The sequence below is a fragment of the Pseudomonas poae RE*1-1-14 genome, from assembly GCF_000336465.1.
Classification (GTDB): Bacteria; Pseudomonadota; Gammaproteobacteria; order Pseudomonadales; family Pseudomonadaceae; genus Aquipseudomonas; species Aquipseudomonas poae.
Genome location: NC_020209.1, coordinates 1,545,907 through 1,660,225 on the forward strand (window position 1 = coordinate 1,545,907; position 114,319 = coordinate 1,660,225).

The following is a 114,319-nucleotide window of genomic DNA, read 5'->3' on the forward strand; positions in this document are numbered from 1 at the left end:
GTGATGCAATCGCAATTCGCCTTCGACAGCCTCGAGCGTTTCGAAGCGTTTGCCCAGGCGCTGCAAAGCGTCATGGACCGCCACGATATTCTGCGCACCGGCGTGGTGTGGGACGGTCTGCAACAGCCCTCGCAAGTGGTGTGGCGCCAGGCGCGTCTGCCGGTGCAGGCCCTTGAGCTGGACCCGGCCGACGGTGATATCGCCGCTCAACTGCACGCGCGCTTCGACGCCCGTCATTACCGGCTGGATGTGACCCAGGCCCCGCTGCTGCGCCTGATATACGCCGAGGACCTGGCCAACCGGCGCCTTGTCGCGACCTTGCTGTTCCATCACATGGCCCTGGATCACAGCGCCCTCGAGGTGGTGTGCCACGAAATGCAGGCATGCCTGTTGGGGCAGGGCGCTTTGCTGGGGCAGGCCGTGCCGTTTCGCAACTATGTGGCGCAGGCCCGTCTGGGCATCAGCGAGCAGGAGCACGAAAGCTTCTTCCGGCAGATGCTTGGCGATATCAGCGAGCCGACGCTGCCATTTGGCCTGCAGGATGTGCAGGGCGATGCGCGCGGCATTGCCGAGATCAGCCTGCCGCTGGCGGCCGAGCTGTGCCAGCGGCTGCGTACGCAGGCGCGGTTGTTGGGCGTGAGCGCCGCAAGCCTGTTTCACATGGGCTGGGCCCAGGTGCTGGGCGTGCTGGCCGGCAAGCAACAGGTGGTGTTCGGCACCGTGCTGATGGGGCGTATGCAGGGCAGTCACGCCACGGATCGCGCCCTGGGTATTTTCATCAATACCCTGCCGTTTCGCGTCGATGTGGACGGCCAGGAGGTACGCGCCGGGGTCAAGGCCACCCACGCGCGGCTGACCACCTTGCTGCGCCACGAGCATGCAGCGCTGGCCCTGGCTCAGCGTTGCAGCGGCGTGACCGCGCCCACGCCGTTGTTCAGCGCGCTGCTCAACTATCGCCACAGTGCCCCGGCAGCGAGCGCCGAAACGGTCACTGCCTGGCAGGGCATCGCTGCGCTGCGCGCCGAGGAACGCACCAACTACCCACTGACGCTGAGCGTCGATGACCTGGGCGTCGGCTTCGGCCTGAGCCTGCTGGCCAGCACGCAGGTCGACCCGCAACGCGTGTGCGCCTACCTGCAAACCGCTCTGGAAAACCTGGTGACGGCGCTTGAGCAAGCGCCGCACACCGCGCTCGATCAACTGCCAGTGGTGCCCGCTGCCGAGCAATACCTGTTGCTGGAAACACTCAACGCGACCGCCGCCGATTTCCCCCAGGGCACCACCCTGCATGGCCGCATCGAGGCCCAGGCCGCGCTGACGCCGGATGCGATCGCCGCCGTGCATCAAGGTCGCCAGCTGACCTATGCCGAACTGAACCAGCAGGCCAACCTGCTGGCCCATCACCTGCTGGCGCTGGGGGTGAAACCGGATGACCGCGTGGCCATCGTCGCCCGCCGTGGCCTGGACACCCTGGCCGGCTTGCTGGCGATCCTCAAGTCCGGCGCCTGCTACGTGCCCGTCGACCCCTCGCACCCGGCCGAACGCCTGGCCTACCTGCTCAGCGACAGCGCACCGGTGGCGGTGCTCACCCAGCATGCGTTGCTCGAGCGCCTGCCCGCGCTGGACATGCCGGTGATCAACCTGGACCGCTACACCTGGCAGCACCACTCGGCAAGCAATCCGCAGGTCGCGGTCACGCCGTCGAACCTTGCGTATGTGATCTACACCTCCGGTTCCACCGGCCTGCCCAAGGGCGTGATGGTCGAGCACCACACCGTCGCCAACCTGGTGGACTGGCATTGCCGCGCCTTCGACCTGTGCGCCGGACGCCACACCGCCAGCGTCGCCGGCTTCGGCTTTGACGCGATGGCCTGGGAAGTCTGGCCGGCGCTGTGCGTGGGCGCGACCCTGCACCTGCCGCCAGCCAACGACGGCGCCGAAGACATCGACGCGCTGCTGGCCTGGTGGTGCGCGCAACCTCTGGACGTGTGCTTCCTGCCCACGCCGGTGGCCGAATACGCCTTCAGCCAGCACATCGAACACCCGACCCTGCGCACCCTGTTGATCGGCGGTGACCGCTTGCGTGCGTTCAACCGTGGGCAAACCTTCGAGGTGATCAACAACTACGGTCCTACCGAAGCCACAGTGGTCGCCACCTCTGGCAAGGTCGAGGCGGGCGGCGCCTTGCACATCGGCAAACCCATCGCCAATGCGCGGGTGTACCTGCTCGACGCACAACAGCGCCCGGTGCCGTTGGGCGTGGCCGGTGAATTGTATGTGGGCGGCAGTGGCGTGGCGCGCGGATACCTCAACCGGCCCGAGATGACCGCCGAACGCTTCCTGCGGGACCCGTTCAGCCAGGGTCGCCTGTACCGCACCGGCGACTTGGCGCGTTGGCTGCCCGACGGCAATCTCGAGTACCTGGGGCGCAACGACGACCAGGTGAAGATTCGCGGCATGCGCATTGAACTCGGCGAAATCGAAACCCGGCTCAACCAGTTGCCGAGCATCCAGGAAGCGGTGGTGCTGGTGCGCGAAGAGCGGCTGGTGGCGTACTTCACCGAGAACCCACAACTCGAGCCCCTGGATGTCGGCGCAATCCGAGCGCACCTGGTGGCGCATTTGCCGGACTACATGGTGCCGGTCGCCTACATGAAACTCGACGTGCTGCCGCTGACCGCCAACGGCAAGCTCGACCGCAAGGCCCTGCCGGCGCCGGACAGCGCCGCCGTGTTCAGCCGTGACTACGAGGCGCCCGAGGGCGAGATCGAGACGCTGCTGGCGCAGATCTGGGCCGACGTGTTGCAGGTGGAACGCGTGGGCCGTCGCGACCATTTCTTTGAATTGGGCGGTCATTCGCTGCTGGCGATGCGCATGGTCTCGCAGATTCGCCAGCGCCTGGGCGTCGAGCTGCTGCTGGCCGATCTGTTTGCCAATGCCGAACTGGCGGCGGTCGCTCAGGTGCTGGCCCAGGCCGGGCGCAGCACCTTGCCGGCTATTCTGCCGAGCAGCGGCAACAGCGACGTGCCGCTCTCGTTCGCCCAGCAGCGCCTGTGGTTTCTGGCGCGCATGGACGGCGGCAACAGCGCCTACAACATCCCCATTGCCCTGGGCATGCGTGGGCCCTTGCAGGCCGATGCCCTGGAACAGGCGCTGGCGCGCATCGTGGTGCGCCATCACACCCTGCGCAGCCGGTTTGTGCAGTACGGCGACGACACCCAGGTGCTGACCGTGCCGGTCGAGGAGGGCGCGCTGCTGACGGTGCAGGACCTGCGCCATCACGCCGAACCGCAACAAGCCCTGCAGGCATTGATTCACCACGAGGCCTCGGCGCCGTTCGACCTGGAGCGTGGTCCGCTGCTGCGTGGGCGCCTGGTGGTGCTGGCTGACGATCATCACGTGCTGCTGCTGACCCTGCATCACATTGTCTCCGATGGCTGGTCGATGGGCGTGCTCACCCGCGAGTTGATGACGCTGTATCAGGCGTTCAGCCACGGTCAGCCCGACCCGCTGGCGCCGCTGGCGATCCAGTACGGCGACTTTGCCGTGTGGCAACGCCTGTGGTTGAGCGGTGAAGTGTTGCAGCGTCAGAGCGACTATTGGCAGCAGGCCCTGGCCGGTGCGCCGGCCTTGCTTACCTTGCCCACTGACCGCGTGCGTCCGGCGCAACAGGACTACAGCGGCGGCAGCGTCGAGGTGCGCCTGGACGAACGCTTGACCGCCGGGCTCAAGGCCTTGAGTCAGCGCCATGGCGTGACGCTGTACATGACGTTGATGGGTGCCTGGGCGGCGCTGCTGGCGCGCTTGTCCGGCCAGCACGACCTGGTGATCGGCTCGCCCGTGGCCAACCGCACACGCAGCGAGGTGGAAGGGCTGATCGGCTTGTTCGTCAACACCCTGGCGGTGCGCATCGACACCAGCGGCGAGCCGAGCACCGAGGCGCTGCTGGCGCGGGTCAGGGCGCAGACCCTGGCGGCCCAGGCCCATCAGGACCTGCCGTTCGAGCAGGTGGTGGAAATCGCCCGGCCAGTGCGCAGCCTGGCCCATACGCCGCTGTTCCAGACCCTGCTGGCGTGGCAGGACAGCAGCGCGCCGGCCCTGGCGCTGGGGGATCTGACCCTGGAAGGCGTGGCCCAGCAGAGCCTGTTTGCCAAGTTCGACCTGACCCTGGACCTGGGTGATGTTCAGGGCAGCATCAGGGGGGCGTTGCAATACGCCGCGGCGCTGTTCGATGAATCAACGGCGAGCCGTTACGTCGGTTATTTCACCCGCGTTTTGCAGGCGATGGTCGCGGACGATCAGGCGGTGCTGGCCCATGCGGTGCTGCTGGATGCGCGTGAGCGTCAGCAGGTGCTGGTGGACTTCAATGCGACGGCGATGCCTCCCCGCGACGAGCAGACTGTGCACGGCCGGTTCGCTGCCCAGGCGGCGCGCACGCCCCACGCGATTGCGGCGCAGGCGGGTGAGCGGCAGTTGACCTACGCCGAACTTGACCGCCATGCCAACGGCCTGGCTCACCACCTGCTGGGCCTGGGTGTGCAGCCCGACGACCGCGTGGCCATCGTTGCCCGGCGGGGCCTGGATACGCTGGTCGGGCTGCTGGCGATTCTCAAGGCCGGCGCCTGTTATGTGCCGGTCGACCCGTCGCACCCGGCCGAACGCCTGGCCTACCTGCTCAGCGACTGCGCGCCGGTGGCGGTGCTCACCCAGCATGCGCTGCTCGAACGCCTGCCCGCCGTGGACGTGCCGGTGATCGAACTCGAGGGCAGCGTCTGGGATCAGCCGGCACATCCGGCGGTTGCGGTCGCGCCGTCGAACCTGGCTTACGTGATCTACACCTCCGGCTCCACCGGCCTGCCCAAAGGTGTGATGGTGGAACACCACAGCGTGGTCAACCTGGTGGATTGGCATTGCCGCGCCTTCGACCTGCACGCTGGAAGCCACACCGCCAGCGTTGCCGGTTTTGGCTTTGACGCGATGGCCTGGGAAGTCTGGCCGGCGCTGTGCGTGGGCGCGACCCTGCACCTGCCGCCGGCCCATGAGGGCGCCGAAGACATCGACGCGCTGCTGGCCTGGTGGTGCGCGCAACCCTTGGACGTGTGCTTCTTGCCCACGCCGGTGGCCGAATATGCCTTCAGCCAGCACATCGAACACCCGACCCTGCGCACCCTGCTGATCGGCGGCGACCGCTTGCGCCAGTTCAGCCATGCGCAGTCCTTTGCGCTGGTCAATAACTACGGCCCCACCGAAGCCACGGTGGTCGCGACCTCCGGCCTGCTCGATGTCGGCCAGCCGCTGCATATCGGCAAGCCGGTGGCCAATGCCCAGGTGTACGTGCTGGACGAACAGCAACGTCCGGTGCCTCTGGGCGTGGCCGGCGAGTTGTACGTGGGCGGCACCGGCGTGGCGCGCGGTTACCTGAGCCGCCCGGACCTGACCGCCGAACGCTTCCTGCGCGACCCGTTCAACCAGGGGCGCATGTACCGCACCGGTGACCTGGTACGCTGGCTGCCCGACGGCACCCTTGAATACCTGGGCCGCAACGACGACCAGGTGAAAATCCGTGGCGTGCGTATCGAACTCGGCGAAATCGAGACTCGCCTCAACCAGCTGCCGGGCATCCAGGAAGCGGTGGTGCTGGTGAGTGACGATCGGCTGGTGGCGTATTTCACCGAGCAACCGTCGGCCGCCAGCCTGGCCGCAGGTGACATTCGCGCCCATCTGGTCGCGCATCTGCCGGACTACATGGTCCCGGCCGCTTACGTGCGGCTCGACGCGCTGCCGCTGACCGCCAACGGCAAGCTGGATCGCCAGGCCCTGCCGGCGCCGGACCTGGCTGCGCTGTTTATCCGCGACTATGAAGCGCCGCAGGGTGAGATCGAAAGCGTACTCGCGCAGATCTGGGCCGACGTGTTGCAGGTGGCGCAGGTGGGCCGTCGCGATCACTTCTTCGAGCTGGGCGGGCACTCGCTGCTGGCCATGCGCATGGTGTCCCAGGTGCGGCAGCGCCTGGGGGTGGAGCTGCTGCTGGCCGACCTGTTTGCCAATGCCGAACTGGCCGCAGTTGCCGGCGTGCTGGCCCTGGCGGGGCGCAGCGTGTTGCCGGACATTCTGCCGGCCAACCGTGACCAGGACGTGCCGCTCTCGTTCGCCCAGCAGCGCCTGTGGTTCCTGGCGCTGCTGGAAGGCGCCAACACCGCCTATAACATTCCGATTGGCCTGCGCTTGCGTGGCCAGTTGCATGTGCAGGCGCTGCAACGCGCCCTCGCGCGCATTGTCGCGCGGCACGAAACCCTGCGCAGCCGCTTTACCCAGCACGGTGACGATGCCCAGGTGCTGATTGACGCGCCGCAAGATGTGCTGCCGCTGCAGGTGCAGGACCTGCGTCGCCATCCGCAGCCGCAGCAGGCGCTGGACGCGTTGATCCACGGTGAAGCCTCGGCACCGTTCGACCTGGAACGCGGCCCGCTGCTGCGCGGACGGCTGGTGGTGCTGGCCGACGATCACCATGTGCTGCTGCTGACCCTGCACCACATCGTCTCCGATGGCTGGTCCATGGGCGTGTTGACCCGTGAGCTGATGGCGCTGTACCAGGCCTTCAGCCACGGTCAGCCCGACCCGCTGGCGCCGCTAGCCATTCAGTACGCCGACTTTGCCGTGTGGCAACGCCTGTGGTTGAGCGGTGAAGTGCTGCACCGCCAAAGCACCTACTGGCAGCAGGCGTTGGCCGGTGCGCCACCGTTGCTGACCCTGCCTACCGACCGCCCGCGTCCGGCGCAGCAGAACTATGCCGGCAATACCGTCGAAGTGCGTCTGGATGACCGTTTGAGCGCGGGGCTCAAGGCCTTGAGTCAACGTCACGGCGTGACGTTGTACATGACCGTGATGAGTGCCTGGGCCTCCTTGCTCGCGCGGCTGTCCGGTCAGCAGGATCTGGTGATCGGCTCGCCGGTTGCCAACCGCACGCGTAGCGAGGTGGAAGGGCTGATCGGTCTGTTCGTCAACACCCTGGCGGTGCGCATCGACACCAGCGGCGAGCCGAGCACCGAGGCGCTGCTGGCGCGGGTGAGGGCGGTGACCCTGGCCGCGCAGTCGCATCAGGATCTGCCGTTCGAAAAAGTCGTGGAAATTGTGCGGCCGCTGCGCAGCCTGTCCCACAGCCCGATCTTCCAGGCGCTGCTCACCTGGCAGGACAGCAGCGCGCCGGCCCTGCGCCTGGGCGACCTGGCGCTGGAAGCGATTGTCGAGGAGAGTCACTTTGCCAAGTTCGACCTGGCCCTGAGCCTGGGCGAAGTCGGCGGCAGCATTCTCGGCACCCTGGAATACGCGGTGGCCTTGTTCGACGAGGCGACGGCGCAGCGTTACGTCGGTTACCTCACCTGCGTGCTGCAGGCGATGGTCGATGACGACCAGGCGGTGCTCGAACACGTGCCGTTGGTGAGCGCGCGGGAGCGCCAGCAGTTGCTGTTCGAATTCAACGCAACCGCCGTCGACTACAACCTGGAGCAGACCGTACACGGCCTGTTCGAAGCGCAGGTTGAGCGCACGCCCCATGCGCTGGCGGTCAAGGCCGGCACGCAGCAATTGACCTACGCCGAACTCAATGCCCGGGCCAACCAGTTGGCCCATCACCTGCTGGCGCTGGGAGTGCAACCGGACGCGCGAGTGGCGGTGTGCGCCGAGCGCGGCCTGGACATGGTCATCGCCCTGTACGCGGTGCTCAAGGCGGGTGCCGCCTATGTGCCGCTGGACCCGGCGTATCCCCAGGAGCGCCTTGCCTACATGCTGCAGGACAGCGCGCCGCAGGTGGTGCTGGCCCAGGTCGGGACCCGTGGCCTGCTCGGCGAGGTGCCGGTGGTCGAGTTGGACCAGCCGTGCTGGCAGCACCTGCCGGTGGCTAACCCGAACGTGAGCGCGGCAAGTGCCTATGTGATCTACACCTCCGGCTCCACCGGCCAGCCCAAGGGCGTGATCAACGACCACGGCGGTGTGGTCAACCGCCTGCTGTGGATGCAGGACGAATACGCCCTGACGGCCGCCGATGCGGTGCTGCAGAAAACCCCGTTCAGCTTCGACGTGTCGGTGTGGGAGTTCTTCTGGCCGCTGTTTACCGGTGCGCGACTGGTAATGGCGCGTCCCGGCGGGCACAAGGATCCGGCCTACCTGTGCGAAATCATCGAAGCCGAAGCAATCACCACGCTGCACTTTGTGCCGTCGATGCTCGATGTGTTCCTCGCCCATGGCGATGTCAGCCAGGCGGCGGGACTGCGGCAGGTGATGTGCAGCGGTGAAGCGCTGCCGGGCAGCCTGGTGCGACGCTTCAAACAGCAACTGCCGGGGATCGACCTGTACAACCTGTATGGCCCCACCGAAGCGGCGGTGGATGTGACGGCGTGGCGCTGCATACGCGCCGAGATGCCGGATAACACACCCATCGGCAAACCGATCGCCAATACCCGCCTGTACGTGCTGGATGCGCGCATGCAGCCGGTGCCTCTTGGCGTGGTCGGCGAGCTGTACATCGGCGGCGTACAGGTGGCTCGCGGTTACCTGAACCGGCCCGAACTTTCTGCCGAGCGCTTCCTCGACGATCCGTTTACCGGTGGTCGTCTGTACCGTACCGGCGATGTCGGCCGTTACCTGGCTGACGGCACCCTCGAATACCTGGGGCGCAATGACGATCAGGTGAAAATCCATGGCCTGCGTATCGAGCTGGGTGAAATCCAGGCGCGGCTGACCGAACACCCAGCGGTCAACGAAGCCGTGGTGCTGGCCCGCGAACAGCGCCTGATCGCTTACTACACCGGCGAGCAGAGCGACATCGATGTGCTGCGCAGTCATCTGGCGCAGCACTTGCCGGCGTTCATGGTGCCGGTCGCGTTTGTGCACCTGGACGCGCTGCCGCTGAGCCCCAACGGCAAGCTTGACCGCAAGGCCCTGCCAGCGCCGGGCACCGAAGCGGTACTGGCGCGCGACTATGAGGCGCCCGAAGGCGATACCGAAATCGCCCTGGCCAGCCTGTGGGCCGAGCTGCTGGAGGTGGAGCGCGTAGGGCGTCACGACAACTTCTTCGAGTTGGGCGGGCACTCGCTGATGGCCGTGAGCCTGATGGGGCGCCTGCGGCGCCTTGGTTTGTCGGCGGATGTGAACGTGCTGTTCAGCCAGCCGACGCTGGCTGCGCTGGCGGCGACCCTGGGCGGCAGTCGCGAAGTGGCCGTGCCGGCCAACGGCATCGCCGCCGATTGCCGCGCGATCACCCCGGACATGCTGACGCTGGTGACCCTGAACCAGCCGGCCATCGACCGGGTGGTTGCGGCCATCCCCGGCGGCGCGGCGAATGTGCAGGACATTTACCCGCTGGCACCCTTGCAGGCGGGGATTCTTTATCACCACCGCGCGGTGCAGGAGGGCGATGTGTATGTGCTGCAGGCGCAATTTGCGTTCGACAACGTTGTGCGGCTGCAGGCCTTTGCCGAGGCGTTGCAGGCGGTGATCCAGCGTCATGACATCTTGCGTTCGTCGTTCCATTGGGACGGCCTGGAGGAACCGGTGCAAGTGGTGTGGCGTACCGCAGCGCTGCGCGTCGAAAGCGGGCCGTTGCCGCAGCGCCTGGACCTGGCCCAGGCGCCGGTGATGCGCCTGGTCTACACCGAACAAGCACAAGGCGTGGTGGCGACCTTGCTGTTTCACCACCTGGTGATGGACCACATCACCCTGGAGATTCTCAAGCACGACATGCAGGCGGTGCTCAGTGGCGAGGGCGCTGCGCTGGGTGCGGCGGTGCCTTATCGCAACTATGTGGCGCAGACCCGGCTGGGCGTCACCGAGCAGGAGCACGAAGCGTTCTTTTGCGACATGCTGGATCAGGTCGATGAGCCGACCGTGCTGTGCCCGCTGGGCCCCGATGAAAAGGCGCAACGCCTGCTCGACAGCGCGCTGAGCCAGCGCCTGCGCGCCCAGGCCCGCCGCGCCGGGGTGAGTGCCGCCAGCCTGATGCACCTGGGCTGGGCCCACGTGATGGGCAAGGTGGCTGGCCGCGACACTGTGGTGTTCGGCAGCGTGATGCTGGGTCGCCTGCAGGGCGGCGAAGGCGCCGAGCGCGCGATGGGGGTGTTCATCAATACCTTGCCGCTGCGCGTCGACCTCGGCGAACACTCGGTCCGCAGCGCGCTGCGCGATACCCACGCGCGCCTGTCGCGCCTGCTGCGGCATGAACACGCGCCGCTGGCTCTGGCCCAACGCTGCAGCAGCGTGCCGGCGAACACGCCATTGTTCAACGTGCTGTTCAACTATCGCCACAGTGCCGGGGCGGCAGCTGTAATGAGCGCCGAGGCCGCCACGGCCTGGCAGGGTATCCATCTGCTGGAGGCCCAGGAGCGTTCCAGCTACGGCCTGTCGATGAGCGTCGACGACCTGGGCGAGGGTTTCAGCCTGACGGCCATGGGGCAGGGCGCGCAGCGTTTGTGCGGTTACCTGCAGACGGCGCTTGAGCATCTGGTGGAGGCGCTCGAGCACAACGCCGACAGCGCCATCAGTGGTGTGTCGATCCTGCCGGCCGGCGAGCGCCGCCAATTGATCGAGGCATTCAATGCCACGGAGCGGGAGTTCCCCCGTGCGCACACGGTGCAACGTCTGTTCGAGGCCCAGGCGCAGGCGCGTCCCGGCGCGTTGGCGCTGGTGCATGGCGAGCAGCGCTTGAGCTACGGCGAGTTGAACGCCCGCGCCAACCGCCTGGCCCATCATCTGCTTGGCCTGGGGGTGTGTGCCGGCGACAGCGTGGCGATTCTGCTGCCGCGCAGCGTTGACTTGGTTGTCGGCCAGTTGGCCGTATTGAAGTGTGCCGCCGCCTATGTGCCGCTGGACATCAACGCGCCCGCCGAACGCCAGGGTTTCATGGTGCAGGACAGCGGCGCGGTGCGGCTGCTGACCCGCAGCGACATCGCCGTGGACTACCCGGCGGCGCGTCTGGACCTCGACACTCAGGTGTTTGACCCGCAACCGGCGCACAACCCGGAACTGTCGCAAGCGTCGGACAGCGTGGCCTACGTCATGTACACCTCGGGTTCCACCGGCACGCCGAAGGGCGTGCGGGTGCCCCACCGTGGCATCACCCGGCTGGTCATCAACAATGGCTACGCCGACTTCAATGCCGGTGACCGCGTGGCGTTCGCCTCCAACCCGGCGTTCGACGCAAGCACCATGGATGTGTGGGCGCCGCTGCTCAATGGCGGTCAGGTGCAGGTCATCGACCACGCCACCTTGCTCGACCCGGCCGCATTTGGCGCCGCGCTGGAGGGGGCGACGGTGCTGTTCGTCACCACAGCCTTGTTCAACCAGTACGTGCAGCTGATACCCGAGGCGCTGGCGGGGTTGCGCATTCTGTTGTGTGGCGGCGAGCGTGCCGACCCGGCGGCGTTCCGCAGCCTGTTGGCGCGGGCACCGGCCTTGCGTCTGGTGCATTGCTACGGACCGACGGAAACCACCACCTACGCCACCACGTACGAAGTGCGCGCCCTGGCCGAGGACGCCGACAGCGTGCCGATTGGCCGGCCGATTTCCAATACTCAGGTCTACGTGCTGGATGCGCAGTTGCAGCCGGTGCCGGTGGGCGTGAGCGGAGAAATCTGCATTGGCGGCGACGGCGTGGCCCTGGGCTATCTGAACCGTGCGCCATTGAGTGCGCAGCAGTTCGTGCGGGACCCGTTCCACAGCGGGGCGCTGATGTACCGCACCGGCGACCTGGGTCGCTGGACGGCGGACGGCCTGCTGGAGTGCATCGGGCGCAACGACGATCAGGTGAAAATCCGCGGTTTCCGCATCGAACTGGGCGAGATCGAAGCGCGCCTGGCGACCCATGCGGCTATTCAGGACGTGGTGGTGCTGGCCCGTGAAGACGTGCCGGGCGACAAGCGGCTGGTGGCCTACTTCACCTGGGCGGGCGAGCCCGTCGGCAGCGACAGCCTGCGCGCCCATCTGCAGGCGCAACTGCCGGACTACATGGTGCCCTCGGCCTACTTGCCGCTGGAGCGCCTGCCGCTGACCGGCAACGGCAAGATCGACCGCAAGGCCTTGCCGGTTCCTGCCGCGCAGGCCCTGGCCGGTGCCGTGTTCGAAGCGCCGCGCGATGCCCTGGAACAGACCCTGGCGCGCCTGTGGAGCGAGGTACTCATGCTGGAACAAGTGGGCCGTGATGACAGTTTTTTCGAACTGGGCGGGCATTCACTGCTCGCGATCCGTCTGGTCAGCCTGATGGAGGAGGCGGGGCTTGCGGTGAGCCTGGCCGAGCTGTTCGAGCACGCCAGCGTGGCGAACGTGGCGTCGATGCTGCGTCAGCGCAATGCGCAGACGGTGCGCGATACCACGGTGATCACCGTGCGCAGCAGCGGCACGCAGCCGCCGTTGTTCCTGGTGCACGAGTTCAGTGGCATGGACGTGTATTTCCCGGCGCTGGGCCAGCATCTGGCCGGCGACTACCCGATCTACGGCTTGCCGGGCCTGGCGCTGGGCGAGTCGCACCTGAACACCATGGAAGGCCTGGCGGCGCGCATGGTCGGCCTGATCCGCGAGATTCAGCCCCACGGTCCTTACCGGGTCGCGGGCTGGTCGTTCGGTGGGGTGCTCGCCTATGAAGTGGCGATGCAGTTGCTGGGGCTGGATGAACCGGTAGCGTTTCTCGGCTTGATCGACAGTTTCGTGCCACGCATGACCGACCAGGGCAAGGCGCGCTGGGAAGGACCGCAGGCGCTCAAGCGGCATCTGCTGCTGCAGTGCACTGCCCATTGGACTGTACAGGGAGGTGTTGATGAAGTGGCAAGACTGGCGCAACTGGAAGCAGACACTCAACAGCTGGACCTTGCTGGTCTGCTGCAATGTTGTCGCGATGAAGGTTTGTTGCACCCGCAAATGGCGGCGGCCGAAGACGCCGACTTGATCAGCTTCATCGAGCGCGAGGTCGGCCACGGGCACGCGCTGGCCCATTACAGCCTGTTCCCGCTGCCGGTGGCGGTGCATTTGTTCAGTGCGCAGGAGCGGCTCACCGATCTGTCGCGGCGCAGTGATTCCCTGGGCTGGAGCGACGCGCTGGCGCCGGGGCAATTGCGCCAGATCGAAGTGCCGGGCACGCACCAGAGCATGATGAAGGCACCGCATATCCGCGAGCTGGGGGCTGCGATGTCGGCGGCCCTGGCCGCCTCGCTACCGGTGATGCCGGCCGCCCATCAGCCGCTGCTGCGTATTCAAAGCGGGCGTCCGGGGTTTGCGCCGGTGTTCTGCGTGCCGGGGGCGGGCGACAGCGTGACCGGGTTTGTGGGCTTGGGCGAAGCGCTCGGGCGTGACTGGCCGCTGTTCGGTCTGCAACCACGCGGGCTGGACGGCGAGGCGGTGCCTCACAGCCAGGTCGAGGCGGCGGCGCAGTGTTACCTCACGGCGCTTGAACACGAATGCCCCCAGGGGCCGGTGCATTTGATCGGGCATTCGTTTGGCGGCTGGGTGGCGCTGGAGATGGCGTTGCGCTTGCAGGCAGCCGGGCGGGAGGTGGCGTCGTTGACGGTGATCGACAGTGAGGCGCCGGGCGGCAATGGCGTGGTCGGGCGACCTTATACGTCGACGGCGGCGTTGGTGCGGTTGATTGAGGCGATGCAGTTGTCGGCGGGCCGGTCGCTGGGGATTGATCCGGTGGGATTTGCCGGGACCGATGAGGTGGCGCAGCGGCACGCGTTGCATGCGGGAATGGTGTCGGTCGGGTTGCTGCCGGGGCGTGCATCTTCGGACGCGATGGTGGGTCCGGCGCGCACGTATGCGGCGGCGTTGCGCACGGTGTATCGGCCTGGGCGGCGGTATGGCGGGGTGGTGAGGTTGGTGTTGGCGCAGGATCCTGCGCTGGATGCGGTGGGCAATCTGCGGGAGCAGGAGGGGATGATTGAGGGGTGGCGTGGGCAGGGGAGTGGGCTTGAGGTTTGGTATGGCGGCGGGAACCACTTTACGTTGCTCAAGGCGCCCAATGTGCAGGGGCTGGCGGCTTGGTGGCTGGAAGGTTTGGTGGTTGGGGAGGTGGTGTCGTGACGGGTTTGCGCCGGTCTGGGTGTGGGAGCTGGCTTGCCTGCGATGGCATCGACCGGGTTTTCCTGATGCACCGAGGTGTCTGCATCGCAGGCAAGCCAGCTCCCACAGAAAAGCAGGTTCAAGTGGAAGAAACTGCTTTTGACCTGCTCGGCTTTGGCTTTGGCTTTGGCTTTGGCCTTTGATCTTGCTTTTGATCTCGGGCACACCGAGCCTGGGCGAGGTGCCGAGTGTTGGGGCAAGAGCCCTTTTGGTTACTTTTGGCTGGGCCGGCATTCCGGGCTCTTATCCAAAAGTGACCCGCTGTAAGAGCGGAACCATAGGTGGCCGTTACTGCAGCAACGGATATGCACTCAACCAAAAAAACCTCTCAATGGTCATTTATGCAAACGTCTAAATTCCGCAAAATCGGCTTATTCACCCTGTTGGCCATCGCCATCGGCCTGATCATCTACACCGTAAAGGCCCCGGCCGACGCCCCCCAATATCTGACAGCCACCGCTGAACGCGGCGATATTGAAAACGCCGTCCTGGCCACCGGCCTGCTCGAAGGCATCAAACAAGTCGACGTCGGCGCCCAGGTCTCCGGCCAGTTAAAGTCCCTCAAGGTCAAAGTCGGCGACAAGGTAAAGAAGGGCCAATGGCTCGCCGAAATCGACCCTCTGATTCTGCAAAACACCCTGCGCAAGGCCCAGGTCGACGAAGAAAACCTTCAGGCCCAACGCCGCGCCACGGCGGCCCAGGTCAAGCAGGCCAGGTCGGTGTACGAGCGCTACAAGGGCCTGCAGATCGACGAGTCGGTGTCCCGTCAGGACTTCGAAGACGCCGAGTCCACCTATCTGGTGCAGCAGGCCAACCTGTTGTCGCTGGATGCGCAGATCAAGAGCGCGCATATCCAGATCGACACCGCCAAGGTCAACCTGACCTACACCCGTATCAATGCGCCCATCGACGGCGATGTGGTGGGTATCGTCACCCAGGAAGGCCAGACCGTGATCGCCAACCAGCTGGCGCCGGTGCTGCTCAAGCTGGCGGACCTGGACACCATGACCGTCAAGGCCCAGGTGTCCGAGGCCGATGTGATTCATATCAGCCCCGGCCAGCAGGTGTATTTCACCATTCTCGGCGAGGCCGACAAGCGCTACTACGCCAAGTTGCGCGGCACGGAGCCGGCGCCGCAGAACTTCCTCGAAACCCAGAGTGCCGGCACGCCCAAGCAGAACACGGCAGTGTTCTATAACGCGCTGTTCGACGTGCCCAACCCCGACCATCGCCTGCGCATCGCGATGACCGCTCAGGTGCGCATCGTGCTCGACACCGCCCAGGGGGCGCTGATGGTGCCGGTGGCGGCGCTGGGCGCGCGCAACAACGATGGCAGCTATGCGCTGCGGGTACTGGATGCCAAGGGCAAGGTGCTGGCGCGCAATGTGAAGACCGGCATCAACAATAACGTCAAGGTGCAGATCCTCGACGGCCTGGTCGAGGGCGACAAGGTGGTGATCGGCGATACCACGCCTGCCGTGGCGGGGAACTGAGTCATGACCCAGCCACTGTTGGAACTCAAGGGCATCACCCGCAGTTTCATGGCCGGCGAGCGTGAATTCATTGCGCTCAAGGGCATCGACCTGACCATCCAGGCGGGGGAAATGGTCGCGATCATCGGCGCCTCAGGCTCGGGCAAGTCCACCTTGATGAACATCCTCGGCGGTCTGGATTACGCCACCGCCGGCAGCTACAAAATCAACGGCATCGAGACCCGCTCCCTGGGTGATGAGCAACTGGCGGAGCTGCGCCGCGATTACTTCGGGTTTATCTTCCAGCGCTATCACTTGTTGGCGCACCTGAGCGCGTTGCACAACGTGGAAATGCCGGCGATCTACGCCGGTACCCCGCAGACGCAGCGCCACAGCCGCGCCCAGGAGCTGCTGACGCGGCTGGGCCTGGCCGGGCACACCAGCCACCGGCCCAGCCAGTTGTCCGGGGGGCAGCAGCAGCGGGTGAGTATCGCCCGAGCCTTGATGAACGGCGGCGACGTGATCCTTGCCGACGAGCCCACCGGGGCGCTGGACACCCACAGCGGCAAGGAGGTGATGCGCATTCTTGCCGAGCTGCACGCGGCCGGGCATACGGTGATCATCGTCACCCATGACCCCAAGGTGGCGGCCAATGCCCAGCGCATCGTCGAGGTGTGCGATGGCGAGATCGTCAGCGACAAGGCCAACGCCAGTGTCGGCCTCGAGTTACCCGGCGAGACGCCAATCGAGTCCCGCCGCAGCGGTGCGCGGCGGCTGGTGGCGAGCCTGGGGTTGTTCAAGGAAGCGTTCAACATGGCCTGGGTCGCGCTGGTGTCCCATCGCATGCGCACCCTGCTGACCATGCTCGGCATCGTCATCGGCATCACCTCGGTGGTGTCGATCTCGGCCATCGGCGAAGGGGCCAAGCGCTATGTGCTCAAGGACATCCAGGCCATCGGCAGCAATACCATCGATATCTTTTCCGGCACCAGTTTCGGCGACAGCCGCGCCTCGGCCATCGAGACGCTGATGCCTTCGGATGTGGACGCGTTGAACCAACTGTATTACGTCGACAGTGCCACGCCGGTGGTGGGCCGCAACCTGCTGCTGCGCTTTGGCAATATCGACCTGGATGCGCAGGTCAATGGGGTGAGCGAGCGCTACTTCAAGGTCAAGGGCCTCAAGCTCGAAGCCGGTATTGCCTTCAGCGAGAACGATGCGCGGCGACAGGCCCAGGTGGTGGTGATCGACCACAACACCCGCCAGCGCCTGTTCGGCGCCCATGTCGACCCGCTCGGCCAGGTGATTCTGGTGGGCAACCTGCCGTGCACGGTGATCGGGGTGACGGCCGAGAATAAAAACATGTTCGCCGCCAGCAAGTCGCTCAATGTGTGGGTGCCTTACGAGACGGCGGCAGGGCGCGTGCTGGGCCAGCGTCATCTGGACAGCATCACCGTGCGCATCAAGGATGGCCAGCCGAGCAAGGTGGTGGAAGAGAACGTCAACAAGCTGATGCTGCAACGTCACGGCACCAAGGATTTTTTCACCAACAACCTCGACAGCATCATGCAGACGGTGCAGAACACCAGCCGTTCCCTGGCCTTGCTGCTGTCGCTGATCGCGGTGATTTCGCTGCTGGTGGGTGGAATCGGCGTGATGAATATCATGCTGGTGTCGGTCACCGAGCGGACCCGCGAGATCGGCATCCGCATGGCGGTGGGCGCGCGGCAGTCGGATATTCGTCAGCAGTTTCTGGTGGAGGCGGTGATGGTGTGTCTGATCGGCGGGATCATCGGGATCTCGCTGTCCTACGCCATCGGCTACCTGTTTTCGCTGTTTGTAAAAGAGTGGGAGATGGTGTTTTCGGTGGGCTCGGTGGTGACCGCGTTTGCGTGTTCCACCCTGATCGGTATCGTGTTCGGGTTTGTGCCGGCAAGGAATGCGGCGCGGCTGGATCCGATCGAGGCGCTGGCCAGAGATTGATGAATGTGGGAGGGCGCAAGCCCCTCCCACCCTTTGATCGAGGTTGGCTTAAAGACCGGTGTTGTTCTCGGTGGCGTACATCCACCGCAACAGCGAATGCCGCCCGCTGATGCCCAGTTTGATCGACGCGCGCTTGAGGTAGCTTTCGATGGTGTTGACCTTCAACGCCAGTTGTTCGGCCAGCTCCGGTGCGGTTTTTCCGGCCAGCAGGCCGACGCACACTTCCAGTTCGCGGTTGGACAAGGTCAGCCCCGATTGCACCAGGCGTTCCTCGATGCGCCGGCGCAGGGTCTCGATGCCCTGATGCTGCGCCGCCAGCGGTTCGCTCTCGCCACAGGGCTGGATTGCCGTGATGTGTTTTTCCACCATGGGCAGCAACAGCGTGGAAAACTCTTCCAGCATGTTGCGCTCCTGCGGCGAAAAGCTTTCGGACTGGTGTGAGCGGTACACCGAGAGGATGTAGCGCACATCGTCCTTGCGCCGCGTCAGATGCAGTTGCGCGGCAGGTTGCTCTTCGCCCAGCGTTGCCATCGAATCGGTGTAGACCGGGCTGATCTTGCGCCGCGTGTGCCCCTCGGGGCTCACCCGCAGTTGGGTGATATGGGTGGCGTCCACCGCCAGTTGGGTGAGGATCAGGTCGTGCAGCATGCGTGGGAAATGTCGGCTTCCGGTGCTGGCAATGACTTTGCCTATATGGGGAAACAGCTGAGCGTTCATCCAATCGTCCATGAGTCAGGTGCGGGTATTCGGCCTTGCAGCGACGGGGTTGAGGTGCCAATACGAATAACCCACAGTGATAGTCCGCCCCGTCAGCACGTATGCTAGTACAGCCTCGCCACAGGAAGGGGATCCAATGTGAAAAATTCGGCTCAAGGCCGCACGCTGTGGGCGTTGGCCCAGCGTCCAGCGGGCTTTTCCAGGTTTGTTGTAACATATGAATACAACTTCGCCGTTCCAGGTGAACTGCACCCACCCAGAGTGAACCCGCGATGCAACCCACCCGGTTGACCCTTGTCTGCCACGCCGCCACGCCGGCGCAGAAATACGCGCGATTTGCCGATGACGAATCGGTGGTGTTGGATTGGCAGCGTGACGCGTTATCCCTGGCCGGTCGCTTCAACAAACCCCCGCAGATGGTGTGCGGCCCCGAGTTGCGAACCCGCCAGACCGCCAGCCTCTTCGGCAACGAGGCCACGCTGGAACCCGCCTTGCGCGATCTCGACATGGGCCGCTGGAAAGGCCAGGCGATTGACCAGCTCGACCCCCACGCAGTCAGGGCCTGGCTCGCCGACAGCGCCGGCGCGCCCCACGGTGGCGAGTCGGTGGACGGGTTGTGCGAGCGGACCGCGCAGTGGCTCAAGCAACTGCAAACCCAACCCGGCCATGTGCTGGCCGTGACCCATCCGTTCGTGATCCGCGCGGTGATGCTGCAGGTGCTGCACATGCCGGTCGAAATGATTTATCGGATCGACGTCGCGCCGCTGTCCTGCATCGAGCTGCGCTTTACCGGCGTGTGGCGTCTGCGCCTGGATACTCACCCCTGGCTTCCCGAACATGGCAACATCCATGCCCCGCATTGAGAGCACCCCATGAAACGCATCCTGATCATCGGCATTGGCGCCGGCAACCCTGACTACATCACGATGCAGGCCGTGAAGGCGCTGAACCGCACCGACGTGTTCTTCCTGATGGACAAGGGCCAGAGCAAGGACAAGCTGATCGACCTGCGCCGCGAGATCTGCGACACCTACATCACCGAGCCCGGCTACCGCTTCGTCGAGGCCGATTGCCCGGAGCGCGTGCGCGGTGAAATCGACTACACCACGGCGGTGCAGGGCCTTAATCGTGACAAGCAAGCCACCTTCGAGCGCCTGATCAATGAGCACATGGCCGACGGCGAGGTCGGTGCGTTCCTGGCCTGGGGCGACCCGGCGCTGTACGACAGCACCATTCGCATCCTGCAGGCGATTCTGGCCGCAGGGCAGTGCGAATTCGAATTCGAAGTGATCCCCGGCATCACCAGCGTGCAGGCCCTGGCCGCGCAACATAAAGTGGCGTTGAACCGCATCGGCAAGTCCGTCGAGATCACCACCGGGCGCCGGTTGGCGGCAGGGCAGGCCAGCGATGCAGATACGCTGGTGGTGATGCTCGATGCCGAGGACTCCTACCGCAGCGTGGCTGACCAGGGATTTGATATCTATTGGGGGGCCTACCTGGGCACGCCGGATGAAATCCTGATCAGCGGCAAGGTCAGTGAAGTGGCTGAAGAAATCGAACGGGTGCGCAAGGCCGCGCGCCTGGAAAATGGCTGGATCATGGACACTTATCTGTTACGCAAACCCTGAGGTGATTTCCCATGCTCAAACTGTTTGCCCTGGCACTGACCCTGGTGGCCGGTGCCGCTCACGCCGACTCGAACCTGCACACCGATTTGCCGTTGTCCTACCTGGAGCAGACCCAGGGCGATGCACGCAACCAGCCGCTGGTGATCTTTCTGCACGGGTTCGGCAGCGACGAGCAAGACCTGTTCGGGATCAAGGACGCATTGCCTTCGACCTGGACCTACCTGTCGGCTCGCGCGCCGACGCCGGTGGACCCCCATGGTTATCGCTGGTTCACCAAGACCACCGGCGAGCGTGACTACAACGGCGAAACTGCCGACTTGCAGCGCAGCGCCGCGCTGATTGAAGACTTCGTGCGCAAGGCCACGGCCAAGTACCACACCCAGAGCGATCGCGTGTTCCTGGTAGGGTTCAGCCAGGGTGCGATCATGTCCTATGAGGTGGGCTTGCGTCAGCCGGAGTTGCTGCGTGGCATCGCGGCGCTGAGCGGCAGCGTGCTGCCGGTACTCAAGGCCGAGCTCAAGCCCGATGAGGCGCTGGGCAAGCTGGCGATCTTTATCGGCCATGGCACGTTGGACCAGGCGCTGCCGTATGCGTCGGCGACGCGGGCGAATGAGGCGCTGGTGGGCCTGGGGTTGAAGCCGCAGTTTCATACGTATGAAGGCATGAACCACACGATCAGCGCGGCGGAGGTACAGGACCTCAAGGCCTGGCTTGAATCGAATCTAAAGTGAACACAGTTGCGATGTGGGAGGGAGCAAGCTCCCTCTCACAAGGGCTTTTGTATTGGTTGTGGAAGTAGGTTATTTGCCGGTGATCTGTTTCACCAACTCGGCATGCCCCTTCACATCGTCGGCCCGGGAAATGGCCTGGATCACCAGCAACTGGTTACCCGAGCCGCTCAAGAACGTGGAGTTCAAGGTCTTGCCGCCGCCCTGGGTGGCGGTGCTGTCCACCTGACGCATGCCCAGGCCTTTGAAGTTGAGTTTTTTCTCGCTCTGTTTCTTGAAGTCGGGCAAGGCGGCGCTCTGGTCCTTGATGAAACCGGCGACGGCGCCGTCAAGGAACTTCGGGTCGTTGTCCTCGATCTTTACCCCGTCCTTGCGCACGGTTTCGGCGACGATCACCACACTTTTCGTGGTCTGATTGGCGTACATCGTGCCCTGGGTGTCGCCGGTGCCGTCCTCGGCCTTGCCGGCCGGCAACGTGTCGGCGACGTAGGCCTTGGGCAGGCTGAAGGTGAACTTGCCGCCCAGGGTGGAGATGGTTTGTGTGCTTGGCTTGGTGGCAGCGAGCGCGCTGCCGGCGGTCAGTGCGAGGGCAAGCAGGACGGCGGTCTTGGTAAAAGTGGCCATGAAGCACTCCGGTTAAAAAACGAAATTGCGCCTTATTCTGTCAGAAAATTCGCAAGATCGTTCCTCTCCAGCCTCACACCTTGTCGGACTCTTCCTCAAGTCGATCCATCTCAAACAGCCGCGCCAGTTCGGCGCGCGCTTCCTGGGCGGTCTGCATCACCTTGGCCGCGTCGTCGTACACCGCATGCTGGGCGGCGAGCACTTGCAGGTCGTGGTTCCTGAAGCGGTTGATGCGCGCATCGGCCTGGGCCTGGCTCAACCCCAGGCCGACCAGGGTGCGGCGGCTCATTTCCAGGCTGGAGTAAAAGGTCTCGCGAATCGGCGAGGCGTCGAGGTCCACCAGGCGGTGCACGTGCTGACGGTTACGTGCGCGGGCGATGATCTTCATGTGCGGGTAGAGGTTTCGCACCAGTTCGGCGGTCTTGATGTTGATTTCCGGGTCGTCCATGGCGATCACGAAGAATTCTGCCTGGTCGACCTTGGCCGCGTGCAGGATTTCCGGACGTTGCGGATCGCCGTAGAACACCGGCATGCCGCCAAAGCTGCGGGTCAGCTCGATGGTTTCCACCGAGGTGTCGAGGGCGATGAACGAAATGTTCTGCGCACGCAGGATCCGCGCGACGATCTGCCCCATGCGACCCATGCCGGCGATCACCACGCGCGGCGCGTCGCCTTCGATGGCGCGGTATTCCTCGGGCACTTCCACCGGCTTGCTCTTGCGCTTGAACAGCTTCGGGCAGATCAGCAGCAACAGCGGCGTGATGGCCATGGACAGGGTGATGGTCAGCACCAGAATGTCGTACAACTGCGGTTCGAACAGGCCCTGATCGCGGCCGATCTTGAACACCACAAAAGCAAATTCACCGCCGGCCGCCAGCACCACGCCCAGGCGCAGGGCGCTTTCGCGGTTGAGATCACCGGCCATTCGGCCCACGGCATACAGGATCGGCAGCTTGAGGCCGATCAGCAGCAGGGTCAGGCCGATGACCACCAGCGGCGAACTGAGCAGCAGGCTGAGGTTGGCGCCCATGCCCACGCTGATAAAGAACAGCCCGAGCAGCAGGCCCTTGAACGGTTCGATCTGGGATTCCAGTTCGTGGCGGTATTCCGAGTCCGCCAGCAGCAGGCCGGCGAGGAAGGCACCGAGGGCCATGGACACACCGACCAGCTCCATCAACCAGGCCGTGCCGATCACTACCAGCAGCGCGGTGGCGGTAGACACTTCGCGCAGGCCGGTCTTGGCCACGATGCGAAACACCGGGCGCAACAGGTAACGCCCGCCAATGATCACCACGGCGATACTGCCCAGCACCTGCAAGCCATGCTGCAGGCCTTCGGACTCGGTGGTGGGGTGGCTGCCGCCGGCCAGCAACGGCACCATGGCGATCAGCGGGATGGCAGCGATATCCTGGAACAACAGGATCGCAAAGGCCATGCGACCGTGGGGCTGGTTGAGTTCCTTGCGCTCGGCCAGGCTTTGCAGGCCGAACGCCGTGGACGACAGCGCCAGGCCCAGGCCCAGCACAATCGCGCTGTTCCAGGCCTGGCCGAACAGCCACAGCGCCACCGCGCCCATCACCAGGGCGGTGAGCAGCACCTGCGCCAGGCCGACGCCGAACACGGCCTTGCGCATCACCCATAAACGCTTGGGCGACAGCTCCAGGCCGATGATGAACAGCAGCAACACCACGCCCAGTTCGGAGAACTGCGCGACGCTTTGGGGGTTACGCACCAGGCCCAACACCGAGGGCCCAATGATCACCCCGGCGAACAAATAGCCGAGCACCGCGCCCAGTTGCAGGCGCTTGGCCAGCGGCACGGTGAGCACGGCGGCGAGCAGAAATACCACGGCTGCTTGCAACAGGTTGCCTTCATGGGGCATTGCGAACTCCAGAATCTTCAAAGCCAGTCAACAGGGCGCTATTAGAGCGCTTTTTGCCGACTGAGAATTGTATTTTTGCCGCGCCTGCGCATCGGCCAAGAGTTGTAGTACGTACAAATAATTTGCCGCTGGCGAGGCAAATCTCACGGTCTAGAGTTATGCCCTTGAGTTTATATTCCATGGGTGGCATATTTGCATGAGCTGGGACATAGAATACACGGACGAATTCGGAGACTGGTGGGCTGATCTGGATACAGGAGAGCAATCCTCGGTATCTGCCAGCGTTGATCTGCTGGGGCTGTTCGGGCCAGATTTGCGCTTTCCCCACAGCAGCGATGTCAAGGGATCTCGACACGGTAACCTGCGCGAACTGAGGGCGCAGCACGCTGGTCGCCCATATAGGGTGCTGTATGCATTCGATCCCCTCCGTTGCGCATTGCTGTTGTTTGGTGGCAATAAAGCAGCGCGGCATCGATGGTACGAAGAGCACGTCCCCGTGGCTGATAAGTTGTATGACGTTCATTTGGAAACACTGCGTAAAGAGGGCCGTAACCATGGCTAGGAAATTCGCTGAACTTCAAGCTCGCATGTCACCCGAATCGCGGGCTGAGGCCGAGCAGATATTCAGGCAGCATCTGAGAGAAATGCCGTTGCATGAGCTGCGCAAAGCCCAGCAGTTGAGCCAGGAGAGCATGGCCAAGGCATTGAAGGTCAACCAGGCTGCGGTCTCCAAAATGGAGCGTCGCACGGACATGTATATCAGCACCTTGCGTAACTACATACGCGCCATGGGAGGTGAACTAGAAATCATCGCGACGTTTCCCGACGGGCAGGTGAAGATCGACAACTTCGCTTGCTGAAGGCCGCAATATCCATGTTTTTTTCACATTGCCCCTGGCTGCCCTTTGTTACCATCGCCCTCCATCGTCGCCAGGAGTCACCGCCCCATGCAGCAGCAGTGGGATGAAATGCACCGTACCCGCAAGCCCACGTTTGTATTGTGTGGCGAGCCTCAGGGCGATGTGCTCAATCTCTATGTCCACGGTTATTCAGCCTTCTTCAACCAGCAGCAGTTGGGTCACTTCAAGCAGCAACTGGCAGGTATCGAAGGCTCCACCAACCTGATGCTGTTCTGGCCGGCCGGACATTTTCTGGAAAACCTGTTTGCGCCGTTCAAGGACGTGATCGCTTCGATGCTCGGCGGTGGTGGCCTGGGCGCGGCAACCGTTGGGCTGGGCAAGGCGATTGCGTATTTTCTCGACCACTATAAAAGCGTCGAGACGCGAGTGGATGAGGTCGCCAAAAGCTTGCTGCCGGAGCTGGCCAACTACCTCCACCGCGAATCACTGACGGTGCGCCGCATCAACCTGATCGGTCATTCCCTGGGCGCGCGCATTCTTGTCAAAAGCCTGCTCGCCAGCCCTGAAACCGCGCGCGAGCTGCCGCTGAACAATGTGCTGCTGATGGGCGGCGCAATCTGTACATCCAGCCCCTGGGAGCAAGTGGCGGCGCCATTGACCGGGCGTGTCATCAATTGCCACTCCAGCAAGGACTGGGCTCTGGCGATGAAGCCCGACACCGAGCGCTGTATTGGCCGCTATGCCATCCCCGTCACGCCTGCGCTCAAGACCAAGTTGACCAATGTGCACCTGGCCAGCTTCGACCATGCGGCGTATTGGCCGCAGTTGAAGACAGTGGTGCAGTACACCGATCTGTTGCAGGAGCGGCGCGGCATGATGCGCTTTGACCCGCGCAGCAGCCAAGTGCGGTTTGCCGAAGAGGATATCGACCTGTTCCCCGTGCTGATGCAGGCCCGTCCGGATGAGTTGAAGTTTTTGGCCGAGCTGATGTCGCAAAAGCGCAGTGCCTCGATTGACGCCTCGGTGCGCGACCCCCGCAGGCTCGCCATTGAACTGCAGCGCATGGGCGGCGACAGCCTGATGAACATTGCCCGCGGGCATGGCGTGAATTATCGCCAGATTGCCCAGGACGTGGCGGGGCGGCTCGGGATCAAAGGCGACGAGCCGATCGCCAGCGTTGCGCTTGCCGACCTTGAAGCGCAGGTCGCCGAGAAACTGATCGAGCAGTACAAGGACAAACTCAGTCAGGCTGACCGTCAGCTGTTCGACGCCGAACTGCGGGCCGCGGCGCAAAAGGAGCAGGGCCTGTTCAGTCGCTTCGCCGTCGGCCGCTCGGCCACTGCCGCCTTGAGCGGCACTGCGCTGGCGGGGCTGAGCGGGTTCATGCTGCGACGCGGCGCCGCTTCGGCGATTCCGGTGGTGGGCCAGGCGCTTGCGGCGGCGGTGTTGCTGGTCAGTGGCGTGCGGGCATTCTCAGGCCCTGCGTACTCCATCACCACCCTTGCGGTGTTGGTGGTGGGGGTGATTCGCCAGCGCATGGAGCGCGAAGCCTTGAACCAGGAGCTGGACCTGGTGGTGCAGGTGGTCGAAGCGTTCGATCTGCCCCGGGACACGGTGATGCGCACGGTTGTGTCTGACTGCTAAGCTGCGTGCCTGTCTTGTGTGTTTACCTGGAATCGCGCGTGAAATTCAGCCTGCCCAAAATCGCTACCGCCCCGTTCTGCCCGCCGGAAGTGGCCGGCTCCGTTGCCGTTGACCCCAAGGCGTCGTTCTTCAAGCGCGCGCTGATGTTCGCTGGACCTGGCCTGCTCATCTCCATCGGCTATATGGACCCGGGCAACTGGGCCACGGCCATCGAGGCCGGTTCGCGTTACGGCTACAACCTGCTGTTTGTGGTGCTGCTGGCCAGCCTCGCGGGGATGGCGGTGCAGTGCCTGTGCTCGCGGCTCGGCATTGCCACCGGCAAGGACCTGGCGCAGCTGTGCCGTGAGCGCTACAGCAAACGTTCGGCCCGCACTCAGTGGGTATTGGCCGAAATCTCCATCATTGCCACCGACCTCGCCGAAGTGCTCGGCTGCGCGCTGGCGTTTCACCTGCTGCTTGGGGTGTCGCTGACCACCGGTATTGTCATCACCGCCTTCGACACCTTGCTGATCCTGGCCCTGCAAAATCGTGGTTTTCGCCGCCTGGAAGCGATCATGCTGGCGCTGGTTGCAACCATCGGCGTGTGTTTCTTTATCGAGCTGGTGCTGATCAAACCATACTGGCCGGATGTGTTGAGCGGGTTCACCCCGTCGCTCTCGGCCATCAGCGATGCGGCGCCGTTGTACCTGGCCATCGGCATCCTTGGCGCCACGGTCATGCCCCATAACCTCTACCTGCACAGCTCGATCGTGCAGACCCGGATGATCGGCAAGGACCTGGCCAGCAAGCAGGACGCGGTCAAGCTGGCACGTATCGACACCATTGGCTCGCTGGCGCTGGCGCTGCTGGTCAATGCCGCGATCCTGGTACTGGCCGCCGCCGCTTTCCACAAGACCGGCCACACCGGTGTTGTGGAAATCCAGGACGCTTACCATCTGCTCGACCCACTGGTGGGCGGCGCGTTTGCCAGCATCCTGTTCGGCATCGCGTTGCTCGCCTCCGGGCAAAGCTCCACCTTTACCGGCACCATCGCCGGGCAGGTGATCATGGAGGGCTACCTGAACCTGCGTATTCCTTGCTGGCAACGACGCCTGATCACCCGCGGCCTGGCGTTGATCCCTGCATTCCTCGGGGTGTGGCTGATGGGCGACGATGCCATCGGCAAACTGCTGATTCTCAGCCAGGTGGTGCTCAGCCTGCAGTTGCCGTTTGCGCTGTACCCGTTGATTCGCATGACAGGTGACAAGCAACTGATGGGCCCGTTCGTCAATCGCCTGCCCACGCGGTTGCTGGCGTGGTTCCTGTTTGCGGTGATCAGCGGGGCGAATGCGTGGTTGATTGGGCAATGGTTGTTTTGATCTGAGTATCCGAGTGTCGGGGTGATCTAGACGAGGATCGCCAGCGATGTGTACTGAGCAACCTGCGGATCGGTGGTCAATAGTCTCATCGGTTCGCTGATGGCGGTTGCAACGATAAGTCGATCGAAAGGGTCTTTGTGATGATGCTTCAGATCCTTTACCGCGATGGCATGCTCGGAGGTGATGGCTAATTCGACGACACCGCTCTCCAGGCAGTACCCACGAATTTCGTCCAGATCGACATGGAGCTTTCCCAGGCTTACCTTGATTGCCATCTCCCAGAATGTCGCCGCGCTGATGTAAACGTCGGCTGCATTTTCGATGAGCTTTCGTGCTTTGCTGGACAGTTTGGGATCGCCACTGAGTGCCCAAAGCAGGATGTGAGTGTCCAACAGGACCCTCATGACGCCTTGCCGTGAAACGAATCCAGCAGATCGTCCGGTAGGGGAGCGTCAAAGTCGTCCGGGATGGCGAGTTTCCCCTTCATTGCGCCAACCCTCTTGCCTTTGGGCTTGGTCATCGGAACGAGTTGGGCCATTGCGCGCCCATGCTTGGCGATGGTGATGATGTTGCCAGCGGCGGCCTCATCAACCAGTTTTGACAGATTATTCTTTGCTTCGCCCAGCGGTACGGTAACCATAGAGTTCTCTCCATGTTTTGGCCAAATATAGCCAAAACCAGTTGAGCTATCAAAGACGGGTAGACAGCTGTCAGACCGGCCAGATCGTATTTTTTTGTAGTACAGGACACTCATGGCAACTCTCCGAAGAAGGACGTTGCTGGAGTCTGCCTCTTGAAGACGGGTGTCATAAATAGTGGCCCGTAAAATCGGACCCGGACTACTTTTCCTACTAGGAAATTTCCTCACGCATAACGCCCGCGTCGCCTGAACGCTCAACGATCCCAATACGGCACCGTCCCAAAACACGCCGCAAAGTAATCGATCACCGTACGCACCTTCAGCGACAACCGTCGGCTACCCGGCCACAGCGCGGCGATCTGTTGCGGTTCGAGGGTGGTGGCCACCTCGTAGTCGCTCAGCACCGCCTGCAAGGTTCCGGCGCGCAGGCTCTCGCCGATCAGCCATGATGGAAATACCACGAATCCCAGGCCCTGTTCTGCGGCGTGGGTGAGGGTGTCGGCGTGGTTGCCGGTGATCGGGCCTTTGACGCTGTAGGGCGTCCATTCGCCCTGGGCGCGGCGGAAGAACCAGCGTTGCTGGCCGGTGACGCCCTTGTAGGCCAGGCAGTGGTGGTTGAGCAGTTCATCGGGGTGGCTGGGCGTGCCGTGCTGCGCCAGATAAGCGGGGCTGGCAGCGAGACGAAACCGCTGGGGCGCGAAGATGCGTGCCTGCATGCCGGAGTCGTTGAGTACGCCGATGCGAAACAGCAGGTCGGTGCCATCCTGCAGCGGGTCGACAAAGGTGTCGGTTTGCTGGATGTCCAGTTGCAGCTTGGGGTAACGCCGGCACAGCTCGCCCAGCCAGGGCGACAGGTGACGCTGGCCGAACACCATCGGGGCATTGATGCGCACCAGGCCGCTGGGTTCGCTTTCCTGTTCCTGCAGGGCCTGGCCGGCGGCTTCCAGTTGTTCCAGCATCAAGCGTGCATGCCGCCCGAGCAGGCGCCCGGCCTCGGTGGGGCTCACCGCGCGGGTGTGCCGGTAGAGCAATTGCTGGCCGAGGGCCTGCTCCATCAACTGGACCTGTCGGGAAATGGAGGAGGGCGCAAGGCCTTCGCGGCGGGCCACTTCAGAAAAACTGCCATGGTCCAGCACGGCGACGAACAGGCGCAGCGCCTTGAAGCTCAGCTCATTCAAACCCTGCATCCGGTCTCCTGGTTGTGCGTATTGCGCAAAGGTGTTGTCCGCATGCTCCCATTTATCGCACAGGGCGGCCACTGGATAATGCGCGCCATCCACTTTTTGTTGAAGCGCAGGTGATGTATGCAGGCAAGTTCTGTCGAGGGCGTGGCGCAGGTCAAGCCAAAACGAAACATTTTGAAGCTGCTGCTGTTGCCGCTGGTGATTCTGGCGGGCATGGGGCTGTCGATGGAGGCGGGTTTGCTCGGCCCGCTGGGTGAGCAGGTGGGGCATCTGTGGGCGACCTTGAGCATTTTCGGGGTGGGTTCGGCGCTGCTGTTTCTGCTGCTGTTTTTCAGCGGCGCGCGCAAGGGCCCGGCGTTGAGCGAGCTGCCGCGCTGGCAGTTGATCGGTGGTTTTTTGGGGCCGATCTACGTGGTGGTGCTGACCCTGGCCACGCCGCACATCGGGATTGCCATGACCATGATCGCGATTCTCTCGGGTCAGGTGGGCAAGAGCGTGTTGATCGACCACTTTGGCTGGTTCGGCACGGCCCGCAAGCGGGTCAATGGTGAACGCTGGATTGCCCTGGCGTTGATTGTGGTGGCACTTGTTTTGATTGCGCGGGGTTGAGGCGATGAATCTGATTTTATTACTGGTGGTCGTGGTTGCCGCAGGCGCGGTTTTGAGCGTGCAGGCGGCGATCAACGGACGCCTGGGACAGACGGTCGGCGTGCTGCGCAGCAGTCTGGTGACCTTTGGCATCGGCGCACTGGTAACGGCGTTGCTGATTTTCTTCTTCGAACCGGCGCACGCCGTGAGCCTGTTGGACGTTCCGAAATGGCAACTCACCGGCGCGCTGTTCGGCGTGGTTTATATGATTGTGATGGTGGGCGCGGTGCCGGTGGTCGGCACGGCCGTCGCCACAGTGGCGGTGATCACCGGGCAATTGGCGATGGGCATGCTGATCGACAACTTCGGCTGGCTGGGGAATCCGGCCATTGAATTGTCGGGCAGCCGCATCGTGGCGATGGTCTGCCTGGCGCTGGCGCTGGTGTTCATGTATCGCAGCAATGCGCGCAGCGAGTGATGGTTTGAACCATCCGCGGCGGGCCACAGTCACTGCTTAAGGTGGCGGCGTTCGCCGCGCCATGACGACCATGAAGAAGGAGTCTGACCATGCCAGATCAAACCTGTGCCTGCCCACACTGCAAGTGCGTGTTGGGTGTCGATGCGGTAATGAAAGACGGTAAGGGCTACTGCTGTGAGGGCTGTGCCCAGCATCACGCCCATGGTGAGCCGTGTGCTGCGTCGGCTAATTGTGAGTGTGCCAAGTCGGCCCATGGCTGAATGCTCGCCAGCTTCGGAGCGCGTCGGTCTTGAATCGACCGACGTTTTCCTGGCTGGCTCTATTCAAAATGTGGGAGGGGCTTGGCCCCTCCCACAATTGCGATTGCATTCAGCTTGGCTACTGGGTTTCCAGCTCCAGACGCAAGCTGTGATCGGACAGGCGCTTGCGGTGCTTGACCACGGCGCTGGTGCGCTTGCCCTCCAGTGCGAACACCACCGTCTGCGCGTGATGCAGGTCGTCGGGCAGGGGTTGGAGCACCTTGAGTATCAGGCAGTCGGATTCTTGCTGCACGCTGACCTGGCATTCCGCATGTTTGGCCAGCGGCCCGAACAACGTGTCCTGGGTGTAGTCAATCTGCGCCTTGCCGTTGACCTGTGCTGATAAGTCCATGATTTTTCTCCTTGATCAAGCCTGGGGGCGCATCCGAGTGGCGCCATTGCCAGGTTTGTGATGTAAGCAAGTGATCTTCATGGAGGTTAAAAATTCACTAATCTCAATAGACAGCGCATTTTGTGGCGAGCGGGCTAGCCTTAACGCCGTTCAGTTAAGCGCAGATTCCCTGTGGCAATCAGGCTTGTCCTGCGTTGGGCTGCGCAGCAGCCCCACAACCAGGCGCTGAGCAGTGTCAGGTACACCGCATGCGACTTAATTGGGGGCGCTTCGCACCCCAACGCGGGGCAAGCCCGCTCGCCACAGTAAGCCCACTCACCAGAGTAAGCCCACTCACCACAGTAAACCCGCTCGCCACAGGGGCATTCGGGGGGGCTGGAAGCGTTGTAGATTACTCGGCCTCGGGTACGCCTTTTTCCCACGCCGACCAGTTGTTTAGGATCGCCTGCACCAGCGGGTTACCGGTGCGATAGAGGTTTTCCAGCGCCGGCACAAAGCCGCCCTGGTCGGCGTATTTGAGCAGGTTGTCCACCTCGCTGTAGCCCGGATACGGGCGGTCAAAGTCCGACCCCGCGCGCACCACGGCCAGGCGCTGGATGTCTACCAGGCCTTCACGGCTGGCGCGCAGCAAGGCTTCGTAAGTGGAGTTGTCTTCCTGTTGCGTGGTGCAGTACTCGCCTTTGTTGTCGGTGAGCAGCTTGGTCCACACCTCGGCGCGCTCGCTCAGGCGCGTGCCGGAAAACCAGGTGTTGCCCGCCAGGGTGTCGCAACGGGTCACCTGCGGCGGCTGGTTGGCGGGAGCGGCGGGGTAGTGCTGGCGCCAGGCCGCCGATTCCTTGCTTTCGGAAAGCGTGACCTTGTGCGACAGCGCAAAGGCCTTGGCCTGCAGCTTGGGGTTCAGCTCGAACACTTCGGTCTTGTAGTCCAACGGTGGTTTTTCGTTGGGCCCCTTGGTGTTAATGCCGATATAACCGGTGGGCCAGTCCTTGGGCACGTCCCGCGAATCCAGCTCCCACTGGGTGCCGAACTCCACCAGATAATGGGCCCAGGCCGCCGTGCCGAGGGTGCCGTGTTTGGGGCTGATGCCGGCGATTCCGGCGATCAGGAAGTAACTCTGGCGCAGGTCGAACTTGGGCGACAACGCCAGTGCCAGCGTCGACGCTGCCGCGTTGGTCTGGCCCATGCCGGTCACCAACAGGCACACGTCCTGGGTGTTGCAGCGAATCACCGGGTATTCGGCGGACAGGCCGGGCACCCGGACTTCTTGCTTGAGTGCCAGGCGATCGATCCAGGTTTGCGCCTCTGGAGCGAACATGGTGATCAGCATCACCTTGGGTTTGATCGGTGCGGTCTGTGCCAGCACCACAGATGGCAGCAGCGCGAGGCTCATGGCGATCGACACACGGGTAAACGCTTTCATCCAAAACTCCTTGATCAGAATTGATAGCCCACGCCGGCGTAGTAACCCCAGCCGTCCGAGCGTGCGCGAAAGTTGCCTTCGCCGAAATTCAGCTCGCTGCCATCTTCCCAGTTGCCGCCGTTGTGAAAGTAACGGCCGACCAGGGTGAAACGCAGGTGCGTGAACGAGTAAAGCAGAACGTTGGTCGCCACCAGTGAGTTGGCGGTTCGCGCCGGGTTGTCCTTGTGCAGGTCCGAGCCGAAGTCGTAATTGGTAAAGCCGATGTAGGTCAGCGAGGCACCGTTGTCGAATGTTCCGATGGGCACGATGTACTTCATCTGCGCACGGTAGCCGTCCCACGAGTATTCATTGCTGGCGCCGTAGTTTTCCCACTGGTAACGGCCATAGAAGTTGGCCGAGAGGTTGACCCGTGAGTGCGTGTCGATATCGGTGCCCAGGCCGCTGTAGAGAGTGTTGGCACGGTTTTCCTTGTTGCTGCCGTGGTCGTAGATCCAGTCGAACGCCACGTACCATTCCTTGAACGGGCCGACGGCCAGGCTACGGCCGGCCAGGTAGTCAATGGAGATGCGCGGTTCATGCTCCATGAACACCGGCGACCCGTGGTCCCACACGCCCTTGTCGTTACTGTTGCCGATGGTGAGAATTTTCGGCACGTCGACATAGCCGTACAGCTCGAACGGGCCCTTGCGGCCGAAGTATTCGTATTCCAGATACACATCATCCTGCGGCCGGGGGCCAAAGCTGATGTCTTTGCTGCCGATCAGGGTCAGGTCCTGGTTGAACCATTGCGACAGATAAACGCCCTTTTTCGTCGCAGGGCTGGCTTCAGGGCTCAGGGTTTCGCCCTGTGCTGAGTCATCGGTGGGTTTTTCCTGCGCCAAACTGGGTGCACTGAGTACTCCCGTAACGGCGGCCAGGAGCATGGAAACGCCAAAGCAGGCCCGGGGCCTTGTGTTCAAGTGCATTGAAAATCCCTATTCCTGCGCGGTTGAGACCCGATTGGTCGGGTAAACGTAAACCTGCCTGGCAGGTTCGTAGCGCAAACGTTTGCACGGCGCGTACCAACTTTGCCCAATGGATTGAATGGCATGGAAAAAAGCGCAATTAGTCGACCTGTTGATCAGCAATGACTGGGTGTCATTTTTCACGCTGATTGAAGGGACGCTGCTCGCGACTCGCTTATGACGTCGACAGCAGACGACGGGATGAACTGAGCGCTCGTTACAGCACATACATCCAATTCCCGCCCGGCCAATACCGGCAGAATTCCCCCATCGCTCAACGCTGCAGGGGAATCAACACCATGGACGCAACATCCGGCACCGGCCCCGACGAAGTGGTTACCCTGGTGGTCAAACATCTGATCAAGCGCGGTCGCGAGGCCGACTACGAAGCCTGGCTGCGACGCATCGTGCGCATCGCCGGCGAGCGCCCCGGCCACCTTGGCGTCGACGTGGTGCGTGGCACGCAGAACGGCCAGGCGTTGTTCACCTGCGTATTGCGCTACCGCTCCACCCACGACCTTGAAGTGTGGCTCGACTCCGCGCAGCGCAAGCTGTTGATCGACGAAGCCGCGCCGATGCTCGCCGACGGCGACAACACCGAAGTCGGCGGCGCCAACGAGTTCTGGTTCACCCCCCTTGCCGACAGCGCGGCCAAGCCGCCGCGCTGGAAGCAGGCAGTGGTGAGCCTGTGCGTGATCCTGCCGCAGACCTTGATCCTGCCGTTTATATGGGGGCCGATTCTGCGCCTGCACCCGTTCCTGTCCAATTATGTGGTCTCCACCTTTCTGGTCACCCTGACCATTGTGCTACTGGTGGTGTACTTGTTGATGCCGGCGGCCACCCGCATGTTCGCGCCCTGGCTTGAAGCCTCTGTCAAGGAAACCCTATGAACGCTGATCTGATCCTGTTCAATGGCCAGTTCCACACCGTCGACCGTGAAAACCCACGCGCCACCGCCGTCGCCATCCACGAGGGCCGCTTTGTCGCGGTGGGCACCGACGGCGAGGCCATGGCCCTGCGCGGCAGCGGCACCCAGGTCATCGACCTCAAGGGTCGCACAGTGATCCCGGGTCTCAACGACTCGCACCTGCACCTGATTCGCGGCGGGCTCAACTACAACCTCGAACTGCGCTGGGAAGGCGTGCCGTCCCTGGCCGATGCCTTGCGCATGCTCAAGGACCAGGCCGATCGCACGCCCACTCCGCAGTGGGTGCGCGTGGTCGGTGGCTGGAACGAGTTCCAGTTCGCCGAAAAACGCATGCCTACCCTGGACGAGTTGAACCAGGCCGCGCCGGACACGCCGGTGTTCGTGCTGCACCTGTACGACCGCGCCTTGCTCAACCGCGCGGCCCTGCGCGTGGCCGGCTACACCAAAGACACGCCGAACCCGCCGGGCGGCGAGATTGTGCGCGACAGCCACGGCAACCCCACCGGCATGCTGGTAGCGCGGCCCAATGCGATGATTTTGTACGCGACCCTGGCCAAGGGCCCGAAGCTGCCCCTGGAGTATCAGGTCAACTCCACCCGCCAGTTCATGCGTGAACTCAATCGCTTGGGTCTCACCAGCGCCATCGACGCCGGTGGCGGTTTCCAGAACTACCCCGACGACTACGCGGTGATCGAGCAATTGGCCAGGGACGAGCAACTGACGGTGCGCATCGCCTACAACCTGTTCACCCAGAAGCCCAAGGAAGAACTCAGCGACTTCAAACACTGGACCGGCAGCGTCACGCTGCACCAGGGCGATGACTACCTGCGCCATAACGGCGCCGGCGAAATGCTGGTGTTCTCGGCGGCCGACTTCGAAGACTTCCTCGAACCGCGCCCCGACCTGCCGCTGACCATGGAGCAGGAACTGGAGCCAGTGGTGCGCCATCTGGTCGAGCAGCGCTGGCCGTTCCGCCTGCATGCTACCTATGACGAATCCATCTCGCGCATGCTCGACGTGTTCGAGAAGGTCAACCGCGACATCCCGTTCAACGGCTTGCCATGGTTCTTCGACCACGCCGAAACCATCACCCCGCAAAACATCGAGCGCGTGCGTGCCCTCGGCGGTGGCATCGCGATCCAGGACCGGATGGCCTTCCAGGGCGAGTACTTCGTTGAGCGCTACGGCGCCAAGGCTGCCGAAGCCACGCCGCCGATCCAGCGCATGCTCGCCGAAGGCGTGCCAGTGGGGGCGGGCACCGATGCCACGCGCGTATCGAGCTACAACCCATGGACCTCGCTGTACTGGATGGTCAGCGGCCGCACCGTGGGCGGCCTGGCGCTGCACGCCGAAGGCCTGCCGCGCCTCACTGCGCTGGAACTGTTCACCCATGGCAGCGCCTGGTTTTCGTCGGAGCAGGGCAAGAAGGGCCAGATCAAGGTTGGCCAGTTGGCGGATGTCGCCGCCTTGTCGGCGGACTTCTTCAGTGTCGACGAAGAAGCCATCAAGTGGATCGAGTCGGTGCTTACCGTGGTCGGCGGCAAGGTGGTGTACGGCGCTGGCGACTTCGAGGATTTCGCGCCGCCGCGTGTGCCGGTGCTGCCGGACTGGTCGCCGGTGGTCAAGGTGCCCGGCCATTGGCGCCCGGGTGCGCCGATGCAGGCTCAGGTTCACCAGTGCAGCGGCCCCTGTGGCGTGCATGCCCACCGCCATGAAACAGCGCGGCTTTCCAGCGTACCGGTCAGCGACTTCCAGGGTTTCTGGGGTGCGTTCGGCTGCTCGTGCTTTGCCTTTTAATCCCCTGAAGGAGCTAACCCATGACCTACAAGCGCTTGAACAAAGACGATGCCGTGGTACTGCTGGTGGATCACCAGACGGGCTTGATCTCCCTGGTGCAGGATTTTTCGCCCAACGAGTTCAAGAACAACGTGCTGGCCCTGGCCGACGTCGCCAAATTCTTCAACTTGCCGACCATCCTCACCACCAGCTTCGAAGCCGGCCCCAACGGCCCGCTGGTGCCGGAGCTCAAGGCGCTGTTCCCGGATGCGCCGTACATCGCGCGTCCAGGCCAGATCAACGCGTGGAACAACGAGGATTTCGTCAACGCCGTGAAGGCCACCGGGCGCAAGCAGATCATCATCGCGGGCGTGGTCACGGATGTGTGCGTGGCGTTCCCGACGCTGTGCGCTCTCGCTGAAGGTTTCGACGTGTTTGTGGTCACTGACGCTTCCGGTACCTTCAACGAAACCGTGCAACAAGCGGCCTGGGCACGCATGAGCGCCGCCGGAGCACAACTGGTGAACTGGTTCTGCGTGGCCTGCGAGCTGCAGGTTGACTGGCGCAACGACATGGAAGGCCTGGCCAACCTGCTGTCGCCGCGCATCCCCAACTACCGCAACCTGATGAACAGCTACTCGGCGTTTACTGCCAAGTAACCGGTTTTTGGACGCGCCGATGCTCCCTGTGGGAGAGGACAAGCCCCCCTCCCACAACTTGTTTTGTGGTGTGCCTGGTTAACCGCTATAAACCTGCCAACTGTCTACCGAGAAGCGACAATGAACCCGTTTGAAGACATGCGCCTGTTCTGCCAGGTGATGGAGTCTGGCAGCTTCACCGCCGCCGCCGAGCAACTGGGCCTGTCCAAGCAGTTCGTCAGCCGCCGCCTGATCCAGCTCGAAGACCGCCTCGGTGTGCGCTTGCTCAACCGTTCCACGCGCCGCCTGGATGTCACACCACTGGGCCAGAGTTACTACGAATCGGCCCTGCGCCTGCTCAGCGATGTCGAGCAAGTGGAGCAGGGCATCGCCGGCCAGAACAGCGAACCGCGCGGCACCCTGCGCCTGAGTGCGCCATTGTCGTTTGCCATGGCGCACCTGGGCTGCCTGTTGCCGTTGTTTTTACAGCGCTGCCCGCACGTTGCGGTGGAGGTCGACTTGAGCGATCGGCCCGTCGACCTGATTGGCGAAGGCTACGACCTGGTGTTGCGTATCGGCACCCTGGAAGACTCCACCCTGATTGCCCGCCGCATCGCCAGTATCCCCCGTGTGTATTGCGCCAGCCCCGACTATCTGGCCCTGCGCGGCACGCCGCAAAAGCCCGACGACCTCGCCGAGCACGACTGCCTGCCTTATGGTCATGGCCGCCAGGTGCAATGGCGGTTCAAAGGCAAAGTGCAGGCGTTGAATGTCAGCGGACGCATGCGCGTGAACAACGGCGACCTGCTGCGCGACGCGGCCATCGCCGGTTTGGGCGTTACCTATTTGCCGACGTTCATCGTTGGTGAAGCGTTGCGGGACGGCCGTCTGGTGACGGTGCTGGACGATTTCGCTCCCGAGGCCCTGACGTTGTCGGCGGTGTACCCGCAGCATCGACAAAGCTCCAGGCCGGTGCAGGCGCTGGTTGAGTTTTTGCGTGAGCGTTTGGCGGGTGGCTGCTGACAGGGGGGATGGACCAGTTACCCCTGTGGCGAGCGGGCTTGTCCTAATGCCGTTCAGTTAAGTGCAGATTCCCTGTGGCGAGCAGGCTTGTCCTGCGTTGGGCTGCGCAGCAGCCCCAAAACCAGGCGCCGATCCGTATCAGGTACACCGCGTTTTGCTGGAGTGGGGGCGCTGCGCACCCCAACGCGGGGCAAGCCCGCTCGCCACAGAGGCTCCAGTTCGACCTTCGGTGCCCATGCCAGCGACCGGCCAATAAGCATTAGTGGCTAATGGCCGTTGCCCTGACAGACTCCAGTCATTCATCCAGGATCACACCCGACCATGGCTGCCCCAGAAGGAAACGGAGTTCCGCTCGCTACCCGTTTGTATAAATCCCGCGCGCTGGGGCTGGCGCTCGGTTTTGTGTGCGTGTTGTTTGGCATGTACCCCCTCGATCCATCGGCGTGGGTGTGGGCGTGGACCCAGGCCCAGCTTTATGGCTGCCTGCCGATCCTGATGCTGTACTCGCTGGCGCTTGGCTGGATCTGCTATCGACAGGCCCGAACCCTGGCCCGGCATAAGCGCGAACTGCTGGCCTTGAGCCGTACCGACAGCCTGTCCGGCTTGCTCAACCATGGCGCGTGGAAGGATCATCTGGAGATCGAATTTCAACGCTGTCGCCGCGAGCAACAGGGCGCGGTGATTGCGCTGATTGACATCGACCCTTTCAAACTCATCAACGACACCTAGGGCCATGTCACCGGTGATATCGTCCTGCGTCAGTTGGGCAAAGTGTTGCGCCAGAACTTGCGTATCACCGATCTGGCCGGGCGTTACGGGGGTGATGAGTTCTGCATCATCATGCCGGGCATGCCGCTCAATCGTGCCACCGACGTGATGGATACCCTGCGTGATTGTTTCAACGCGCTGGTCTATGACCAGGACCCGACCTTGCGCGCCAGCTTGAGCATCGGCCTGGCGCCGTATCAAGCGGAGCATGCCGATTGCACGCGTTGGCTCAACGATGCCGACCTCGCGCTATACAAGGCCAAAAGCGGCGGGCGCAACCGCGTCAGTTGCATACAGGGCAGTTGGTTGCGGTCCGTTTAGTGGGGTAGGGTGTGACTTTTCCTACCAGCACTTAACAAGGATCGGTTTATGCTTTTCACCTTCCCGCGTACTCTTCTGGCCGCCACGCTGGCGCTGTCCTTCTCACTCCCGGCCTATAGCGCCGAGCCCCATAAACAGATTCAGGCGGATGCCGAGCAATACAAAGGCCCAGCGCTGAAACTGCTGGAGCGCCTGGTGAACATTGATTCGGGCTCCGGCTACGGGCCAGGGCTGACACAAGTCAGTGACATCGCGGTCGATGAGTTGAAGCAGCTTGGTTTCAGCATCGAACGCGTCCCGGATGCCGCCGCCAACAGCAGCCATGTGATCGCCACGCTCAAGGGCAGCGGCAAGGCCAACATCCTGCTGATGGCGCATATGGACACGGTATTCAAGGAAGGCTCGGCCGCCGAGCGCCCGTTTCACATCAAGGACGGACGCGCCTATGGCCCCGGCGTGATGGATGACAAGGGTGGCATCGTTGCCGGCATCTACGCGCTCAAAGTTCTGAAAAACCAGGGCTTCAAGGACTACGCGACAATCACCTTTCTGCTCGATGCCAGCGAAGAGACCGGCTCCGATATCGCGTCCGACCTGATCCGCAAAACCGCCAAGGGCCACGACGTCACCCTCAACCTGGAACCCGGCCGACCCGCCGATGGCCTGGTGGTGTGGCGCAAAGGCAGCGCCACCGCCGTGGTCGACGTCAAAGGCAAAGCCGCCCACGCCGGTGTCGCCCCGGAACTGGGACGCAACGCCGCGATGGAGGCCGCGCATCAGATCCTGCAACTGGGCAAGCTGGGCGACGAGGACAAGAAAACCACCATCAACTTCACCGTGATCAACGCCGGCGACCGCACCAACGTTATCCCCGACCACGCCACTGCCAAGGCTGACGTACGTGCAGCATTGCCGGAAGAGTTTGATCGGATCGAAAAGGACTTGGTGCGCGTATCAGCCAACAAGCTGATTCCGGACACCGAAGTGACCACCCGCCTCAAACGCGGTCTGCCACCCATGCCGCAGACGGCAGAGTCCGACAAGTTGGTGGCGATTGCCCAGGGCATTTATGGGGAGTTGGGCAAGCAGTTGACCATTGAAGGCAGCGGCGGCGCGGCGGATGCCAGTTTGTCGGCCGGAGTGGGCACGCCGACGCTGGACGGGTTCGGGATTGTGGGGGGCAATATTCATACGCCTGAGGAATATGCGGAGGTGGAGAGTGTGGTGCCGCGGGTGTATTTGTTGAGTCGGATGATTATGGAGCTTTCGAAGCGGTGAGTGGGGGCTCACTCGGTGTTGAGTGAGCCTGTTTTTTTGGGGTGCTGTTTATTACACTCTGCAAATAGAGGCGCAATCGTTAATGTATTCACTTTGATCTCTGAAGACTTGTGTACTGTTTTAAACAGTTGACCAGGATTTGCATGAACTTCCGTTGATCTGCAACAGGTTCGCTGAAATGGGTTGCCATGTTTTTAAATACGGCATCGAAATTGTCGTTGGTCGATAGATAGTGCTCAATCGAACTGACGAACCACTCTTGTTCTGGTTTTGTATAGTCTAAAAACTCTGGCTTTGTCAGTTTTTCGAAAAGCGCGATGAGCTCTTGTTCGTTGTTTATGTCCTTCGAAGAAATGAATTCTTCCCGTTCTAGGTCATCCGTATTTTCAATGTCGTAAGTGAATAGCAGTCCACGTATGATCGATATACTCGGTTTTTTATTCATGTTCATTGCTCGGTATAGGCAGTTTTAGGTTTTCCATGGTTGTCACGTATTCCCCTTGCTTTGCGCTGTTGACTATGTTCCAGCTCTTTCGAATATCCCTCGCCAATGATTTTCCCCACATCCATAGGCTTCATGGATGCAACATTTCCATGTTTTTCTAAATATTAGCTGTGCACGATGTATCGAGTTTAATTGATCCCTGTGAGTTGGATGGCGTGTTGCCGCAGATGGGTGCTTTAGTTCGTATTTTTCCTTTGTTCAGTAACAAGCTGAGTCTGGATCATTCATGTATACAGATGGTCCGCTAAGAGAAGGATATTTAGTTCTAAACTCAATTAATGATCCTGCAGATTCTGCTCTTACAGAAAAGAAATTTTCGTGTTTGTGTACTGACATGTTGAACGTGTCCAATGTGGGTAAGTTTTTTATGATGAGGTCAGTGATTCCGCCGCAGCTAAGCCCTATTCGGCAAGTATTAAAGCCTTCTGCAATCCATTTTTCAGGCGGTCTGTCTGGTATTTCAGGTATATCAAATTCCATGTTTATATGGGATCTGTTGTTGTCTATGTTGAAGGAAAAAAGGGTTATTTTTCCTATCAGGATTGGCGTAGTGAATACATGGTTAAAAAAAATACTCCTTTCAAAATCATTCCAGAATTTCATTTCTTTACCTCAAAATAATAATGATCTTTTGCTCCAGCTACGTTGCCAGTACGTGTGTTTCCCACGGGACGTAGGTTGAAATGGGCTCCTTGATCACCCACGCCTCCTGGTGCTCCAAATTTATGCCCTGCGCTGTGCTCTTGGATAACCACTGTCGAGCCATTCTCCCGGGTAAACTCGTACTCTCTTGTGATAATCGGTTTTCCATCGATTTTTCGTATCTCTTGACCTTGCTTATCTTTCATTCTTATATACCTGAATTGACCGTAGGCCCCAATTTCGGCGTTGAATACTGTGTTTGGATGCTGGCTCATTGGCACTTTTGCATCTGACTTCGCTTGTCTAAAAGCGCCGGTACGGGAATGGATGGGATCTTCAGGTTCTGGTGAGTTATTGCAAGATTTTTTGCTTTTTTTGTTACCAGGACACTCAGCGCTTAGACCTCGCGGGTCGACCCACCCCGTTGGATTCGGCACGTACTGGTACGCATTGATCCCACCCGCCAGCTTCACCGGGTCCGGCGTCAGGTAGCGTCCAACATCCGGATTGTAGTAGCGATGACGGTTGTAGTGCAGGCCGCTTTCCGGGTCGAAGTATTGACCCTGGAAACGCAGCGGGTTGTCGATTTTGCCCACGTCGAGGCGGCTGATGTGGCCGTAGGCGCGGTAGTGCGCGGACCAGACGATTTCGCCGTCTGCGGCGGTGAGTTCCTGCGGGGTGCCGAGGTGGTCGAGTTGGTAGTGGTAGGGTTTAGTGGCGTCGGGGCCGAAACCATCCAGTAGCGCTAAAGGGCGGAAGCTGTCGGGTTCGTAGAGGTAGCTGCGGTGGCGGTCGGCGTGGTGTTCGGCGATCAGTTTGTCGCCTTGCCAGAAAAACTCCGTGGTTTTGTCATCCACGATTTTGCTGATGCGCCGGCCAAAGGGGTCGTAGCGGTAGTGGGCGGTTTGGCCGTTGGGTTTCTTGACGGCGATCAGGCGGTGCTGGCAGTCGTAGCGGTATTCGCTGACCAGTGCCTGGCCTTTTCCCCGGCGTTCGCGGATCAGGTTGCCGAAGGCGTCGTGGTCGTAATGCCGGTCGCCCTGGATCATCAGGCGATTGCCGGCGACGATGTCCGGGCCGGGGCGGTCGTGCATCAGCAGGTTGCCGGCCGGGTTGTGACCGAAGCGTTCCTGTAGATCCTGCGAGTGATCGGCGCGGGTCAGGCGGTGGAGCGGGTCGTAGGCGTAGTGGTGTTCGCCTTTGCGCGTATCGAGAATGCGGGCGAGGTTGCCGGATTTGTCGTAGTCGTATTGGCGGCGGTAGTGGCGGTTTTCCTGTTGCGTGATGGCGTGGGCGTGGAGGCGGTGTTGGTCGTCGTAGTGGTAGTGGCTGAGTAGGTCGCCTTGCTGGCGCTGGTGCTCCTTGCCCGCTTTGAACAGGTGGGAGGTGAGTACTTCACCGTTGAGCTGAACAGTCGCAAGGTGGCCGCCTTTATCGTGGTTAAACGTGACGCGGTTGTTGTCCGGCAGGCGCAGGTGCTGGAGTTGACCGCAGGCGTCATAGCCATAGCGCAAGGTGCCCCAGCCTTGATGCTCGGCGGTGAGGCGGTTTTGTCGATCGTATTCGTAGGCCAGCGCCCAGTGGCCGTCTTCGACGCTGAGGAGATTGCCCTGGCGGTCGTAGGCGTAATCCACCTTATTGCCATCCGGCAGGGTTTTTCTGACAAGGCGCCCGGCAGCGTCTCGCTCATAACGGGTGATGAGCTGACTGCCATCGTCGCCATGTTCGGTCTTTTCCTGAAGATGGCCGTTGAGGTCATAAACGTAGGCGGTGCGCTGGCCATCAAAGCCGATTTCCTGCTGGATCAACCCGTTGGGATGGTAGGCAAGCCGGTAGGTCTCGCCGACCTCGTTTTCAATCTCGGTCAGCAATAACCGCGCGTTGTCGTAGCGATACTGGACCTGAGTGCCATCAGCATTGAGTCGCCGACTGATCAGGTGCAGCCCGTCGGCGTACTCGTAACGGGTGACGTGCCCCAGTTCATCGCGTTCAGCGGTGATTTTTCCGTAGGCGTTGTAGCTGTATTCCCTGCATGCACCGCCCGGCAATATCAGGCGAGTCAGGCGGCCCACGCTGTCCCATTGGTATTGGGTCAGCGCGCCATGCTCATCCTCAAGGGCAATCTGCCGCCCCAGGTCGTCATAGCGATAGCGCCTGATCCCGCCATTGGGCAACTGCTCCTCAACCCGTTGCCCGCGCTCATTCCACACCAGCCGTTGGCAGTTGTGATCGGGATACCAGACGCCAATCAGTTGCCCCTGTTTGTTGTAGCTGTAGTCGGTGACATGGCCGTCCGGATCGGTCTTGCGCGTTACGTCGCCTTGTTCATTACGCTCGTATTTCCAAACCGCCTCACCCCGGCGCACCACCCGTACGAACCCGTTGTCATGCTCGTAGGACGTCGGCTCATCGTCCCCGGGAAACAGCGCCACCAAGCGCCCCGCGTCGTCGTACTGATACGCCGTCACCGCGCCCAGCGGGTCCTGCTCAACCGTCAGCCGGCCCTTTGCGTCGTAGGATTTGAAGTGCTGAGCGCCATCCGGATCCACCCGCTGCACCAGCCGTGCCCGCTGATCGTGGACGTACACTTCCTGGCTGCCATCGGCGTTATGCACGGTGACGCGCCCGTCATCGCCCCACACATAGCGCGTGTCCATCTGCGCAAAACTGGCCCAATGCCGTACACAGCGCGCCGCCTTGCCGGACCGTTCCCACGCCCAGAAGAAACTCGCCCCACCGGCCAGCCCACGTTCCAGAATCACGTGCTGCTCGTCGTACCGGTAAATCTCGCATTCACCTACGGCATTGGTCGCCGACACCAGTTGGCCTGCGTCGTCGTAGGCGTAGGACACCACCGTCTGTTCAGTCACCCACTCGTAAGGCTCACGGCCCTTGGCGCGATGAACCTGATAGTCCACCGCCGCAATTCGACCCTGCGCATAGCGCAACCACAGCGAGCGTCCGGCGCCATTGTCCAGCCGCTCAATGCGCCCCAGCACGTCGCGGGAAATGCGCAGCCGGTTGTCATACGCATCGCTGATCGCCACCAGCACGCCATCGCGAAAGTGATAAAACCGCGACGCCTGGGCCAGCACCAGCTCATCGGGCAAGTCCCCCAAAAAGATCGCCGCTTCCGCCAGGCTGTTGGTGATCGCCGGGCGAGCAATCGTCGGCAAGGGCAGGGCGGTCGAGCGATTCTCATGGTCCGTCCACACCACCGAATCGCCGGACACCACCAGCCGCTGGGCGAGGGCATGGCTCCAGCCAAACCCCAGCCCGACATCGATTTCCACCGCACTGGTGCGATAAACCCGTGTCCACTCGAATGGCAAAATCCCATCCAGGATGCCGTCGGTGAGGGTGAGCAATTCCTCGCCGGTGACCATCGACACCGGGCAGCCGTGGGTGACGGTTTTATCGGAAGAGGCGGCCGCATCCCCCGCCGGGTTTTTTGCCGACACCGGCACGTCATCAACGGGCGATTCGTGCACGAGTGCCGTGCGCTGCGTCTTCTTCCGCACCGCCGGCACCGCGTTCGGCACCAGTGCCTCGCCCACCTTCAGCGGCGCCACCGCCTTGATTGGCGTGGCCGCGCTCCACAGCAGTAACGGCCTGGCCGTCTCGACATGCTGTGCCAACCCCGGCTGCGCCAACTGCTCGGCGAGCATCTCCAGCCAGCGGCGTACCTGCCCGGACTTGATGTGCCCCACCACCTGCACGCCCAGGCGAATCTTCACGCCCATGCCCCGCGTGGCCCAGATCAGCAACAGGTTGATCAGCACCTCGCCGGTGATTTCGCCCACCAGCTCAACCATCTGCGGTGGCGGCAGCAGGCGGATCCAGCCGATCATTGCTGACAGATAGATAAACAGCAGCGGCTCATCACTGAGCACCAGCAGGCCATGGGCAATGGCGTCCTTGCCCAGTTTGAGCAGCTCATCCAGCTCGCGCTGGGAGACATAGCGCAACCACTGCTCGCTGTTGGCCTTGAGGTTGGCGATCAGGTCGTACAGTTGCGTGATGTTGTCCCACAGGTTGTAGAGGGCTTTGGCCAAGCCGCCCGCGAAGGCGGCGCCCTGCAGGGCGCTGCGCTTTAAGGGTGGCGCTTTGGCAAACTCAGTCCACTGCGCTTGGAAGGTGTCTTTCCATTCCTCGCGCAGGCGAGTTTCCAGCCCGGCGATCAGCGACTGATAAGACGCATACAGCGCCTTGACGTGGTCTTTGGAAACGTTGGGGTAGAAGGTGATGTGATACGGCTGGCTGCGGGTGCATTCCGGGATTTCAAGCCGGCCGCTGGCATCTATTGTGCGATGGAGCGGGGCACCGAGAGCGCTGCCATCCGTGGCGATGGCCTGCACCCTCACGGGGGTATTACCGATGGGCACAAGGCGCGTGCTTTCGAACAGATGCAACAGGGTCAGCGAACCCTGGGCCGGGCAGGTCGCGACAACAGCGCTTGGCGTGCGCGAAGACACCGGCGCACTCAGCGTGACGTCTTCGCCGACGTTGAAGACTTGTTCAAGCTCCAGCGCCGAGCCGCTCCAAAAACGCTCGGCCCAGGTGTCGAAGGTGTTCAGGCAATCGCGAAAGTCACGAAAAACGCTTTCGACGTCCGGTGCCGTGGCGTCCATTGGCGTTAGCACCAGCTTGGCAATGACCGGAATCATGAAACGGCCCCGTAACCGGGGGCCTTAGCCAGCAAATCCATCTGCAGTCCCTCGCACTGTGTGATCAGGCGAAGGACTTTGCAGAGGTCGGAGTAGGAGGGGAGTAGAGGTTATCCGGCAGCGCTGTGGGATGTTTCAGTAGAGCGTGCCTCCCGGACTACGGTCCACAACGGGTCGCGCCGAAGTTTCGTTCCATACATAGGACGATCAACGCTGTTTTCACCGTCTAGCGCGCAATTGCTATCGGTTTTAAGGTGTATGCACTTTGGAGGTACATCATGAAAAAGCTTATCGGTCTTTACACCAGCCCTCGCGGCCATTGGGTCGGCGATGGCTTCCCGGTGCGCACGCTGTTTTCCTACGACAACTTGGGCAAGCACATCAGCCCGTTCTTGCTGCTGGACCATGCGGGCCCGGCCGATTTCACGCCGACCGATCAGCGGCGCGGCGTCGGTCAGCACCCTCATCGCGGTTTTGAAACCGTGACCATCGTGTACGACGGCGAAGTCGAACACCGTGACTCCACCGGCGCCGGTGGCAAAATCGGCCCTGGCGATGTGCAGTGGATGACGGCGGCCAGGGGCATTCTTCACGAGGAATTCCACTCCGATGCCTTCGCCCGCAGCGGCGGGGCGCTGGAGATGGTGCAACTGTGGGTCAACCTGCCGGCCAGGGACAAAATGGCCGACGCCGGTTACCAGACCATCGTCGACGGCGACATTCCCGTGCTGCCGCTGGCCAACGATGCCGGCAAGCTGCGCCTGATCGCCGGTGAGTTCGCCGGTACTCAAGGCCCTGCGCGCACCTTCACGCCCATCGACGTGTGGGACCTGCGCCTGAATGCCGGCAAGGCCGTCACCCTGGACCTGCACGCGGGGCGCAATACCGCGCTGGTGATCCTGCGCGGTACGGTGCGGATCAATGGCGAAGAAGTGGCGCGTCAAGGGCAACTGGCGCTGTTCGAGCGTGACGGCCAGCAGCTTTCACTGGCCTCGGACGATGACGCCATGGTGCTGCTGCTCAGCGGTGAGCCGATTGACGAGCCCATCGTCGGGCACGGGCCATTCGTGATGAACACCGAGCAGGAGATTCATCAGGCGTTTGCCGATTTCCAGGCCGGTAAATTCGGCCAGATGCATGGGCGGTAGCGCAGCCACATAGAAGGCAACCACATCCCTGTGGCGAGCGGGCTTGCCCCGCGTTGGGGTGCGAAGCGCCCCCAATCCAGCAAAACGCGGTGTACCTGATACGGCTCAGCGCCTGGTATTGGAGCTGCTGCGCAGCCCAACGCAGGACAAGCCTGCTCGCCACAGGGGATCTGCGCTTAGCTGAACGGCATTGGGGCAAGCCCGCTCGCCACAGGTTTGGCGCAACGTTCTACATTTTTTGCTGCGCTATACCCGCCATCTTCATTTCATGCGATCTTCCCGTCATTGCCACTGGAGTCGCCTGGATGCCCTCATTTATCGCCGATCACCCGATGCTGTGCGCACTGGTCCTGATCCTGATCGACATCGCCGTGTGGCGTCTGATTTCCGCCGACCTGGCCAATTGGAAGCTGGCGGCGCGGGTGGTTATTTTCGCGGTGTTCAGCGCCGTGCTGTTCAACGATGGCATGAATCCGATGCTGGTGGCGCCCTATGCCGACGACACCGCGCTGCACATGGCCGCCACTGCTTTGCAGATCGGCTGGTGGCTGTTCGCGGCGCGCACGCTCACGGTGCTGCTCGGCGCGTTGATGATGCAGCGGGTCGGGCACACCGGGCGGTTGTTGCAGGACTTGATGGGCGCGGTGATTTTTCTGATCGCGATCATTGCCGCCATGGCCTATGTGCTCGACCTGCCGGTCAAGGGCGTGCTGGCCACGTCCGGCGCGGTGGCGATCATTGTCGGCCTGGCGCTTCAGAGCACCTTGAGCGATGTGTTTTCCGGGATTGTGCTCAATACCACCAAGCCCTATCAACTCGATGACTGGATTTCCATCGACGGCACCGAAGGCCGTGTCACCGATATCGACTGGCGCGCCACACGGTTGCAGACTTCCCAAGGCAGCCTGGCGGTGATTCCCAACTCGCTGGCGGCCAAGGCCAAGATCATCAACTTCTCGCGTCCGGCGGACATGTTCGGCCTGACGGTCAGCCTTCAGGTCAGTCCCCATGCGCGCCCGCAAACCGTGATCGATGCGCTGGAGCGCGCCATGCAGGGGTGTCGACCGTTACTGGCCAGGCCCGCGCCGAGCGTGGCGTTCAAGGCTTCCGCCAGTGGCGGCGTGGAGTATGAAATCAGCGGGTTCGTGCCGGCCATGACCCTCAAGCGCGAAGTGCGCAACCAGCTTTACGACCTGGCGTTCCGGCATTTGCAGGCGGCGGGCGTGGGCCTGCTCTCGTCGACCGAGAGCAGCGCGCCGGCCGAGATGTCCGGTGCGCGTGCGTTGCTGGAGCGTTCGTCGATTTTTTCCACGCTGCGCCAGGAAGAGAAAGAAACCTTCAGCCAGAACATGACCCTGCACACCTACCGCGCCGGCGAGATGATCCTGCCGGCGGGGGAGGTCAGTGATCATTTGTTTATCGTCGAGTCCGGCGTTGTGTCGGTGATGCTCACCAAGGCCGGGCATACCTTCGAAGCCGGACGCATGGGGCCGGGAGAGGTTATCGGCGAGGCAGGGATTCTGTCCGATCAGGCGGCGCTGGCGGACTTTACCGCCAAGACGTTTTGCACCCTGTACCGCATCGAAAACGAATACCTCAAACCGTGCCTGGATGCGCGTCACGACATCGGCGAAGCCATGAAGGCGCTGCTGGATTTTCGTTTGCACGCCGCGCAGGTGCTGACCGAGGACGCGCCGGTAGTGCCGGTGAAGAAGGGCTTCTTGCAGTGGTTGCGTAAACGCGGCCTGTAACGGCGCTGTCGCGAACCGACAGCGCCATTGTGCTGCATCAAAGCGTCAGGTAGACCGGGCTGGCGGTGGACAGCGAGGCCTTGACCCCGTGCGCGGTATCGCTGACCAGCGCTTCCTGGCGGTCTTCACTGAGGGCTTGCAGCGTGACCGCGACCACTTCGGCCGGCGTGCTTTTTGGCGCCTGTACATCAGCCACCATGTCGGTGTCGATGTAGGCCGGGTGAACGCCGATCACCAGCGTGTTCTGCCCACGCAGCTCGCCGCGCAGGCCGTTGGTGAGGCCCCACTGCGCGGATTTTGAGCTGCTGTAGCCGCCGGAGCCGGGCGGGCTCAGCCAGCTCAGGACCGACAGGATATTGATCAGGGCGCCGCCGCCTTGCCTGGCCAGGATCGGCGCAAACGCGCGGCTCATGCGCAGGGTGCCGAGGGTGTTCACCTCAAAATGCTGTTGCAGGTTGTCGACGCTGTCTTCAGCGAGCAAAGAACCGTACTTCAAGAGGCCCGCATTATTGATCAGCACACTGACGTCGCCGCATTGCTCGGCGGCGCGCTGCACGCTGGCTGGGTCGGTAATGTCCAGCGCAATCGGCGTGCTGCCGGGAATATCGACACTGCCCGCGTCCCGCGCGCCGGCGTATACCTTGGCCGCGCCTGCCGCCAGCAGCGCACTGACGAATGCCTTGCCCAGGCCACGATTGGCCCCGGTCACCAGGACCACTTTTCCACGAATATCCATGAGATGCTCCACGCGACAGTTAGGTTTAATAATGAAACCGGTTTTATCCTGTGGGTTTTGGTCCTATAATGCAACCATATTTTTCACGCAGGCGGAGGGATACGATGAAACGCAAATGCCTGGAAGGGAACGGCTGCCCGGTGGCGCGCGCGCTTGATGTGGTGGGCGACTGGTGGACGTTGCTGATCATTCGCGATGCATTCGCCGGTGTCACGCGCTTCGGTGATTTCCAGAAACACCTGGGCGTGGCGAAAAATATCCTCGCCACGCGCCTCAAGGACATGGTCGAACAAGGGCTGTTGGAGACCCGCGACGTCGGCGCGCGCAGCGACTATCAACTCACGGACAAAGGCCGCGCGCTGATGCCGGTGCTGGTCACGTTGGCCCAATGGGGGGAGGCGCATACCGAGCCCGCAGACGTCGGTACGCAGTTACTGGATGCACGTCTGCTCAAGCCGTTGCGCAAGGTCGAGATCGTGTCGGAGGACGGCCGGGTGATGGGGCTTGGGGATATTGTCACCCAGGCCCCATAGGCCTCTTTCAACGAGGGTTCAGCGCACCAGACACGGGCGCTTGTTATCGAAGCTCCAGCCGGGGATCAGGAACTGCATGGCCACGCTGTCATTGCGCGCACCCAGGCCCATGCCTTGGTAGAGTTCGTGGGCCTGGGCCACGGCGTCCATGTCGATCTCCACTCCCAGGCCCGGCTTGGTCGGCACCTTGATGTGGCCGTCGACAATCTGCAACGGCGCCTTGGTCAGACGCTGGCCATCCTGCCAGATCCAGTGGGTATCGATCGCGGTGATGTCGCCCGGCGCCGCCGCCGCCACCTGGGTAAACATCGCCAGGGAAATATCAAAGTGGTTGTTGGAGTGCGAGCCCCAGGTGAGGCCCCACTCGTGGCACATCTGCGCCACGCGCACCGAGCCCTGCATGGTCCAGAAGTGCGGGTCGGCCAAGGGAATGTCCACCGATTGCAGCTGGATGGCATGGCCCATTTCGCGCCAGTCGGTGGCGATCATGTTGGTGGCGGTCGGCAGGCCGGTGGCGCGGCGGAATTCGGCCATGACTTCGCGGCCTGAATAGCCGTTTTCCGCACCGCAAGGGTCTTCGGCGTAGGCCAGCACGTGATGCTGGTCGCGGCACAGGGCGATGGCTTCCTTGAGCGACCAGGCGCCATTCGGGTCCAGGGTGATGCGCGCATCGGGGAAGCGTTCGGCCAGTGCGGTCACCGCGTCGATTTCCTCTGCGCCGCGCAGTACACCGCCCTTGAGCTTGAAGTCGTTGAACCCGTATTTGGCCTTGGCGGCTTCGGCCAGGCGCACGATGGCGTCCGGGGTCATGGCCTGCTCGTGACGCAGGCGGAACCAGTCGTCGGCGTCGGCTTCGCTGCGGTAGGCGAGGTCGGTGCGGTTGCGGTCGCCGATATAGAACAGGTAGCCGAGCATCTTAACTGCGTCGCGCTGCTGGCCTTCGCCGAGCAGGGCGGCCACCGGCACATCGAGGAACTGGCCGAGCAGGTCGAGCAGCGCAGCTTCCATGGCGGTCACGGCATGGATGGTGATGCGCAGGTCGAATGTCTGCAGGCCGCGTCCGCCGCTGTCGCGGGCGGCAAAGGTGCGGCGCATGGCATTGAGGATGCTCTGGTATTGGCCGATGGGTTTGCCGATCACCAGGCTGCGTGCCTCTTCCAGGGTCTCGCGGATACGCTCGCCGCCCGGCACTTCACCTACGCCGATATGCCCGGCGCTGTCTTGCAGGATCACGATGTTGCGCGTAAAGAACGGTCCGTGGGCGCCGCTGAGGTTGAGCAGCATGCTGTCGTGGCCGGCCACCGGGATCACTTGCAGGCTGGTGACCACTGGGGCGTTGCTGGCGTGGTGCTGATGTTCTGTGTTCATGAAGAGACGTTCCTTATTTGCTCAGGGCAGGGGCGGGGTGCAGCACGCTGGCGGTGTGGGCGCCGGGGCGGGTCTTGGCGAAAAACACCAGGATGGCCGCGAGGATCGACGTCCCGGCCAGCCCGTACAGGCCGCCCTGGATAGACCCGGTGGTCTGTTCCAGAAAGCCGAAGGTGGTGGGCGCGACAAACCCGCCGAGGTTGCCGATTGAGTTGATCAACGCAATCACTGCCGCCGCGATGCGCGCATCCAGGTAGCCCTGGGGAATCGGCCAGAACAACGACGACGCCGACTTGAAGCCGATGGCGGCAAAGCAGATGGCGATGAAGGCAAAAACCGGCCCGCCGGTGGTGGAACAGAACATGCCTGCGGCGGCAATCAACAGCGCCGTGGCCACCCAGGCTTGCTGGTGCTTGTACTTGCCGGCCAGCGCCGCGAACGAGTACATCGCGATGATCGAGATCAGCCACGGAATCGAGTTGTAGAAACCCACCTGGATGTCGCTCAGGTCGCCCATCTTCTTGATGATGCTCGGCAGCCAGAAGGTAGCGGCGTAGATGGTCAGCTGGATGCAGAAATACAAGGCGCAGAACAGCATGATCTGACGGTCCTTGAGCAGGGTGCCCAGGCTTGGCTTGACCGTGTTGACGGCGTCGCGCTCGCGTTGCTCACGGTCGATCTCGCCCACCAGCGCGTCCTGTTCCTCGCGGCTGAGCCATTTGGCATCGTGGGGTTTGGAATCGAGCCAGAACCACACGAAAAAGCACAGCAGCACCGAGGCCATGCCCTCGATGATGTACATCCACTGCCAGCCGTGCAGGCCCATGCCTGTGATCTGTAACAGCACGCCGGACAGCGGGCCGGAGATCAGCGAGGCCAGCGCCGAACCGCTGAGAAAGATCGCAATCGCCTTGCCGCGCTCCACTCCGGGCAGCCAGCGGGTGAAGTAATAGATGACCCCTGGAAAGAACCCGGCCTCGGCCACCCCCAGCAGAAAGCGCAGGATGTAGAAGTGGGTTTCGTTCTGGATGAAGGCCATCAAGGTGGCGGTGATGCCCCAGGTGAACATGATGCGGGTCAGCCAGATACGCGCACCGACCTTTTGCAGCAGCAGGTTGGAGGGTACTTCGAACAGTGCATAGCCAATGAAGAACAGGCCGGCACCCAGGCCATAGGCGGCCGCGCCGATGCCCAGGTCGTGTTCCATATGGGTGCGCACGAAGCCGATATTGACGCGGTCGATGTAATTGACGATGAACATGATCACGAAGAGTGGGAGCACATGGCTCTTAACTTTCCTGATCGCACGGGCCAGCACGGGGTCGTGGGCAGGCGCAGCTGTGGCAGGGCTGGAAGGGGTCACGAGGTAGAACTCCCACTGATTATTGTTGTGCGGGTTGGGTTCAGCGTCGTCGGACATGTCTGACGACTTGCCAGACATCATACAACTGAGATTTTTAACGTGGCAACCCCTATCTCCAGACCTGTGATGACCCCTGTGGGAGCTGGCTTGCCTGCGATAGCTTCACATTGCTATACCTGATGCACCGCAGTGTCTGCATCGCAGGTAAGCCAGCTCCCACAATGAATTCATGCAATCCGGGAAAAATTTGTTTGTTGTCATACAAGTTGTCGCCCAAGCGGGATGCTAGTATTGCGCGGTCTTTTCAATGGACCCGCCCATGCTCAACGACCCCCCACGCAAGCGCTCCCAAGGCCTGGCCCATGACATCGTCAGCGACCTGACCCAGCGGATTCTGCTGGGGCAGATGGCGCCTGGTGAGAAGCTGCCGTCCGAGTCCGCCATCGTCGGCGAGTACGGCGTCAGTCGCACGGTGGTACGCGAGGCGCTGTCGAAATTGCAGGCGGCCGGGCTGGTGGAAACCCGACATGGCGTCGGTACGTTTGTACTGGCGCGCGACTCGCGCCAAGGCCTGCACCTGACCCACGACACCGCTGTGAGTGTGCGCGGCATCCTTGAACTGCGCATGGGCCTGGAAACCCAGGCAGCCGCCCTGGCTGCGCTGCGCCGCACCGATGCGCAGTTGCAGCAGATGCGCGAGGCGCTTGATGATTATCAGGATTCGCTGGGCAGCCACGACAGCAGTGTCGAGCCCGATGTGCGCTTTCATCAGTTGATTGCCCAGGCCACGGGCAATACCTATTTCACCGACGTGATTCAGCACTTGGGCAATTCAGTGATTCCGCGTTCGCGCATCAACGCTCAGGAGCGGGGTGATGTGGATCTGGTGCAGTTGGGCCGGTTGGCCAACCTGGAACATGAGGCCGTCCTCAAGGCTATCCGCCGTCAGGATCCGGATGCGGCGCGTGCGGCCATGTTGCTGCATTTGAGCAATAGTCTGGAGCGTATGACCGGCGAGTAATGTTGACGGGGCGCACCAGTTCAAGAGCATGTCTTCAACAGGGGCATTTTCTTCAATACGTCAGCCGTTGTGCGCCTTACCGTGAGCCCATCTGCACCTCGCTCACAAAAGGAATCGCAATGAGCCTGATCATGTCCATGGCTGCCTTCGCCCTGGCTACCTCCATCACCCCGGGCCCTGTGAACGTGGTCGCCCTCAGCTCCGGCGCGCGCTTTGGCTTTGCCGCCAGCCAGAAGCATGTGCTTGGGGCGGCCACCGGTTTTACCGTGCTGCTGGTGCTGATCGGCCTGGGGCTGCATGAGGTGCTGGTGCGCTGGCCACTGCTGACTCAGGTGATCCAATGGGGTGGGGTGGCGTTCCTGCTGTATATGGCGTGGAAACTCGCCGCGGATGACGGCCGGCTCGACGCCGATGGCCGCGCCAGCGCACCCTCGATGCTCTATGGTGCGGTGATGCAATGGCTCAACCCAAAAGCCTGGCTCGCTTGCGTCGCAGGCATGGGGTTATTCGTGGCAGACGGCGATGCAGCGCAAGTGTGGCTGTTTGCGGCGATCTATCTGGTGATCTGCTATCTGTCGGTGGCGTGCTGGGCGTATGCCGGCACCTTTTTGCGGCGCTACCTGGCCAATCCCCGTGGTGTGCGCCTGTTCAACCGCGCAATGGCCGCGTTGCTGGTGGCCAGTGTGGGTTATTTGCTGACGACTTGAGCACGTCGCGATACTGCCCTGGCGTGGCCGCGAAATGCTGTTTGAACGCGCGCTGGAAATGCGCCTGATCGGCAAAACCTGCAGCCAGTGCCACGTCGGCGATCAACTCGCCATTGCGCAATTGGCTGCGGGCAAACTGGATGCGCTGGTTCACCAGGAACGCATGGGGCGTCAACCCGTAATGCTGCCTGAACGCACGGATCAGGTACGACGGCGACAGCTCGGCCGCGAGGCAAATGTCCTCCAGCTTCAAGGTTTCGGTGCAGTGCGCGCGGATGTAATCGGCGGCGCGTTCCAGTTTGTAATTGGCCTCGCGCAGCGGCGCCCGCGAAGGGTTCAGGCGCTGTTGCAGCTCGGTGAAGTAGCTGACCAGCGCGCTCTGTTTGTGCAGGAGTTCGGCCTGTTCGTCCACCAGCAAACAGTAGAGTGCGAGCAGATCGCGGTAGAGCACGGTGTCGCGTGAATGCGATGTGCTGAAAGGGCGATAACCCCGATCCGGGCTGAAGCCCAATTGATACTGCAGGTCGGTCAACCACGGCGTATCGAGGTAGAGCATGTGGTAGGACCACGGTGAGTTGTCGATGGGGTTGCAGGCATGCACATCACCGGGGTTCATCAACACCACGGTGCCGGCGCTGATCTCGAAGGTCTGTGCCCCATAGTGGTAATAGCTGCGCCCGGTGATGATCGCACCGATGGAAAAATGTTCGTGGGCATGGCGGGTGTACGTGACCTTGCGCCCGTCGGCGATGCTCCGCGCCTCGATGAATGGCAAGCGCGCATCACGCCAGAAGCGCGGCGCTTGTGCAGGGGTAACTGAGGCAGTGAGCGACATGGCGGCGGCTCCATCCGTTGGGCGGTCGCGACGGATCATTGCATACACGGAGTCAGAAAACCCGCTGATGCGGGTTTTCCACCTGCTTTAAATCACATCGATTCGATTATCAAGGGTCAGTCAACCGGGCCATGATTCAACACGCCGGCCTGAATCTGCGCGACGCGAATGTCTGGTTCAACCTGATTCACGTTGTTCAGATGGGAAGGGCTGTAGGTGCCGTCAGCGCGGTCCGGGCGAAACTTCAGTTGCATTCCCATCAAAGCGTTTGCAGGAGACGCCGCCCGCTCTATGCTGGATTGGGTCACGCTGATTCGTGGTTTGCGAATGTGGTGGGCCTTCGCAACAGAAAAAAAGATGTCCATCGCCGCGCACAGGTCTTTGGGTTCTATGACCACTTGAACCGATAGCCGATCTGGCATGCCGGGCTTGGCGGGGGCGCGTAGTTCGCCCGCCATCGACTGATAATGGGTGGACGTCGGTAGCGGCGGTGTTTTGGCCATGCTGAATAATCCTTATGAAGTTGAGTGACGACTGTCACTTCAAATTGTGAGGAATATGCAGGAGGTGGGGTCGCTATCTATTTATCGACAGCTCGAGAAGGGGGGGAGGGCCGATACTCCCTCCCTTCAGCGTGTTCAGCCCGACAGGTCAATGCATCTTGCTATGGTCCATGTGCTCCATGCCATTGAGTGCGCGCACCGGAGCCTGTACCTGGATCACTTGTTTCTCGCCCTTGGCCGTTTCCACCGTGATGGTCAGCGGCACCTGGCTACCTTCCTCGATCTGGCCGGTAAGGCCCATCAGCATCACGTGGTAACCGTTGGGGTCGAGTTTGACCGCCTTGCCTGCCGGCAGCGCCACCGAATCCACCGGGCCCATGCGCATCACGTCATCCTTCATGCTCATTTCATGGATCTGCACGTCCTTGGCCACGGGGGTTGCCACGCTCACCAGCTTGCTGTCGCTGTCCGCCGTGAGGGTCATGAACGCGCCGCTGGAGGGCTGGCCGTGCACGGTGGCACGCACCCATGCATCGGTCACCTGCACCTGGGCACTGGCGTGGGCGGCGAGGCCGAGCAGGGCCAGGCCGGCAGTCAGGCGTTTGAGGTGTTGAACGGCAGTCATTAGCAGACCTCCATGACGGTGAGCAGGTCTTCTGCGCACTCTTTAGCGGTAAGGGACGCCTGCAGCCCAAGGCGCAGGTTGCCACGGGTATCGAACACAAAGCTGGTGGCCGTGTGGGAGAGGGTGTAGGTGTCGCCGGCGGGGATCTTTTCATAAAAGATCCCGAACTCCTTGGCCGCCACGGCGATTTCTTCCGGGGTACCGTACAGCGCTTCGAAGCTGGGATCGAAGGCCTTGACGTATCGGTCGAGAATTTCCGGCGTGTCGCGTTCCGGGTCAAGGGTGATGAAGATCACCTGCATGATTTCGCCGTCGCGGCCCATCAGCTTCTTGGCCTGGGCAGCGCGGGCCAGAGTGGTCGGGCACACGGCGGGGCATTGGGTGAAGCCGAAGAACACCACGGGCATCAGGCCACGGTAGGAGCTGAGGGTGACGGTCTCACCCTCGGTGTTCTTGAGCTTGAAGGTACGGCCCATGATCTTGTCACTCAGGTCCTTGCCGTACTTGAAGTTCAGCCTGGGGCTGCTGTCACAGCCGCTGAGCAGGCCCAGGCCCAGCAGGCCCATTCCGGTCAACACTGTGCGGCGGGTGAATAACGTACTCATCAACGGTGCATCCTGTGTAACGCCCGCCTTGCGCCGAATGGACACATCAGGCTTCGAGCGGCAGGCATTGAAAGAACAAGCGTGGAGGACGCCCAGTCTATCAACCCTGGCCAGCCGGCGTAATCTGCGACGTTCTGCCACAGGTGCAGCGTGCGCGCGTGACTTTCTCGATGTCAGCGGTACGGTCGCGCCCATGAGGCTGCGCCTGCGCGGTGTGTTCCGTGCGAAAAAAATATTGCCGCGCAGGCTCGGGCTGCGCGTCGTGCGGCAACATCTGGAACCATTTTGCCTGCTCAATCAGCCGGCCGAGGTTTCTCGTCGTCAGGCGATTGCGAACTGTCGGAGGGTTTGGGCTTGATGGTCTGTGTGGCGTGGGGCTTCTGTGTTTTTTTGCCGGTGGTTTTTTTCTTGTCGTTGTCGGAGCGACTGCCATGCCCGGAGCCCGGTGGCAGCGCAGAACCGCCGTTCAGCGGGGTCGCTGCGGGGCCGACGTCGTCGCCAAACGCGGCGTGTGCCGGAGTTGCCAGGACAGCCGACAAAGCCATGACAAGTAACAGGTTACGGGACGTGATGGTCTTCATGACGTAATCCCCTCGATCCATTGACTAAAACCCATACCCGGCAAATGCCGGGCCTGGATCGTATCTCAATCAGAATGAAAACAATGCTGTCGCCTGATTGGGAACGCCTGTAACAGAGCGTAGTGGGAAACCGCTCGAGTTCAAGCGACAGATAGGCCTCAGGCCGCCATCGCCTTGGCGGCCATGGTTTTTTTGTACGCCGCTTTCATCGCTTCCATCTCGGCGCCCAGCTCTTCGAGCAGCGCTTTGCCCAGCAGCTTTTTAGCCTGGGGGAACATCTCGCTTTCCTCTTCCTCGATGTGATGCTCCAACAGCTCCTTGACCACTTTCACACGTCCGGAAAACTCGGTGGTGGAGGGCTCGGTCTGCTTGAGATCAGGCAGCACCAATGCGTCGACGGTGCGGTGCTCTTCCTTGGCTTCGTGGTACATGATGTCCTGCTCTTTACCGCCGGCTTTTCTGAAGGCCGGGTAGAGAATTTCTTCCTCCAGCTTTGTGTGCAGGCTGATTTCCATCTCCAGCTTGGCCAGCAACTCGGTGCGCTTTTTTACGCCGCGCTCCGTGGACTCGCTCAATTGGGTCAGCAGGGCTTTGACGCGTTCGTGGTCGGCTTTGAGAAGGTCAATGGCGTTCATGGTCGAACCTCACGGATAACGTTCGGGCGCGTCGAAGTGCGCGCCTCGTCCGTAGGTAGGTTGCATCAGCCGTACCACCTTGTTAAAAAAATAAAACCTATATAAATCAATAAACTATTTAGCCGTCGAAACGGCGCGGTCGTGCACCTTGCATGGTTGCATGTTGAGGGGATTGCACAACGCCTGCACGGTTAGCGCCTTGTGCACATGCCGCGCACGCAGGCGTAAACGCCGTGCGCAAGAATTCAATGGAACCCTTGAGCGTTCTGCTTGACCTAATGCATAGACCTCAGGAGGTGAACCATGCAATTGGAATATATCTGGATCATATTGGCGGTGATTCTGCTGCTTGCAGAGTTATGGGCAATCAATGTGGTGCTGCGCAGCACCGGCGGCTGGGAGACGAAAGGGCTGTGGCTGATCATCCTGATCTTTGTGCCGCTGCTCGGGCTGATCGCATGGGCCATGTTCGGTCCCAAGCGCGAGATGGCAGATCAGCGAAAAAGTTGAAGTGCAGAGGATTGAATAAAACAGGCGCCGAAAGGCGCCTGTTTTCGTTCCTGCGGGCAGTCAGCCGGCGAGCGCCTTGGCAATTGCCTCGTTGAACGCCGGCAGGTCATCCGGCGTGCGCGAGGTGATCAAGGTCCAGCCATTGGCTTTGCATTCCTTGACCTCGGCGTCGACCCAGCCGGCAGCGCCGGCGTTTTCCAGGTCGATGCGTACGCTCTTGTACGAGGTCAAGGTTTTGCCTTCGATCACGCCGGCATCGATCAAGGTCCATGGACCGTGACAGATCGCCGCAATGGTCTTGCCGGCCTTGGCGAAGTCGTTGATCAGGCGCAGCGCTGCTGCATCCTGGCGCAGGGTGTCGGCGTTGACGGTGCCACCGGGTATGACCAGCGCGTCGAAGTCGCCGCTGACCACATCCGACAGTTGCACATCGGACTCCACGGTCTGGTCCTTCTCGGTGTCGCCGACAAAGGTCTGCGTGGTGCCTCCCTTGCTGGAGCCGTGAGTGACGGTGGCGCCGTAACCGCGCAGGGCCTGCAGCGGCTTGAGCAGTTCGTCACGTTCAATGCCGGTGTTGGAGGTGATGACAAGGATCTTCTTGCCGCTGAGTTGCGCACTCATGATCAGGTGTCTCCTTGAGTCGGGTTATGGATTAGTGGGCGTGCTTGGCTTGCAGCTCCTTGGCCATTTTCAGGTGAGCTTCAAGGGTCGGCAGGGTCTTGGTGGCGAAGGCTTTCAGCTCGGCGTTGTCCGAAGAGGCGGCTTCTTTCTTGAACAGTTCGACGGTTTTTTCATGGGCGAGCACCTGGTTGTTGGCGTAGGCCTTGTCGAACGATTCATCGCGCATTTCCAGGATGGCTTTCTTGGCCTTGTCGGTCAGGGCCGCGTCATCCGGTACCTCGATGTCGAGCTTTTTCGCCAGGGCCATCAATTCCTGATTGGCCTTGGTGTGGTCGGTGACCATGTGCTGGGCAAAGGTTTTCACGTCAGCCGAGCTGCTTTTTTCCAGGGCCAGTTTGCCGGCCTCGACTTCGGTGATGCCGCCTTCGGCAGCATTGTCCACAAAGTTGTTTGATGTGGCGGCCATTGCGGAGGATATCGAGCCTGCGACCAGCACGAAGGTCAGGCCCATTTGTTTCATCAGCAGAGTAGTCATGGTGGATCTCCTTGAGTGTGGTGTGATGCCGTTACCTGTTTGTTGAACCGGCACCAGGGCAAAAGGTTTAAATTTTTTTTACACCCGTTTTCCCAGCGGTCAGCTTTGGCAATTTTCTTGAACCATCGAATGTCGAAGGGCTCTGCTGCATATGCACCCGCCGATTTGGCGGCCTTCAACTGCCAGGAAATCTCACCATGACCGACCACACCACCGCCGATAAAACCCCGGAACCGATCAGTTCTGAAGACGCGCAAAACGGCACGGCCGGCCCGGCCAAGGGGCGAACTCTGGAGCGTCCGAACGCCAAGACCGAAACCGTTGACAAAGTGCTGACGCCTACCGAGATCAAGAACCTGGAACGCCAGACCGACGCGATCGATGAACAGCTCGCCAAGCGTCACTGATGAGATGGCACCGCTGTTCGTAGGCTGTGCAGGTTGGAGTTTGCCCCGTGAACACTGGCCTGCGTTTTCCGAGGAGGGCAGCCACTTGCAGCGCTATGCATCGCGTTTCAATGCAGTGGAGATCAACAGTTCGTTTTATCGACCGCACCTGCCCAAAACCTATGAGCGCTGGGCGCAATCGGTGCCGTCGGCGTTTCGCTTTTCGGTGAAGGTGCCCAGGCGCATCACCCATGAGTTGCGCTTGCGGCACTGTGAAGCGGCGCTCGATGAGTTCCTCGCGCAATGCCTGCACCTGGGCGAGAGGCTCGGCTGCCTGCTGGTGCAGCTCCCGCCGTCGCTAAACCATGAGCCCGACGTGGCTGGCGCTTTTTTTGAGGCGCTGCGCCAGCGTTTTGCTGGCGATGTGGTGCTGGAGCCGCGTCATGCCAGTTGGGTGACGGCCGGGGCGTTGTTGCAGGCGTACCGGATCGGCTGGGTGACCGCTGACCCGGTAGTCATCGATGCTGGCGACGCCTGGCAGGGCGTGCGCTATTGGCGCCTGCATGGCTCGCCCCAGATCTATCACAGTGCCTATGGCCCCGAGCGGGCTGCGCTCCATGCGCAAGCGTTGCGCCAATCCACGGCCTCCGGCGTGCCCACCTGGTGCATCTTCGACAACACCGCCAGCGGCCATGCGGTGGCCGATGGACTCTGTCTGCTGGAAAAAAAACCGTAAAAATATGAAAAGAGTTGTCCACGAAAACCGTGGGTATCTCTGTGGATAACTTTGCGAAGGCCCGGCAGGCTTTGCGATTTAAGCCCAGGTCATTATTTGATCAACTTCAGGCGCGGGCCAACATGGGCAGGGTTGACGCTTGACACGCATGCGCGAAGCCAGTGCCGAAAAGCGCAGTCATGAGTCGCCGCCGCGTCCTGTGGACGGTGTGACCACCTGTGTCGGCATCTCGGTTTGCATCAGGGTATCGAGGGCCTGGCGATAATTGCGTCCGGCCAGGCTCAGGCTATTGTTGTGGCTGGCACCGGGTACCAGCAACAGCCGCTTGGGCTCGCGCGCGGCTTCGAACAGCTGCTCGCTGAAACGCGGTGGCACATAGCGGTCATCCAGGCCATGCACCACCAGCAGGGGCATGTGAATGTCGGCAATCTTGTCGATCGAATCGAATTTCTGCGACAGCAACCAGCGCACCGGCAACGAGGTATCGGCCACGGCCGTGGCGACATCCGCCAGCGAGGTGAAGGTGGATTCGATCACCAGACCACGCACGGGCAACGGGGTTTGTTGGCCCAGCTGCGCCGCCAGGTCGATGGCCACCGCGCCGCCCAGAGAATGCCCGTAGATCAGCCGCTTGCCGGGGTCCGGTTGCAGCACCTTGAAGCGCTCCCAGGCAATGCGCGCGTCTTCGTAGACGCTGGTTTCCGAGGGCAGGTCGCCCTGGCTCTGGCCGAAGCCGCGATAGTCGATGGCCAGCACCGAGTAACCCAGGGCGTGCAGTTGCTCGATGCGAAACAGCTGGCCGGTCAGGTTCCAGCGCACGCCGTGCAGGTAGAGGATCGCCGGTGCGTCCTGGCGGTCCGCCGGATACCACCAGCCATGGATGTTCTGCCCCGCTTTGAAAGTGGCGGGCTTGAGCTCGAATTCCTGCACGGTTTTGGGTAAACCGCTGTACCAGCCGGCTGTGCCCGGTTCGATGCGGAACACCAACTCGCGCTCCTTGTGTTGCAGCATCGCGCACCCCACTGGCAGGCCGACGATCAGCAACGCCATGCACAACAGGGGAAACCAGCGCAGGCCCAGACGAGACAATAAACGTGGAGGCATGAACGTTCCTGAAAAGAGGTGAAGCACGGGTTTTACCAGATGGCCTGTTATGGCAGGGATTAATGCGACGGCCGTAGCGACATGTTGCTTGCAGGGTATTGCAAGCTGCTTCAGCTTGACGCTGGCAAGACAGCCGCGACATGCTCCACCTCCCACGCACAGAGGCCCGACCATGGACAACAGCCCCGTACGGATCACCGCCGAAGAAACCCTCTCGGACAATTGGTATGTGCTGAAAAAATACACCTTCGACCTGCGCCGCCAGGACGGCAGCTGGCAGGCCCAGACCCGTGAAGTGTACGACCGCGGCAATGGCGCGACCATCCTGCTGTACAACCGAGAGCAGCGCAGCGTGCTGCTGGTGCGCCAGTTCCGCATGCCCACCTTCGTCAACGACTACCCGGGTTTCCTGATCGAAGCCGCCGCCGGTTTGCTCGACAACGCCAGCCCTGAAGAGCGCATTCGTCTGGAAGCCGAAGAAGAGACCGGCTACCGCGTCGGCCATGTGGAAAAGATCTACGCGGCGTTCATGAGCCCGGGCTCGGTGACCGAGCGCATTCACTTTTTCCTTGGCCAATATCAGCCGGCCGATCAAGTCGGCGCGGGCGGCGGCCTTGAAGAAGAGGGCGAAGACATCGAGGTGCTGGAGCTGGGCTTCGAGCAGGCGCTGGCGATGGTGCACAGCGGTGAGATTGTCGACGGCAAGACCATCATGCTGTTGCAGCATCTGGAACTGCGCATGTTGAAGGAAGGCTGGTAAACCGCTGCCACGAAGGTGTCCGCCTGTTTCAGATGTTCTCGCAGGTAACGATTTGCAGCGGTATGTGCACGCGATGCTGCAACGGGTCGAACCCTTCGGCACTCTGCAATTGCACCATCAACTGCACCAGCGCGGTGGCGGTCTGGCGGGGCTGGGAGTCCATCACCACATCGATCAAACCCTGGCCCAGCGCCTGGCGTAACAGCGCGGTGGACTCCTGCAGGATGCAACACAGCGCCGGGCGCCTGGGCAGTTGGGCCAGGGCGCTGATTACACCGTCGCCGCCGCCGCCCACCACGCACAGGCCGCGCAGGTCGGTGTGGCGGCTGAGGAGGTCGAGGGTGGCTTCTTCGGTGATGTCGCAGTTGTCGAGGTTGATCAGCGGTTCCAGAGGTTTAAGCCCCGGCGCATGTTCGTCGAGATAACTGTGCAAGCCTTCGACACGGGCCTGATGGCCGAGAAAACGGTGGCCGCCCAGCACGATCCCGACGCTGCCTTTACGTGCCCCGCAGGTGCGCGCGAGCAGCCAGCCCATGGTGCGCCCGACCACATGATTGTCCTGGCCCACATAGGGCTCCAGCGCCTGCTCATGGATGTCCGACAGCAGCGCGACCACCGGCACGCCGGCTTCGCGAATCTGCGCCAGACAGGCGTTGATCAACGGGTGGGCGAAGCTGACCACTGCCAGCCCGTCGCACTGCACGGCCAATTGCTCGATCTGCGTGACGATGGCGCTCGGTGTGCGGTCGTTGATGTAGTCGAACTGGCACGTCAGGTTGGCTGCGGCATGCTGCGCGGCGGCTTCCCTGATCGATTCGGCCAGGTGTGCATAGAACGCCTGCGCGGTGCCCAGCAGCAGGATGCCGAAACGGAATGTGGGGCGGCGTTCGCGAATACGCTGGCCGATCAGCCGGGCGGCAAAATAGCCCACGGCCTCGGCAGCCTGGAACACCTGTTCGGCGGTTTGTGGATTGACCGGCGCGCGGGCGTTGAGCACCCGGTCAACCGTGGCCACGCTCAATCCGGCCTGGGCGGCAACGGTGGCAATGGTCGGACGTTTAGTGGTGTGCATGGCGAGCCCCTTTAGCGCCTTGATAGAAAACTATCAAGCAGCGCCTGGCCTGGATGATAGCTTGATAGGGAATGGATTCAAGGCCTTGAGGCTGATTTGGCGGCGCTCTATGGTGATTTCGCAAAGCCCCTGTAACCCGCTTGCGGAGAACAATAACAATGCCTGAACACACCGCCCATAAAACCCGTCGCGATTACGGCCTCACTGGCCCCGAAGCCGCCCGCGCCTTCGACAAAGGCCTGGTCTCGGCCAATTGGTACCAGTCGCCCATCGCGCGCAAACGCATGAAAGAACTGATGCAGCGCCGCGATGGCCCCGCCCTGCTCGACACAACCCTCTGGTTCGCCACGTTGTTCGCCACCGGCTTTGGCGGCTACTGGTTCTGGGGCACCTGGGCATGCGTGCCATTCTTCCTCGCCTATGGCGTGCTCTACGGTACTGCCTCCAACCCGCGCTGGCACGAAACCGGCCACGGTACCGCCTTCAAGACCCGCTGGATGAACGACACGCTGTACCAGTTGGCGAGCTTCATGTGCATTTTCGAACCCCATGTATGGCGTTGGAGCCATGCGCGTCACCACACCGACACCATCGTGGTCGGCCGCGACCCGGAGATCGTCGAACCGCGTCCGCCAAGCCTGTGGATGATGGCCCTCAGCATGTTCAACCTGCCCCTCGCGTGGAAAACCTTCAGCGGCGTTGCGCGCCATGCCATCGGGCGCATGAGTGCCCAGGAACAGGACTTTATCCCTGAATCCGAATGGCCCAAAGTGTTCCGCGCCGCACGCATCTGGGTGGTTGTTTATGCGCTGATCATCGGCGTCGCGATGACCCTGCACAGCTGGCTGCCGTTGATGCTGGTGGGTTTGCCGAGTCTCTACGGCGCCTGGCTCGGCTACCTGTTCGGCCTTACCCAGCACGTGGGCCTGGCCGAAGACGTGCTCGACCACCGCAGCAACTGCCGCACCATCTACATGAACCGCGTGCTGCGCTTTATCTACATGAACATGAACTACCACCTCGAACACCACATGTATCCGATGGTGCCTTACCACGCCCTTGCGCAACTGCATGACGAAATCCGCAGCGACTGCCCGCCGCCCTACGCAAGCCTGCGGGATGCCTACAGGGAGATCATCCCGACAATTCTCAGGCAGCGCCGCGACCCGAGCTACTTCGTCCAGCGCCCGATTCGCGCACAGGTGCAACCGGCCGCCGCTGCGATGCACGCAGAGACTGCTGCCGGCTGATCATTCCCCCCTTGAAACAAGAGAAAACGCCATGAACGATCAATGGATCGACGTCTGCGCCGTGGGCGAAATTGACGAGGAAGACGTGCTGCGCTTCGATCACGGGGTGAACACCTACGCGGTGTTCCGTTCCGCCGATAACGAGTTTTTTGCCACCGCAGGCCTCTGCACCCACGAAAAAATCCACCTCGCCGATGGCCTGGTGATGGACCACGTCATCGAATGCCCCAAACACAATGGGCGCTTTGATTACCGCTCCGGCAAGGCCCTCGGCGCGCCGGTGTGCGTCAATCTCAAAACCTACCCGGTGCGTGTGGAGGCGGGCCGGGTATTGCTCGCCGTTGCGCTGTGACGATGAACGCGCCCCTTGTTATTGTCGGCGCGGGGCACGCCGGAGGCCGTGCGGCGCTTACCCTGCGTGAGGAAGGCTACAGCGGCCGGGTGATGCTGATCGGCGATGAGCCGCACCTGCCCTATGAGCGCCCGCCGCTGTCCAAGGGCCTGCTGCAAGGCGCGACGGACCTGACGAGTTGCAGCCTGTGCGACGGCGCGCGGCTGGCCGAGCTTGGCATCGAGCATGTCGCGGGCAACCCGGTAAGCCGCCTGGAGCCTGCACACAACCGCCTGCAACTCGCCGACGGCCAATGGCTGGCCTATTCAGGCCTGCTGTTGGCCACCGGCGGTCGGGCGCGGCGCTTGCCCCAGCATCTGCCGCACATGCTGTACCTGCGCACCCATGATGACGCAATGGCGTTGCGCGCGGCCTTGCGCCCCGGCACGCGGCTGGTGGTTATCGGCGGCGGGTTTATCGGCCTGGAAGTGGCGGCGACGGCGCGCAGCATGGGCTGTGAAGTGACGGTGCTCGAAGCCGGGTCGCGACTGGCGGGCCGGGTGCTGCCGCCGATCATCAGCGAGGCGCTGTTGGCGCTGCACCGTGATCACGGCGTGGATGTGCGCTTGAACGTGACGCTGGAATCCATCCACGCCGACGCCGTGCAACTGGTGGGCGGGCAGGTACTGTCCTGTGACCTGGTGGTGGTGGGTATCGGCATGCAACCCAATCTCGAACTGGCCGCAGCGGCCGGGCTGGACGTGGGGCAGGGCATTCGCGTGGACGCGCAACTGCGCACCAGCGTGGCGAATATCTTTGCTGCGGGCGACGTGTGTGAGTTCCAGCTGGGCGGCGTCTACCAGCGCCAGGAAACCTGGCGCAACGCCGAGGCTCAGGGGCGGCATGCGGCGTTGAGTCTGCTGGGACGCGAGTTACCGTTCGATGCCCTGCCGGGCTTCTGGTCCGATCAATTCGATTGGGGCTTGCTCACCGTGGGTGCGATGACCGCGCAAATGGTCACGCGTTATCTGCCCACCGGCGGCGTTTTGCTGTTCTACCTGCACGGCGATGGCCACCTGCAAGGTGCCTGCGGCTGGGCGCCGGGCAACAGCGTGGCCAGGGACATCAAGCTGTGCGAACGGCTGATCGCGGCGCGCATCCCGCTGACGGCGGCGAACCTGTCCGATCCGCAGCAATCCCTCAAACACCTGCTGCGGAGCTGACATGCGCCAATTTCTGGTGTTCCAATCCCTGTGGGCAATGCAAACCGAACCCGGTTCGCTCGACGCGCAACTGGACCGAATTGCCGCCGCCGGTTTTGATGGCGTCACCGACCACTACTACAACGCCGCCGACGTCGCCCGTTTACACGCCGCCACCGCTGCGCGCGGTTTGCAGATCGAAGGCCAGCTGTTTCCGCAGAATGTGGACGACCTGGCGGCCGCGCTGGATGTGATCGGCCGCCATGGCTGTCATCACCTCACCCTGCAAGCCGATGTGCGACCGCGCACCCAGGCCGAGGCGGGCCGGCTGATCGAAGGCTGGCAACGCCTGGCCGAACAGGCGGACTTTCCGATCCTGCTGGAAACCCATCGTTATCGCCTCACCAATGACCTGATGTTTACCCTCGACCTGCTGGCGCAAATGCCGGATTTGAAACTGCTGGCCGACCTGTCCCACTACGTGGTCGGGCGCGAATTGCCTGAGCCTGGGGTTGCCGAAGACGACGAACAGATCCACACGATCCTGCGTCACAGCTGGGGCTTTCATGGCCGTGTGGCGAGCAGCGAGCAGGTGCAGGTGTCGCTGGAGTTTCCCCGGCACCAAGCCTGGGTCGAGCGCTTTAGCGGCTGGTGGCGCTACGGCATTGAAGACTGGCTTGCTCGGCCCGACACGCCGCAGAGCCTGTCTTTCACCTGCGAGCTCGGCCCGCCGCCGTATGCGATTACCGGCGCGGATGGCCGCGAGATCAGTGACCGCTGGGCCGAGGCATTAAAACTGAAAAGCCTGGTGCAGGCGCTCTGGAAGACCTGTTGCACAAGCTCGTCAGCTCAAAAGGCCGGTGCTGACGGCAACGATCAAAAAGACGCCCAGCAGCGCCCGGTAGACCACAAATGGCCAGGTTGAAAAGCGCTCCAGAAACTTCATCAGCCCCCAGATCGCAAAAAACGCCGAAATGCTCGCCACCACCAGCCCGAACAGCAGATGCGTCCAGGCATGCGCGGGCAGGTCGGCGTGCAGCAACACCCACAGCTCTTTCAGCCCGGCCAGGGCGATGGCGGGCAGGCCCAGCAGGAAGGAGAAACGCGCCGCTTCCTCGCGCTTGAAGTTGAGAAACAGCGCCGCCGTCAACGTGGAGCCCGAGCGCGATACCCCAGGGATCAACGCACCAATCTGTGCGACCCCCACGATCAGCGCATCACGCAGACGCATCTGGCTGACGTCACGGGTATGCCGGGCGCGCACCTCGGCCACCGCCATCAATACCGCCATCACCACGCAGGAAATACCGATCACCATCAACCCGCGCATCGGCGAGTTGCAGGCATTCAGGGTTGACGACAGCACCAGCCCGGCAATGCAGATCGGGAGGGTGGCCAGCACAATTGCCACCGCCAGCTTGAACCAGCGGTCGTTGTAGTCGCCCCGGCGCACCGCGTCGATGCTGCCGGTGGTGACCTGGCGCACATCGCGCCAGAAATAACTGACCACGGCCGCCAGCGCCGCCAGTTGCATGGCCGCCGAAAACGCCGAGCCCGGATCTTGCCAGCCGAGCAGGGCGGGAACCACGCGCATGTGGGCGGTGGACGACACCGGCAGCAGCTCGGTGATGCCCTGAATCACGCCCAGGAAGAAAATCTGCAGGTAATCCAGGGAGGCAAAGCCGACATCCAGGCCGGCGGTACAGACGTTGGTCACGAGGCATGTCCTTGAGAAGCGAGAATCGGCGAAGTTTATTCCAAATGTTTCAGGGTGGTGGCCGGGGCCCTCGCTATCTGCATTCCGTTCAGCCAATAGAAAGGATTCACTCGCCATTGGCTTGAGGCGACGTTTTGTGAACAATGGCGCCCTGCGTTATTTCACTGAGAGCCCCATGCCTGAAACCACCGTCGAATTGATCCAGACCGGCCCCGAAGATGCCGAGCTGATCCGCAATCTGTACCAGTACTACGCTTACGAGTCCTCGGACTGGGAACAAGAAGATGTCGAAGCGGACGGCCGCTTCTATATCCATGACGAACACCTGTCGCGCTACTGGCAAGACCCGCAATGGAGCGCCAACCTGCTGCTGGTGGATGGCTGCATCGCCGGGTTCATGTTGATCGAAGGCAGCGAGCTGGGCATGGATGCCCTGGAGCTGGCCGACCTGTTTATCCTCAAGCGCTACCGCCGCCGAGGCATCGGCCGTGCCATCGCCACCCAGGTGCTGTGCAGTGGCGAAGCCAACTGGCTGGTGCGTTTTTATGACCAGGATGAAGTGTCACAGGCGTTCTGGCGCACGGTGCTCGATTACCTGCCGCGCCCTGTGCAGACCCTTGAGCTGGACGATGACCCGCAGCTGGTGACGTACCTGATTACGCGGGCGGCGCTGCATTGAACGCCTGCTGCATCGCTTGAGGCGGTTGCCCGAACGCCCGTAGAAACGCCTGGCGCATGCGCTCGCGGTCGCCGAATCCAGTTTCGCGAGCGACCACCTCAACCGGGTGCCGGCTGGTTTCCATCATCGCCCGCGCGGCTTCCACCCGCAGCGATTCGATGGCCTTGGCCGGCGTCTGCCCGGTTTCTTCGCGAAACACCCGGCTGAACTGGCGCGGGCTGAGCCGGGCGACTTCGGCCAGAGCGTCTACTGACAGGTCATGGGTGAGGTTCTCGCGGGCGTAGGCCAGGGCCAGTTGCACGCGGTCGGATTTGGGGTCCAGCTCCAGCAGGGCCGACAACTGCGACTGCTCGCTGCCCCGGCGCTGGGCGATTACCAGCTTGCGCGCGATGCGCCGGGCGAGGTCGCTGCCCAGATCGTTCTCCACCATGGCCAGGGCCAGGTCGACCCCGGCGCTCATGCCGGCGCCGGTCCACACCTGGCCGTCCACCACAAACAGTTTGTCTTCTTCCAGGCGGATGTGCGGATAGCGCTTGCGAAACGCTGGCGCGTGAATCCAGTGGGTCGTGGTGCGCTTGCCCTCCAGCAGCCCGGCCTCGGCCAGCACGAAGATGCCCATGCACAGAGACGCAACGCGGCGTGACTGTGCGGAGGCCGCCTTGACCAGTTCCAGCAGGTTCGCTTCCGGCAGGCGAAACTCCAGGTAGCCGCTGACGATCAACGTGTCATAACCCTGTGGCCGAAGGGGCGAGGTGTTCACCGAAAAGCCCTGGGACGTCATCACCGCGCCGCCGCTTTCCGACACCAGATGAAACTCATAGGCCGGCTCGCCGCGCAGCAGGTTTGCGCACTCGAACACCGAGCCCAGGCTAAGGCTCAGGGACTGGAAGTTCGGGTAAACCATCAGCGCAACGCTGTGCATCGTTATTCTCCAAGGGGCACGGGGAGGGCGATTGTCGGCGGGCGTCGCAGAAACGGCAACCGACTTCGAGCCATGGCCGAAATCCTTGCGGATCTGACATTGTGGGGTTCAGCCACGCTCCCTACCATGGCTCCACGAACTAGACGACTGGTCTAATCGGTGGGAGGCAAGCATGAGCAACGACACCAGAAGTGCCCGGCAAGTGATTCTCGACAGTGCGCAGCCGCTGATCGGCGCCAAGGGGTTTTCCGCGGTGGGCCTGAACGAAATACTGCAAACCGCTGGGGTGCCCAAAGGTTCGTTTTATCACTACTTCAGCTCCAAGGACGCGTTTGGCGTGGTGTTGCTCGACACCTACTTCGACAACTACGTGCATGGCATGCAGCAGTTGTTCAGCCAGCCCGAACTGTCCCGGCACAACACGTTGATGCGCTATTGGCAGGCCTGGATCGACAACCAGACCGGCTGCACCGATTCCGGCAAATGCCTGGCCGTCAAACTGGGTGCCGAGGTGTCAGATCTTTCGGAGCCGATGCGATTGGCCCTGCAAAGCGGCACCTCGCGCACCATCGAAGTACTCGCCGAGGCGATACGCGGCGGGGTCGAGGACGGTTCGCTGGCTATCGAGCAATCCCCCGAAGGCCTTGCCCGGCGCTTGTATGCGCTGTGGCTGGGAACCAGCGTCATGAGCAAGATCACCCGTACCGCTGCGCCGTTCACCGAGGCGCTGTCGCTGACTCAACAGTTGTTGGGCAGCCCCGTATACCCTGACATCCACATCGATCGAGGCACTGGAAAATGAAAGTATTAATGGTACTCACCTCTCACGACCAGCTTGGCGACACCGGCCGCAAGACCGGCTTCTGGCTCGAAGAGTTTGCAGCCCCGTATTACGTGTTCAAGGACGCCGGCGTCGAGGTGGTGCTGGCATCGCCGGCCGGCGGCCAGCCGCCGCTGGACCCGGTCAGTGATCAGCCGGATGCCCAGACCGAACAGACCCGCCGTTTCGCCGCCGACCCGGCCGCGCAACAGGCCCTGGCCAACACCGTGAAGCTGGACACGCTCAACGCTGACCATTTCGACACCGTGTTCTACCCAGGTGGCCACGGACCGCTGTGGGATCTGGCCGAGTCGCCCACTTCTATTGCGCTGATCGAAGCGTTCGAGCGTGCCGGCAAGCCGATCGGTTTCGTTTGCCACGCCCCGGGCGCCCTGCGTCACGTCAAGGCGGTCAATGGTGAGCCGTTGATCAAGGGTCGCCGTGTCACCGGGTTCTCCAACTCCGAGGAAGCGGCAGTGCAACTGACCGACGTGGTGCCATTCCTGGTCGAGGATGAGTTCAAGAAACTGGGCGGCAAGTACGAGAAGGGCGCTGACTGGCAGTCCTTCGTGATTGTCGACGGCCTGCTGGTCACCGGGCAGAACCCCGGCAGTTCGAGCGAAGTGGCCCAGGCCCTGCTTAACCTCACCGCTTAACCCATCCACCGTTTTATCGCTGGCGACTCGCACGAGTCGCCAACGCTTTCGTTCGTCCCGAATTTGGAATATCGCAATGACTGCCACTGTTTTAAACACCCCGGTAAAACTGGGCCATCACCTCTTGAACAACCGCGTGGTATTGCCGCCGCTGACCCGTCAGCGCAGCGCCCAGCCGGGTGATATCGCCACTGACTTGATGGCCGAGTATTACCGTCAGCGCGCCACCGCCGGTTTCATGGTCAGCGAAGGCACGCAGATCGAACCCCGTGGCCAGGGTTATGCCTGGACGCCGGGTATCTACAGCCCCGCGCAAATCGAAGGATGGCGCAAGGTCACCAACGCCGTGCACGCCGAGGGCGGAGTGATCTTTGCCCAGTTATGGCATGTCGGTCGGGTCTCTCACAATGCGTTGCAGCCTGACGGCGCGGCCCCGGTGGCGCCTTCGGCGATTCAGGCGGAGCAGGCCAAGGCGTTTATCGCTACCGGCCCGGGTACTGGCGATCTGGTGCAGCCTCCGGTGCCGCGCGCGTTGAACCTGCTCGAGATCGACGAGTTGGTCGGGCAGTACGCCCAGGCCGCGCGCAATGCCCTGGATGCAGGGTTCGATGGGGTGGAGATTCACTCGGCCAACGGTTATCTGGTCAACCAGTTCATTTCGGCGCATTCCAATCAGCGTGACGACCAGTACGGCGGCTCGTTGGACAATCGTCTGCGTTTCCTGCGCGAAGTGGTCGAGGCGGTGAGCCAGGTAGTCGGCCCCGAGCGCCTGGGCGTGCGTTTTTCACCGCTGTTCAGCGGCACCGATCAGGACCGTGTCTACATCGGCCTGGTCGAAGAAGACCCGCACCACACCTATATCGAAGCGATCAGGGTGCTGGAGCAGTCAGGTATCGCCTACGTGTCCATCGCCGAAGCCGACTGGGACAACGCCCCAGACCTGCCTGACAGCTTCCGCCAGGCCGTGCGCAGCACCTTCAGCGGCCGCATCATCTACGCAGGCCGCTACACTGCCGAGCGCGGCGCGCGGCTGATCGAAGCGGGGCTGGCGGACCTGATTGCCTTCGGCCGGCCATTCATCGCCAACCCGGACCTGCCGCAGCGACTGTTCAACGGCTGGCCGTTGAACCCGCTGCGGGCCGAAGGGATGTATGGCGGTTCTGAACTGGGCTATGTGGATTATCCGACGTACGCCGAGTAGGGCAATTCACTGCGCTGTGATCCATTCCAGATAATCACACGCCCTGTGGCGAGTGGGCTTGCCGCAATGCCGTTCAGTTAAGCGCAGATTCCCTGTGGCGAGCAGGCTTGTCCTGCGTTGGGCTGCGCAGCAGCCCCAAAACCAGGCGCTGAGCCGTATCAGGTAAACCGCGTTTTGCTGGATTGGGGGCGCTTCGCACCCCAACGCGGGGCAAGCCCGCTCGCCACAGGTGGATCGCTGTACTGGTTTAAACCACCCGCAGCACAATCTTGCCGATGTGGTCGCCGCCTTCCATGCGGGCATGGGCCTGGTCGGCCTGGGTGTGTACGCCGAGTAGGGCAATTCACTGCGCTGTGATCCATTCCAGATAATCACACGCCCTGTGGCGAGTGGGCTTGCCGCAATGCCGTTCAGTTAAGCGCAGATTCCCTGTGGCGAGCAGGCTTGTCCTGCGTTGGGCTGCGCAGCAGCCCCAAAACCAGGCGCTGAGCCGTATCAGGTACACCGCGTTTTGCTGGATTGGGGGCGCTTCGCACCCCAACGCGGGGCAAGCCCGCTCGCCACGAGGGCATCGCTTTACTGGTTTAAACCACCCGCAGCACGATTTTGCCGATGTGGTCGCCGCCTTCCATGCGTGCATGGGCCTGGTCGGCCTGGGTGTAGTCGAACACCTGGTCGATGATCGGCAGGCAGCGTCCTTCCGCCAGGACCGGCCAGACGTACTCGCGCAATTGGTCGGCAATGGCGGCTTTTTCTTCGGCGGTGCGTGCCCGCAGCAGCGAGCCGGTGATCACTGCGCGCTTGCTGAGGATGGTCAGCAGGTCGACGTCGTTGGCCTTGCCGCCGCCGAGGAACCCCAGCATCACCAGGTGACCATCCATGCCCAGGGCCTTCAGATTGTTGTTGAGATAAGAGGCGCCCATGATGTCGAGAATCACGTCCACGCCCTGATTATCGGTGTGCGTGGCGATCACGTCGGCAAAGTCCTGCTCGCGGTAATTGATCGGTTCGGCCCCCAGCTTGGCAATCGCCGCGCACTTGTCGGCGCTGCCGGCGGTGGCGAAGGCCTGGATGCCGAACTCGCGGCACAGCATCAGCGCGGTAGTGCCGATGCCGCTGGTGCCGCCATGGATCAGCACGCGCTCGCCGGTGTGGGCATTGCCCAGGCCGAACAGGTTGGCCCAGACGGTAAAGAAGGTTTCCGGTACCGCAGCGGCCTGAATCCAGTCCATGCCCTCGGGGATCGGCAGCGCCTGGCCGGCCGGCACGGTGCAGAACTGCGCGTAACCGCCACCGTTGGTGAGCGCGCAGACCCGGTCGCCGAGGCTGTATTGGGTGACACCGTCGCCCAGTGCGACCACTTCACCGGCCACTTCCAAGCCTGGGATCGGGCTCATGCCGGGTTTCATCGGGTATTTGCCGGCGCGTTGCAGGGCGTCGGGGCGGTTGACGCCGGCGGCGTGCACGCGAATCAGGATGTCACCGGGGCCAGGTGTCGGCACGGCTTCCTGGCGTGGCTTGAGTACTTCAGGGCCGCCGAATTCGGTGATTTCAATCAGGGTCATCGTTTGGGGCAGTGTCATGGAGGGATACCTGTTGCAGTGAGCGTGTGTACTGGGACCGCAGCTTGCGGCGGTTGATTCCAACCATTGTCCAGCAACGGGCCGCGTGCGTCAGCCAGGGATCGGCATGCCACTGTGGGAGAGGGGCTCCCGCAGTGGCTGTTCGCTGCGTGCAAACGGTTGATCAGCGTTGCAGAAACGCCAGCAGGTCTTCATTGAGCTGCTGGGTATGGGTCGCTGCAAACCCGTGGGGCGCGTCTTTATACACTTTGAGCTGCGCGCCCTTGATCATCTGCGCCGCCACCTTGCCGGTGGTCTCGAACGGCACGATCTGGTCGCCGTCGCCATGGATCACCAGCGTCGGTACATCGATGGTCGCCATGTCCGGGCGGAAGTCGGTCTGCGAGAACGCAGTCACGCAGTCCACGGTGGACTTGAGCGACGCCAGCAGGGCGATCTGCAGGGTTTGCGTCAGCACGCCCGCGGACACCTCCTGGCCCTGGTTGATGCCGAAGAACGCAGCGTTGAAGTCACTGATAAATTGCGCACGGTCCTTCAACAGGCCGGCCTTGATGCCGTCGAACACTTCAGCCGGCACGCCTTGCGGATAATCCGGCTGTTGGCCGAAGATCGGCGTCACCGCACCCAGCAGCACCAGGCCCGCGACTCGCGCGTTGCCATGGCGTGCGATGTAGCGCGCCACGTCGCCGCCACCCATGGAAAAGCCGACCAGGGTCACGTCGGCAAGGTCCAGGTGCTCGATCAGCTGGGCGATATCGTCGGCGAAGGTGTCGTAGTCATTGCCGGTCCATGGCTGGTCGGAGCGGCCGAAGCCGCGACGGTCGAAGGCAATGGTGCGGTAGCCTCGACTGCTGAGGTACTCCATCTGGTATTCCCACATGTCGGCATCCAGTGGCCAGCCGTGGCTGAACAACACGGGCTTGCCGCTGCCCCAGTCCTTGAAGTAGATCCGGGTGCCGTCTTTGGCAACGAATGTGCTCATCTGAAACTCCCTTGTGCTTTAAAGCGCGAGTGAAAAAACCGCATCACTATTGCGTTAAATCAGACACCGGGCTTGTACGGGCGTGCTTCGTTGCTCAACAACGGCTCAGCGCCGTGCTTCGAGCCACTCAAGCCCCGTGCGCCACACGCAGATCCCGAGGAAGTACGCTGACATCAACGACCACAGCCCGAACGTCCACGGGTTGGTGTTGGGATGATCTACCACCATGAGGAAGCTGCACAGCAGCCAGATGGTGGTGACCGCGATGTTGATCGGCATAAAGCGTTTCACGCGGAACGGGTGCAGGAATTTCATCGGGGTGACGGTCAGCAGGGCCAGGCCGATCACGGTCGTCAAGGTCACCCAGGCGTCCGGCTGGATGATGTAGACGCACAAAGCCACCACGTTCCAGGCGGCCGGGAAGCCGACGAAGTAGTTGTCCTTGCTCTTCATGTTGACGTTGCAGAAGCAGAACAGCGACGACACCAGAATCACCGATACGGTGAACAGGTGGGTGAATTCCGGCAGGTCGATGTAGCGATAGATAAACAGCGCCGGAATGAACACGTAGGTCAGGTAGTCGATCACCAGGTCCAGCACCGAGCCGTCAAAGCTGGGCAACACCGTGCTGACGTTGAGCTTTCGCGCCAGCGAGCCGTCGACGCCGTCCACCACCAGCGCCAGACCCAGCCACAGCAGGCAGGCCTTGGGCGAGTTTTCCAGGAGCGCCAGGGTGGCCAGGAAGGCCAGGACCACGCCGGTGGCGGTAAAGCCATGGGCGCCCCAGGCTTTTAGTCTGGCTACATGCAGGGTCGAGATCACGGGCGTTTCTCCAAAGGTGGAACGGGGCAGCCGACGACGTGACGCCGTCGAGTCTGGCCGGGGAATGCAGTATCGACCGGGGAGGAGGGGATAAGGTTCACCGCCCCGCTGTACCGCTTAGGTTAGCAAGCGTAGGACTTTTCGGCATCAGCCTTGGCGAAACACCAGGGCCTTCAAGCCACTTTGAGGGTCGATATCGGGGAATTCCGGCGGGTTTTCCAGGCGTTCCACAAAGCGCAGGCCCGGTGCTTCGCGGGTGACGCCGTCGATCAGGAAGTCTTCGCCAAAGGCCGGATCGTTCATGCAGGCCAGTACCGTGCCCTGCGCCGTGAGCAGATCCGGCAGGCGACGCAGTACGCGCTGGTAGTCCTTGGTCAGCAGGAAGCTGCCTTTCTGGAAGGACGGCGGGTCGATGATCACCAGATCGTACGGGCCGCTGTGGGTGACCTTGGCCCAGGACTTGAACAAGTCGTGGCCCAGAAAGGTGACCTTGCCCAGGTCGTGACTGTTCAGGCGATGGTTGTCGCGGCCCCGGCTCAAGGCGCCACGGGCCATGTCCAGGTTGACCACATGGGCCGCGCCGCCCTCGATGGCCGCCACCGAAAACCCGCAAGTGTAGGCAAACAGGTTGAGCACGCGCTGGCCCCTGGCCTGGTCGCGCACCCAGTTGCGTCCGTAGCGCATGTCGAGGAACAGGCCGCTGTTCTGCTTTTTACCCAGGTCGATCAGGTAGCGCAGGCCACCTTCGGTGATGGTCAGCTCGTCGATGGGGTCGCCCAGCAGCCATTCGGTGGTGCTTTGCGGCAGGTAGCGGTGTTGCAGGGCGACGGCGCGCACGCCGCAGGTGGCCCAGTCGATCTGCAACAGCTGCTGCTTCAAGGCGTCCAACTGCTCGGTCTGCTTGAACAGCGCCACCAGCACCACGCCTTGCAGCCAGTCCACCGTCAATTGCTCCAGGCCCGGCCAGCAGCGGCCACGGCCGTGGAACAGGCGCCGGGTTTCAGTGGGCGCGTCGGCCAGGGCAGTGAGCAAATGGGCATGCAGGGTGGCGAGTGCGTCTGAGGTCATCGGTGAGCGTCGGTGTTTGAGCGGGCGGCATTTTAAACACAATGACGAAGGGTGTGGGGCGGTTCAGGCGCTGACGATCAGCGTTGGCCCGAATGCGTCCTGCACAAACGCTGGCGCGATGTAACGCTCGTAATGAGCCTCTGACAGCAGGAAAAACTCGCGGTCAATGGCGTCGCGCAGGTCGCTGAGGCTGCGCTCGCGGAACTCCGGCAACAACGCCAGCCCATAGGCGTCGAGCCGGGAAATCACCCGCGCACCGCGAGCAATCAACTGGTAGGCCCAGCAATACGGCGACTGGTGTGGCACATAGCGGATCTTGCGGTCTTCCAGCTGCTGGCGCAGGCGCTGGGGGTCGAACACTTCAAGTTTGCTGGTCATCACCTGCACCAGCAATTGCTCAAGGCGCAGCCACACCGCCTGTTTTTCATCGGCGTTGTAGCCATTCCATTGGATGACTTCGTGGTGATAGCGCTTGCAGCCCCGGCAGACCAAGTCACCGTAAACGGTGGAACAGAGGCCTACGCACGGGGTTTTGATGGTTTGATTGGGCATAAAAGGGTGTACACACGTTTAAAGAACACAGGCTCATGTGGGAGGCAGCATACCCTTCCCACATTTTTTCAGCGCTATGTTGATTCAGTCCCAGCTCAACGCACCGCCGGTCTGGTACTCGATCACGCGGGTCTCGAAGAAGTTTTTCTCTTTCTTCAAATCCATGATTTCGCTCATCCACGGGAACGGGTTGGTGGTGCCTGGATACTCTTCCTTCAACCCAATCTGCGACAGACGGCGGTTAGCGATGAACTTGAGGTAATCCTCCATCATTGCCGCATTCATGCCGAGAACGCCGCGCGGCATGGTGTCACGCGCATATTCGATCTCAAGTTGAGTGCCCTGGAGAATCATCTGGGTCGCTTCTTCTTTCATCTCGGCATCCCACAAGTGCGGGTTTTCGATTTTGATCTGGTTGATCACGTCGATACCGAAGTTCAGGTGCATCGACTCATCGCGCAGGATGTACTGGAACTGCTCGGCCACGCCGGTCATTTTGTTGCGGCGGCCCATGGACAGGATCTGGGTGAAGCCGCAATAAAAGAAGATGCCTTCCAGTACGCAGTAATAGGCGACGAGGTTGCGCAGCAGCTCTTTGTCGGTCTCGACGGTGCCGGTTTCGAACTTCGGATCGGAGATCGAGCGGGTGTACTTCAAACCCCAGGCGGCCTTTTTGGCGACCGATGGGATCTCGTGGTACATGTTGAAGATCTCGCCTTCATCCATGGCCAGGGATTCGATGCAGTACTGGTAGGCGTGGGTGTGGATCGCTTCTTCGAAGGCCTGGCGCAGGATGTACTGGCGGCATTCCGGGTTGGTGATCAGGCGGTACACGGCCAGCACCAGGTTGTTGGCGACCAGCGAATCGGCGGTGGAGAAGAAGCCCAGGTTGCGCATGACGATGCGGCGTTCGTCGTCGGTGAGGCCTTCGGGGGTCTTCCACAGGGCGATGTCGGCGGTCATGTTGACCTCTTGCGGCATCCAGTGGTTGGCGCAGCCGTCGAGGTACTTTTGCCAGGCCCAGTCGTATTTGAAAGGCACGAGTTGGTTGAGGTCGGCGCGGCAGTTGATCATGCGCTTTTCGTCGACGGCCACGCGGGCGGCTGAGCCTTCGAGTTCGGCGAGGCCTTCGGCGACGTCGAGTTTATCGAGGGCGGCCTTGGCGCGGATGATCGCCGCAGAGTCGCTGGCGGTCACGTTGCGCGCTTCAAGGGCAGCCGCGGCGCCGGCGCCGTCGAGGCGGTCCATGTTGGCTTCGCTGGCGTGGCCGGCGTTGGCGCCTCTGACAACGGCCTCGCCGGTGTCCTCGTTGTCGACTTCATCCCAACTCAGCATTGAAATATTCCTTCCTGTTCGCTTGAAATACTGCACAGAGTGTGTTCGAGAAATGCCGACGCTTCACACTATGTAGTGGTCTGGCCTGTTAGTGGGCACACTATATGGTGTGTAACACTGCTGGTCAATGAGAGGTGAGGATTGAAAACTGGGGGAGCGCGGATCAGATGAAGCCGCAAGTGACGTGAAAAAACCAATAGTGGCGATTTGATAATTAATCGCCTGTTCAAGAATTATTCTCGCTACAATCCGCCGCTTTGCCACTTGGTACGGACGTGTCAAACCCGTGCCTGCGAGAAGTCTGATGCTGATCAGTAGTTATTCACCCGCCCTTGTAGCCATTTCTCTGTGTGTCGCCATTCTTGCGTCCTACACCGCGCTGGACCTGACGGGGCGGATCGCCACAGCCAAGGGGCGCACCGTCTATCTATGGATTGCCGGTGGTGCGTTGGCGATGGGGGTGGGCGTGTGGTCGATGCATTTTATCGGCATGCTGGCCTTGCGCCTGCCGTTTGCCCTGGGCTTCGATGCAGGTATTACCGCGCTGTCACTGTTGATCGCCGTGCTGTCCAGCGGTTTCGCGTTATGGCTGGTCAGTCAGCCACGCCTGCCCGTCTGGCAATTGGCATTTGGCGCGCTGATCATGGGCGCCGGCATTAGCTGCATGCACTACACCGGCATGGCTGCCATGCGCATGACACCCGGCATTGATTATGACCCTGCATTGTTTGGCGCCTCGCTGTTGATCGCCGTGGCAGCGTCCGGCGCGGCGCTGTGGATTGCGTTCAACCTGCGGCGCAATACGCCTTATGTGCGACTGGCACGAGGAGGGGCGGCCATGGTGATGGGCGTCGCCATCGTTGGCATGCACTACACGGGAATGGCCGCCGCACGGTTTGCCGACGACAGTTTCTGCGGCGCCGCCTTGAATGGCCTGAGCGGCAGGGGCCTGGACAATCTGGTGCTGGTCACGTCGCTGGCGGTGCTGATCATTGCGTTGCTCACCTCGCTGCTCGACGCCCGTCTGCAGGCGCGTACCGCCGCACTCGCCCATTCCCTGACCCTGGCCAACCAGGAGCTGACCCACCTGGCCCTGCACGACATGCTCACCGGCCTGCCCAACCGCACCTTGCTCGCCGACCGCATTACGCAGGCGATGCAGGCGGTAAGGGAGCAGGGCGGATGCTTTGCGCTGATGTTCATTGACCTGGACGGTTTCAAGCCGGTCAACGATGCGTTCGGCCATCATCTGGGCGACCTGCTGCTGCGCGAGGTCGGCCAGCGCCTGCGCGAGGACCTGCGCAGTCAGGACACCCTGGCGCGCATCGGCGGCGATGAATTCGTGCTGCTGGTGCAACTGACGCAGCCGCAAGACGCGCTGGGGTTGGCCGAGCGCCAGGTGGTATTGATCAACCAGGCGTTCCAGGTGGCCGAGCATGACCTGAAAATTTCCGCCAGCGTCGGCATCGCCCTGTTCCCGGGCAACGGCAGTACCCCTCAGGAACTGTTGATGAACGCCGACGCTGCCATGTACCACGCCAAGGGCCTGGGCAAGAACGGCTACAGTTTTTTTGAGGCGTCGATGAACACCAATGCGCGCAAGCAACTGCAGCTGTTGCAGGACCTGCGCAATGCCCTGGAACTTGACCAGTTGCAGTTGTATTACCAGCCCAAGTTCGATGCGGTCAGTGGCATGCCAGTCGGCGCCGAGGCGCTGCTGCGCTGGGAGCACCCGCAACAGGGCTTGTTGCTGCCCACCAGCTTTATCGAGCTGGCGGAAAAGACCGGTTTGATCATCCCGATCGGCGATTGGGTGCTCAATGAAGCGTGCCGCCAGATGAGCGCGTGGTACGCAGAGGGCTACGAAGACTGGCGCATCGCGGTCAATCTGTCGGCGTTGCAGTTTGGTCATGCCGGGCTGGTCAAGAGCGTCGCCGCCGCGCTGGCGCGCCATCGGTTGCCGGCCAACAGCCTGACCCTGGAAATCACCGAGACCACGGCCATGAGCGACGCCGACGCGAGCATGACGGTCTTGCAGCAGCTCTCGCAGATGGGCGTCGACTTGTCCATCGACGATTTCGGTACTGGCTATTCGAGCCTGATGTACCTCAAGCGCTTGCCGGCCAACGAGCTGAAAATCGACCGCGGTTTCGTGCGTGACCTGGAGCACGACAGCGACGACGCGGCCATTGTGTCTGCCATCGTTGCGCTGGGCCAGGCGCTGGGTTTGCGGATTGTCGCCGAAGGCGTGGAGACCGATGCCCAGCAGCATTTTCTCACGCGCCTGGGCTGCAATGCCCTGCAAGGCTACCTGCTCGGCCACCCCTTGCCGGCTACAGATTTCATGGCCGATATCCAGCGTGCGCAGGCGTTGGTCATGCCTGACAAATGCCGGGCGTGACGGTTACTCTTGGATCCAGTCACAAAAATATCAGGTTGGAACAGGAGATCGCGTGCATGGATAAAGTCGTCATTATCACTGGAGGCAGCCGCGGAATCGGCGCCGAGACGGCCTTGCTCGCCGCCCGTGAAGGCTATCGTATCTGCATCAATTACCAGTCTGACGAAACCGCCGCCCAGGCCGTGCTGGAACAGGTACGCGCGCTTGGCGCCCAGGCGATTGCGGTGCGCGCCGATGTCAGTAGCGAAGATGAGGTGATCGCGCTGTTCAGCCGGGTCGACGCCGAGCTTGGACGTGTCACCGCGCTGGTGAACAATGCCGGCACCGTGGGACACAAGGCCCGGGTGGAGGAAATGTCCGAGTTCCGGATCCTCAAGATCCTCAAGACCAACGTACTGGGCCCGATGCTCTGCGCCAAACATGCGCTGCTGCGCATGTCGCCACGCCATGGCGGGCAGGGCGGCAGTATCGTCAACGTGTCGTCGGTGGCGGCGCGCCTGGGCTCACCGGGCGAGTATGTCGATTACGCCGCCTCCAAGGGCGCGCTCGACACCTTCACCCTGGGCCTGTCCAGAGAGGTGGCGGGCGAGGGCATTCGGGTCAACGCGGTGCGCCCCGGCTACATCTTCACCGACTTCCACGCCCTGAGTGGCGACCCGGACCGCGTCAGCAAGCTCGAACCCGGCATCCCCATGGCCCGTGGCGGCCGGCCGGAGGAAGTGGCCGAGGCGATTATCTGGCTGCTGTCGGACAAGGCTTCGTATGCCACCGGCACCTTTATCGACCTGGGCGGCGGCCGCTAGAGCGAGCGCACAAGCCGCCCCAGGGTCTGCATCGCTGTCTCCGACGCCTCGGTCCAGGGGCTGCCGTAGTTCAAGCGGATGCAGTGACGAAAGCGCCGGGTCGCCGAGAAGATTGGCCCCGGCGCCAGGCTGATGCCCTGGGCCAGGGCCAGTTGGAAAAGTTTCAGCGAGTCGGTCTGTTCCGGCAGTTCCAGCCACAGGAAATAGCCGCCAGTGGGTTGGCTGACCCGGGTCTGCGCCGGAAAGTGGCGCGCAATGGCGGCGAGCATGGCGTGTTGCTGTTCTTCCAGGGCATAGCGCAGTTTACGCAGGTGGCGGTCATAGCCGCCATGTTGCAGGTAATCGGCGATGGCGGCCTGGGCCGGCATCGAAGGGCACAACGAAGTCATCAGCTTGAGGCGCTCGACCTTCTGCGCATAACGCCCGGCCGCTACCCAGCCCACCCGATAACCCGGTGCCAGGCTCTTGGCAAACGAGCCGCAATGCATCACCAGCCCGTCGGTGTCGAAGGCCTTGGCCGGTTTCGGCGCGTGTTGCCCGTAGTACAACTCGGCGTACACATCGTCTTCGATCAACGGCACCTGATGGCTGCGCAGCAGGTCCACCAATGCCTGCTTTTTGGCCTGCGGCAAGGTGGCGCCCATGGGGTTCTGAAAACTGGTCATGGTCCAGCAGGCCTTGATCGGGTAGTGCGCCAGGCTGTGCGCGAGGGCGTCCAGGTCGATGCCATCGCGCGGGTGCACGGGAATTTCCACGGCCTTGAGCTTCAGACGCTCAAGCACTTGCAGGCAGGCGTAGAACGCCGGCGCTTCAATGGCCACCAGATCGCCCGGCTCGGTCACGGCCTGCAGGCACAGATTGAGCGCCTCAAGGGCGCCGTTGGTGATCAGCAGTTCTTCCATCGGTACCGCAAGCCCGCCAACGCTGTAGCGCAGGGCGATCTGCCGGCGCAGTTGCGGGTTGCCGGGTGACATGTCGGTGACCACCAGGCGCGGGTCCATATCCCGGGCGGCACGGGCCAGGGAGCGGGCCAGGCGTGGCAACGGGAATAGTAGCGGGCTGGGAAAAGCCGAGCCGAAGGGCACGGTGTTGGGGTCTTTGATGGAGTCGAGCACCGAAAATACCAACTCGCTCACATCCACCTCGGTGGAGTCGCGCACCGGCTCCATCGTCAGCGGCTCCGCCAGCGGGCTGGGCGCATGGGTGTTGACGAAATAACCCGAGCGAGGCCGCGCCCGGATCAGGCCACGGCGCTCGAGCAGGTAATACGCCTGGAACACCGTGGAGGGGCTGACGCCGTAGGTCTGGCTGGCGTAGCGCACCGAAGGCACGCGCTGGCCGGCCCCGAGCACGCCGGAGCGGATCAGTTCTGCAATGGCATCGGCAAATTTTTCGTAGCGTTTCATCGGGCCTTAAAACAGGGTCAGTGGGTCAGCGGGACGGAAGGTGGGAGCGGCGTTGCTGATGTCCAGGCGGCACAGGCAACTGACTGGCAGTCGCCGCTGTCCATCTTTTACCAACAATCATAAAGGAGCGCACCCATGGAGGCATGGTGGCAAGAAGCGTGGCTGACCCTGCAGGCCGAATTTGCCGACATTGGCGATGCAAAACAGGTTACCCAGATGACCGTACGGCTGTTGATGGCGGCCATCCTGGGCGGCATCCTTGGTTTTGAGCGCGAGAGCAAGGGCAAGGCGGCCGGGATACGCACGCACATGCTGGTGGCGCTGGGCGCGGCGCTGTTCGTGCTGGTGCCGCAGATGTCCGGTAACCAGGCCGATGCCATGAGCCGAGTGGTGCAGGGCGTGATCGCCGGCATTGGCTTTTTGGGCGCGGGCACCATTATCAAGGGCAAGGATGAGGATGCAGGTCACGTCAAAGGGCTGACCACTGCGGCAGGGCTGTGGATGACCGCTGCGATTGGCGTCGCGGCCGGGTTGGGCCGCGAATCGACAGCGGTGCTGAGTACGTTGCTGGCGCTGGCGGTGTTCAGCGTGATGCCTCGGATTGTGCGCGCGTTCGAGAAGGATGAGTGACCATCGATTCAGGGCGCCGTGTGCGTTTCTTTCACCTGACCGGATACCCTCGCGACACATCCTGCTGGCGTTCTTGCGAATGCGCATCTCGCACCGACTCGAGTATGTTTTTCACCAGTGTGGAGATTTCACTGAGGTGCTTGTGCCTGGCTTGCAGGTCATGCAGGCCGTGCAGAATATGCGGGGCGATTTCCGCATGGAGAAAACCTCGAGCCAATTCAGAGCTCTTTTCCCATGGGGCATTGAGCATGCTGATCGTCAACTCAAACAGCTCCGCTTCGACGGCTTTGCGATAGTCCTCGACGTGCTTCCACTCAAGGGGGGCTGTTACTTTGTCGATCGATCCGCTATTGAAGCAAGCTTCTATGTGGGTGAGCGCCTTGATGTGGGGTTTCGCACCGGGGCCGCGTGCCAGGCGCTTGATGTTGTCCGGGGTCAACAGGGTGTCGATCTTCTCGAAGTAGTCCTTTGACTCTTTCGAGTCCAGGTTACGCATCATGTGGTCAATGGTCTTGCGGTCCACACGGGCGCTTATATCCTCAAGGTGTCGCTCCAGATGGGGCGCATGCCCGGACACCTCGGGTTGCTTGTGCGAGTGGAGGCTGTTCGGGCCAGTGTGAGGGGCGTTGAATGGGAGGGCCGCCGGTTGGCTGATGGTGGTCATGCTGATTCCTCATAAACAGATCGGATTACGCGTTGCCTGATGCGTGACGTTCAGGCGAGCGAAAAATCAGTATGAAAACCCGCGCATTCGTTGACGTTAGGACTAGCTCTTTTTATCAAGTGGGAAATTGCCACGGTTCGAGTGCGCTTGCGCACCGACGTGTGTCGTCTGCGCAAGCGAATGCCGAACCCCGCGTAGACGGCGTCAAAGCGTCACTGGCGGTTCACCTCCAGGCGGCTCCTGCACCGGTGGAGGCTGGTTTTCCGGCGGCTCCTCGTCAGGAATCGGCGGCGGTTCAACGGGCGGTAACGTTGGCGCGTCAATATTGGGGTCAGGCGTTTCAGCCGGAATCGGGATAGTCATCGGTGTGGCGTCCTTTGTGCTTTGTTCTACCGGTGGACAACCGCGTGGCAGATTTGATTCCCGCCCAGTGGCGCCATATCCGCCTGAACTTTTCTCTCGCACACAGGCTCGGACCTATGACGGCCCCGCTCAGGGAGAGCGCCGCCGTATCAGAATTTGGATCAAGCAAAAGAGCGTCCACAGGGCGTAAGGGGAAGATGCTCGATGACTGCTGAAACACTGGCTTCAGATAACTGCGCATTACCATTGTCCCAGGCACTGCTGCTGCCCAGGATCGCCATTGAAAACACCACGCCCGTGATAGACGGCGGCGAATTTGCCGTGAAAGCCGTGGTGAATCAGCGCGTGAACGTCACCAGCAAGGTATTTGCCGACGGCCACGACAAGCTGGCCGTGCTGATCCGCTGGCGTCCATTGCGCGACGAAAGCTGGCACAGCGTGGTGATGGCCGACGTTGGCAACAACGGCTGGGAAGGCGCGTTTACCGTCACTGAGCAGGGCCCTCATGAGTTCTGCATCGAGGCCTGGATCGATACCTTCGCCAGCTTTTGTTACGAACTGCGCAAAAAGCACGAAGCCGGCGTACCGGTCAGCCTCGAACTGCAGGAAGGCCGCAGCCTGGTGCTGCAGGCCGCCGAGCGCAGCGACAACGAGCTGCGCGACCGCCTGATGCTGCTGCACCACGAACTCTCCGGCCTGCTGGAAACCGAGCAGGTTGCGCAGTTTTTGCACGAAGACAGTGCACACTTGATGACCCAGGCCGATCACCGCGCCTATCTGAGCATCAGCACCGTCTACCCGCTCGATGTGGAGCGTGAACGCGCGCAGTTCGCCAGCTGGTACGAGCTGTTTCCGCGCTCGATCACCGACGACCCGGCGCGCCATGGCACCTTCAACGATGTGCACTCTCGGCTGTCGATGATCCATGACATGGGCTTCGACGTGCTGTACTTCCCGCCCATCCACCCCATTGGCCGCAGTCATCGCAAGGGGCCCAACAACTCGCTGCATGCCGGCCCCGATGATCCTGGCAGCCCGTATGCCATCGGCAGTGAGGATGGCGGTCACGAAGCCATTCACCCGCAACTGGGCAGCCGCGATGATTTCCGCCGCCTGGTGAAGGCCGCCGCCGACCATGGCCTGGAAATCGCCCTGGACTTCGCTATCCAGTGCTCCCAGGACCACCCATGGCTCAAGCAGCACCCGGGCTGGTTCAACTGGCGCCCCGACGGCACGATCAAATACGCGGAAAACCCGCCGAAAAAGTATCAGGACATCGTCAACGTCGATTTCTACGCCGCCGATGCCATTCCCGGCCTGTGGACAGAGCTGCGCGACATTGTGGTGGGCTGGGTGGAAGAGGGCGTGAAGACCTTCCGCGTCGACAACCCGCACACCAAACCGCTGCCTTTCTGGCAATGGCTGATCAGCGATGTGCGCGCCAAATACCCTGAGGTGATCTTCCTCGCCGAAGCCTTTACCACGCCGGCGATGATGGCGCGCCTGGGCAAGGTCGGGTATTCCCAGAGCTACACCTACTTCACTTGGCGCAACACCAAGGCCGAATTGAGCGAGTATTTCACCCAGCTCAACCAGTCGCCTTGGCGTGAGTGCTACCGGCCAAACTTCTTCGTCAATACGCCGGACATCAACCCCGGTTTCCTGCATGAGTCCGGCCGTCCGGGTTTCCTGATCCGCGCCGCGCTGGCCACCATGGGCTCGGGCCTGTGGGGCATGTATTCGGGCTTTGAGCTGTGCGAGGCAGCACCCGTGCCCGGCAAGGAAGAGTACCTGGACTCGGAGAAATACGAGATTCGCCCGCGCGACTTCACCGCGCCGGGGAACATCATCGCCGAGATCGCCCAGCTCAACCGCATCCGCCGGCAGAACCCGGCCCTGCAGACGCACTTGGGGCTCAAGCTATACAACGCCTGGAACGACAACATCCTGTATTTCGGCAAGCGCAGCGAGGATGGCAGCAACTTCATCCTGATCGCGGTCAATCTCGATCCGTTCAATGCCCAGGAAGCTCACTTCGAATTGCCGCTGTGGGAAATGGGCCTGCCTGACGATGCGCAGACCCAGGGTGAAGACTTGATGAACGGCCATCGCTGGACCTGGTACGGCAAGAGCCAGTGGACCCGCCTTGATCCGCAGATGCCGTTTGGGATCTGGCGCATTACTCATTCCTGAGACGAGCGCAAATCAACGGTGGGAGCTGGCTTGCCTGCGATAGCGGTGGGTCAGCACCAGGGCTGTCGGCTGGCACACTGCTATCGCAGGCAAGCCAGCTCCCACATTGATCCTGTTTCTCCAGGCCAATGTTCAAGTGTTTCAGGAGTTTCCAATGGCGAAGAAACCCAAGGCAGCCACGTTCATCAAGGATCCGCTCTGGTACAAGGACGCGGTGATCTACCAGGTTCACGTCAAATCCTATTTCGACTCCAACAATGATGGTATCGGCGACTTTCCCGGGCTGATCGCCAAGCTCGATTACATTGCCGACCTGGGCGTCAACACCATCTGGCTGTTGCCGTTCTACCCCTCACCACGCCGTGATGACGGTTATGACATTGCCGAATACCGTGGCGTGCACAGCGACTACGGGACCATGGCCGATGCCCGGCGCTTCATTGCCGAGGCCCACAAGCGTGGGTTGCGGGTCATCACCGAGCTGGTGATCAACCACACCTCCGACCAGCATCCCTGGTTCCAGCGTGCGCGCAAGGCCAAGCCCGGTTCGGCCGCCCGGGAGTTCTATGTCTGGTCCGATGACGACCAGAAGTACGACGGCACTCGCATCATTTTCCTCGACACCGAAAAGTCCAACTGGACCTGGGACCCGGTGGCCGGGCAGTACTTCTGGCACCGCTTCTATTCGCACCAGCCGGATCTCAACTTCGATAACCCGCAAGTGATGAAGGCCGTCCTGGGCGTGATGCGTTTCTGGCTGGACATGGGCATCGACGGCCTGCGCCTGGACGCCATTCCGTACCTGATCGAGCGCGACGGCACCAACAACGAAAACCTGCCTGAGACCCACGATGTGCTCAAGCAAATCCGCGCCGAGATCGACGCGCATTACCCCGACCGCATGCTGCTGGCCGAAGCCAATCAATGGCCAGAGGACACGCAGCTGTATTTTGGCAACACAAAGAGCGGTGACAAAAAGGGCGACGACGGCGACGAATGCCACATGGCCTTTCACTTCCCGCTGATGCCGCGCATGTACATGGCGCTGGCCCAGGAAGACCGCTTTCCGATCACCGACATCCTGCGCCAGACCCCGGAGATCCCGGCCAATTGCCAGTGGGCGATCTTCCTGCGCAACCACGATGAGCTGACCCTGGAGATGGTCACCGACAAGGAGCGCGACTACCTGTGGAACTACTACGCCGCCGACCGCCGCGCGCGCATCAACCTGGGCATTCGTCGGCGTCTGGCGCCGTTGATGGAGCGCGACCGCCGTCGCGTCGAGTTGCTCAATAGCCTGCTGCTGTCGATGCCCGGCACGCCGACCCTGTATTACGGCGATGAAATCGGCATGGGCGACAACATTTACCTGGGCGACCGCGACGGTGTGCGCACGCCCATGCAGTGGTCCATCGACCGCAACGGCGGCTTCTCCCGCGCCGACCCGGCGAGTCTGGTGCTGCCGCCGATCATGGACCCGCAATACGGCTACCAGTCGGTCAACGTGGAGACCCAGGCCCAGGACCCGCACTCACTGCTTAACTGGACCCGGCGCATGCTCGCGGTGCGCAAGCAGTCCAAGGCGTTTGGTCGCGGCAGCCTGAAAATGCTCTCGCCAAGCAACCGGCGCATTCTCGCTTACACCCGCGAGTTCACCGGGGAGGACGGGCACACTGAAATCATATTGTGTGTGGCCAACGTGTCGCGCAGCGCGCAGGCGGCGGAGCTGGACTTGTCGGCTTTCGCCGGCATGGTCCCGGTGGAGATGCTCGGCGGCAACGCGTTCCCGCCGATTGGTCAGCTCAATTTCCTGCTGACCCTGGCGCCGTACGGCTTCTACTGGTTTGTGCTGGCCGCTGAAAACCAGATGCCCAGCTGGCATGTCGAGCCAGCGCAGAGCATTCCCGACTTCACCACTTTGGTACTGAAAAAACGCATGGAAGAATTGCTCGAAGCACCTTGCCGCAACACCCTCGAACACGACTCCCTGCCGCTCTGGCTGCCCAAGCGCCGCTGGTTTGCCGGTAAGGACGCCACCATCGACAGCGTGCACATCGCCTACGGCGTGCGCTTTGGCGACCCGGAGCACCCGGTGTTGCTCAGCGAAATCGAAGTGAGCAGCGGCGGGCAGGTGAGCCGTTACCAATTGCCCTTCGGTTTTCTGCGTGAAGACCAGTTCACCAGCGCCTTGCCCCAGCAATTGGCCCTGGCCCGCGTGCGGCGCACGCGCGAAGTGGGCCTGGTGACTGATGCATTCAGCCTTGAGCATTTTGTTCGCGCAGTGATCCAGGCCCTGCAAGCCGGCACAGTGCTCGATTGCAGCGACGGTGCCCTGCGCTTTGCCGCAACCGCGCACCTGGACGCGTTGCAACTGGCGAGTGACGTGTCGGTGCGTTACCTCTCCGCCGAGCAGTCCAACAGCTCGGTGGTGGTGGGTGAGCGCCTGGTGCTCAAGCTGATCCGCAAAGTCAGCGCCGGGGTGCACCCCGAGCTTGAAATGAGCGCTTACCTCACCGAGGCCGGCTACCCGAATATCTCGCCGCTGATGGGTTCGATGATTCGCCGTGATGGCGAGGGTCAGGACAACCTGTTGATGATCGCCCAGGGTTACCTGAGCAACCAGGGCGACGCGTGGAGCTGGACCCAGAACAATCTGGAGCGTGCGATCCGTGACGAACTGGCCGAGGCCATTTCCGAGCAAGAGCAGCATTACAACGCCCTGGGCGAACTGGCGGACTTCGCCGGCATGCTCGGCCAGCGCCTGGGCGAGATGCACGGCGTGCTCGGCGCGCCCACTGGCAACAACAACTTCAAGCCAGAAGCCACCTCGGCCAGGGACACCCAGGCCTGGGCCAAAGACGTGGGCGCGCAGATCGAGCGCGCCCTGCAATTGCTCAAGCTCAATCAACATCAGTTGAACCCCGCCGATCAGACGCTGGTCAGTGAACTACTGGCGCAGAAAAAAGCCATCGGCAGCCAGGTCCAGGCGTTGGCGAAAGCCACGCTGGGCGGGTTGCGCATTCGCGTGCACGGTGACTTGCACCTGGGCCAGGTGCTGGTCGTGAAGGGGGATGCCTACCTGATCGACTTTGAAGGCGAGCCGGCAAGGCCGCTGCATGAGCGGCGCGGCAAGCACAGCCCTTACAAGGATGTGAGCGGTGTGCTGCGTTCGTTTGACTACGCGGCGGCCATGGCGCTTAACGTACAGGGGGTGGATCACTCGCCCGAAGCGGACCTTGCGCGCAAGCGTGTGACCGACCACTACCTGAACGAAGCACGCCAGGCATTTATCCAGGCCTATGAGGCTGCGGCGTCTACACTGGCGCATGACTGGCAGGATGCCAAGGGCCAGGACGCCGCGCTGACACTGTTCAGCCTGGAGAAAGCTGCGTATGAAGTGGCTTACGAAGCGGAAAATCGCCCGACCTGGTTGGCGGTGCCATTACAAGGCTTGCACGCATTGTTGAGCGGGCTTGCCCCAATATCGAAAACTGCACGCGGTGGGGAGACGTCATGAGTTATATCAATAAAGAACCGCTGCAGCCCAAGTTGACAGCAATGCCGGCGTCCAGCGACGTCGAAGCGCTGGTGCGCGCCGAGCACCCGGACCCGTTTTCGATTATGGGTCCCCATGATGACGAGCAGGGCGGGCAGTTCATTCGCGCGTTCCTGCCCGAAGCCCTGAGTGTGCAGGTATTGACACGGGACGGCGGCGAGTCGATCGGCAGCCTGGAGGCGACTCAGGTGCCGGGCCTGTTCATCGGGCACTTTGCCACGCGTCAGGATTACCTCTTGAAAATCCAATGGGCCGGCGGCGAGCAGATCACCGAAGACCCTTACAGTTTCAGCCAACTGCTGCTGGGCGAGATGGACCTGTACCTGTTCGCCGAAGGCAATCACCGCGACCTCGGCAGCTGCCTGGGCGCTCAGGTGACTCACGTTGATGGCGTGCAGGGCGTACGGTTTGCCGTGTGGGCGCCAAACGCCCGACGTGTGTCGGTGGTGGGCGACTTCAATATCTGGGACGGTCGCCGTCACCCGATGCGCCTGCGGCACCCGTCGGGCGTGTGGGAAATCTTCATCCCGCGCCTGCAACCGGGGGCGGCCTACAAATACGAGATTCTCGGCGCCCATGGCATCCTGCCGCTCAAGGCCGATCCCATGGCCCTGGCCACTCAGCTGCCGCCCGACACAGCGTCCAAAGTGGCGCCCCCGTTGCAGGTGGATTGGCAGGACCATGACTGGATGCAGTCGCGTACGGACAAGCAGAAACCGTCGGCGCCGCTGTCGATCTACGAGCTGCATGTGGGCTCCTGGCAGTGCGAGCTGGACGAGGCGGGCGAGGTGTCGCGCCAGTACGGCTGGCGTGAACTGGCCGAGCGGCTGATTCCTTACGTACAGGAGCTGGGCTTTACCCATATCGAGCTGATGCCCATCATGGAACACCCGTTTGGCGGTTCGTGGGGTTACCAGGCGCTGTCACAGTTTGCGCCGAGCGCGCGCTTTGGCTCGCCGGAAGATTTTGCGTACTTCGTCAACGCCCTGCATCAGGCCGATATCGGCGTGATCCTCGATTGGGTGCCGGCGCATTTCCCGACCGACACCCACGGCCTGGCGCAATTTGACGGCACCGCGCTGTACGAATACGCCAACCCGCTGGAAGGTTTCCACCAGGACTGGGACACGCTGATCTACAACCTGGGTCGCACCGAAGTGCACGGGTTCATGCTGGCCTCGGCGTTGCACTGGCTCAAGCATTTCCACATCGACGGTCTGCGTGTGGATGCGGTGGCGTCAATGCTGTACCGAGACTACTCGCGCAAGGCCGGTGAATGGGTGCCCAATCGTCACGGCGGGCGGGAAAACCTGGAAGCCATCGAATTTTTGCGTCATTTGAACGATGTGGTGGCTCTCGAAGCGCCCGGTGCGCTGGTCATCGCCGAAGAATCCACGGCCTGGCCGGGCGTCAGCCAGCCGACCCAGCAGGGTGGCCTGGGCTTCAACTACAAGTGGAATATGGGCTGGATGCACGATTCGCTGCATTACATCCAGCAGGACCCGGTGTACCGCGCCCATCATCACAACGAGCTGAGTTTCGGCCTGGTGTACGCCTGGTCAGAGCGCTTCATCCTGCCGATCTCCCACGATGAAGTGGTGCACGGCAAGCATTCGCTGATCGACAAGATGCCCGGAGACCGCTGGCAGAAATTCGCCAACCTGCGCGCCTACCTGAGTTTCATGTGGATGCATCCCGGCAAGAAGCTGCTGTTCATGGGCTGTGAGTTTGGCCAGTGGCGCGAATGGAACCACGATCAGCAACTGGACTGGTACTTGCTCCAGTACCCCGAACACCGGGGCGTGCAGAAACTGGTGGGCGACTTGAACCGCCTGTACCGCGAGGAACCGGCGCTGCACGATCAGGACGATGCGCCGCAGGGCTTTCAGTGGCTGATTGGCGACGACGCCATCAACAGCGTTTTTGCCTGGCTGCGCTGGAGCAAGGACGGCAAGCCGGTGCTGGTGGTGGCCAACTTTACCCCGGTGCCTCGTGAGGGCTACACCGTGGGCGTGCCGTTTGCCGGGCGTTGGAGCGAGGTGATCAACAGTGATGCGGACACCTACGCAGGTTCCAACTTCGGTAATGGCGGTGGCGTGTTCACTCAGGAGGAGCCACGTCATGGGCAACCGGTGTCGCTGTCCTTGAATCTGCCACCGCTGGGCGTACTGATTTTGCGCCCTGAGTTGAGTTAAAAGGCTCTACCTTGCTGGATTCAGTTGTCCGGGTTGGTGGCAGGGTGCCACAATGGCGCCTTTGTCATGGCAGGCGGAGCGGGCAGCTTTCATGAATGGCCTAGGGCGTGGGCAGGACCAGGATGGTTTTATCGAAGAGCAGGTGCGAGCCGACCGGTTGCATCAGCTCTTTCGCCAATCCTTTTCCGCGATTTTCGGCAGCTACCTGGCTGCCGTCATGCTGTGCTGGCTGTGCTGGGACCGTTTTGATCACAGCGTCATGCTGGTATGGCTGGTGGTGCTGGGGCTGACATCGCTGCTGCGGGTCAAGATGTTCACCGACTGGTTTCGCTGCCCCAACAGCGAGCGCACCCCGCAGCGCTGGGAGCGTCTTTACTGGATCACCCTCGTTCTGTCGGCCACCGTATGGGGGGCTGGCGCCTTTGCGCTGATGCCCACCGATGACCGCCTGTCCCAAGTGCTGGTCATGCTCTTTACCGTGGGCATGTCGGTGAGTGCGGTGTCGTGTTATTCGGTTTATCGCTCGATGACGCTGGTGTCCATGAGCCTTGTGTTGTTGCCGTGCACACTGTGGCTGCTGGTGCAGCCGTCGCCCATGCAAGTGGGTGTGGCCATTGCCGTACTGGTGTTCTCTTCCTTTGTGGTCAGCGCCACCCGCAAGCTCTCGGATGCGCTGGAAAAAGCCTTTCGCCTGACCCGCCAGATGGAACGGGCCCACAGCATCTCCACGCGTGCTGCTCAGACCGACGAGCTTACCGGCCTGATGAACCGCCGCGCTTTTTTCGAACAGGGTCATCTGCTGTATGCACAGTGCCGTCATCAACAGCAGCCGTTGTGTGCGCTGATGATGGACATGGACCACTTCAAGGCGATCAACGACACCCACGGTCATCAGGCCGGGGATCAGGTGTTGCGCCAGATTGGCGGGGTGATCAGTACTTCGTTTCGCCAGGATGATGTGTATGGCCGGTTGGGCGGCGAGGAGTTTGCGGTGCTGTTGCCCAATACCTCGCTGGAAACCGCACATGCCATCGCCGAGCAACTGGTCAAGGCCATCGCCGGGCTCGCATCCGAACCGGTGCATGGCCTAACCGCAAGCCTGGGCCTGGCCTCGACTCAAGCCGAGGACCTCGACCTGCATGGGCTTATGAACACCGCCGACAAGGCCCTGTACCGCGCCAAGGCACTGGGTCGCAATCAGGTGGCCGTGGCGCAGTAGCTCATTCCGGGCTCATGGCTCTGGTCAATATCCGCGCGACCTGATCGGCGGAGTAGGGCTTGGGCAGGAATTCAAACCCCTCGTAGCCGCTTTCCGCCAGCTCGTCGCTGTAGCCGGAGGTGAGTACCACCGGCAACGCGGGCCGCTGTTGACGCAACAGCTTGGCCATCGCCACACCGGTGATGCCCGGCATCACCACGTCCGAAAACACCGCGTCGAACGCCATGGCGTTCGCGCCCACCAGCGCCAGCGCTTGCTCGGCATCGGTGGCCCAGGTGGTCTGGTAGCCCAGGTCCTGGAGGATCTGGTTGGCGAAGCGGCCCACGTCCAGGTTGTCTTCCACGATCAGCACATGGCGCAGGGCATTGTTCTGAATCAGGGTGAGGGGTTCTTCGACAGGCGGTTGCGCCATTACCTCGCCCTCTACCTGAGGCAGATACAGCGTAAACACCGTGCCTTGCCCCAGGATACTGGCCACGTCGATATTGCCGCCCGACTGCTTGGCGAAGCCGAACACCTGCGACAGCCCGAGCCCAGTGCCTTTGCCCACGGCCTTGGTGGTGAAGAACGGCTCAAAGATGCGCTCGCAGGCATCCCCGGGAATGCCCGCGCCGGTGTCGGTCAGGGACAGGCTGATGTGCGGCTGGCTCGAGGCGGCTTCCCCGCGGATGCACGGCAGCGGTTGATCGCAGGCGACTTTCAGGCTCAACGTGCCCTGGCCCTCCATCGCATCGCGGGCGTTGAGGGCAATGTTGATCAGCGCCGTTTCGAACTGGCTGGGGTCGATGCGCGCGTAGCAGGGCTGGTCGGGCAGTTCGACGCGCACATGAATGCGCGCGCCGGTGACGCTTTCGAGCATCTCGCCGATGCTGCGTACCCGCTGGCTCACGTCGAAGACTTCCGGGTTCAGCGGTTGGCGCCGGGCAAAGGCAAGCAATTGGCTGGTCAGCTTGCTGGCGCGCTCCACGGTGTCGGACACCGCCCCCATATAGCGTTGGCGGCGCTCCTCCGACAGCCCGGGCTGGCGCAGAAAATCCACCGATGAGCGGATGATCGTCAGCAGGTTGTTGAAGTCGTGGGCCACGCCGCCGGTCAACTGGCCGATGGCCTCGAGCTTTTGCGACTGGCGCAGCGCCGCCTCGGCTTGGGCCAGCGCCAGGGTGCGTTCTTCCACCCGTTGCTCCAGCGTAGCGTTCAGCTCGGTGTAGGCGGCCAGGCCTTCGCGCACGGCGACGTCGGCGCGCACGCGCTCAATGTGTGCCCAGGACCGTTCGGTGACTTCGCCCAGCAAAGCCAGGTCATAGGTCGACCAGAAGCGCGCCTGCCTGTCGTGTACGGCCATCAGGGCAGTGAGGCGGCCATCCTTGATCAGCGGCACGCAGATAGTGGCGGTGACGCCCAGGGCCTGGAAGTTGGCGGACTCGTGGGGCGGCAGTTCCTCCAGGTTGTTGCGGATCACCAGTGACTGGCCGGCGCGCAAGCAACTGACGGCGCGTTCGCCGAAGTCGGCCAGGCGGTAGCGGCCAAGGATGCTTGGCGTGCCCGGCGAAGACCATTCGCCGCGGATGGTGAAACCGTCTTCGTCGTCATCCATGTCGGCATAGGCGCAGATGGACACTTGCAGGTGTTCGGCCAGCAGCTGTGTGGTGGATGTCATGATCGTCTGGGCGTCGATGGCGCTGGTGACGCTGCGGCCAATGGCGTCCAGCACCGCCAGGCGGCGGGCGAGAAATACCGTGGAGGTGGTCTCGGTCACGGTGTCGAGCATGCCGACCACGCGGCCCTGGGGATCGCGGATCGGGCTGTAGCAGAAGGTGAAGTACGCCTGTTCCGGCATGTCTTCACGTTCAATCACCAGGGGGAAATTTTCGATATAGGTGGCGTGCCCTTCGAATGCCTCGGCGGCGATGGGGCTGATATCGTCCCAGACTTCATGCCAGACCTCGTTGAACGGGCGGCCCAATGCCTCGGGCTTTTTGCCGAGGATAGGTGCAAACGCATCGTTGTAGAGCGTGATCAGCTGGGGCCCCCAGATAATTGCCTGGGGAAAGCTGGAAGCAAAGCACAGCGCGACGGTGGTCTTGAGCACGTCCGGCCATTGATCAAGCGGCCCCAGCGGGGTGCTTGCCCAATCATACTGGCGTAACCGCTCAGCCATCTCGCTGCTGCCCTGCAGCCAATTCATCATCGGATCAACACCTTATCTGCCACGGTTCGAGCATTGCCTGAAATGTCAGGTCGCCAGCTACAGACCCAAATGATCCTCGCCAGTTCAGCGCAATTATCTACTAGATGGCATTTTGATTCTCTATCCAAACGGATAGATGAGCGTCAAATTTTTCGGCCGCCCAATGGGTTACTGGGCGGCAAATACAGCTGTCCAGTAAATGCCCGCGTCGCTTTTCGGGTCCATCGCGTAAGCAGCGCCCAGTTCACGAAATTGCGGGTTCATCAGGTTGGCGCAATGGCCGGGGCTGGCGAGCCAGCCGTCGACCACCTTGCGCGGGGTGTCCAGGCCGGCGGCGATGTTTTCGCCGATGTTCTTCGCGATGTACCCGGCCAGTTCGGCGCGGTCGCCAGGCGTGCGGCCGTCGTGGTCCAGGTGGTCGAAGAAATTGCCGTTGGCCATGTTGCGCGTGTGGCTGTTGGCGGCGCTGGCCAAGGTGTCGTTCCACGACAGCGGGGTGGTGGCGGCGAATGCCTGGGGGCCGCACTGGCGCGGTTGTTCGCGGGCGGCGTTGATCAGGTTGAGCACTTGCCGGCCTTCGGTCTGCCAGTCGCCCAGGCCGCTGGTGAGCAGCGGGCGGGCGAGCACGATGCGCCAGTCCTGGCCGCTGTTGCTCACGCCGATATCGACAAATTGTGGGTCCAGTACCACCCGGCAGAAACTCTCACGCACCGCCTTCATCGCCGCCTGGGCATCCCTGGGGCCGGACAGGCTGATGGCCTGCACATTCACCATCGGGTAGGCCGCGCGGGCCAGGGCCTGCTGCAGATCGCCGACATTGTTGGCCGGCAGCACCAGCCGGGTATCGCTGGCCAGCGGCGGCAACTCCTGGGAACCCTGGTCGCCGCAGCGCTGCACCTGGCTGCGGTACTCATTGATCTGTTGCACCAGCTGACTTTCTTCATTCGCCATCGCGCTGGCGCAGAACACCGTACTGGCGGCCAGCGTCGTGAGACCCATCATCAATGACAGAACGCGCATGGACGTTACCCTTGAACTTGAAAGTGCCCATGATGCGCGATGTAACCCGGTCTGGTGCAACGCCTTTTTTGTTTTTTTGCGTCAGCGGTTGTTTGCGTACGGCGTGCGGGCACTGACCGAGCGGCTACGGGTACAATCGCGCCAGCCTTGAAGTCAAATCCCAGGAATGTGCATGTTCAGCCTTACCCGCTACACCACGCCGTGCCCCGAGCCGGTCAATAGCCAGATTCTGCAGATGGTGGTGGACAACCTCACGGACATCAGCAGTGTTGCGCTGCCGCCGAGCAATCTGCTCTACAACCTCTATCAGTACGCCATCGGTTTTGAGGTGCACCTGTACCTGGAAGCCTTGAACGGTGAGAAGGGTATTGCGGTTAAGTTGGTCGTGGCCACGGACAATAGCGCCCCGCAAGAGGTCATCGGCTTTCTGCTGTACCTGCCGGTGAAGGATGATCCCGAGGCCTGTGGCGTGGCCTTTATGGCGGTGCAGGCCGGCTGGCGACGCCAGGGAGTGGGGCGCGCGATGATGCGTGAGGTGCTGGCGCGTTATCCCCATGCGGAGCTGGCGTGTGCGGTTGAGAAGGTTGCGGTGTTTGAAGCCATGGGGTTTCAGGTGCTGCGCGCGCAGGGCACCCAGGTGGTGATGAATACCCGCGATTACGGCACCGATGGGTTGATGGGGGGGCTGGACGTGGCGTCTATCTATAGTTCGCTGGAGGTGCGGCAGATTCATGCGTATCTGCTTCAGAAACATGGCAGGCGGGCGATGGTGGATGCGGAGAAGCAGCGGGATCGGCATTTGGATCAGTTGGAGCGCAAGGTCCGGTTGTTCTTGGGTGATGGGTCTTGATCAATGGTGGGAGCCGGCCCGCCTGCTTGAGCGATGTTTCAATGCCGTACCGGTTGATTGACCCACCGCTATTGCAGGCACGCCAGCGCCCACAAAGGTCGCGTCAGCTTGATTGATTGCCGCTCTACCAGCCTCGCAGGCGGGGCCAGTCCTGTAGCTGGCCGTTCTCCATTAGTGCGCTGTAACTGCCGAACTGGGCGCCTGTCGCGCAGGCATGGTTGGGCAGGATGCGCAGGCGTGTGCCGAGTGGAAACCGGGTGACCACGTCGAGGTCGTGGTGCGCGAACTGCGCTACGCCATGTTCCTGGTTGGCGCTGCCCAGCAATAATCCTTCGATAGGCTCGCCGCGTTCGTCGCACACCTGGCCATAGCCGAAGTCATGCTGCTGGGACTGAGTGCCACGGTCGCGGCTCATGGCCATCCAGCCGGAATCGGTAATGATCCAGCCTTTTTCCGGCTGATGGCCGATGACCGTGGTGAGGACGCTCAAGGCCAGTTCGTCGAGGCGGCACACGCCGATGTTGTGCATCACCAGGTCGAAAAACGCGTACACGCCGGCGCGCAGTTCGGTGACGCCGTCCAGGTTCGCGGCTGACAACGCAGTGGGCGTGGAGCCGACGCTGACCTGGGGGCAGGGCTGGCCGCTGGCGCGAATGCGCTGGGCGGCCTCAACGCAGCGCGCGCGTTCCTGTTCGGCGATGGCTTGCAAGGCGTCGGGGGTGTCCAGGCCGTAGCTTTCCCCGGCATGGGTGATGACGCCGGCGAGCCTGTCGCCGAGCACTGCGGCGATTTCCAGCAAGAGCGGGGCCTGCGGCTTGACCCCGGAGCGGTGGCCGTCGCAGTCGATTTCGATCATCACCGCAAAGGTCGCGGCGTGTTCTTCGCCGAAATCGACGATGGCGCTGGCGCCAGCCAGGCTGTCAGTGATCAGCGTCAGCGCGCAACCACGGCGCCACAATGCCAGTGCCTGGGGCAGTTTGTGCGGGGCGATGCACACGGCGTACAGAATGTCCTTGATGCCCAGCTCGAAAAAGTACTCGGCTTCCTTGAGCGTCGACACGGTGATGCCGCGAGCGCCGGCGGCGAGCTGCGCAGCCACGACTTCGGCGCATTTATGGGTTTTGACATGAGGGCGCAGGTGCACGCCCAGGCTGTCGGCGCGCTGCTGCATGCGCTGGATATTGCGCTGCAGTTTAACCGTATCGAGCAGTGCGGCAGGGGTGTCCATGGTTGCAGCTCCACCAAGGGGGACGGCGGCCAAATTGACGGCCTGTCCAGGACTGGATATGTTGTCTTGCATGAAAAACCTCTCTATCGAACACACTCACCTGATCAGCCAGCTCGAACAGATTGCCGAAGGCTTGAGCAAGACCTTCAGCCCCTTCTGTGAAGTGGTGCTGCACGACTTGCGCGACCCACAGCACGCGATCCTGGCCATCCATAACAACCTCTCCGGGCGCCAGCCCGATGACCCGGCCACCGAACTTGGGCTGGCGCGGATCGCCGACCCCGATTACCCGCAGGTCATCGCCAACTACCAGAACCAGTTTCGCGATGGACGCCAGGTCAAAAGCACTTCCATTGGCATCAAGGACACCAGCGGCCAATATGTCGCCGCCTTGTGTATGAATATCGACCTCTCGCTGTTTCGCGGCTTGCAGGGCATGCTCGAACAGTTCAGCAGCGTCGGCGATGACAAACCGGGCGAATCCCTCGACCCGTCCGGCGCGGATGTCATCCGTGCGCGCATCGATCAATTCGCCGCCCGCCTGGCCACCACGCCCCGCGCCCTCAAGGCCGCTGATCGCCGTGTGCTGATGCAAGAGCTCAAGGACTCCGGCTGCATGGACGTTCGTCGGGCCATGGAGACGGTTGCGTCGCACCTGGGCGTGTCGCGCGCGGCGGTCTACACCTACGCCAAATAGCGCGCCAGCGCCTCTATCTCGATCAGATAACCATGATGCAACTCCGGTACCGGCACCACTGCGCGGGCAGGGCGATGCTCGCCCAGCGCGGCGGCGTAGAGCCGGTCGAATGCCGCCCAGTGCGCGATGGTGGTGACGTATACCGTGACCTTGATCAAATCCGTCGGGGTGCTGCCGCTGGCGTGCAAAATGGCCAGCAGATTGTCCAGCGCTATTTGCGCCTGTTCGGCAAATGACGCCGAGACGTTATGACTGCCGTCCGGGCTCACCGGCAATTGGCCCGAGATATACAGCGTGCCGTTGTGGCCCACCGCCTGAGCATAATGACCTGCGGGCGCAGCGGCATTACGGGTATGGACAGTCTTCATGGGGCCTCGTCGATCAGGATGATTATTCAGCGTCTGGATAAAATATCCATAACAAGACAAATAGTAAAGACAACTTTTCTAGGTTGATTCCTAAACAACCTGTTTAAAAGATCGTGGTATGCCAGCACGATATTAAATAGAATGAATCTCATTTGAGACTCAGTCGCGCCGTGCAGGTGGTTTGCCATGAATGATGCCGTTGTCCCCACGCACGTCCCCGAAGCCACCTTGTCGAGCCTGTATCGCGATCATCGCAGCTGGCTGGAAGGCTGGCTGCGGCGGCGCCTGGGCAATGCCTGGGATGCAGCAGACCTGAGCCAGGACACGTTCCTGCGGGTATTGGCCAGCGCGCAGCCGATTGCGCAGATGCAGGAGCCGCGCGCGTATCTGGTGACGGTCGGCAAGCGGCTGCTGGTCAACTTTCATCAGCGGCGCAGCCTTGAACAGGCGTATCTGAATGCCCTGGCCAGCTTGCCGCCAGCCTGCGTGCCGTCGCCGGAGCAGCGCTGGTTGCTGCTGGAAACCCTGCAGGCACTGGACGAACTGCTCGACGGGCTGCCTGCGCCGTTGCGCCGCGCTTTCCTGTGGAGCCAGCTCGAGGGCCTGGGCTATCGCGAGATCGCCGAGCGGCTGCAGGTGTCCGAGCGCACGGTGAAACGCTACATGGCCCAGGCCTATGAGCATTGCCTGCTGGTGGAAGAATGAGTCGCGAGGTCGCGCGGGCGGCGGCGCACTGGTTGGCGCTGGTGGAGTCCGGCGCGGCCACTGAGGGGGATCATGCCGCGTTGCAGCAATGGCGCGACAGCCATCCACAACACGAGCAGACCTGGCAAAAAGCGCAGTCCCTGCGCCAGCGTTTCAGCGAGTTGCCCCAGGCCCTGGCGCTGGCCAGCCTCGATCGCCCGCAGCCAGGTCGGCGCGCCGTGCTCAAGCGTGCACTGGGAGCGGTGATGTTGGTGCCTACGGCCTGGCTGATCAGCCGACAGCTGCCCCTCGAAGCCTGGCGTGCTGATCTGCATACCGCCACCGGCGAACGCAGGACGCTGCACCTGGTCGATGGCGCCAGCCTGCAACTCAATACCGCCACGGCGGTGGATGTGGACCCGGCGCGACGGCTTGTCACCCTGGTCGAGGGCGAGCTGGCATTGAAGGTGCCGGGGCCGTCAGCCCTGCAGGTGCAGACGCGCTACGGGCAGTTGACGGTTAGCCAGGCCGAGGTGTGTGTACGGCAACTGGCGAGTGGTTGCCGGGTGTCGGTGCTTCGGGGCTCGGTGCAGGTGCGTGACCTGCAGGGTCAGACGGCGACGTTGCATAAAGGTGAGCAGGCCCCGTTGAACCCAGTTGGTCTGGGGGCCACGGCGCCGTTTGATGTGTCGCAGCCGGACTGGCGCGACGGCGTGCTGACCGCGCAGAACCAGCCCTTGGGCGACTTCCTGCGTGAGCTTGAGCGTTACCGTCCAGGCGTTCTGCGTTGGGACCCGCGCCTGGACGCCTTGCGGGTCACCGGCAGTTTCCGCCTGGAGGACACCGACCGCGTCCTCAATCTACTGGCGCAAACCCTGGGCTTCCAGGTGCAGGCGCGCACGCGGTTCTGGGTGACATTGACCTGAGCGTTGAGCCGGGCCAGCACTGGCCACGGCGGTCTATGGGACGCTTTCATATATTAATATCGAATAAATAAAGAGTTATATATTCCTTTTGATTTTTTGGTCTGTAGCGCATTTTGAGGGCCTGCGCATTCGTGCGGATTGACCCAACAGCCAACAGGAAAACCGACATGACCATTAAAGCGATCAACGTGCGCAACCAGTTCAAGGGCGTTATCAAGGAGATTCTGCTGGGGGAGGTGGTGTCTGAAATCGACGTGCAAACCGCGTCCGGCATCGTTACATCAGTGATCACCACCCGCTCGGTGCGCGATCTGGAATTGAAGGTAGGCAGCGAAGTGATTGCCTTCGTGAAGTCGACGGAAGTGTCCATCGCCAAATTGTGAGGGCCTGCATCCATTGACGCAGGCGTTCACATGCGCTGTGGCGAGCGGGCTTGCCCCGCGTTGGGGTGCGAAGCGCCCCCAATCCAGCAAAACGCGGTGTACCTGATACGGCTCAGCGTCTGGTTTTGGGGCTGCTGCGCAGCCCAACGCAGGACAAGCCTGCTCGCCACAGCAGGAGGTCGCAGAGGTCCGCGGGTTTTAGCGCAAGGCACGTTCCATACGCTGCAGGCCTTCCTCGAGCATCGACCGTGGGCAGCCGAAGTTCAGGCGCACGAACTGCTGGCTGTCATCGCCGAATTCGATGCCGGCGCTCAAGCCGACTTTGGCCTGTTCCAGAAAGAACCGTTGCGGGTCTTCCAGGCCAAGGGCGCTGCAATCCAGCCAGGCCAGGTAAGTGCCTTGTGGCGTGTGCATCTTCACGCCGGGCAAGCGCGTGTTCACCGCGTCGAGCAGGTAGTCGCGGTTGGCTTGCAGGTACTGCTTGAGCGCGTCCAGCCACTCGCCGCATTGGCTGTAGGCGGCGCGGGTGGCTTCCAGGCCCAGAGGGCTGACGCTGTCGACCATGCCGCAACGGGCGTTGTTGAAGTGTTCACGCACCTGGGCGTTCTGCACCACGGCGAAACAGGTTTTCAAGCCGGCCACGTTATAGGCCTTGCTCGCCGACATCAGGGTAATGGTGCGCTGCGCAATCTCGGGGCTGAGGCTGGCGGTGGGAATGTGGCGGCGGCCGTCGAAGCACAGCTCGGCGTGGATTTCATCGGAGATGATCAGTGCGCCGTTTTCCAGGCAGGCATTGGCCACGGCCAGCAGTTCTTCGCGGGGGAACACCTTGCCGATCGGGTTGTGCGGGTTGCTCAGCAGCAAGGCGCCGGCACCCTTGAGCGCCTCGCGCATGGCAGGCATGGGCGTGATGTATTCCCCGTCGACCAGCGCGAAGGGTATTTCGATACGCGGCAAATTCCAGTGCCCGGGGGCCAGGCGGATCGGCCGATAATTGGGGGTTTGCAGCACGACCGGCTGGCCCGGTTGCACGAACCCGTGCAGCGCCATGTTGAAGCCGGGTTCGACGCCGGGCAAAAACAGCAGCTCTTCAGGCTGGACGCGCCAGGCGTACTTGGCCCACAGGTCGGCGATGATCGCCTCGCGCACGTCCGGGCCGGCCACGCTGTAGCCGAGCACCTGCTGGTCGAGCCGTGCGTGCAGGGCTTGCAGTACGGCCGGTGGCGCGGCGATGTCCATATCGGCGATCCACATCGGCAAAACGTCGTGCGGGTAGCGGTTCCACTTGGTGCTGCCGGTGCCGAGGCGGGAGTGGATCGTATCGAAATCAAAGCTCATGGGCGGGCTCGTATCAGGGGGGGCGGACAAACAATGGCGGCGATTCTAGCGCAGGCGCGAGCACGCAGGTTCTATCCCCGACAGGTTCTGTACTAAAAACGCCACCGCGCTGGGGATCGGCGCCTGGAAGGGCTAATTTGGTGCATCTCAATCAGCCGAGTATCCATGGATGAACTACCAACCCTTCAGCCGCACCTTGATCGCCACCGCCCTCGTCTTGACCGTCAGCGCGGTGCAAGCCGCGTCCCAGGCTCCGGTCGGCGGTGAAAACGGCATGGTGGTCACGGCCCAGCATCTGGCCACCCATGTGGGCGTGGATGTCCTCAAGGCCGGTGGCAATGCGGTGGATGCGGCCGTTGCCGTCGGCTATGCGCTGGCGGTGGTGTACCCGGCGGCAGGCAACCTCGGCGGCGGCGGCTTCATGACCGTGCAACTGGCCGACGGGCGCAGGACCTTCCTTGATTTTCGCGAAAAAGCCCCGCTGGCGGCCACCGCCAACATGTACCTGGACAAGGACGGCAACGTCATTGATGGCCTGAGCGCCAAGGGCCATCTGGCCGTGGGCGTGCCTGGCACTGTGTCGGGCATGGAGCTGGCGTTGAGCAAGTACGGCACCCTCAAGCGCGCCCAGGTGATCGCTCCGGCGATAAAACTGGCGGAACACGGCTTTACCCTGGAGCAGGGTGACATCGACCTGCTGCACACCGCCACCGGCGAGTTCGAAAAGGACAAGGACCTGCGCGGCATCTTCCTGCACAACGGTCAACCGCTGCAGGTGGGGCAGAAACTGGTGCAAAAGGACCTGGCCAAGACCCTCAAGGAGATTTCCGCCAAGGGCGCCGACGGTTTCTACAAGGGCTGGGTGGCCAAGGCCGTGGTCGATTCCAGCCAGGCCGGGAAAGGCATCATCACCCAAGCTGATCTGGACAACTACAAAACCCGCGAACTGGCGCCCATCGAGTGCGATTACCGCGGTTACCACGTGGTTTCGGCGCCGCCGCCAAGCTCCGGGGGCGTGGTGATCTGCCAGATCATGAACATCCTCGAAGGCTACCCGATGGCCGAATTGGGCTATCACTCGGCCCAGGGCCTGCACTACCAGATCGAAGCGATGCGCCACGCATACGTGGACCGCAACAGCTACCTGGGCGATCCGGATTTTGTCAAAAACCCCATCGCCCACCTGCTGGACAAGGACTACGCCGCCAGGCTGCGCGCCGCCATCGAGCCGCAAAAGGCCGGAGACTCCCAGGCGATCAAGCCAGGTGTATCGCCCCACGAAGGCAATAACACCACCCACTATTCCATCGTCGATCAGTGGGGCAATGCGGTGTCCGTCACCTACACCCTCAACGACTGGTTCGGTGCCGGCGTCATGGCCAGTACTACCGGGGTCATTCTCAACGATGAAATGGACGACTTCACTGTCAAGGTGGGCGTGCCGAACATGTATGGCCTGGTGCAGGGCGAAGCGAATGCCATTGCTCCCGGCAAGGCGCCGTTGTCGTCGATGAGCCCGACCATCGTCACCAAGGACGGCAAGGCGGTGATGGTGGTCGGTACGCCGGGGGGCAGCCGGATCATCACGGCGACCTTGCTGACGATCCTGAATGTGATCGACTACAAGATGAACATCCAGGAGGCCGTGGACGCGCCGCGTTTCCATCAGCAGTGGATGCCGCCGGCCACCAACCTTGAGACCTTCGCGGTCAGCCCGGACACGCGCAAAATCCTTGAAAGCTGGGGCCACACGTTTGCCGGTCCGCAGGACGCCAACCACCTCGCCGCGATCCTGGTGGGCGCGCCGTCCCTGGAAGGTAAACCGGTAGGTAACAACCGCTTTTATGGCGCCAATGACCCGCGCCGCAATACCGGGCTGTCGCTGGGTTACTGAAGCGCGCCCCCCTTGGCCCAGCGTGGCTAACCCGGCGTCCTGCCGGGTTACCCACGATTGGGGCGTGTGAACGCGATCAAATGTGGGAGCTGGCTTGCCTGCGAAGGCGTCGGCCCAGCAAACATTGATGTTGCCTGGCCTACCACTTTTGCGGGCAAGCCCGTTCCCACAGGTCAGTGCCGGGTCTGCCGGATCAGTTCAAGCGCTTCGGACTTGCCCAGCGGTTGCCGCATGCGCCGGGAAAGACGCGCCATAGCCTGCTGATACTGGCAGGCGATCACGGCCTCGACCTGATCGTCGCGGCACAGCAGGGCAATAAAGGTGTGGCGTTGCAGGTCGCCTTCCAGGTACAGCCGGTTCCAGTGGTGCGCATGCCCGAGCACCTCGAAGGTCTTGCCGAAGTGGTAGGTCCAGAAGAACGGCACATCCCTGAACGACTGCGCATCGCCGAGCATGTTGCGCGCGGCCAGCACGCCCAGTTGCTGGGCCAGGCGCCAGTGTTCGATGCGCACCGGCTGCTGTTGCCAGGGGAAGGTGACGTTGTCGCCGGCGGCCCATAAGCCGGGTGCCAGTTGCAGGTGAGCGTCGGCGCTCAGTGAGTGGTCATCCGCAAGACTGACGCCGTGAACGAAGGCGCTGGCCGGCTTGACGCCGACGCCCATCAGCACCAGGTCGGCGGCCAGTCGCTTGCCGTTTTTGAGCAGCACGGTGCTGACGGCGCCATGGCCGTCGAAGCGCTCGGGCTCGATGTTGCTGTGGAAGATCACGCCGTTGTCTTCGTGCAGTTGGCGCAATGCCGCGCCGATGCGCCGGCCCAACTGCGCCGCCAGGGGTATCTCGTGGCGACTGACCACTTGCACCACCAGCCCGCGTTGGCGCAGGGCCGAGGCCGCTTCGAGGCCGATGAAACTGTCGCCGATAATCACCGCGCAGGCGGCTGACTGCGCGGCGTCGGCGATTCGCGCGGCATCATCACGACTGCGCAGCACGAACACATTGCTCAGCACCGCGCCAGGGATGTCCAGCGGTTGCGCGTCGCCGCCGCTGGCGACCAGCGCGGCGTCGTAGTCGAAGCGGCGCCCGTCTGCCAGCTCGATGCATTTGGCGGTGGCATCCAGGCGTTGGACTTCGCCATGAATGCCGATGCCGGCAAAGCTGTCGTCCTCCAGCAGCGGCGGGGTATCTACCGCCGCCATTTCGCCGCTGATCACGAATTTGCTCAAGGCTGTGCGGTCGTAGGCGGGATTCGCTTCGCGGTCGATCCACAGCAGGCGCCCGGCGAACCCTTCGCGCCTCAGGGTGGCCACGGCCGCCGTGCCCGCCGCGCCTGCGCCAATCACGGCGAAGCAGCGTGCATCAAGACGCGCAGCCGCCGGTTCAGGCGCGATGGGCTGGTCGCCGACACTGACCACCCCGGCATGCACCTGCACGGGGTATTGCCTGAGCCCGGCCAGCGCCGGCGGTTCCACGACGGCGCCGCTGTCCACGGCAAAGGCGGCTTTGTGCCAAGGGCAGATCAGGTGCCCGTTGCAGATCACGCCTTCTTCCAGCGGCGCGCCGGCGTGGGGGCAGTCGGCCTGGAAGGCGCGCACCTGGTCGCCAACACGCAGCAGCAACAGCGGGTGGGCCGCCGTTTGCACACGGACGGCACGGTTTTCGGGCAAATTGATCAGGCGGGCAACGATGCGCAGGTTCATGGGCCAATCTCCTTTAGAAGGTTGACTGGCGATGCGGCAGGCGGACTGCGTTGGCCCGATGGTCGGTAGGCGAAGAAGCGCGGGCCTAGGGGGGCGGCGGCTGATCCAGCAAGTGCTGGACGGCGGCAAACGCCTCGGCTCGGCGCTCTGCCCAGTGGCCGCGAATCACCAGGGCCGGCTGTCGATGCCGTTCGATCCAGTCCAGGCTGCTCTGGAAAAACGCACGACGGTCCGCCAGTGCCGGCTGGCAGCGCTGGCCGTCGGCAGTCCAGTCGACGTCTTCGGGGGACAGCAGCAGGTGCAGGTCGTAGTGACGGGCCAGCAGTTCCTGGTCCAGCCAGGCGGGGCAGTCACCGAACAGGGTCAGGCTCCACAGTTGGTTGGTCAGCAGGTGGGTGTCGAGGATCAGCAGGTGCGGCTGCCGCGCGCGAGCCGAGTCTTCCCAGGCCAGTTGGCCACGGGCGATGGCTGGTATGTCCGCGAAGGTGGTGTCGCGCTGGTGGTGGTCGATGAAGTGGCGCACGTATTCGCCCACCATCAGCCCGCCAAAGTGCGTGTGCAACTCCTTGGCGAGCCAGCTTTTACCGCTGGACTCAGGACCCGCCAACACCACCACTTTCATGGGCGCAACGCCGGGTCGGCGCGCCATTCACGCCAGCCTTGCACGGCAATCACGGTGAACAGTGCGTAGAGCGCGGCAGTGAGGTAGAGACCTTTGTAGAGAAACAGCCCGACGAAGATCACATCCACCGCTATCCATAGCGGCCAGCATTGCACGCGTTTCTGCGCCATCCACACCTGCGCCACCAGGCTGAAGCCGGTGAGGGCGGCATCCAGCCAGGGCTGCGCGGCGTCGGTCCAGTGGGCCATGGCGGCGCCAAGCATCAGGCTGCCAGCCGCGCCAACCGCAAGGCTGGCCAGGATCGCCGTGCCTTTGAGGCTGGTCACCTGGCGACCTTGGCTGACTTCGCCGGCACGGGTCCATTGCCACCAGCCGTAGACCTGCAGCGCGGCGTAGACCACTTGCAGCAGCATGTCGGAATAGAGTTTCACGTCGTAGAACACCCAGGTGTAGAGCAGCACCATGACCAGCCCAATGGGCCAGCACCAGGGGTTCTGCTTGACCGTCAGCCAGACAGCAATCACCCCCAGTGCGGCGGCGAACAATTCAAGCCCGGACATGGCGGTACCTTGGGAGCGTGGAAGAGGGCGGTGATTGTACCCAGAGGACACCGATCCACAAAACACAGCGACCGCAAACGGTTCATCGGCCTGTCACTGCGGGCTTTTTATAATTGCGGCTGTTGCATCGACATTTGCGGCGGGTCTGATAGGCTTTCGGCCCGTCAGCGCAAGACCTGGGTACTGTCTGATTTTTCACGGATTTTTTGCAGCCTGGCGTTGCGTGTCAGCGCCGGGTCGTGTCGTCAATGAACCACTTAAAAATAGAAACGAGGCGTGCCATCGCGCATGACCTTTGGGGGAAGTATGGATTTTTGGACTGCCATTCAGGCATTGATTCTCGGCATTGTGGAAGGGCTGACGGAGTTCCTGCCGATCTCCAGCACCGGTCACCAGATTATCGTCGCCGATCTGCTCGATTTCGGCGGTGAGCGGGCAATGGCGTTCAACATCATCATCCAGCTCGGCGCCATCCTCGCGGTGGTGTGGGAGTTCCGGCGCAAGATCCTTGACGTGGTCACCGGCCTGCCGACCCAGCGCAATGCCCAGCGCTTTACCGTCAACCTGCTCATTGCGTTCCTGCCGGCGGTGGTGCTGGGGGTGATTTTCGCCGACCTGATCCATCACTATCTGTTCAACCCGATTACCGTGGCCACCGCGCTGGTCATCGGCGGCATCATCATGCTGTGGGCCGAACGCCGTGAACATCAGGTGCACGCCGAAACCGTCGACGACATCACCTGGAAGGATGCGCTCAAGGTGGGGCTGGCCCAGTGCCTGGCGATGATTCCGGGCACTTCGCGTTCCGGCTCGACCATCATCGGCGGCCTGTTGTTCGGCCTGTCGCGCAAGACCGCCACCGAGTTCTCGTTCTTCCTGGCGATGCCGACCATGGTCGGCGCGGCAGTGTACTCGGGCTACAAATACCGCGACCTGTTCCAGCCGGCCGACCTGCCGGTGTTCGCCATCGGCTTCATCACCTCGTTCATCTTCGCGATGATTGCGGTCAAGGGCCTGCTCAAGTTCATCGCCAGCCACAGCTACGCGGCGTTTGCCTGGTATCGCATCGGCTTCGGCCTGCTGATCCTCGCGACCTGGCAGTTCGGCTGGATCGACTGGGCGGCAGCCAAGGCATGAGCCTCCAGTACCCACGCCTTAAAGCGCTGATTTTCGTGCTGCTGTGCGCGGCGCCGCTGCTGGGGTCGGTGCTGGTGTGGCAGCGCGGTGAAACCCTGCTGCCGTTGGCTGCCTATGGGGTGGTCAGTGTGATGGCGTTCTTTTTGTACTGGAGCGACAAGCGCAAGGCACAGACCGAAGGCCGGCGGATCCCGGAAAACATCCTGCACGCCGTGGAACTGGCGGGCGGGTGGCCGGGAGCGCTGATTGCCCAGCAGGTGTTCCGGCACAAGACGCGCAAGGTGTCTTATCAGGTGCTGTTCTGGGTGATCGTGCTGCTGCATCAGGTGTTTTGGCTTGACCAGTTGTTCCTGGGCGGCACGCTGTTGTCAGTGATCTAGCCATAAACCTGCTTGCGTGCGCTTGGGCAGCCTGCTCACCACCAACTGGTGGGAGCGCTGCAACAAGCCGCGCAGTTCCTGCGCGCCAAGCGGGTAGGGCACATTCATGATGATCCACTGTGCACGTGCCAGGTACGGCGCCGGGTGGATGCCGGGGCGGTCGACGTGACCGAGGAACAGGTCCTTGTCGACCTTGAATGCCAGCGAGTCACCGCGCAGGCCCTGCAGGGCGAACATCTTGTTGCCGGCAATCGAGAAGACGCGCACGCCGCCCCATTTGTAATCTTCCCGCGCGCCGGGCAGGCTCAGACAGAACTGCGCGACTTGCGCTTCGGTCATCGTCATAGCAAGCGGTCTCCACAGCCCTTGAAGCCTTCATCCAGGTAATCGATCCACGCGCGAATCGCCGGCAGCACGCCGCGCCGGTGCGGGTACACGGCCTGCAGCCAGCCGCCCGGTAACGACCATTGCGGCAGCAGTTGCACCAGGCGCCCGCTGGCCAGTTCCTCTTCGCAATACATCATCGGCAGCACGGTAAAGCCCAGACCCATGATGGCGCTGGCCTTGCGCACGATGAAGTCGTCAATGCCCAGGCGCGCCTCCATCACCAGGTCGTGGGCGTTGCCCTGTGGGTCGAGAATGCGTTGATGGACCATGCGGTCGGCCTCCAGTGCGCCGAGTATCGGCAGCTGCTTGAGGTCTTCGAGGGAGTTGACCCGACGCTCGTGCATGAAGCCGGGGCTGGCCACCAGCACGGTCTGGGCCTGGCGCAGGCGCTTGGTCACCAGCAACGGGTCTTCATCGCCCAGTTCGCGCACGCGCAGGGCCACGTCGATGCCTTCTGCCACCAGGTCGACGCGGCGGTTGACCAGGGTCATGTCCAGTTGCACCAGCGGGTACGCCGCGAGGAACCCGGCCACCAGTTCCGGCATCATGTGCTGGGCCATGCCCACTGGGCAGCTCACCCGCAGGCGGCCTCGGGGTTCGCTGGACATGCTGGCCACGGCCTCGTCGGCCATTTCCGCTTCCAGCAGCATCGCCTGGCAGTGGCGCAGGTAACGCTCGCCCACGGCGGTCAGCGTCAGTTGCCGGGTGGTGCGTTGCAGCAGGCGTGCGCTCAGGCGTTCTTCCAGCTCGGCGATGCGCCGCGACAGCCGCGACTTGGGGATTCCCAGCAGCCGGCCGGCCGCTGCAAAGCCGCCGGCTTCGACGACTTTGGCGAAGTAATAGAGGTCGTTGAGGTCTTGCATAGGGGCGCCCATTGTCCTGTCAGTGGGACAAACTATCGCATTGTAGCCGGCTTATCGGCTATTGGTTTCATGCGTAGCATCACCACCATCTGATCGCCACTGTCGATCCCACTACGGAGATCCACCATGAAACTGTTGCATATCGATTCCAGCATCCTCGGTGACAACTCGGCTTCCCGTCAGCTCAGCGCCGAAGTGGTCAAGGCCTGGCAAACCGCGCAGCCGGGTGTGGACGTGACGTACCGCGACTTGGCCAGTGATGCGATCAACCACTTCTCCGGCGCCACCCTGGGCGCACTGGGCACCGCCGCAGAACTGCGCGATGCCGCACAAAAGCACGAAGCCGAGCTGAGTGCCGTGTCGCTGGCTGAATTCCTCGCTGCCGATGCCGTGGTCGTGGGTGCGCCGATGTACAACTTCACCATCCCGACCCAGTTGAAAGCCTGGATCGACCGCATCGCGGTGGCCGGCCAGACATTCCGCTACAGCGAAACCGGCCCCGAAGGCCTGTGCGGCAACAAGAAAGTCATCATTGTGTCCACCGCCGGTGGCCTGCATGCGGGCCAGGCGTCCGGCGCCGCCCATGAAGGCTACCTGAAGCTGCTGTTCGGCTTCCTGGGCATCACCGATATCGACGTGGTGCGCGCCGAAGGCCTGGCCTACGGCGATGACGTGCGCAGCAAGGCCATGAGCGAGGCCAACCTGCTGATCAATGAGCAACTATTCGCCACTGCGTAAGGCTTGTGTAAAATTCGCCGCGCTCCGGTATCAATCCGAGACCCGGCGCTTAAACTCTGTATTCTGATCGCCTGAACGCGAGCGGAGTACGGAGTTTTTTCGTTTGCGCGCGGTCCTTTTAATGTGGCCCGGGTTATGCAAACAAGGGTTTACTACCCAGGGTTTCTCATTCGATGTTGGTTCTCACGCGGCACAGGTGGACATCCCCATGATGCGTCTATGTGCAGTAATGGTTCTTTCCCTGCTCGGTGGCCTGATTTCAGTGCAGGCCGCGCCGGTGTCGCTCCCCCATTGGAGTGTGGGTTTCCATCGCATGAGTTTTCTCGACCCGGTGGATCAGCAGCCGATGAAAGCCGTTGCGTTCTACCCCTCCACGGGTATGGAGCACACCACCCAGGTGGGCGCCTATACCGTCGGCGCCACAGAAGATTCCAAGATCGCCATCGGGCGTTTCCCGATGCTGATGCTGTCCCATGGCAACACCGGCACCCCGCTGGCGCTGCACGACCTGGCCACCTCGCTGGCGCGCAAGGGCTTTGTGGTGGTGGCGGTGCTGCATCCCGGCGACAACTACAAGGACCACAGCCGGCTGGGCACGGTGAGCAACCTGTACGGGCGACCAATCCAGATTTCCGAAGCGATCACTGCCACCCTGAGCGACCCAATGTTGGCGCCGTTCGTCGACGTCGAGCAGGTGGGGGTTATCGGCTATTCGGCGGGCGGCGAGACCGCGTTGATCCTCGCCGGGGCCAAGCCGGACTTCGATCGCCTGCGCCGCTATTGCCAGGAGCGCCCCGAAGACCGCGACGCCTGCACCACCAAAGGTGAACTGGTGGTGGACCGGGACGATTTGCAGCCCCATGCCGATGCACGCATTCATGCGCTGATGCTGATGGCGCCGCTGAGCCTGATGTTCGGTCGCCACACCCTGGCCGATGTGCATGTGCCGGTGCTGCTCTACAGCGGCGACGGCGACAAGCTGGTGGCCGTGGACAAGAACGCCGCTGCGCTCGCGCGCAAATTGCCCGAGCCGCCGGATTTCAAACTATTGGCCGGGGCCGGGCACTTTGTGTTCATGGCGCCGTGTGACAGCGATCAACTGGCGGCCATGCCGGCGGTGTGCACCGATGCCGACGGGGTTGACCGCGAGGGCATTCATCGCGACTTGATCTCCGAAGCCGGGCGCTTTTTCAGCCACACCCTGGGCCAGTCCAGCCGGGCCGGCTTGCAGACGGCGGATCAGTAAGCGCGACGTTTGAGCAGCAGGGTCACGCCCAGCGCGCTGACCGACAGCAGCGCTGCGCAGAAGAAGATCCAGCCATAACCCAGGTTCAGGGCGATGGCGCCCATCAACGGGCCGGCAATCGCCAGCGCCAGGTCAAAAAATACCGCATAGGCACTCAAGCCCGCACCCCGGCTGCTGTTGGGGACCTGCCTGATCGCCTCCACGCCCAGCGCCGGGTACACCAGCGACAGTCCAAAGCCGGTCAGCCCGGCACCGAGCAACGCCACGCCGGTCGTTGGTGCGAGCCACAGCAGGATCAGGCCCAGGGTTTCGATGAACATGCAGGCGATGGCGGCGCGAAAACCGCCAAAACGGCTGATGGCGGAAATGAACAGCAGGCGCGACAGGATAAAACACACCCCAAACACGCTGAGGCAGTACGCCGCACCGGCCCAGCCGCGATTGAGGTAGTACAGCGTAATGAAGGTGGTCAGCGTGCCGTAGCCAATCGAGGCGAGGCACAGGCTGGCGCCAAACGGCGCGATGCGCCCGAATACCGCCAGGAACGGCAGCCGCTCGCCGCGCACTACCGGCACCGAAGGTTTATTGCGGATCAACACCAGCCCGAGTGCCGCCAGCACTGATAGCGCAAGGCCCAGGCTGACATAGCCATAGTGCGCAACCATCACCACCCCCAGCGGTGCGCCAATGGCAATGGCGCCGTAGGAGGCAATGCCATTCCAGGAAATCGAGCGCGCGGTGTGTTCGGCACCGACGGCGCCCATGCACCAACTGATGGTGCCCACCCCGATCAGGCCCTGGGCCACGCCCAGCAGCAGGCGCGAGGCAATCAGAATGCCCAGGCTCAAGGTCGGCAGGCTCTGCGCCAGCGTGGCAAAAAACGTCAGTACACCGCTGATCAGAATGCCGGCCAAGCCCAGC

Annotated in this window: 98 protein-coding genes and 2 pseudogenes (2 of these 100 running past the window's edge); 54 read left to right on the top strand and 46 right to left on the bottom strand. The window is 62.3% G+C overall.

Features of this window, described 5'->3' with window-relative positions:
- The 4 genes and pseudogenes from H045_RS07040 to H045_RS07050 form a co-directional block, all read left to right on the top strand.
- A pseudogene (locus H045_RS07040) lies at positions 1-14,061 on the top strand (amino acid adenylation domain-containing protein); its annotated part reaches 213 nt to the left of the window's first position; the annotation flags it as partial.
- On the top strand, positions 14,058-14,243 hold the full coding sequence (locus tag H045_RS25020) for a hypothetical protein (RefSeq protein ID WP_157225357.1): 186 nt from the start codon (positions 14,058-14,060) through the stop codon (positions 14,241-14,243). The pseudogene H045_RS07040 and the gene H045_RS25020, both read left to right, overlap by 4 nt.
- Before the next feature lie 198 nt (positions 14,244-14,441).
- Positions 14,442-15,593, top strand: coding sequence for a macrolide transporter subunit MacA (macA, locus tag H045_RS07045; protein ID WP_015371861.1), 1,152 nt, complete (start codon positions 14,442-14,444; stop codon positions 15,591-15,593).
- A gap of 3 nt (positions 15,594-15,596) precedes the next feature.
- The gene (locus tag H045_RS07050) at positions 15,597-17,555 is read left to right on the top strand and encodes a MacB family efflux pump subunit (protein WP_015371862.1); all 1,959 of its coding nucleotides are present in this window, start codon (positions 15,597-15,599) and stop codon (positions 17,553-17,555) included.
- 48 nt (positions 17,556-17,603) lie between these two features.
- Here the strand turns inward: H045_RS07050 and H045_RS07055 are convergent, their stop codons facing one another.
- Positions 17,604-18,272, bottom strand: coding sequence for a helix-turn-helix transcriptional regulator (locus H045_RS07055; protein WP_003235573.1), 669 nt, complete (start codon positions 18,270-18,272; stop codon positions 17,604-17,606).
- 272 nt (positions 18,273-18,544) lie between these two features.
- Between H045_RS07055 and H045_RS07060 the strand changes: the two genes are divergently transcribed.
- The 3 genes from H045_RS07060 to H045_RS07070 are packed head-to-tail and all read left to right on the top strand — an operon-like array spanning position 18,545 to position 20,631.
- The gene (locus H045_RS07060) at positions 18,545-19,135 is read left to right on the top strand and encodes a histidine phosphatase family protein (protein ID WP_015371863.1); all 591 of its coding nucleotides are present in this window, start codon (positions 18,545-18,547) and stop codon (positions 19,133-19,135) included.
- A 9-nt stretch (positions 19,136-19,144) separates the two neighbouring features.
- Positions 19,145-19,900: a precorrin-6A synthase (deacetylating) gene (gene cobF / locus H045_RS07065; RefSeq protein WP_015371864.1), complete on the top strand. Its 756-nt coding sequence runs from the start codon at positions 19,145-19,147 to the stop codon at positions 19,898-19,900.
- A gap of 11 nt (positions 19,901-19,911) precedes the next feature.
- Entirely contained in the window at positions 19,912-20,631 is a 720-nt protein-coding gene (locus tag H045_RS07070; RefSeq protein WP_003235579.1) for an alpha/beta hydrolase, read from the top strand.
- Between the two features lie 69 nt (positions 20,632-20,700).
- Here the strand turns inward: H045_RS07070 and H045_RS07075 are convergent, their stop codons facing one another.
- Both H045_RS07075 and H045_RS07080 read right to left on the bottom strand, forming a co-directional pair.
- On the bottom strand, positions 20,701-21,252 hold the full coding sequence (locus tag H045_RS07075) for a DcrB/PsbP domain-containing protein (RefSeq protein ID WP_015371865.1): 552 nt from the start codon (positions 21,250-21,252) through the stop codon (positions 20,701-20,703).
- 73 nt (positions 21,253-21,325) lie between these two features.
- Complete coding sequence (locus tag H045_RS07080) at positions 21,326-23,134, bottom strand: monovalent cation:proton antiporter-2 (CPA2) family protein (protein WP_015371866.1); 1,809 nt, start codon at positions 23,132-23,134, stop codon at positions 21,326-21,328.
- Between the two features lie 196 nt (positions 23,135-23,330).
- On the opposite strand from H045_RS07080, the gene H045_RS24375 reads away from it, so the two are divergent.
- The 4 genes from H045_RS24375 to H045_RS07100 all read left to right on the top strand — a co-directional run bounded on the left by H045_RS24375 (position 23,331) and on the right by H045_RS07100 (position 26,996).
- A complete protein-coding gene (locus tag H045_RS24375; protein WP_015371867.1) occupies positions 23,331-23,696 on the top strand; it encodes a type II toxin-antitoxin system RelE/ParE family toxin in 366 nt (121 codons plus the stop codon).
- Positions 23,689-23,994, top strand: coding sequence for an XRE family transcriptional regulator (locus H045_RS07090; RefSeq protein WP_003235588.1), 306 nt, complete (start codon positions 23,689-23,691; stop codon positions 23,992-23,994). Before H045_RS24375 ends, H045_RS07090 begins: the two co-directional genes overlap by 8 nt.
- 87 nt (positions 23,995-24,081) lie before the next feature.
- Positions 24,082-25,638 (top strand): DUF726 domain-containing protein, encoded by a 1,557-nt coding sequence (locus tag H045_RS07095; RefSeq protein WP_015371868.1) that lies wholly within the window; start codon positions 24,082-24,084, stop codon positions 25,636-25,638.
- A 38-nt stretch (positions 25,639-25,676) separates the two neighbouring features.
- On the top strand, positions 25,677-26,996 hold the full coding sequence (locus H045_RS07100) for an Nramp family divalent metal transporter (RefSeq protein WP_015371869.1): 1,320 nt from the start codon (positions 25,677-25,679) through the stop codon (positions 26,994-26,996).
- Between the two features lie 26 nt (positions 26,997-27,022).
- Here H045_RS07100 and H045_RS07105 read toward each other — a convergent pair whose 3' ends face one another.
- From H045_RS07105 to H045_RS07115, 3 genes are all read right to left on the bottom strand, one after another.
- Positions 27,023-27,400, bottom strand: coding sequence for a type II toxin-antitoxin system VapC family toxin (locus tag H045_RS07105; protein WP_015371870.1), 378 nt, complete (start codon positions 27,398-27,400; stop codon positions 27,023-27,025).
- Positions 27,397-27,636, bottom strand: coding sequence for a type II toxin-antitoxin system Phd/YefM family antitoxin (locus H045_RS07110; protein WP_015371871.1), 240 nt, complete (start codon positions 27,634-27,636; stop codon positions 27,397-27,399). Before H045_RS07110 ends, H045_RS07105 begins: the two co-directional genes overlap by 4 nt.
- Before the next feature lie 254 nt (positions 27,637-27,890).
- Positions 27,891-28,823 carry a LysR family transcriptional regulator gene (locus H045_RS07115; protein ID WP_003235598.1) on the bottom strand — a complete coding sequence of 311 codons (933 nt, stop codon included), beginning with the start codon at positions 28,821-28,823 and terminating at the stop codon, positions 27,891-27,893.
- Between the two features lie 117 nt (positions 28,824-28,940).
- On the opposite strand from H045_RS07115, the gene H045_RS07120 reads away from it, so the two are divergent.
- The 3 genes from H045_RS07120 to H045_RS24380 all read left to right on the top strand — a co-directional run bounded on the left by H045_RS07120 (position 28,941) and on the right by H045_RS24380 (position 30,146).
- Positions 28,941-29,429, top strand: a complete 489-nt coding sequence (locus tag H045_RS07120; RefSeq protein WP_041931456.1) for a DMT family transporter — start codon at positions 28,941-28,943, stop codon at positions 29,427-29,429.
- A 4-nt stretch (positions 29,430-29,433) separates the two neighbouring features.
- A complete protein-coding gene (locus H045_RS07125; protein WP_015371872.1) occupies positions 29,434-29,886 on the top strand; it encodes a DMT family transporter in 453 nt (150 codons plus the stop codon).
- An 89-nt stretch (positions 29,887-29,975) separates the two neighbouring features.
- On the top strand, positions 29,976-30,146 hold the full coding sequence (locus H045_RS24380; protein WP_003235603.1) for a putative metallothionein: 171 nt from the start codon (positions 29,976-29,978) through the stop codon (positions 30,144-30,146).
- 118 nt (positions 30,147-30,264) lie between these two features.
- Here the strand turns inward: H045_RS24380 and H045_RS07130 are convergent, their stop codons facing one another.
- From H045_RS07130 to H045_RS07140, 3 genes are all read right to left on the bottom strand, one after another.
- Positions 30,265-30,537, bottom strand: a complete 273-nt coding sequence (locus H045_RS07130) for a hypothetical protein (RefSeq protein ID WP_003235605.1) — start codon at positions 30,535-30,537, stop codon at positions 30,265-30,267.
- Positions 30,538-30,928: 391 nt separating this feature from the next.
- The gene (locus H045_RS07135) at positions 30,929-31,957 is read right to left on the bottom strand and encodes a purine-nucleoside phosphorylase (protein ID WP_003235607.1); all 1,029 of its coding nucleotides are present in this window, start codon (positions 31,955-31,957) and stop codon (positions 30,929-30,931) included.
- A 14-nt stretch (positions 31,958-31,971) separates the two neighbouring features.
- Positions 31,972-32,880: a nucleoside-specific channel-forming protein Tsx gene (locus H045_RS07140; RefSeq protein ID WP_231981989.1), complete on the bottom strand. Its 909-nt coding sequence runs from the start codon at positions 32,878-32,880 to the stop codon at positions 31,972-31,974.
- A 380-nt stretch (positions 32,881-33,260) separates the two neighbouring features.
- Between H045_RS07140 and H045_RS07145 the strand changes: the two genes are divergently transcribed.
- The 6 genes and pseudogenes from H045_RS07145 to H045_RS07170 all read left to right on the top strand — a co-directional run bounded on the left by H045_RS07145 (position 33,261) and on the right by H045_RS07170 (position 39,693).
- Positions 33,261-33,851 carry a putative antibiotic biosynthesis monooxygenase gene (locus H045_RS07145; RefSeq protein ID WP_015371873.1) on the top strand — a complete coding sequence of 197 codons (591 nt, stop codon included), beginning with the start codon at positions 33,261-33,263 and terminating at the stop codon, positions 33,849-33,851.
- Complete coding sequence (locus H045_RS07150) at positions 33,848-35,686, top strand: amidohydrolase (RefSeq protein WP_015371874.1); 1,839 nt, start codon at positions 33,848-33,850, stop codon at positions 35,684-35,686. The genes H045_RS07145 and H045_RS07150 overlap by 4 nt, the downstream gene beginning before the upstream one ends.
- Positions 35,687-35,706: 20 nt before the next feature.
- Complete coding sequence (gene ycaC, locus H045_RS07155) at positions 35,707-36,324, top strand: isochorismate family cysteine hydrolase YcaC (protein WP_015371875.1); 618 nt, start codon at positions 35,707-35,709, stop codon at positions 36,322-36,324.
- A 120-nt stretch (positions 36,325-36,444) separates the two neighbouring features.
- Positions 36,445-37,326, top strand: coding sequence for a LysR family transcriptional regulator (locus H045_RS07160; protein WP_015371876.1), 882 nt, complete (start codon positions 36,445-36,447; stop codon positions 37,324-37,326).
- A gap of 321 nt (positions 37,327-37,647) precedes the next feature.
- Positions 37,648-38,415: pseudogene (locus H045_RS07165) on the top strand (GGDEF domain-containing protein).
- A 48-nt stretch (positions 38,416-38,463) separates the two neighbouring features.
- Positions 38,464-39,693: a M20/M25/M40 family metallo-hydrolase gene (locus H045_RS07170; RefSeq protein ID WP_015371877.1), complete on the top strand. Its 1,230-nt coding sequence runs from the start codon at positions 38,464-38,466 to the stop codon at positions 39,691-39,693.
- Positions 39,694-39,781: 88 nt separating this feature from the next.
- Here H045_RS07170 and H045_RS07175 read toward each other — a convergent pair whose 3' ends face one another.
- From H045_RS07175 to H045_RS07180, 3 genes are all read right to left on the bottom strand, one after another.
- Positions 39,782-40,138 (bottom strand): hypothetical protein, encoded by a 357-nt coding sequence (locus H045_RS07175; RefSeq protein WP_015371878.1) that lies wholly within the window; start codon positions 40,136-40,138, stop codon positions 39,782-39,784.
- 258 nt (positions 40,139-40,396) lie between these two features.
- Positions 40,397-40,801: an Imm50 family immunity protein gene (locus H045_RS24385; protein WP_081602879.1), complete on the bottom strand. Its 405-nt coding sequence runs from the start codon at positions 40,799-40,801 to the stop codon at positions 40,397-40,399.
- Positions 40,798-45,507 carry an RHS repeat-associated core domain-containing protein gene (locus H045_RS07180; RefSeq protein ID WP_015371879.1) on the bottom strand — a complete coding sequence of 1,570 codons (4,710 nt, stop codon included), beginning with the start codon at positions 45,505-45,507 and terminating at the stop codon, positions 40,798-40,800. Before H045_RS07180 ends, H045_RS24385 begins: the two co-directional genes overlap by 4 nt.
- 278 nt (positions 45,508-45,785) lie before the next feature.
- On the opposite strand from H045_RS07180, the gene H045_RS07185 reads away from it, so the two are divergent.
- Both H045_RS07185 and H045_RS07190 read left to right on the top strand, forming a co-directional pair.
- Positions 45,786-46,655 (top strand): pirin family protein, encoded by an 870-nt coding sequence (locus tag H045_RS07185; RefSeq protein WP_015371880.1) that lies wholly within the window; start codon positions 45,786-45,788, stop codon positions 46,653-46,655.
- Between the two features lie 305 nt (positions 46,656-46,960).
- Positions 46,961-48,406 (top strand): mechanosensitive ion channel domain-containing protein, encoded by a 1,446-nt coding sequence (locus H045_RS07190; RefSeq protein ID WP_015371881.1) that lies wholly within the window; start codon positions 46,961-46,963, stop codon positions 48,404-48,406.
- Between the two features lie 37 nt (positions 48,407-48,443).
- On the opposite strand, the gene H045_RS07195 is transcribed toward H045_RS07190, so the two are convergent.
- Positions 48,444-49,142: an SDR family oxidoreductase gene (locus tag H045_RS07195; RefSeq protein WP_015371882.1), complete on the bottom strand. Its 699-nt coding sequence runs from the start codon at positions 49,140-49,142 to the stop codon at positions 48,444-48,446.
- 104 nt (positions 49,143-49,246) lie between these two features.
- On the opposite strand from H045_RS07195, the gene H045_RS07200 reads away from it, so the two are divergent.
- Positions 49,247-49,675 (top strand): winged helix-turn-helix transcriptional regulator, encoded by a 429-nt coding sequence (locus tag H045_RS07200; RefSeq protein WP_015371883.1) that lies wholly within the window; start codon positions 49,247-49,249, stop codon positions 49,673-49,675.
- An 18-nt stretch (positions 49,676-49,693) separates the two neighbouring features.
- On the opposite strand, the gene gudD is transcribed toward H045_RS07200, so the two are convergent.
- Together gudD and H045_RS07210 are read right to left on the bottom strand one after the other, a co-directional pair.
- Entirely contained in the window at positions 49,694-51,043 is a 1,350-nt protein-coding gene (gene gudD, locus H045_RS07205; protein WP_015371884.1) for a glucarate dehydratase, read from the bottom strand.
- 13 nt (positions 51,044-51,056) lie between these two features.
- Positions 51,057-52,463 carry an MFS transporter gene (locus H045_RS07210; RefSeq protein WP_015371885.1) on the bottom strand — a complete coding sequence of 469 codons (1,407 nt, stop codon included), beginning with the start codon at positions 52,461-52,463 and terminating at the stop codon, positions 51,057-51,059.
- 262 nt (positions 52,464-52,725) lie between these two features.
- Between H045_RS07210 and H045_RS07215 the strand changes: the two genes are divergently transcribed.
- Positions 52,726-53,427 (top strand): FadR/GntR family transcriptional regulator, encoded by a 702-nt coding sequence (locus H045_RS07215; RefSeq protein ID WP_003239326.1) that lies wholly within the window; start codon positions 52,726-52,728, stop codon positions 53,425-53,427.
- A gap of 119 nt (positions 53,428-53,546) precedes the next feature.
- Positions 53,547-54,134, top strand: a complete 588-nt coding sequence (locus tag H045_RS07220; protein WP_003239328.1) for a LysE family translocator — start codon at positions 53,547-53,549, stop codon at positions 54,132-54,134.
- On the opposite strand, the gene H045_RS07225 is transcribed toward H045_RS07220, so the two are convergent.
- The 6 genes from H045_RS07225 to H045_RS07250 all read right to left on the bottom strand — a co-directional run bounded on the left by H045_RS07225 (position 54,076) and on the right by H045_RS07250 (position 57,918).
- Positions 54,076-54,969, bottom strand: coding sequence for an AraC family transcriptional regulator (locus H045_RS07225; RefSeq protein WP_015371886.1), 894 nt, complete (start codon positions 54,967-54,969; stop codon positions 54,076-54,078). The two genes, H045_RS07220 and H045_RS07225, sit on opposite strands and share 59 nt — an antisense overlap.
- Before the next feature lie 116 nt (positions 54,970-55,085).
- A complete protein-coding gene (locus H045_RS07230) occupies positions 55,086-55,472 on the bottom strand; it encodes a hypothetical protein (protein WP_015371887.1) in 387 nt (128 codons plus the stop codon).
- A 148-nt stretch (positions 55,473-55,620) separates the two neighbouring features.
- A complete protein-coding gene (locus tag H045_RS07235) occupies positions 55,621-56,097 on the bottom strand; it encodes a copper chaperone PCu(A)C (protein ID WP_015371888.1) in 477 nt (158 codons plus the stop codon).
- Positions 56,097-56,702, bottom strand: coding sequence for an SCO family protein (locus tag H045_RS07240; protein WP_003239336.1), 606 nt, complete (start codon positions 56,700-56,702; stop codon positions 56,097-56,099). The genes H045_RS07235 and H045_RS07240 overlap by 1 nt, the downstream gene beginning before the upstream one ends.
- Positions 56,703-56,995: 293 nt before the next feature.
- The gene (locus H045_RS07245; protein ID WP_003239338.1) at positions 56,996-57,283 is read right to left on the bottom strand and encodes a hypothetical protein; all 288 of its coding nucleotides are present in this window, start codon (positions 57,281-57,283) and stop codon (positions 56,996-56,998) included.
- A gap of 158 nt (positions 57,284-57,441) precedes the next feature.
- Entirely contained in the window at positions 57,442-57,918 is a 477-nt protein-coding gene (locus tag H045_RS07250) for a hemerythrin domain-containing protein (RefSeq protein ID WP_003239339.1), read from the bottom strand.
- Between the two features lie 303 nt (positions 57,919-58,221).
- On the opposite strand from H045_RS07250, the gene H045_RS07255 reads away from it, so the two are divergent.
- On the top strand, positions 58,222-58,428 hold the full coding sequence (locus H045_RS07255) for a PLDc N-terminal domain-containing protein (protein WP_003239340.1): 207 nt from the start codon (positions 58,222-58,224) through the stop codon (positions 58,426-58,428).
- Between the two features lie 60 nt (positions 58,429-58,488).
- Here the strand turns inward: H045_RS07255 and H045_RS07260 are convergent, their stop codons facing one another.
- Complete coding sequence (locus H045_RS07260) at positions 58,489-59,049, bottom strand: type 1 glutamine amidotransferase domain-containing protein (RefSeq protein WP_003239342.1); 561 nt, start codon at positions 59,047-59,049, stop codon at positions 58,489-58,491.
- A gap of 31 nt (positions 59,050-59,080) precedes the next feature.
- A complete protein-coding gene (locus H045_RS07265) occupies positions 59,081-59,584 on the bottom strand; it encodes a DUF4142 domain-containing protein (RefSeq protein WP_015371889.1) in 504 nt (167 codons plus the stop codon).
- A 197-nt stretch (positions 59,585-59,781) separates the two neighbouring features.
- Between H045_RS07265 and H045_RS07270 the strand changes: the two genes are divergently transcribed.
- Positions 59,782-59,991, top strand: coding sequence for a hypothetical protein (locus H045_RS07270; protein WP_015371890.1), 210 nt, complete (start codon positions 59,782-59,784; stop codon positions 59,989-59,991).
- Positions 59,966-60,706: a DUF72 domain-containing protein gene (locus H045_RS07275; protein WP_081602880.1), complete on the top strand. Its 741-nt coding sequence runs from the start codon at positions 59,966-59,968 to the stop codon at positions 60,704-60,706. The genes H045_RS07270 and H045_RS07275 overlap by 26 nt, the downstream gene beginning before the upstream one ends.
- Positions 60,707-60,883: 177 nt before the next feature.
- Here the strand turns inward: H045_RS07275 and H045_RS07280 are convergent, their stop codons facing one another.
- Entirely contained in the window at positions 60,884-61,810 is a 927-nt protein-coding gene (locus tag H045_RS07280) for an alpha/beta hydrolase (protein WP_015371892.1), read from the bottom strand.
- 172 nt (positions 61,811-61,982) lie between these two features.
- Between H045_RS07280 and H045_RS07285 the strand changes: the two genes are divergently transcribed.
- Complete coding sequence (locus H045_RS07285; RefSeq protein ID WP_003239351.1) at positions 61,983-62,570, top strand: NUDIX domain-containing protein; 588 nt, start codon at positions 61,983-61,985, stop codon at positions 62,568-62,570.
- Between the two features lie 28 nt (positions 62,571-62,598).
- Here H045_RS07285 and H045_RS07290 read toward each other — a convergent pair whose 3' ends face one another.
- Complete coding sequence (locus H045_RS07290) at positions 62,599-63,642, bottom strand: LacI family DNA-binding transcriptional regulator (protein ID WP_015371893.1); 1,044 nt, start codon at positions 63,640-63,642, stop codon at positions 62,599-62,601.
- A gap of 158 nt (positions 63,643-63,800) precedes the next feature.
- On the opposite strand from H045_RS07290, the gene H045_RS07295 reads away from it, so the two are divergent.
- Genes H045_RS07295 through H045_RS07310 form a run of 4 tightly spaced genes read left to right on the top strand, consistent with a single transcriptional unit; the run spans position 63,801 to position 67,350 of the window.
- Positions 63,801-64,892 carry a fatty acid desaturase family protein gene (locus tag H045_RS07295; protein WP_015371894.1) on the top strand — a complete coding sequence of 364 codons (1,092 nt, stop codon included), beginning with the start codon at positions 63,801-63,803 and terminating at the stop codon, positions 64,890-64,892.
- Positions 64,893-64,923: 31 nt separating this feature from the next.
- Positions 64,924-65,244, top strand: a complete 321-nt coding sequence (locus H045_RS07300; protein WP_003239357.1) for a MocE family 2Fe-2S type ferredoxin — start codon at positions 64,924-64,926, stop codon at positions 65,242-65,244.
- A gap of 2 nt (positions 65,245-65,246) precedes the next feature.
- Positions 65,247-66,446, top strand: a complete 1,200-nt coding sequence (locus H045_RS07305) for an NAD(P)/FAD-dependent oxidoreductase (protein WP_015371895.1) — start codon at positions 65,247-65,249, stop codon at positions 66,444-66,446.
- Between the two features lies 1 nt (position 66,447).
- On the top strand, positions 66,448-67,350 hold the full coding sequence (locus tag H045_RS07310) for a sugar phosphate isomerase/epimerase family protein (RefSeq protein WP_236277885.1): 903 nt from the start codon (positions 66,448-66,450) through the stop codon (positions 67,348-67,350).
- On the opposite strand, the gene H045_RS07315 is transcribed toward H045_RS07310, so the two are convergent.
- A complete protein-coding gene (locus H045_RS07315) occupies positions 67,270-68,142 on the bottom strand; it encodes an undecaprenyl-diphosphate phosphatase (protein WP_003239364.1) in 873 nt (290 codons plus the stop codon). The genes H045_RS07310 and H045_RS07315 overlap by 81 nt on opposite strands.
- 175 nt (positions 68,143-68,317) lie before the next feature.
- Here H045_RS07315 and H045_RS07320 point away from each other — a divergent pair, with 175 nt between their 5' ends.
- The gene (locus tag H045_RS07320) at positions 68,318-68,821 is read left to right on the top strand and encodes a GNAT family N-acetyltransferase (protein ID WP_041931606.1); all 504 of its coding nucleotides are present in this window, start codon (positions 68,318-68,320) and stop codon (positions 68,819-68,821) included.
- Here the strand turns inward: H045_RS07320 and H045_RS07325 are convergent.
- Entirely contained in the window at positions 68,799-69,743 is a 945-nt protein-coding gene (locus tag H045_RS07325; protein ID WP_003239369.1) for a GlxA family transcriptional regulator, read from the bottom strand. The two genes, H045_RS07320 and H045_RS07325, sit on opposite strands and share 23 nt — an antisense overlap.
- 172 nt (positions 69,744-69,915) lie before the next feature.
- Here H045_RS07325 and H045_RS07330 point away from each other — a divergent pair, with 172 nt between their 5' ends.
- The 3 genes from H045_RS07330 (at position 69,916) to H045_RS07340 (ending at position 72,420) form a co-directional block, all read left to right on the top strand.
- Positions 69,916-70,545: a TetR/AcrR family transcriptional regulator gene (locus tag H045_RS07330; protein ID WP_015371898.1), complete on the top strand. Its 630-nt coding sequence runs from the start codon at positions 69,916-69,918 to the stop codon at positions 70,543-70,545.
- The gene (locus tag H045_RS07335) at positions 70,542-71,219 is read left to right on the top strand and encodes a type 1 glutamine amidotransferase domain-containing protein (RefSeq protein WP_003239372.1); all 678 of its coding nucleotides are present in this window, start codon (positions 70,542-70,544) and stop codon (positions 71,217-71,219) included. The genes H045_RS07330 and H045_RS07335 overlap by 4 nt, the downstream gene beginning before the upstream one ends.
- 76 nt (positions 71,220-71,295) lie before the next feature.
- The gene (locus H045_RS07340) at positions 71,296-72,420 is read left to right on the top strand and encodes an alkene reductase (RefSeq protein WP_015371899.1); all 1,125 of its coding nucleotides are present in this window, start codon (positions 71,296-71,298) and stop codon (positions 72,418-72,420) included.
- 584 nt (positions 72,421-73,004) lie between these two features.
- On the opposite strand, the gene H045_RS07345 is transcribed toward H045_RS07340, so the two are convergent.
- From H045_RS07345 to H045_RS07370, 6 genes are all read right to left on the bottom strand, one after another.
- A complete protein-coding gene (locus H045_RS07345; protein WP_015371900.1) occupies positions 73,005-74,003 on the bottom strand; it encodes an NAD(P)H-quinone oxidoreductase in 999 nt (332 codons plus the stop codon).
- A gap of 163 nt (positions 74,004-74,166) precedes the next feature.
- Positions 74,167-74,985, bottom strand: a complete 819-nt coding sequence (locus H045_RS07350) for an alpha/beta fold hydrolase (RefSeq protein WP_015371901.1) — start codon at positions 74,983-74,985, stop codon at positions 74,167-74,169.
- Positions 74,986-75,090: 105 nt separating this feature from the next.
- The gene (gene pcsA / locus H045_RS07355; RefSeq protein ID WP_003239175.1) at positions 75,091-75,807 is read right to left on the bottom strand and encodes a phosphatidylcholine synthase; all 717 of its coding nucleotides are present in this window, start codon (positions 75,805-75,807) and stop codon (positions 75,091-75,093) included.
- A 147-nt stretch (positions 75,808-75,954) separates the two neighbouring features.
- A complete protein-coding gene (locus tag H045_RS07360; protein ID WP_015371902.1) occupies positions 75,955-76,875 on the bottom strand; it encodes a class I SAM-dependent methyltransferase in 921 nt (306 codons plus the stop codon).
- A 63-nt stretch (positions 76,876-76,938) separates the two neighbouring features.
- Entirely contained in the window at positions 76,939-77,427 is a 489-nt protein-coding gene (locus H045_RS07365) for a DUF1289 domain-containing protein (RefSeq protein WP_003239171.1), read from the bottom strand.
- A gap of 84 nt (positions 77,428-77,511) precedes the next feature.
- Complete coding sequence (locus H045_RS07370) at positions 77,512-78,762, bottom strand: ribonucleotide-diphosphate reductase subunit beta (protein ID WP_015371903.1); 1,251 nt, start codon at positions 78,760-78,762, stop codon at positions 77,512-77,514.
- Between the two features lie 304 nt (positions 78,763-79,066).
- Here H045_RS07370 and H045_RS07375 point away from each other — a divergent pair, with 304 nt between their 5' ends.
- The gene (locus H045_RS07375; protein WP_003236589.1) at positions 79,067-81,163 is read left to right on the top strand and encodes a putative bifunctional diguanylate cyclase/phosphodiesterase; all 2,097 of its coding nucleotides are present in this window, start codon (positions 79,067-79,069) and stop codon (positions 81,161-81,163) included.
- Between the two features lie 56 nt (positions 81,164-81,219).
- Positions 81,220-81,966 carry an SDR family oxidoreductase gene (locus H045_RS07380; RefSeq protein ID WP_015371905.1) on the top strand — a complete coding sequence of 249 codons (747 nt, stop codon included), beginning with the start codon at positions 81,220-81,222 and terminating at the stop codon, positions 81,964-81,966.
- On the opposite strand, the gene mapR is transcribed toward H045_RS07380, so the two are convergent.
- Positions 81,963-83,372 carry a GntR family transcriptional regulator MpaR gene (mapR, locus tag H045_RS07385; RefSeq protein ID WP_003236594.1) on the bottom strand — a complete coding sequence of 470 codons (1,410 nt, stop codon included), beginning with the start codon at positions 83,370-83,372 and terminating at the stop codon, positions 81,963-81,965. The genes H045_RS07380 and mapR overlap by 4 nt on opposite strands.
- 135 nt (positions 83,373-83,507) lie before the next feature.
- Here mapR and H045_RS07390 point away from each other — a divergent pair, with 135 nt between their 5' ends.
- Complete coding sequence (locus H045_RS07390) at positions 83,508-84,002, top strand: MgtC/SapB family protein (RefSeq protein WP_003236596.1); 495 nt, start codon at positions 83,508-83,510, stop codon at positions 84,000-84,002.
- A gap of 31 nt (positions 84,003-84,033) precedes the next feature.
- On the opposite strand, the gene H045_RS07395 is transcribed toward H045_RS07390, so the two are convergent.
- Positions 84,034-84,666, bottom strand: a complete 633-nt coding sequence (locus H045_RS07395; RefSeq protein WP_015371906.1) for a hypothetical protein — start codon at positions 84,664-84,666, stop codon at positions 84,034-84,036.
- Positions 84,667-85,233: 567 nt separating this feature from the next.
- Here H045_RS07395 and H045_RS07400 point away from each other — a divergent pair.
- The 4 genes from H045_RS07400 to H045_RS07415 all read left to right on the top strand — a co-directional run bounded on the left by H045_RS07400 (position 85,234) and on the right by H045_RS07415 (position 94,192).
- Positions 85,234-87,222, top strand: coding sequence for an alpha-1,4-glucan--maltose-1-phosphate maltosyltransferase (locus H045_RS07400; RefSeq protein ID WP_041931458.1), 1,989 nt, complete (start codon positions 85,234-85,236; stop codon positions 87,220-87,222).
- 154 nt (positions 87,223-87,376) lie between these two features.
- Positions 87,377-90,739: a maltose alpha-D-glucosyltransferase gene (treS, locus tag H045_RS07405; protein WP_015371909.1), complete on the top strand. Its 3,363-nt coding sequence runs from the start codon at positions 87,377-87,379 to the stop codon at positions 90,737-90,739.
- Positions 90,736-92,973: a 1,4-alpha-glucan branching protein GlgB gene (gene glgB / locus H045_RS07410; protein WP_015371910.1), complete on the top strand. Its 2,238-nt coding sequence runs from the start codon at positions 90,736-90,738 to the stop codon at positions 92,971-92,973. Before treS ends, glgB begins: the two co-directional genes overlap by 4 nt.
- 52 nt (positions 92,974-93,025) lie before the next feature.
- A complete protein-coding gene (locus tag H045_RS07415; protein ID WP_041931459.1) occupies positions 93,026-94,192 on the top strand; it encodes a GGDEF domain-containing protein in 1,167 nt (388 codons plus the stop codon).
- A 1-nt stretch (position 94,193) separates the two neighbouring features.
- Here H045_RS07415 and H045_RS07420 read toward each other — a convergent pair whose 3' ends face one another.
- The gene (locus H045_RS07420) at positions 94,194-96,380 is read right to left on the bottom strand and encodes an ATP-binding protein (RefSeq protein WP_015371912.1); all 2,187 of its coding nucleotides are present in this window, start codon (positions 96,378-96,380) and stop codon (positions 94,194-94,196) included.
- Between the two features lie 168 nt (positions 96,381-96,548).
- The gene (locus tag H045_RS07425; protein ID WP_003236614.1) at positions 96,549-97,400 is read right to left on the bottom strand and encodes a CAP domain-containing protein; all 852 of its coding nucleotides are present in this window, start codon (positions 97,398-97,400) and stop codon (positions 96,549-96,551) included.
- Positions 97,401-97,572: 172 nt separating this feature from the next.
- Here H045_RS07425 and H045_RS07430 point away from each other — a divergent pair, with 172 nt between their 5' ends.
- Positions 97,573-98,250, top strand: a complete 678-nt coding sequence (locus H045_RS07430) for a GNAT family N-acetyltransferase (protein WP_015371913.1) — start codon at positions 97,573-97,575, stop codon at positions 98,248-98,250.
- 124 nt (positions 98,251-98,374) lie between these two features.
- On the opposite strand, the gene H045_RS07435 is transcribed toward H045_RS07430, so the two are convergent.
- Positions 98,375-99,478, bottom strand: a complete 1,104-nt coding sequence (locus H045_RS07435; protein ID WP_015371914.1) for a DSD1 family PLP-dependent enzyme — start codon at positions 99,476-99,478, stop codon at positions 98,375-98,377.
- A 70-nt stretch (positions 99,479-99,548) separates the two neighbouring features.
- Between H045_RS07435 and H045_RS07440 the strand changes: the two genes are divergently transcribed.
- Complete coding sequence (locus tag H045_RS07440) at positions 99,549-100,175, top strand: helix-turn-helix transcriptional regulator (RefSeq protein ID WP_003236618.1); 627 nt, start codon at positions 99,549-99,551, stop codon at positions 100,173-100,175.
- Here the strand turns inward: H045_RS07440 and H045_RS07445 are convergent.
- Positions 100,163-100,543, bottom strand: a complete 381-nt coding sequence (locus H045_RS07445; RefSeq protein ID WP_015371915.1) for a RidA family protein — start codon at positions 100,541-100,543, stop codon at positions 100,163-100,165. The two genes, H045_RS07440 and H045_RS07445, sit on opposite strands and share 13 nt — an antisense overlap.
- A 186-nt stretch (positions 100,544-100,729) precedes the next feature.
- Between H045_RS07445 and H045_RS07450 the strand changes: the two genes are divergently transcribed.
- The 3 genes from H045_RS07450 to H045_RS07460 all read left to right on the top strand — a co-directional run bounded on the left by H045_RS07450 (position 100,730) and on the right by H045_RS07460 (position 102,536).
- A complete protein-coding gene (locus H045_RS07450) occupies positions 100,730-101,248 on the top strand; it encodes a sigma-70 family RNA polymerase sigma factor (protein WP_015371916.1) in 519 nt (172 codons plus the stop codon).
- Positions 101,245-102,153 carry a FecR domain-containing protein gene (locus H045_RS07455; protein WP_015371917.1) on the top strand — a complete coding sequence of 303 codons (909 nt, stop codon included), beginning with the start codon at positions 101,245-101,247 and terminating at the stop codon, positions 102,151-102,153. The genes H045_RS07450 and H045_RS07455 overlap by 4 nt, the downstream gene beginning before the upstream one ends.
- A gap of 167 nt (positions 102,154-102,320) precedes the next feature.
- Positions 102,321-102,536, top strand: coding sequence for a TOBE domain-containing protein (locus H045_RS07460; protein ID WP_003173733.1), 216 nt, complete (start codon positions 102,321-102,323; stop codon positions 102,534-102,536).
- Between the two features lie 198 nt (positions 102,537-102,734).
- Here H045_RS07460 and H045_RS07465 read toward each other — a convergent pair whose 3' ends face one another.
- Positions 102,735-103,874 (bottom strand): MalY/PatB family protein, encoded by a 1,140-nt coding sequence (locus H045_RS07465; RefSeq protein WP_003236627.1) that lies wholly within the window; start codon positions 103,872-103,874, stop codon positions 102,735-102,737.
- Positions 103,875-104,043: 169 nt separating this feature from the next.
- On the opposite strand from H045_RS07465, the gene ggt reads away from it, so the two are divergent.
- On the top strand, positions 104,044-105,768 hold the full coding sequence (gene ggt, locus H045_RS07470; RefSeq protein ID WP_015371918.1) for a gamma-glutamyltransferase: 1,725 nt from the start codon (positions 104,044-104,046) through the stop codon (positions 105,766-105,768).
- Positions 105,769-105,941: 173 nt separating this feature from the next.
- On the opposite strand, the gene H045_RS07475 is transcribed toward ggt, so the two are convergent.
- From H045_RS07475 to pnuC, 3 genes are all read right to left on the bottom strand, one after another.
- Positions 105,942-107,465: an FAD-dependent oxidoreductase gene (locus H045_RS07475; RefSeq protein ID WP_015371919.1), complete on the bottom strand. Its 1,524-nt coding sequence runs from the start codon at positions 107,463-107,465 to the stop codon at positions 105,942-105,944.
- 85 nt (positions 107,466-107,550) lie between these two features.
- Complete coding sequence (locus H045_RS07480) at positions 107,551-108,087, bottom strand: AAA family ATPase (protein ID WP_015371920.1); 537 nt, start codon at positions 108,085-108,087, stop codon at positions 107,551-107,553.
- The gene (gene pnuC, locus H045_RS07485) at positions 108,084-108,647 is read right to left on the bottom strand and encodes a nicotinamide riboside transporter PnuC (RefSeq protein ID WP_003236634.1); all 564 of its coding nucleotides are present in this window, start codon (positions 108,645-108,647) and stop codon (positions 108,084-108,086) included. The genes H045_RS07480 and pnuC overlap by 4 nt, the downstream gene beginning before the upstream one ends.
- A gap of 306 nt (positions 108,648-108,953) precedes the next feature.
- On the opposite strand from pnuC, the gene H045_RS07490 reads away from it, so the two are divergent.
- Positions 108,954-109,784, top strand: a complete 831-nt coding sequence (locus H045_RS07490; RefSeq protein ID WP_003236636.1) for an undecaprenyl-diphosphate phosphatase — start codon at positions 108,954-108,956, stop codon at positions 109,782-109,784.
- Positions 109,781-110,164 (top strand): DUF1294 domain-containing protein, encoded by a 384-nt coding sequence (locus H045_RS07495; protein ID WP_015371921.1) that lies wholly within the window; start codon positions 109,781-109,783, stop codon positions 110,162-110,164. Before H045_RS07490 ends, H045_RS07495 begins: the two co-directional genes overlap by 4 nt.
- Here the strand turns inward: H045_RS07495 and H045_RS07500 are convergent.
- Positions 110,153-110,503: an MmcQ/YjbR family DNA-binding protein gene (locus tag H045_RS07500; protein WP_015371922.1), complete on the bottom strand. Its 351-nt coding sequence runs from the start codon at positions 110,501-110,503 to the stop codon at positions 110,153-110,155. The two genes, H045_RS07495 and H045_RS07500, sit on opposite strands and share 12 nt — an antisense overlap.
- 2 nt (positions 110,504-110,505) lie before the next feature.
- On the bottom strand, positions 110,506-111,414 hold the full coding sequence (locus tag H045_RS07505; protein ID WP_003236643.1) for a LysR substrate-binding domain-containing protein: 909 nt from the start codon (positions 111,412-111,414) through the stop codon (positions 110,506-110,508).
- A gap of 126 nt (positions 111,415-111,540) precedes the next feature.
- Between H045_RS07505 and H045_RS07510 the strand changes: the two genes are divergently transcribed.
- The gene (locus H045_RS07510; RefSeq protein ID WP_003236646.1) at positions 111,541-112,152 is read left to right on the top strand and encodes an FMN-dependent NADH-azoreductase; all 612 of its coding nucleotides are present in this window, start codon (positions 111,541-111,543) and stop codon (positions 112,150-112,152) included.
- Between the two features lie 208 nt (positions 112,153-112,360).
- Positions 112,361-113,398 carry an alpha/beta hydrolase family protein gene (locus tag H045_RS07515; RefSeq protein ID WP_041931460.1) on the top strand — a complete coding sequence of 346 codons (1,038 nt, stop codon included), beginning with the start codon at positions 112,361-112,363 and terminating at the stop codon, positions 113,396-113,398.
- On the opposite strand, the gene H045_RS07520 is transcribed toward H045_RS07515, so the two are convergent.
- A protein-coding gene (locus H045_RS07520) for an MFS transporter (protein ID WP_003236650.1) crosses the window boundary here: on the bottom strand, positions 113,392-114,319 show its 3' portion. Its footprint extends 245 nt past the window's final position; only the last 928 of its 1,173 coding nucleotides appear in the window; the start codon falls outside the window, past its right edge; the stop codon is at positions 113,392-113,394. The genes H045_RS07515 and H045_RS07520 overlap by 7 nt on opposite strands.

What these genes read in the sequence shown, in the direction of transcription:
- macA (WP_015371861.1), top strand. Translation starts at nt 14,442, where the DNA reads ATGCAAACGTCTAAATTCCGCAAAATCGGCTTATTCACCCTGTTGGCC.
- H045_RS07050 (WP_015371862.1), top strand. Translation starts at nt 15,597, where the DNA reads ATGACCCAGCCACTGTTGGAACTCAAGGGCATCACCCGCAGTTTCATG.
- H045_RS07055 (WP_003235573.1), bottom strand. Translation starts at nt 18,272, where the DNA reads ATGAACGCTCAGCTGTTTCCCCATATAGGCAAAGTCATTGCCAGCACC.
- H045_RS07060 (WP_015371863.1), top strand. Translation starts at nt 18,545, where the DNA reads ATGCAACCCACCCGGTTGACCCTTGTCTGCCACGCCGCCACGCCGGCG.
- cobF (WP_015371864.1), top strand. Translation starts at nt 19,145, where the DNA reads ATGAAACGCATCCTGATCATCGGCATTGGCGCCGGCAACCCTGACTAC.
- H045_RS07070 (WP_003235579.1), top strand. Translation starts at nt 19,912, where the DNA reads ATGCTCAAACTGTTTGCCCTGGCACTGACCCTGGTGGCCGGTGCCGCT.
- H045_RS07075 (WP_015371865.1), bottom strand. Translation starts at nt 21,252, where the DNA reads ATGGCCACTTTTACCAAGACCGCCGTCCTGCTTGCCCTCGCACTGACC.
- H045_RS07080 (WP_015371866.1), bottom strand. Translation starts at nt 23,134, where the DNA reads ATGCCCCATGAAGGCAACCTGTTGCAAGCAGCCGTGGTATTTCTGCTC.
- H045_RS24375 (WP_015371867.1), top strand. Translation starts at nt 23,331, where the DNA reads ATGAGCTGGGACATAGAATACACGGACGAATTCGGAGACTGGTGGGCT.
- H045_RS07090 (WP_003235588.1), top strand. Translation starts at nt 23,689, where the DNA reads ATGGCTAGGAAATTCGCTGAACTTCAAGCTCGCATGTCACCCGAATCG.
- H045_RS07095 (WP_015371868.1), top strand. Translation starts at nt 24,082, where the DNA reads ATGCAGCAGCAGTGGGATGAAATGCACCGTACCCGCAAGCCCACGTTT.
- H045_RS07105 (WP_015371870.1), bottom strand. Translation starts at nt 27,400, where the DNA reads ATGAGGGTCCTGTTGGACACTCACATCCTGCTTTGGGCACTCAGTGGC.
- H045_RS07110 (WP_015371871.1), bottom strand. Translation starts at nt 27,636, where the DNA reads ATGGTTACCGTACCGCTGGGCGAAGCAAAGAATAATCTGTCAAAACTG.
- H045_RS07115 (WP_003235598.1), bottom strand. Translation starts at nt 28,823, where the DNA reads ATGCAGGGTTTGAATGAGCTGAGCTTCAAGGCGCTGCGCCTGTTCGTC.
- H045_RS07120 (WP_041931456.1), top strand. Translation starts at nt 28,941, where the DNA reads ATGCAGGCAAGTTCTGTCGAGGGCGTGGCGCAGGTCAAGCCAAAACGA.
- H045_RS07125 (WP_015371872.1), top strand. Translation starts at nt 29,434, where the DNA reads ATGAATCTGATTTTATTACTGGTGGTCGTGGTTGCCGCAGGCGCGGTT.
- H045_RS24380 (WP_003235603.1), top strand. Translation starts at nt 29,976, where the DNA reads ATGCCAGATCAAACCTGTGCCTGCCCACACTGCAAGTGCGTGTTGGGT.
- H045_RS07130 (WP_003235605.1), bottom strand. Translation starts at nt 30,537, where the DNA reads ATGGACTTATCAGCACAGGTCAACGGCAAGGCGCAGATTGACTACACC.
- H045_RS07135 (WP_003235607.1), bottom strand. Translation starts at nt 31,957, where the DNA reads ATGAAAGCGTTTACCCGTGTGTCGATCGCCATGAGCCTCGCGCTGCTG.
- H045_RS07140 (WP_231981989.1), bottom strand. Translation starts at nt 32,880, where the DNA reads ATGCTCCTGGCCGCCGTTACGGGAGTACTCAGTGCACCCAGTTTGGCG.
- H045_RS07145 (WP_015371873.1), top strand. Translation starts at nt 33,261, where the DNA reads ATGGACGCAACATCCGGCACCGGCCCCGACGAAGTGGTTACCCTGGTG.
- H045_RS07150 (WP_015371874.1), top strand. Translation starts at nt 33,848, where the DNA reads ATGAACGCTGATCTGATCCTGTTCAATGGCCAGTTCCACACCGTCGAC.
- ycaC (WP_015371875.1), top strand. Translation starts at nt 35,707, where the DNA reads ATGACCTACAAGCGCTTGAACAAAGACGATGCCGTGGTACTGCTGGTG.
- H045_RS07160 (WP_015371876.1), top strand. Translation starts at nt 36,445, where the DNA reads ATGAACCCGTTTGAAGACATGCGCCTGTTCTGCCAGGTGATGGAGTCT.
- H045_RS07170 (WP_015371877.1), top strand. Translation starts at nt 38,464, where the DNA reads ATGCTTTTCACCTTCCCGCGTACTCTTCTGGCCGCCACGCTGGCGCTG.
- H045_RS07175 (WP_015371878.1), bottom strand. Translation starts at nt 40,138, where the DNA reads ATGAATAAAAAACCGAGTATATCGATCATACGTGGACTGCTATTCACT.
- H045_RS24385 (WP_081602879.1), bottom strand. Translation starts at nt 40,801, where the DNA reads ATGAAATTCTGGAATGATTTTGAAAGGAGTATTTTTTTTAACCATGTA.
- H045_RS07180 (WP_015371879.1), bottom strand. Translation starts at nt 45,507, where the DNA reads ATGATTCCGGTCATTGCCAAGCTGGTGCTAACGCCAATGGACGCCACG.
- H045_RS07185 (WP_015371880.1), top strand. Translation starts at nt 45,786, where the DNA reads ATGAAAAAGCTTATCGGTCTTTACACCAGCCCTCGCGGCCATTGGGTC.
- H045_RS07190 (WP_015371881.1), top strand. Translation starts at nt 46,961, where the DNA reads ATGCCCTCATTTATCGCCGATCACCCGATGCTGTGCGCACTGGTCCTG.
- H045_RS07195 (WP_015371882.1), bottom strand. Translation starts at nt 49,142, where the DNA reads ATGGATATTCGTGGAAAAGTGGTCCTGGTGACCGGGGCCAATCGTGGC.
- H045_RS07200 (WP_015371883.1), top strand. Translation starts at nt 49,247, where the DNA reads ATGAAACGCAAATGCCTGGAAGGGAACGGCTGCCCGGTGGCGCGCGCG.
- gudD (WP_015371884.1), bottom strand. Translation starts at nt 51,043, where the DNA reads ATGAACACAGAACATCAGCACCACGCCAGCAACGCCCCAGTGGTCACC.
- H045_RS07210 (WP_015371885.1), bottom strand. Translation starts at nt 52,463, where the DNA reads ATGTCCGACGACGCTGAACCCAACCCGCACAACAATAATCAGTGGGAG.
- H045_RS07215 (WP_003239326.1), top strand. Translation starts at nt 52,726, where the DNA reads ATGCTCAACGACCCCCCACGCAAGCGCTCCCAAGGCCTGGCCCATGAC.
- H045_RS07220 (WP_003239328.1), top strand. Translation starts at nt 53,547, where the DNA reads ATGAGCCTGATCATGTCCATGGCTGCCTTCGCCCTGGCTACCTCCATC.
- H045_RS07225 (WP_015371886.1), bottom strand. Translation starts at nt 54,969, where the DNA reads ATGTCGCTCACTGCCTCAGTTACCCCTGCACAAGCGCCGCGCTTCTGG.
- H045_RS07230 (WP_015371887.1), bottom strand. Translation starts at nt 55,472, where the DNA reads ATGGCCAAAACACCGCCGCTACCGACGTCCACCCATTATCAGTCGATG.
- H045_RS07235 (WP_015371888.1), bottom strand. Translation starts at nt 56,097, where the DNA reads ATGACTGCCGTTCAACACCTCAAACGCCTGACTGCCGGCCTGGCCCTG.
- H045_RS07240 (WP_003239336.1), bottom strand. Translation starts at nt 56,702, where the DNA reads ATGAGTACGTTATTCACCCGCCGCACAGTGTTGACCGGAATGGGCCTG.
- H045_RS07245 (WP_003239338.1), bottom strand. Translation starts at nt 57,283, where the DNA reads ATGAAGACCATCACGTCCCGTAACCTGTTACTTGTCATGGCTTTGTCG.
- H045_RS07250 (WP_003239339.1), bottom strand. Translation starts at nt 57,918, where the DNA reads ATGAACGCCATTGACCTTCTCAAAGCCGACCACGAACGCGTCAAAGCC.
- H045_RS07255 (WP_003239340.1), top strand. Translation starts at nt 58,222, where the DNA reads ATGCAATTGGAATATATCTGGATCATATTGGCGGTGATTCTGCTGCTT.
- H045_RS07260 (WP_003239342.1), bottom strand. Translation starts at nt 59,049, where the DNA reads ATGAGTGCGCAACTCAGCGGCAAGAAGATCCTTGTCATCACCTCCAAC.
- H045_RS07265 (WP_015371889.1), bottom strand. Translation starts at nt 59,584, where the DNA reads ATGACTACTCTGCTGATGAAACAAATGGGCCTGACCTTCGTGCTGGTC.
- H045_RS07270 (WP_015371890.1), top strand. Translation starts at nt 59,782, where the DNA reads ATGACCGACCACACCACCGCCGATAAAACCCCGGAACCGATCAGTTCT.
- H045_RS07275 (WP_081602880.1), top strand. Translation starts at nt 59,966, where the DNA reads ATGAACAGCTCGCCAAGCGTCACTGATGAGATGGCACCGCTGTTCGTA.
- H045_RS07280 (WP_015371892.1), bottom strand. Translation starts at nt 61,810, where the DNA reads ATGCCTCCACGTTTATTGTCTCGTCTGGGCCTGCGCTGGTTTCCCCTG.
- H045_RS07285 (WP_003239351.1), top strand. Translation starts at nt 61,983, where the DNA reads ATGGACAACAGCCCCGTACGGATCACCGCCGAAGAAACCCTCTCGGAC.
- H045_RS07290 (WP_015371893.1), bottom strand. Translation starts at nt 63,642, where the DNA reads ATGCACACCACTAAACGTCCGACCATTGCCACCGTTGCCGCCCAGGCC.
- H045_RS07295 (WP_015371894.1), top strand. Translation starts at nt 63,801, where the DNA reads ATGCCTGAACACACCGCCCATAAAACCCGTCGCGATTACGGCCTCACT.
- H045_RS07300 (WP_003239357.1), top strand. Translation starts at nt 64,924, where the DNA reads ATGAACGATCAATGGATCGACGTCTGCGCCGTGGGCGAAATTGACGAG.
- H045_RS07305 (WP_015371895.1), top strand. Translation starts at nt 65,247, where the DNA reads ATGAACGCGCCCCTTGTTATTGTCGGCGCGGGGCACGCCGGAGGCCGT.
- H045_RS07310 (WP_236277885.1), top strand. Translation starts at nt 66,448, where the DNA reads ATGCGCCAATTTCTGGTGTTCCAATCCCTGTGGGCAATGCAAACCGAA.
- H045_RS07320 (WP_041931606.1), top strand. Translation starts at nt 68,318, where the DNA reads ATGCCTGAAACCACCGTCGAATTGATCCAGACCGGCCCCGAAGATGCC.
- H045_RS07325 (WP_003239369.1), bottom strand. Translation starts at nt 69,743, where the DNA reads ATGCACAGCGTTGCGCTGATGGTTTACCCGAACTTCCAGTCCCTGAGC.
- H045_RS07330 (WP_015371898.1), top strand. Translation starts at nt 69,916, where the DNA reads ATGAGCAACGACACCAGAAGTGCCCGGCAAGTGATTCTCGACAGTGCG.
- H045_RS07335 (WP_003239372.1), top strand. Translation starts at nt 70,542, where the DNA reads ATGAAAGTATTAATGGTACTCACCTCTCACGACCAGCTTGGCGACACC.
- H045_RS07340 (WP_015371899.1), top strand. Translation starts at nt 71,296, where the DNA reads ATGACTGCCACTGTTTTAAACACCCCGGTAAAACTGGGCCATCACCTC.
- H045_RS07345 (WP_015371900.1), bottom strand. Translation starts at nt 74,003, where the DNA reads ATGACACTGCCCCAAACGATGACCCTGATTGAAATCACCGAATTCGGC.
- H045_RS07350 (WP_015371901.1), bottom strand. Translation starts at nt 74,985, where the DNA reads ATGAGCACATTCGTTGCCAAAGACGGCACCCGGATCTACTTCAAGGAC.
- H045_RS07360 (WP_015371902.1), bottom strand. Translation starts at nt 76,875, where the DNA reads ATGACCTCAGACGCACTCGCCACCCTGCATGCCCATTTGCTCACTGCC.
- H045_RS07365 (WP_003239171.1), bottom strand. Translation starts at nt 77,427, where the DNA reads ATGCCCAATCAAACCATCAAAACCCCGTGCGTAGGCCTCTGTTCCACC.
- H045_RS07370 (WP_015371903.1), bottom strand. Translation starts at nt 78,762, where the DNA reads ATGCTGAGTTGGGATGAAGTCGACAACGAGGACACCGGCGAGGCCGTT.
- H045_RS07375 (WP_003236589.1), top strand. Translation starts at nt 79,067, where the DNA reads ATGCTGATCAGTAGTTATTCACCCGCCCTTGTAGCCATTTCTCTGTGT.
- H045_RS07380 (WP_015371905.1), top strand. Translation starts at nt 81,220, where the DNA reads ATGGATAAAGTCGTCATTATCACTGGAGGCAGCCGCGGAATCGGCGCC.
- mapR (WP_003236594.1), bottom strand. Translation starts at nt 83,372, where the DNA reads ATGAAACGCTACGAAAAATTTGCCGATGCCATTGCAGAACTGATCCGC.
- H045_RS07390 (WP_003236596.1), top strand. Translation starts at nt 83,508, where the DNA reads ATGGAGGCATGGTGGCAAGAAGCGTGGCTGACCCTGCAGGCCGAATTT.
- H045_RS07395 (WP_015371906.1), bottom strand. Translation starts at nt 84,666, where the DNA reads ATGACCACCATCAGCCAACCGGCGGCCCTCCCATTCAACGCCCCTCAC.
- H045_RS07400 (WP_041931458.1), top strand. Translation starts at nt 85,234, where the DNA reads ATGACTGCTGAAACACTGGCTTCAGATAACTGCGCATTACCATTGTCC.
- treS (WP_015371909.1), top strand. Translation starts at nt 87,377, where the DNA reads ATGGCGAAGAAACCCAAGGCAGCCACGTTCATCAAGGATCCGCTCTGG.
- glgB (WP_015371910.1), top strand. Translation starts at nt 90,736, where the DNA reads ATGAGTTATATCAATAAAGAACCGCTGCAGCCCAAGTTGACAGCAATG.
- H045_RS07415 (WP_041931459.1), top strand. Translation starts at nt 93,026, where the DNA reads ATGGCGCCTTTGTCATGGCAGGCGGAGCGGGCAGCTTTCATGAATGGC.
- H045_RS07420 (WP_015371912.1), bottom strand. Translation starts at nt 96,380, where the DNA reads ATGATGAATTGGCTGCAGGGCAGCAGCGAGATGGCTGAGCGGTTACGC.
- H045_RS07425 (WP_003236614.1), bottom strand. Translation starts at nt 97,400, where the DNA reads ATGCGCGTTCTGTCATTGATGATGGGTCTCACGACGCTGGCCGCCAGT.
- H045_RS07430 (WP_015371913.1), top strand. Translation starts at nt 97,573, where the DNA reads ATGTTCAGCCTTACCCGCTACACCACGCCGTGCCCCGAGCCGGTCAAT.
- H045_RS07435 (WP_015371914.1), bottom strand. Translation starts at nt 99,478, where the DNA reads ATGGACACCCCTGCCGCACTGCTCGATACGGTTAAACTGCAGCGCAAT.
- H045_RS07440 (WP_003236618.1), top strand. Translation starts at nt 99,549, where the DNA reads ATGAAAAACCTCTCTATCGAACACACTCACCTGATCAGCCAGCTCGAA.
- H045_RS07445 (WP_015371915.1), bottom strand. Translation starts at nt 100,543, where the DNA reads ATGAAGACTGTCCATACCCGTAATGCCGCTGCGCCCGCAGGTCATTAT.
- H045_RS07450 (WP_015371916.1), top strand. Translation starts at nt 100,730, where the DNA reads ATGAATGATGCCGTTGTCCCCACGCACGTCCCCGAAGCCACCTTGTCG.
- H045_RS07455 (WP_015371917.1), top strand. Translation starts at nt 101,245, where the DNA reads ATGAGTCGCGAGGTCGCGCGGGCGGCGGCGCACTGGTTGGCGCTGGTG.
- H045_RS07460 (WP_003173733.1), top strand. Translation starts at nt 102,321, where the DNA reads ATGACCATTAAAGCGATCAACGTGCGCAACCAGTTCAAGGGCGTTATC.
- H045_RS07465 (WP_003236627.1), bottom strand. Translation starts at nt 103,874, where the DNA reads ATGAGCTTTGATTTCGATACGATCCACTCCCGCCTCGGCACCGGCAGC.
- ggt (WP_015371918.1), top strand. Translation starts at nt 104,044, where the DNA reads ATGAACTACCAACCCTTCAGCCGCACCTTGATCGCCACCGCCCTCGTC.
- H045_RS07475 (WP_015371919.1), bottom strand. Translation starts at nt 107,465, where the DNA reads ATGAACCTGCGCATCGTTGCCCGCCTGATCAATTTGCCCGAAAACCGT.
- H045_RS07480 (WP_015371920.1), bottom strand. Translation starts at nt 108,087, where the DNA reads ATGAAAGTGGTGGTGTTGGCGGGTCCTGAGTCCAGCGGTAAAAGCTGG.
- pnuC (WP_003236634.1), bottom strand. Translation starts at nt 108,647, where the DNA reads ATGTCCGGGCTTGAATTGTTCGCCGCCGCACTGGGGGTGATTGCTGTC.
- H045_RS07490 (WP_003236636.1), top strand. Translation starts at nt 108,954, where the DNA reads ATGGATTTTTGGACTGCCATTCAGGCATTGATTCTCGGCATTGTGGAA.
- H045_RS07495 (WP_015371921.1), top strand. Translation starts at nt 109,781, where the DNA reads ATGAGCCTCCAGTACCCACGCCTTAAAGCGCTGATTTTCGTGCTGCTG.
- H045_RS07500 (WP_015371922.1), bottom strand. Translation starts at nt 110,503, where the DNA reads ATGACCGAAGCGCAAGTCGCGCAGTTCTGTCTGAGCCTGCCCGGCGCG.
- H045_RS07505 (WP_003236643.1), bottom strand. Translation starts at nt 111,414, where the DNA reads ATGCAAGACCTCAACGACCTCTATTACTTCGCCAAAGTCGTCGAAGCC.
- H045_RS07510 (WP_003236646.1), top strand. Translation starts at nt 111,541, where the DNA reads ATGAAACTGTTGCATATCGATTCCAGCATCCTCGGTGACAACTCGGCT.
- H045_RS07515 (WP_041931460.1), top strand. Translation starts at nt 112,361, where the DNA reads ATGATGCGTCTATGTGCAGTAATGGTTCTTTCCCTGCTCGGTGGCCTG.